Source organism: Chryseobacterium luquanense, from assembly GCF_026460945.1.
Lineage (GTDB): Bacteria > Bacteroidota > Bacteroidia > Flavobacteriales > Weeksellaceae > Chryseobacterium > Chryseobacterium luquanense.
The window spans coordinates 1-115,343 of record NZ_JAOVZV010000015.1; the positions used below are offsets into that span (position 1 = coordinate 1).

Sequence of the window (115,343 nt, forward strand, 5' to 3'; positions counted from 1 at the left end):
GCACCGAAGAATATGACGTTTACGGCGGGGGAAGATATTAATATTTCAGCAGGAAGAAACATGACAACTAGTATAGGGAAGAATAGTAATATTTATGTTGGGAATGATCATACTGAAGCTATTACAAAAATCTACACTCAAGTATCGGAAAACAAAAATGTTACTGTTAAGCAGGATCAAACCGAAAATACAGGAAATAAGTTTAAAAGTGTTTCCGGAGAAGCGGATATACAAACTTCTATGGGAGATTTAAAATTAAGAGGGTCTTCTTTGGCAGTGTTTCAAGGAGGAAAAGACGTTAAAGTCAGTAAAGGATAAAATGGAATATTATGAAAAATAATAAATTTTCATTTGTTGCCGATGAACATGATTCCGATCTCAACAAAGATTCGGACTTGACAATTATTGGAAAATCTAAAACTTCTGCCACATCCAAAAAGGGGAAAAGTAGTTCAGAACACAATGCAAAACTTAATAAAAAGAGAGAGGAAAAACAAAAAAAATCAAAAGAAGATTCTCCTCTTGAGAAAAGAGAAGTTGTTATGCATGGAGCAAAACTCAAATGTCCTTATGCACAAGCTTTAGGAGATTTAAAAGTTACGTCTAACGAAATTAATCTTCAGGATCAGTTATGGGCAACAGAGGGTGACGGAAATAATATGATTAATTTACAGTTTAAAGGAACTTGTGGGCATCCAAAATGGTCTGGACAAACTCCACCTCCATGTATGAGTGTGATAAAATTAAGCCCTTGGCAGAACTTGGGAACTTCTATTGTACAGGAACAGAAAGTTTTGATAAAAGAGTCTTTTATTACTTGTGAGCCAACACCAAATGTGGCTGTTATAAAAAAACAAGAAAGAAAAATGGAAAATACAAATGATGAAACATCTCCTAAAGATGGAATATTATACGCCTTTTTAAAAAAATAATAATATGGTTCTTTTTTTAGATTTTGAAAACGATAAAATCAATATGACTTTTCATCCAGTGCCAAAAAGTAAAGCAAAAAAATATAAAGTAAAAATCTATGCAAAAAATTTAAGTGAAAAATTAGAAAAAGTTCATGTATACACATCTAAAGATTGGGATTTAAAAAAGGATGTAGAGAATTCCCATGATTTTACAATAAATTATGTGTTTTATAACCAGGTTGCCAAAAAAATACAAAAGAAACAATATCTACCTAATAAGATTGAATTGTTTTTTAGTGTTGTAATGAATGAAAATGAACTTGTAGCTAATAATAGCTTTATAATTCATTTTGTCAGATATATACCCAAATTATTGAATATTAAAGGGTTTGTAAATGGTGAAAAATTACAAAAAACATGGTTTAAAGAAGGAAATAATTCAAATAAAAAATTTGTAGACCCAAAACTTGATGCGGTAACATGGGAATGGATAACCCAAGAGTCATCTGAAGTGAACAGTGAGTTTGGGGATTTTCATTCTGAAACGACAAGTAAATTAAGACAGCCAAATAGTGCATGGAGTAACAAAATCCAAGAATCTTTGCAAGGAGAAATTAATAAAATGATAAATGATGGTATAGTAATAAAACCAACAAAAGGAAATAAAACCACAACATTTGGCGTGACCGATACAAATATATTAGATTATAATGGTGAAAAAGTACCTAAGTATGAAAAATACTATTTTAACTCTCAACCATTTAATGGGAATTTTGATTTGGGGATTCATATTATTAAAGAAGGAATTGATGATTTTATAGCAGCAATAGCTAATTTTAATTATCATGTTTTTGCTACAGGAAAATTAGAATATATAGACCGGCTCCTAATGGATGATTACATTCGAATTAAGGTTGAAAAATTACACTACTATGTTAAAGACGGGTTTGATTTTGTAGATGATAACCCGAAAAAACCATCTCAACCCCTAGGATTCTGGAAGGTTTGTAACGATGGTAAAACGGTTGAAATACAAAGAGAAGAACCCGATTCTGATTTGAAAAAAGAATATTACGTAGTAACAAACAAGGACTATAGAAATTATAGAGATGATCATAAAAAAGGATATGATTTCTATTTATATTCTACTTTACACACTGAAAACGTTAACATTATATTTGACTTATGAAAATAATTTTTTTTTGGATTGTTGCAATATTACTTGTAGCCATTACAAGTCTGTATCTTTTCCGATCCAGATATTATGAATATGGAATATATAAAAGTCCAAATAATAAGTATATATTAAAGATTTTTGTTGAGGAAAACATGTATCACGCTTCTTTAACAAGCGAGGCTGATTACAAAAAAGCATATGCTGTTTTAGAAGATAGTAACGGTAAAGTTATAGATAGCCCTCCGTTTTATAATCGCCATACTTTTTTATTGGGCGATTTGAATATTGAATGGAACTTTACCGAAAATAAAGTGTATTATACAAAATTTGATTTTCTTTCTTTAGATTAAAATAAAACAAAATGTCAGGTAGTTTAATTTCTCATCAATATGTTGAAAATAGTCCTGGATCGCAGGAAAAAAATGGCAGTTCTTCTTCTCAAGAAAAAGATGATTATTCAGTAAACCCGAACCAAAAAGTATATGATATGCCACATCAGCTTGATCATGAAGTGAATGGGGTGAAAATCTATTTTGCAGAGCAAAAACCTAAAATGAAATGGGAAAGCAAAGAAGAATCATATAGTGTTCAAAGTGTAAATGGAGCAACGGTAAAGTCTATAAAAGATAAAAAAGAGGGTGACCTTAAAAAACTTAAAAAAGAATTTAAGAATATTCAAGTACTAGATTCTGCAGATAATACTAAAATGCTTTCAGATGGTACAAAATTAAAAAAAGGAGAATCCGTAAAGATAAAATGGGAAGAAAATATTCATCAACAAGACGAAGATGGAAAACCTGCTTATGATCCCTTACAAATAAATAAAGCATCTGTTAAGAAAAAGGTATGGGTAGTAGCTAATTGTGAAGGGACTTCCGGAAATCTTTCTATACAAATAAATGAGAATAAACTAGAAAATGGGGAACAGGTATATGAAAATCCAATTAAATTTTTAATTGGTGAAGAAGAAAAAGATAAAATAGAGTTTAAGATTGACGGAAGAATGGTCTATCAACAAGAGATTACTCTACGCCCCAAAAGTGATGATGATCTAAAGAAATTGGTTGAAAAATTTGACCAGCGAAAAGATAAAAATGCTTTTCTATATTTTAAAGCAGAAATTACTGAAACCCAAAATGAAATAACGTTTCCTGATGAAACTCATGAGTTTTTGAATAAAGATGGAGAAAGGTTAGAAATAAAGTATTGTTCTTGTTGTGACTACACTGTAGATAATGAAGGCTATGTGGTAGGAAGTAAAGTAACCAAGAATAAAATTGATAGTTGTAATAAAACCGCTATGCCAAATGATGTTGCTATTATTGTGCTCCATAGAACTGCGGGAGGAAAGGCTTCTGGAACTTTGAATCACATGAAATCAGAAGGTTATGGGGCTCATTTTGTCATTGATTATGATGGTACAATTTATCATGCCATAAGTTTGAATAATAAAGGTAGTCACATGGGAGTTGCTCAATTTCAAGCAACAAAAGATGCTGGTTGGGGAAATGGTAATAGTATAGCTATAGAAACATGTGGTTATTCATATGATAAAGATGGAAACAAAAGAATTGGAGCAGCAGGGGATAAAGTACCACATGATCATTGGGAGGAAGTAACAAATGAGCAAGCTAAATCAGTAGCTTGTTTGCTTGACTTTTTAATTACCCATTACAATCTTACAATAAATGAAGTAAAGGTACATGAAGATTTATGTAGTAAAGAACCATTAGAAGGAAAAACGGTTTATGATGCAATGTTGCCATATTTATGCTTATGAAAAAAACTATTTTATTAATTATGCTATTTGTTGCAAATATTCATTTTTATAATGCACAAAAAAAAGATATTGTCATTTCTAATATTACCAAATCTTGTGATAATTTGTTGGGCAGTAATATTTATGACTATGAATTATGTAAAAATTGGAAAACGTTAAGTAAGAAAAAAGTTAAAAAAATTATTTTGTTAAGTGATACAGTAAGCCATCATACAATTCATTATGCAGCAACTGAATTTCCTTTTTGGATAAATGCAGATATTTCAATGAATAACAAAAAATATAAAATGAAAATAAATGGGGGTTCATATTTTTATTTGTCAGAAGTAAGTACTAATAAAGTACAATTGTATGCATTCAAAGAACCTTCTTTAGATTATTTTATTTGTGGAATAGGTAGTGAAGATGATTCTTTATGTATTGAGAATAAACAGTTAGCTAAAGAAATTGTTATAAATAATAATAACAAAATTTTATCTATGTGGAAAAATGCATATAATTTAAAAGATAAAAATGACAATATGTATGAAATTTTTATTGATGAAGACAAATGCCTTGTAAGTTTAAATAAAAATCAATTGAAGTGTATTATTTTAAAAGAAGGAAATAAGGTTATTAAGATTTATAGTGGCGAGCGTGTAAAGGTAGCTGGTTATAAACAAGAACAGTTTAATGAAGGGGATTATGTAACTACATTGTACAAAATGAAAAATACCTTTAAAATTAATGATGAATAAAAAATACAATCGGTAGTATGTATAGTAAAATGTTTATGAAGAAACTACAAAATATACTAATAGTCCTTCTATTTTTTTCTACTTACTCATTTGTATATAGTCAGAAAAGGAATATTGATTATTTTATTAATGATGTAATTACATCATATTCTGAAAAGAATAGTATAAAATTCAATTCTCTTATCAATAAAGATTTAGGAATTCATTTTATTACAACTATTGGAGCGAACAATAATTGGATTAGCACAAAAGAAGTATGTTTTGCTAATAAAAATGAAAAATGTTCTATTGGTTTTCCTTATCAAGATTTTTTAGAAAAAGATACGATTATTAAGTCAGACTTAATTTATTTAGAATATACAAACAAAACATATTTTGAATGTGAAAAAATTGAGAAAAAAGGAATTTTTGTATCATCAAAGGGTAAATATCATACTTTGTCAGAATCAATATTCTTTTTTATAAAAAATTATAAGTATAGTAGGTGAAGAGATGGATATTGGATATAAAGAAGAAATGGAATATTTATATAGAAAAATAGAAAATATAGAAGATAACAGTAGACGTATCGTTGTAAATAGTGAAAATGGAACATTTATTTTTTATATCACATTGATAAAAAACAAATGATATTTGACAATAATAGATTATGCATCAACAGATTGTAGTGTATAGCAATGGAAAACAATAACAATTTCCCAATAAATATTTCTCTCCAGCTTTCTTTTGAGAGAAAGTTTTATCGTTATTCTTATAATGAATATACCATAATAAATGGAAAAACACATAGAAGTGAACTGAACAAAATATTGCATGTAACATTGCAAGCAATTGAGAATGGTAGATTCGAGTTTCATATTGAAACCTTTAACAGAGAACACAGGGATAAAGAATTATCACTTTCCGAGAAAGATTTCCTAGCATATGTTGCAAGAATAAATGATGAGATAAAAGTAGTAACAGATGAGTATGCAAAACTTAAAATATTAAAAGATTTACCAGTTTTGCAGGAGAAGTCAAAAGAAATTACTAAAAAACTTTCCGGATCTTATGTAGGAAGACATGCAGAAAACAGCTTCAAGTTCCTTAACGCATTTTATAACAACGGAAATATGGTTTGTGATGACTTATTAAAAAACAATCAATTCGGGCTAATCCTTCATAAGTTTTATGGCAAATACAACAAGGAAAATAACCAAAACCATATTGTACGTTATAGAAACTTGATGAATAATACCGTGATGGATATAGAAGAGCAAGCACAGCTACAAAGTATCGATGAAAAAGAGCAGTTAATAACTTTAAGTTATACGGGCAAATTATCTTCCGATAAAAATTGGGAACAATTTTATGAAGAAATGGAAAGGAAGCAAATTTCATATAATAAAGAAAAAGATGTTCCTACATTGAATAAATATGAAGGATTTATTTTATTTGACTCTAAAACCAAAGAAGTCTTGGAACATAACCTTACCCTAGTGTTTTCCTTGGGAGAAAATTATCAAAAGAAATTTATTTACGAATTAAAAGAAATAAGCTATGAGGAAGCATAAAAAAATATCTTGGATTACGGAGCTACAACATAAATTAGACATCAAATTTGGAAAGGGATTATATCACGCAGGATTTTTATTGGCATTATTCGGTTGTTTGAGTCTTACTTCTTGCCAACCCAATAGTAAAGATAAAATTGAAAATGTTCCCTCTGAAACAAGAACTACACCGACCACAGAAAGAGAGAGTCCTCGTACAAAGATTACGATTACAAATTCCAATCAAAAGCAAACCATGAACAACCCTCCTAATAGTGATTTTCCTGAAGGCTCTTGTGTTGTGGATGCATATTTTGCTCGTAAAAGTGAAGAAACGAAAGAATATGAAAAAATAAAATCTTCGGCATTGGGAGAAACTGTTTATGTAATGGTTGATACAATTAGTTTGGTAGGTAAAGAAATCTCACTTAATATAATGGATAAAGACAAAATAATAAGTGAGAAAGTATATGAAAAACTTTCCTTTACAGATGATAAAAATTCTGGTGACACATATAAAGAAAAAGTCGGAAACGATGGATATGCTATTTTTAAGATAACTCTCAAACCAAGTAAGGACGATAAAGAAGAAAAAAAATTGGCAGAATGGAGAAATAAAATAGCGAAAGCAAGCGATAAAAAATTAAAATTAAGTCTAAAAGTTAAAGCAGAAGGAGATAATATTACATATTGTGGAAAAAACCCCGACGGCCAAACGGATGGAAGAAAGGAAGACAATTACTGGTTAGATACAGATGCGAAAGCTTTTATTGTAAGACGGAAAAATCCGGTGATAGTGATAGATCCGGGTCATGGAGATAATAACTCGAAGAATTCAGTTTTTGATCCCGGTGCTGGTGATGAAAAAGAATATGAAAAAGATTATGCTTTAATCATTAGTAAAGCTATCAAAAGCGAGTTAGACAAAGAAAATATTAAGGTTTATATGACGAGGGAAGATGATATTAATGTAGACCCTAAAGGCCCATTAAATTGGAGATATGAATCTGCTAATGAGAAAAAAGGGGATATTTTTGTTAGTATTCATTTAAATTCTGGTACAGATAATAGTGTATTTTCAGTATATCAGCAAGGGAAGAATAATGAAATTAATAGTAAAGACATGGCGCAAGAAATAATGGAGAAGTTGAAACCACTAGTAACAGTGCCAACTAATAATATACGACAAGTAAAAGGCTATACCAGGTTCAACACATTAGCTGTATTGAATAACTTTAAGGGAGAAGCTGGGATATTAATGGAATTTGGTGGAATAGGAAGTTCAACAAACCAACAAAATATTAAGACCAATAAAGACAAAATAGGCAAAGCTGTAAAAGATGGTATTATTAGTTATGTGGAGAAAAATTTTTAATTTTTTTATTATTGCAATCGTAATTTGTTGTTTCGTTCGATGTAAAGAAACAAAAAGTGCGAGTATTGTTCAAAGTAGTCGCGTTTCTTCATACGATTCGTTGGTTCAGATATATACTAAAGAAAAAGTGTATGTTGCTACATATTTTACCAATCGATGTTTCAAAAATACTTTTGATAATTATAAAAAAAATAGTCAGTATAATTATTGTAATCTTCAACAATACCTCAATAATTATATGGATAGTAATACTCATAAGCCATGTGCAATTAATAACATTAAAGAAATTAGTCGGTGGTGTAGTATTGATGCTCAATTAAATGAGATACCAATACAAAGTGATGAAGGAGTTACATTTGAAGAAATTATTTATAATATGGATATTGGGAAAAATTTTTATTCCAAATATCTGAAAGATAAAAATCAATATTATGGTTCATTAGATTTTCAACAATCATGTGCATTATATTATGATGTTGTTAGTTATTTATATGATTTGGATTATACTAGTTATAAAAATTTTATGAAAAAATATTTAGATTATTATCAAAAACATCAAGAATTGTAATATTGAAAAAATAAAAAAATGGCAGAACAGTTATCAAAAGGATTAATAGAAAATATTGAGAAAAATTTTTAAATGAAACATATTACTTTTTTATCCATTATTTCTGCAATATCAATAATTAATGGATGTAGGAAGCAAAATAATACCATTAAAAATATACCTTCTTCTATTGTTCAGGAAAAATATGATGATAGCATTATCAGTAAAAAATACCATAAAAATGGAAAAGTTGAAAGTATTCTTTATGATAAAAATAAAAAAAAGGGTGAGCTTGTTTTTATTTCATATTCTCCTGAAGGTTATATAATTGAAAAACAACTTAGAAAAGACAGTTTGATTGTCACCAAAAAAGACACTTGTTTGTGCATTTTTTTGTCTATTAAATATTTTTCCAATGGAAAAATCAAAGAAACAGGATGCCAAGGAGAATATAATTCTATGGGAGTTCCTGTTGGAACGTGGAAAGTTTTTGATAGTTTAGGAAAAGTAGAAGAAAGTATCTATTATCACCCTGATAAATTTGGAAATGATTATAAAATAATTAAAAAATATAATCAAAAAGGGAAATTAATTTCGGAGAAAACCTATAATAATGATATTCAATATGAAAATGAATTAATTGAACTAAAAAAAATCCCATAATAAACGATTTTGTTGGATTTTTGGCTCCTTATTTAGATGGAAGAACCAAAATAGTTACTAGAAATGATGTTAAAGATGAAAATGGTAATTTGTTTAAAATAAAATTTCATTATTTTCCTGTTAGGATTATTTTGGAAGAAAGGCATGCAGAAACTGAAACTTTTATTGTTGGAAAAGAAACAAAAACGAGATGGAGAGGAATAGTTGTAAATAATCAATAATCAATAATAAATAATAAATAATGCAAAACATTATAACAATTTTAATTTTCTTAGTTTTTATCAATGTAAAGAAGTTTCAGACAGAAAAACTAATTTTTCTGTTGAACCGAGCCGAACTTCAATATCTACAAATGAAAAAAAGAAAAATGATGAATTTTCTTTAAAAATATCCTATACAAAAGACTCCTTTATTAAAGTAGCGTCTCATAGTTATGAAGATAGTCTTTCATATTTTTCAGATATTGCAATAACAGATGAGACAGGATTAATAATATATGAGCATAATAACTCCACCACTTTATCAATAGACTCTTTTAAGCATCCTTTTTATCTTTAAGGAGAATGTTGAATTATTTAGTTATAAATCTGAAGAATGGATTTTATTTCCGATTTTTAAACATAGGATAAAAAGATTAAAAAATAATAAGTATTTTGATGAAATCAGTTACATTAAAATTCCGGATATTCCTTTAAGTGAGAAAGTCAAAACAAAGAAAATGTACAATAACCTCAAGATGAACTCGCAAAACAATGCGGCAGTAAATGTCGAAAAACTTGTTAGTGATGGATTTATATGCGCTTTAAACGATCGTAATGTTATACCTATATTCAAAGATTTAAAAAATAGAATTGTTCTTGATGGCTCTTATGCTGAAATATATGGAGAACTTCTTTCTATGTTAGAAATCTATGAGAAAACATAAAAAAATATCTTGGCTTATCGAACTACAGCATAAATTAGATGTCAAATTTGGTAAGGGGTTATATAATGCAGGATTTGTATTTGTTTTATTTGCGGGTTTGTTTACAACATCTTGTAATCCAAATGAGAGTAAAGTTCCCGATTTTCCCACCCATGAAAAAAGTGGAAACACCTGAAAAACCACAACCTCCCATAAAAATTACCATTACTGATACTAAGCAAACAGTTACAAATAATGAATTAAAAGAGATATACGGAGATACACCTGTTATTAAAGACGCTTATTTTGCAAAAAAAGTAGAAGAGAAAGATAAAAAAATAACTTATGAGCAAATAAAATCGGCATCTATAAAAGATGAAGTTCATATTGTAGTAGATACGCTTAACATTCCTATTGGAACCGAAGTAAAGGTAAAAATTTTAGAGAAAGGAATAATAAATAAAGACGAATACAAAGAAGTTTCTTTTTTGCAGGATAAAAAAGATGTTCAAGGGATTTTTACAACAAAAATAGACTATTATGATACAGACGGAGATGGAGAGATGTTCGCAGTTTTCACAATCAATCTAAACAATATAGACGACAAAATTACGCAAAACTGGATCAGTAAAATAACTTCCGATAAAGACAAAAAATTAAAACTTTGTATATATGTAGAAGTTCCAAGTTTGAAAGATAAAGTAGTGTATTGTGGCGATAATATGGATCTGGGAGAAGGCATCCCAAAAGACAGAGTTTGGTTGGATCAACCTAGTAAATGGTTTGAAGTCACAAGTAAGAGAGAAATTTGCCCAATAGATCCTCTATATAGGAGTCATTTTGTAATACATTGTACAGCAGGAAATATGTCAGAAAAATCTATTAAAACTCATACGAAATTTGATTCTCCTAATAAAACAAGAAGTAAAGCACATAAATATATTATGCCTGATGGTATTGTTATAGAAATTTGGCCATTTACAGAAAAAAATGTTTGGGCAACTAAGGCAGAATCCAAACTTAATTTAAAAGGTCAGATGTTTCATATTGAAATTAATTATGGCTCACCAAGTACCCCTACTGAACAACAATATCAATCTTTGGCTAAATTATATGTGGAAGCTTCAGACACACAAGATTGTTGGCCAATTGTTGTTCCACACATAGAAGTTGATAGAGGGATTCCTGATGGACATTCGGATCCTACAGATTTTGATTACAATAAATTTTACTCAATATTAAAAAATATGGATGTCCCAATTGATGAAATTCCACACTTTGATCATGAGAGATATTGGGGAAGTCCATCATATAAAATTCCAATGGCAAACGATAAAAATTCTTGGCCTCCCATTTTGAAAGGAAATCCACATAAATCTTAATAGAATGAAAAAAAAACTAATATGCACCGTTTTATTAGCACTCACTTGTTATCTTATTTTTTCGCAAGAAATTTTCAGTAACAATAAAGCAAAATATTTATTCATAGGTAGCATAAAAAAAGATTCTATAAAAGTTCTTGCCAACGGAAAGATAGAATGGATAAAAAATGAAAATTTACATCAATTAGATAAACTTTCTACAAAAGACTTTCTAAATAAAATATTTTCACAAAAATTAAAATTTGAAATGGAAGGCTATGAGCCATTTTGGAATGCCAAAATATATAAAAATGTATTGTTTTTTACTGATCCTGTAACCGGCAATGAAAAAAAATATAATATAAACTACAACTATAATATCAATAAAGTTGATTCTGGGGTTTATTTTTCTTTTTCTGACACTTCGCATAAAATACATGGATATATAAATTACATCGGTTTGGAAAATGTAAAGAATGGTAGAATATGTGAATACAATTTATCAGAAGAAAACACTTTATATGAAACGTTCATTACTGTTGACGGAGTTATCTATAAAGGATGTTCTGTAATTATAAAATAGTTAATTAACTGTAAAAATAATGCAATCTATCGTGGGAAATATTTATCATTCATGTGGAAGCTCAAAAGAAAACCGCAAGAGAGGGTCAAACTCTACATGATGCTATAATTATGAAACAATTACTAACATTCTTATTAATGTTTATTCTATTATCCTGCTACAAAAGTGAAAATAGAATAAAAAAATCTGAAAAATTAAAAGAATAAGTTTTATACAAGAATGATAAAGTTGAAATCAAAATTGATCAAACTAATTTCCAAGAAACTATTTACCAAATTGTAAAATATTATAATGCAAAAGATTATACAAAATTAAATAAATTAATTCATCCCAATCTAGGGATTTACTTCATATATAGAATTGGAACTGTGGATTTGTGGAAGAATGATAAACAGATATGTGTAAGTTCGATCTTGTAAAAATGAAATAAGTGTTCCATATTGGTATAGAGAAGCAATTTAAAAACAAAAAACTGGACATAACTTTAAACTAGATACCGTTAAAACGGATGTTGTTATAGAATGTGACTCAATAAGTAAAAAAGGGTTATTTTTTATAAATAATAAAAAAGCAGCAGAATTATTATCAAACACAATAGAAAATTATATAATTTCCAAATCTTATGATAATACAGAAGAATCTAAAAGACATATTGCTAAATTCAAGCAAGAAATAAAACCAATTCAAAATTGGGAAAGAGATAGTAGAAGAATAGTTCTTTCATATAAGACTGAAGCTAATTATTTTGGAAATACTTTTATTTTTCACGTAACCGAAATAGAAGGGAGGTGGTATCTTTCAATAATAGATTTTGTTTCAACTGATTGTAGTGTTTAGCAATTAAGTGAATGTTTATGAAAAACATAATATTAATAATAATTACATCGATTCTATTTTTAGGATGTAATCCTGTAGAGGGACAAAATAAAGAAATAGAAGTATTTTCAAAAAAAGTAATAGAAATTTATAATAGAAAGAATTCTACAAAATTCAATCAATTAATTAATAAAAATACTGGATTGATTTTTATTACTACGAAAGGATCTAATAATAGTTGGGAGAAAGTTCAAAATGTTTGTTTAAAAAATAAATGTGAGGAAAAGGGATTTATAACAATAGGAATTCCTTATCAATCTTTTTTAGAAAACTATAGAGCAGAAAATTTAAATAAAATTGAATTTACAGAATAATCCTTTTTTGAATGTGAAAATATTGAAAAGAAAGGTATTTTTATTTCTTCAGAAAATAATTTTCATACTTTATCTGAATCAGTAGTGTTTTTTAAGAAAAATTATTATGATATTATAGGTCAAGAAATGGATTCAACAAAGAAAATTGAATTGGAAAAAGATTTGACAAAATTTAAAAAACTTGAATTGAAAAGCCGAAGAGTAATTGTAAATAGTGAGTCGGGAACATTTATTTTTTACATAACTAATATTAGCGGGAAATGGTATCTCACGATTATTGATTTTGCTACTGTAGATTGTAGTGTGTAATTTTTTAAATAATTGTACTAATAATGATAACAAACCAAGCTATGATGATGAAATGGAAGAAGAAATGTTAGAGGAATGGAGAGGAAAAATTGCAAAATTAGAAGAGGAAAAAAATGATAAATATATTTAATCAAAACTATCCAAAGTGGATAGAAGTTATTTTAGAAGACACAAGTACTTTGCTAATTGATAGGAGGACTGGAGTTTTCTTTAAAATTAGTTATGAATCTGCATCATGCACGTTTATGAATGAAAATGGGTTACAATGGATTTATAATGAAAACGGTGTTATTGTTAATGATCCAAATAAAGAATTAGAGGTACAAAAAGGACAATGGATAACGAGTGGTGGGAAGGATTTTGTAATAAGAACTTTTACCTCAGATGAAGTCTTACTTCGAGCAAGAGACTATTTTTTTCCCATTAGTTCTTAAAGGAAAAATGATAGAAACTGAAGAAATATTTCTCAATTAGTTAATGTTGTTAATGTTTCGAGTCCTGCAAGGGGTTTTAAAATAGACTAACATACTGATTTACAGCAAAAATTGGTTCTAGTTCTTGTCAATAGGGGGAGCAAAAAAGACTTACATTATTGTAGGTCTTTTTTGATTTCAATATGTTTTATTTTTAACAATATTCTCAATTATCATTTTTCTAAACCAACCGTTATCTCAGCGCAATATTCGTAGATTTATTTTCGTTACATTTGCAGTTTTGTGACCGATGGTAAAAATCTATGAAAACATTTCATATTTTGAAATAATCAGCACACTTTTTGTTTAAGCTAAATGCTCGAAGAAACGAATGATGTCAATCAACCAATTAAAATACTGTTTCCTATATATTTGTCTCCTATTATCAGGATTATCTTATGCACAAAACACAGCAAACGGTAAAATTATAGACGAAAAAACCAATAAAGAAATTTCCGGCGTTGAAGTTTTCATTAATGACAGCAATAAAGCTGCATTAACAACCACTACAGGGAATTTCAGTGTGCAATCTGATTCTATTATTTACAAGCTAAAATTTACACGAAAAAACTACGCTTTTGAAACCGTTGACATTTCAGTTGACAATGCGAATAATTTAGTTATAAAACTTTCTCAGGAAAAAGTTAGCAGCATTGAAGAAGTTGTGATTCATAACGAAAAAACCAAGTACAAAAGCAAAAAAGAAAACCCTGCTTACCGAATTATGCAGGAAGTCTGGAAACGAAAAAGAAATAACGGTTTAGAAAAATTCGATACTTATACTTTCAAAGAATACGAAAAAATTCAGTTTGATGCCAATAATCTTGACAGTGCATTTATGAATCGTAAAATATTCAATAAACTTGATTTTATCTTTGATTATGCCGATTCTACCGCAAGTGGAAAAATGGCACTCCCAATTTTTTTAAATGAATCGATTTATAAAAACTTCGGAGAAAACAAACCCAACAAAAAAAGTAAAAAACTATTAGTTGCTCAGAAAACTTCAGGTTTTCAAGATAACCAAGTCATTACGCTTACGGCAAAGAATTTATACCGAGACATAAATATTTATGACAATACGTTAAACTATTTCGATATTGGATTTCCAAGTCCAGTCGGAACTGATGGTTTTAGCACGTATGATTATAATTTAGTTGACACAATTGCTGTAAATGGAGAAAATGCCTATAAAATAAGATACCAACCACGAAGAACTGAAGTTTTAGCTTTTCAGGGCTATCTTTATATTGATACCGATTCCTACGCAGTTTTAGGCGCTACATTAAAGTCGACAAATAAGATCAACGTTAATTTCATCAATGCAATTTCTACAGAGCTTGAATATGATAATCCGGATGATGAAACTTTTCTCCCTAAAAAATTCGTCACAGAAATTGAAATGACCCCTTTTGCAAAAAAGAAAAGTGCAAAAAGTATTATCGCCAAACGATCTGTAGATTATTCGGAATATGATTTTAATAAACCTTTAGCAGACTCTATTTTCACAAGAAAAAAGGAGGAATATGACGACAGCTTTGTAGAAAAAGATGAAGCTTTTTGGGCAACAGCAAGACCAGATTCTCTTTCAAAACAAGAACAAGGAGTCTATGAAATGCTTGATAAACTTCAACAAACTCCGAAATTCAACAGAATCATAAAATTAACTGAAACACTTGCCTCAAGATATTATAACGTTACAAAAGGAATTGATCTGGGACCTATCACATCAATCTACGGAAAAAATGAAGTAGAAGGCGACAGAATCAGATTGGGAGCAAGAACCTACTTCACTCAAAACGACCCTTGGAGAGTTGAATTTTATAATGCTTATGGTTTTAAAGACCAGCAATTCAAATACGGAGTTGAAGGACGTTATATGTTTAACAGAGTGAACCGTTTTATGGTAGGAGCCGGAACGAAGAGAGACATCACACAACTTGGGGTACAATTAACAACTGAAGACGGAATTTTATCACGCTCATTCGCGTCTTCAACGGTTTTTGCGAGAGGAGAAAATGCATCTTTAAGTTCAGTTAACCAGACTAGTGTTTTTACATCAATCGAGCCTTGGAAAAACTTCCAAATCAGAGTTGATGGAACAATGCAAAGTATTAAATCTGCTAATCCGGATGGTTTTAATTTGATGTACTATCAAAATGGAAATTTGAGAAAAACCACGAATGATTCTCACGTTACATTTAGTTTAATTGCAAGACCGGGAGCAAAATTCTCTCAAACCGGAGTTGACCGATATGAGCACGGAACTTTAGCTCCAACAATTGTTTTAAAATACACGAGAGGAATTGAAGGCTTATTTAATGCTGATTTTAATTACAATAAGCTGCAGTTCATGTTCTACAAACCGATTCTTTTGGGAAGCTGGGGAAAAACTTTATTCAGTTTTGAAGCGGGGAAAAACTTTGACGCCGTTCCGTTGGCTCTACAGAACATTATTCCCGGAAACCAATCGTATGGTTTAGTTCCGAATACTTTCGCTCAATTAAATTATTATGAATTTGTAGCAGACACCTATTCAACAATGCATATTGAGCATCATTTTAACGGCAAGATCCTTTCTTTTATTCCTTTAATTAAAAAGTTAAAATTAAGAGAAGTTGCCTTTATCAGAGGAGCTTATGGTTCCTTAAGTGATAATTCTAAAAACATCAACGTTGACAATTTAAAATATTCAGCTCCAGATCAGCAAATTTATTACGAATATGGTTTTGGTATTGAAAATATCGGTTTCGGAAACATCAGAATCTTCCGTGTAGATTTCAACTGGAGAGGAAATTATCTGGATAGACAAGATGTTTCTAAGTTCGGGATTAAAGCAGGTTTCCAGTTTGGATTTTAAGATTTCTCAACAATATATTTCTTTAATGAACCAGCGGAACCTTTTATGTCGTTTACATATTATGATATTGTATTCTTTATTTTAGTCTTAGCAATCAATATTTATATATTCAGAAATAGGAAAAAAATTAAGTCAAATCGTTTTACGAAAATATCTATATTTTTAATTTTCTTTATATTAATTCCTTATACATCAAACACAATTGAAACTATCAACATTTATAAAAAATTTACAATTGTTGATAGCTTTAATCTTTGGTATCTTCTCTTTAAATATCCTGTTTGGTGGTCAATAGGAATTATAGAAATATTATTTTTATCTAACTTGCAAGAAAAAAATCTATTACAGATTCATAAGAACACAAAAAATCCTCAACAAAAATGCTGAGGATTTTATTTTTTATAGAACGCTTTTTAATTATGCGTTCGGCTCAATAGATACGTAAGATCTGTTGTTTGCTTTCTTTCTGAAAACTACTTTACCGTCAACAAGAGCGTGCAAAGTGTGATCTTTACCCATACCAACATTTTCACCTGGGTGATGTTGAGTACCTCTTTGTCTGATAATAATGTTACCAGCAATAGCGTCTTGTCCACCGAAAATCTTCACACCTAATCTTTTAGAATGAGATTCTCTACCGTTTTTGGAACTACCAACTCCTTTCTTGTGTGCCATTTTATTCTAAGGTTTTTTGGTTTAACAATTATTCTGCGCTTTCAGCAGCGTCAGCTTTTTTAGTTGTTTTTTTAGCAGGCTTCTCTGCTTTTTTACTGTCAAATCCTGTAATACCAGTGATTTTGATCTGAGTTAAAGATTGTCTGTGACCGTTTTTAACTTCATAACCTTTTCTTCTTTTCTTTTTGAAGATGATTACTTTATCAGCTTTTACGTGGTCAAGGATCTCTGCCTCTACAGTGATACCGCTTACAGCTGGGGCGCCTACAGTGATTGCTCCGTTTACAGTAAGTAAGATTTTATCGAAAGATACTTTTCCTCCTTTATCTCCTTTCAAACGGTTCACAAACAACTTCTGGTCTTGCTCAACTTTATATTGAAGCCCTGCTATTTCTACAATTGCAAACATTGTCTATAAATTTTTAGTTAATTCGAGGTGCAAATGTACTGATTATTTATTTACTAACAACATGATTTTGAGAATTTTTCTATTTTTTGTGTAAATTTAATTCAAGCTGATTATTATTCGTTTTATATTTTTTTCCCATAGACTCTTCCATATATTTAATAACCTCAGCATTGCTTGTCAATTTTGCTCCAGACTCAGTAGTTACAGTCATTGTTGTACGAAGATCTGCCAAATCAAGTTTCACATCTTTTGCAGGATCATTTTTATAAGACATATATTGCTTTTTGTACTGAGCCGGACTTACTTTCACACCTTTAAATTCATGATCCGCCTCTTTTTGTAGTCCTAAAATATAGTCCCATGAATGATCTTCAGTTTTCAATTTCTTGTTTCCTTTTAATAAAAACTGATGGGATTTTGTTTTATCTTCTAGTTTTACAATTAATCCAGGCAAACCATTAAATTTATACGGGCCATCCGGAAAAGGTAAATCTTTTGAAAACCACGCTTCCCAAATTCTTCCGCCAAAATTTGTGGTTGCTTTCTGACAATTGTAATTTTCAATTTTCTGAGTTTCAGGAAGAATATTCCACTTAAAAACCGGAGTTTCTTCAACAATCATATTGGTTTGCTCAATATTGGTAAACCATGTTGTCTTAAAACCTGGATATGATTTTTCAATCAAATAAGAGATATTCCACTCATCCGTAGTGGAAGAATAGCTTATACTGTTAGGAGTAGATTTTCTCTGCTGAATAATTGAATGGTTCATCGCAGAATCGCTTGCATATTGAGCCTGCCCATAAAAATAAGATTTGTTAGGAAAAATATCGAGATTCATAAATTCCTTTTTGAGACTGTCTGTTTTTGTAGAATCAATTCTGAATTGATATTCATAAGTAAAACGGTTTCCCTGTGCTGAAAAGTTTAAACAAATTAAAACAGTCAAAACAAGGCTAAAAATATGCTTCATAATTTTGTGATTAATTCTCCAAATATAGAAATTAAATTGCTCCTGTTTTATTTGTACTTTTGAAAAATATTTCACTTTAGATGAACAGAGATCTCTACATCGATTTTGCGAAAGGTTTAGCCACGCTTTCTATTATATTTATCCATACGGTATTTTGGTCGGGACAGTTTTATATTATTCCGGAACTCAGAGTATTTTCATTGGTTTTTGATGTTGCTCTTTTCTATGCTTTAAGCGGAATTACTTCAGGTTCAAATATCGAAAAGACATTTTACAGACTGCTAAAACTGCAAATAACGTATATGATTTTCGTTACACTGCTTTTCTTTTTAGATTATTTCTTCAAAATTTTCGGACTTACCTTTTTCTCACTCGAATGGTTACAGAAAATTTACTCTACTTTCGGTTCGAAATATGCTGCAACAAGTATTTCAACGGTTCCGCAATGGCAAAATTTAGGGAATTGGTATCTTCATGAATATTCAAATGCAGATACTTTTCCGGTTGTCATGGGAAGTTTTTGGTATTTGAAAGTCTATTTTATTTTAACGGTTTTCGGAGTTTTAATTTTAAGATTTTTCCCAAAACATGTCAATTGGTTTATCGGAATTTGCATTGCTTTAACTTTAATATTTAATATTTTCCCTGAATTATATCCGAACGGACAGGTAGGTTACGTCGCTTTTTACATGACTGTTTTTCTTGTCGCCAACAGATTGAAAGGAAAAACAATTCCGGGAAAAATTATTCCTGTACTTTACGCATTGGTTGCTGCAGCATTATTATGGATGTTTTGGTATTTTGGAAACGAAATTTTCTTTAAAATCAATAAACAAAAATTCCCACCGAAAATCCCTTATATCATTTGGACATTATTTTCGTTGACAACTTTATTTGTTCTGTACAACAGATTAAAAATCACCAAAGAAAATTTTGTTACACACATCGGAAAAAACGCCATTTTCTTTTATTTCGGACAAGGAATCAGTTCATCTCTCGTTTATTTTTTGGTCGTTCCAATGAAAGAATTAATGCCGTGGTGGATTTTGATGATTTTAATTTATGTTATTAATGTTATTTTAGCCTTTATCATTGCAACAGGTTTGAAAAAATTCGATTCATTTGGCTGGAAAATTCTTGAATTTTTAAGATTAAAAACCGCTTCGCAATAGTTTGAACCATTAAGAATTTTAAAATTTCAAGGTAGATTAAGCAAATATCTAAAGATATTATCAAAGCGTATTGCTTAATTAGATTGGACCTAAACCATAAATCAGTCTTAAACAATTAATTATCTTACTGTTTCAAATTTAATTATTTCAAATTTTCAATGAATAGCGTTTCAAATAATTTTTTCATTTTAATCCAAATTATTCTAAATTTACAGAAATTTTTAGCATATGTTTAAGTTGAAACTCCCAACCGATCCAAGGTGGGCAAATATTGCAGAGGACAACATTCAGGAAATTTTAACCGATCATGCTTGGTGTGAGCAAAAAGCAGCAACCAATGCGATTGGTCTTATCACAATGCTTCCAGAGCGTCCCGATATTGTGACAGAACTTTTGGCAATTGCTCAGGAAGAATTAGAACATTTCGGACAGGTTCTTGAAATCATCAAAAAACGTGGTTACAAATTTGGGCGCACCAGAAAAGACGATTACGTGAATGAATTGGTAAATTTCATCCAAAAAGGTGGCCACAGAGACACTTTGATTGTTGACAAAATGCTTTTTGCAGCAATGATCGAAGCGAGAAGTTGTGAACGATTTAAAGTTTTAACAGAAAACATTAAAGACGAAGAATTAAAAAAATTCTATAAAGAACTTATGATTTCTGAAGCCAATCATTACACTACTTTTATCGGATTTGCAAGAGAACTTGGTGATCCTGAACAAGTAAATAAAAGATGGGAAGAATGGCTGGAATACGAAGCAAAAATCATAAAATCTTACGGAAATAAAGAAACTATACACGGATAATTAGCGTCAATTGAAGAAACCAACATTCGAAAACATAACCAACTTCTTCTTGAAAAACTTTTTTCAGGGGTTGATTATTATTGGTCCAATTGGGCTTACAATCTATGTAATTTGGTTTGTAATCACTTCTATAGATAACATTATTCCGTCGGTTGCTAAAGAAATTCCGGGATTGGTATTTATTTCAACTCTATTTGTAACTGCTTTATTAGGGTATTTAGGAAATAAATTTGTTGTCGGAAGATTTTTTGTTGATGCAGTTGACAGACTTTTAGAAAAAACTCCGGGAATCAAGCATATTTATTCGCCTACAAAAGACGTAATGTCTTCATTTGTGGGAGATAAGAAAAAATTCAGCGATCCAGTTTGGGTAAAAACCAACGAAAATCCAGAAATCTGGAGAATAGGATTTCTTACTCAAAAAGAAATGGCAGATGTACACAAACATAATTTTGTAGCGGTTTATCTTCCGCATTCTTATGCAATTTCAGGCTGGGTGATTGTTACCGAAGAAAAAAATATAAAACCCGTTGTTGGTATGACAGCAGCTACTGCAATGAAATTTGCAGTAAGCGGTGGTGTTGCAGGTTTTCATTCGGATGATAATATATTTAAAGCTCCTGAGTAAATTTCTTTTACTCCTTTAAATACATTTGATGATTTGAAATTCATTTCAATTCAATTTTTCTTTAATACAAATTAAAAATAATATCACATGGAATTACCATATGCAGAACCGTTTCGTATCAAAATGGTCGAAGAAATCCGTCAATCAACAAGAGACGAAAGAGAACAATGGCTGAAAGATGCAAAGTTCAATTTATTTAATCTAAAATCTTCACAGGTTTATATCGATCTTTTAACAGACTCAGGAACCGGAGCAATGTCTGACAGACAATGGGGAGCTTTAATGACCGGAGACGAAAGCTATGCAGGTTCTCGTTCATTCGAGCAATTGCACAATACCGTAAAGAGCATTACAGGTTTTAAATATTTATTACCTACTCACCAAGGAAGAGCTGCTGAAAATGTTTTGTTTTCGGTTTTGGTAAAAGACGGAGACGTAATTCCCGGAAACTCTCATTTTGACACAACAAAAGGACATATAGAAATCAGAAAAGCTCACGCAATCGACTGTACGATTGATGAGGCTTTTGATATTAATGATCTTCATCCGTTTAAAGGAAATATTAATCTTGAAAAATTAGAAGAAGTTTATAAATCTCATCCAAAAGAAAAAATTCCTTTCTGTCTGATTACGATTACCTGCAATTCTTCCGGAGGACAACCTGTTTCTCTTGAAAATATGAAAGCGGTGAAAGAGCTTTCAGATCAATACGGAATTCCAGTATTTTTTGATTCAGCAAGGTTTGCCGAAAACGCTTACTTCATCAAAAAAAGAGAAGCAGGTCAGGAAAATAGAAGCATCAAAGAAATCTGTAAAGAAATATTTTCTTACGGAGAAGGTATGACGATGAGTTCTAAGAAAGACGGTTTGGTCAACATCGGAGGGTTTATTGCTTTAAATAATGAAGATGTTTTCAGAAAAGCATCAAACTTTACGATTATTTATGAAGGTTTCATCACTTACGGTGGAATGGCGGGAAGAGATATGGCCGCTTTGGCAGTTGGTCTTGATGAAGCGACTGAGTTTGCTTATTTAGAAAGCAGAATTTCACAGGTTGAGTATCTTGGAAATAAACTGATCGAATACGGAATTCCTGTACAAAAACCAATTGGCGGACATGCCGTTTTCATCGACTCATTAAATTTCTTACCGAATGTTCCTCGAGCAGAATATCCGGCGCAGACTTTAGGTCTTGAAATCTACAAAGAAGCAGGAATTAGAACCGTAGAAATCGGAACTTTATTAGCAGACAGAGATCCTGAAACCAGAGAGAACCGTTATCCAAAATTAGAGTTGGTTCGTTTGGCAATCCCGAGAAGAACATATACGAATAATCACATGGATTATATTGCTGCTGCAGTAAATAATGTGTATGAAAGAAGAGGCGAAATTTCAAAAGGTTACAATATCACTTGGGAACCTGAAATTTTAAGACACTTTACCGTGCATTTGGAGGAAGCTTAAATTCATTAAAATAACTGATAAAAGTTCGGGCGCAAAATCAAAGATTTTGTGCCCGAACTTTTTAAAGAATAGCGTATTGTTAAGATTGTATTGGGTTTATTTTTTAGAAATTTTATACAACTTTCCGCTATCTGTAATTCCATAAAGATTTCCGTCAGAACTGTTCAATACATCACGGAACCGTTCCTTTTGATCTAAAAGAAGACGTTCTTCACCAACAACTTTATTGTCTTTCATCACAATTCTGTTGATATGTTGTCCGCTCAAACAGGCAATGAATAAATTATTTTTCCATTCTTCAATATTTCCAGTATAAAATGTTACACCACTCGGAGAAACTACAGGATCCCAATAATAAACAGGTTGCTCGGTTCCAGCTTTTTGTGTTGTTCCATTATTGATTTTTTCTCCTGAATATTCAATTCCATACGTCACATCTCCCCATCCGTAATTTTTTCCGGGTTGAATAAGATTGATTTCATCTCCTCCTCTCGGTCCCATTTCAATATCCCAAAGCTGACCTTTTTCATCTAAAGCCAAACCTTGCGGACTACGAATTCCGAAAGCATAAATTTCAGGTTTATAACCGCCTTTTCCGATAAAAGGATTTCCTGCTACCGCTTTTCCGTCTCTTGTAATTTTTAAAATTTTACCTAGATAATTATCTGTTTTCTGAGCATAAACTCGGGTTTCCTTATCTGATCTTTCACCTGTGCTTACAAAAAGATTTTCGTCTTTATCAAAAACCAATCGGCTTCCGTAATGTTTATCTCCGTCATAGGTTGGCGTTGCACGGAAAATAACTTTTACCTCAGAAATACTTTTCATGTCTGCAGAAAGTTTTCCTTTTGCTACAGCAGTATGATTTCCACCTTCATAAGGTTCAGAATAGCAGAAATAGATAATATTGTTTGTTTTAAAATCCGGATCAAGCGCAACATCAAGCATTCCGCCTTGTCCTTTTGAGTCTACTTTTGGGAAACCTCCAATTTTAGAAACTTGTTTTCCGTCGGATGAAACAACGTTCATAAAACCTGATTTTTCAGTAATTAAAAACTTTCCATCAGGCAAATTGACAATTCCCCAAGGTTTGCCTAAATCTTTAGTTAAAATTTCAACCCGATAAGGTGTTTCTGTTTTTACAGCTTTAATTCTGGTTTGACCAGCAAAAGCAGGTTTGTAATCGGTATTTGCTTTTTCTTCTTTTGCAGACGGCTCACTCGGCTTTCCTTTTCCCTGACACGAAAAAATCGTCGTTGCAGAAGCTAATAAAATGGGTAAGAGTAATTTATTCATAATATATTTAAAGTTGGTTTATTTTTTTATTGGAAAAATAATGCCATAAAAAATTGTGTATTTAAATTTTTATTCTACATTTGTAGAATAAATTTAAATATTGTAGAATATGAATGAGATAAAATTAACCAATTCCGAAAAAACTTTAATGGATATTCTTTGGGCAAAAGAAAAAGCATTCATGAAAGACATTCTGGAATATTATCCTGAACCCAAACCTGCGGCAACAACAGTTGCAACTTTGTTAAAAAGAATGCAGAATAAAGATTTAGTAGGCTTTACACTATATGGAAATTCACGCGAATACTTTCCGAAAGTAGCGAAAGGTGAATACTTCAAAGAAGAAATGACTTCAATGATTGACCGTTTTTTTAACAGTTCTGTGACACAGTTTGCGTCGTTTTTTACTTCCAATTCAAAGCTTTCACAGAAACAATTGAAAGAACTTCGTGATATTATCGATAAAGAAATAGAAAAGTAATCATGGAAACCATAATTCTAAAAACAATCCTTTGTTCCGGGGTTTTGTTGGGATTGTATCATTTATTTCTGGCTAAAGAAAGAACCTTTATATTCAATCGATTTTATCTTATTTTGGCTTTAATCTTTTCATTTTCAATTCCATTTGCAACAATAGAAACAAAACAGGTTGAAAAAGAAATTCCGGAAACTGTTTTTGTAGGAGGAATTGAACAGCCTATTTTGCAAGCTCCAATTATTCAGCAGGAAAGTTTTGATTTTACAGAAATTCTTATCATCGTCTACTTTATCATTACAGGAATTCTACTTTTAAAAATCATCTATTCAATTTTAAAAATTAAGAGATTAAAAGGACAAAAAATCATTTATCAGAACAGAAAAGTATTTCTTTTACAACAAAATCTTGCACCTTTCAGCTTCTGGAACACAATTTATCTTTCTGAAAATTACTTGAAAGATTCAAAGATTGATAATGCTATTTTTCTTCACGAAGAAATTCACATAAAACAAAAACATTCTGCTGATATACTTTTTGTAGAGATTTTAAAAGCTATTTCCTGGTTTAATCCATTTATGTATTTCTATAAAAAAGCGATGATCAACAATCATGAATTTATCGCTGATGAAAGCGTAATTCTTGAAAGTAAAAATGTGAAAAAATATCAGGAGCTGATTTTACAGGAGATTTTAAAGCAACAAAATTTAGCTCTAATACACCAATTTAATTTTAATAACACTAAAAAAAGATTTATTATGATGACAAAAAAGAATTCAAAATTTGCGAAGGCTAAAAAATATTTTGCAATTCCTGCATTTGCGGTATTGACAATTGTATTTGCTGAAAAGACTTATGCGAAAGAAAGTTCAGAAATTTTAAGCATTGAAAAAGATAATGTTATTTCAAAAGTATTTTCAGGCAGTCCATACGAAGAAGTTCAAAAAATCCTCAACAAATATCAAGCTTTATTAAATGATAAAAAGTATGCAGAATTTGATAGAAAAATAACTGCAGAGGACCGACAAAGATTAATCGAGTTATACGCTCAGCTTACAGAAAATCAAAAAGACGAGCTTCCATTTATATTTCATACTTCTAAAAAATTTGAAAAGAATTCTTTAAATGAAAATGATCTTAAAGAATTCTCAAATTCAAAAAAATACGGATTGTGGATTGATGAAAAAAAAGTAGATAATACAGTTTTAAAAAACTATCAAGCTTCAGATTTTTCCCACAAATTTGTCAGCAAAAGATATAAAAATGCTATTAGCAAAAAAAATCCACAACCTTTTCAGGTGAATTTGATGACAAATGCATACTATGAAAAATACAGTAAAGAAGAACCTAGAGTTTTAATGGGTTTCAAAGCTAAAAATTTTGTAAAAGGAAAAGATACCATTCCTGTAAAAAGAAATATTGAAGCAAAAAACAATTTGTCCAGTGTTGAAGATAAGAAAACACAGGATATCGCCTATGGTCAAGCCGTAGATCTTACGCCTGCAGAATATCCCGGTGGAGCAAGTAAATTAAGAAGTCTTGTTGCTTCAAATTTTGATGGCCCGATAATGACAGGAGATGAAGGCACTTTAAAATCAGTAATATACTTTAATGTTGATGAAAATGGTAAAGTAAATAATTTTAATGCAACTGGAGAGAATGAGAAATTCAACACCGAAGCAATAAGAGTAGTAAAACTTGCAAACCAAGATGCAGTATGGAAACCAGCACAAAAAGATGGCAAAGCTGTAAAATACAGATATAAGATGCCTTTAACAATGAATTTTGAGACTTACAAAAAAACACAGTAAATATAATAATTTCACCAAGTGATATTATAACCGGCCGTAAAGTGAATGCTTTACGGTTTTTATACTTGAAAGAAGAATCTTTCTTAGTGAAATGATTAAATTTGAAAGATGTTCACAAAATCAAAACATGAAAACATTCATTTTCTTAATTAGTTTTTTCTTTCTTTTTTCCTGCAATAAAGAAATTGAAAATAAAAAAATAACTACAACTTCAGATGTTCAAGAAAAACCACCAACTAAAAAGGATATAAAAATCAGTACTTTTCAAGATTCAATCTTTTCGAATGACACTCAATATATAAACGATTCTATCTTAAAAGGGAAATTCAAATTAGACATTTCAAAATATGAGCTTTTCAATCCAAAAAATAATTGTTATCCAATTAAATTGAGCAAGAAAACTGTTCATGAATTTTATAATCAGGGATTTAATCAATTAGGAGATTTGAATGGTGACAAAAAGATAGATTCAGTGTTTGTTTTGCATGCATTAAGTTATTGCGAGAATGGAGACTCATATTATTTCACCGACAATACAATTCCAAGAATGCAAACCGAATCAAACTGTTGTCATCCGGAAAGTATTTTTAGTATTGGCGACATTGACGAAGATGGAGGAAACGAAATTGGGCAATATTATTCAAGCTGTGCAAGTGCTTTTAAAAGTATTAACATTTGGACACTTAAAAATAATAAATGGAAACAAATAGCAACGTTTACATTTTTTTTTAACAATGGAAAGTATGAAGCATTTAAAGACTTTCATAAACTTTATAAGAAAACTGCAAAAGGTAAATTTAAGTTTTTAGAAATATCAGATATGCGAGCAAATGGGGAAGCAGTGATGGAATGGAAAACTGTAATAATGAAATAATATTTATGATCTTGCTCTACTTCCTTACATTTTTTATTTGCTAAATTTGTTATATGCAATTCAAACTTCAATCAGAATATCAACCAACGGGAGATCAGCCAAAAGCAATAGAAAAATTAACCGCCGGAATAGAAATCGGCGAAAAATATCAAACTTTGCTTGGGGTAACAGGTTCAGGAAAAACTTTTACCGTTGCCAACGTTGTGAATAATGTACAAAAACCAACTTTGGTTTTGGCGCACAACAAAACTTTGGCAGCTCAGCTTTTCATGGAATTTAAAGAATTCTATCCCGAAAATGCGATTGAATATTTTGTCAGCTACTACGATTATTATCAGCCTGAAGCGTATATTGCAAGTTCAGGAACTTATATTGAGAAAGATTTAAGTATTAATGAAGAGGTTGAAAAACTACGACTTTCCGCCATTGCGAGTTTGCTTTCAGGAAGAAGAGATATTTTAATTGTGGCCTCAGTTTCATGCATTTACGGTGTCGGAAACCCTTCTGAATTTCATAAATCTTTAATTTCACTTGAAATTGGAGAAAAAACTACACGTACAGCGCTACTCCATTCTTTAGTTAACGCGTTATATTCCAGAACTTTGGGAGAGTTTCAAAGAGGCACATTTCGTGTAAAAGGAGATGTGATTGATGTTTATCCTGCTTATGCTGATAACGGAATTAGAATTCAGTTTTTTGGAGATGAAATTGAAAAAATACAAAGCTTTGATCCCGTTTCAGGAAACGTAACTTCAAACTTTGAATCGATTCAGATCTATCCTGCCAATCTTTTCGTAACGACAAAAGAAACATTGAACGGTGCAATCAGAGACATTCAGGATGATTTGGTAAAACAGGTTGACTTTTTCTCATCCATTGAAAAACCTTTAGAAGCAAAAAGACTTCAGGAAAGAACCGAGCTTGATCTTGAGATGATTAAAGAACTAGGTTACTGTTCCGGAATTGAGAATTATTCTCGTTATCTTGATGGAAGAATTCCCGGATCGCGACCTTTCTGTCTTTTAGATTATTTCCCGAAAGATTATTTAATGGTGATCGATGAAAGTCACGTTACTGTACCGCAAGTTCATGCGATGTACGGAGGCGACAGGAGCCGTAAAGAAGCTTTGGTAGAATATGGATTTCGACTTCCCGCTGCGATGGACAACAGACCGTTGAAATTTGAGGAATTTGAAGCTATTCAAAACCAGGTTATTTATGTTTCTGCAACTCCGGCAGATTATGAATTGGAAAAAACAGGCGGAGAATATATTGAACAAATCATCCGTCCAACCGGACTTTTAGATCCAATTATTGAAGTGAGACCTTCTTTAAATCAAATTGATGATCTTATTGAGGAAATCAGAAAAAGAGCTGAAATTGACGAAAGAGTTTTAGTTACAACGCTGACAAAAAAAATGGCAGAAGAACTGACCAAATATTTTACAAAATTCGGAATCAGAACCAGATATATTCATTCTGATGTTGAAACTTTAGAGCGTATTCAGATTATGCAGGATCTTCGTCTCGGACTTTTTGATGTATTAATTGGCGTAAACTTACTGAGAGAAGGTTTAGATTTACCTGAAGTTTCTTTAGTTGCGATTTTAGATGCCGATAAAGAAGGAATGTTGAGAAGCCGAAGATCGATGATTCAGACTGTTGGCCGTGCTGCGAGAAACATCAACGGAAGAGCCATTATGTACGCCGATAAAATCACAAAATCGATGCAGGCTGCATTAGATGAGACAGAATACCGTCGAGCAAAACAAATTGCTCATAATGAAGAACACGGCAAAGTTCCAACCGCTTTAAATAAGAAAATATCCGAAAACCTTGTGGGAAGGAGCAAAGATTTCCCTGATGAAAAATACACCCAAAAAGAAATCATTCAAAAGGTTGCTGAAGTAAAAGCAACTTATGCCACAGAAGATATTGAAAAATTGGTAGCGCAAAAACAAAAAGAAATGGAAGCTGCAGCAAAGAATTTAGACTTTATAAAAGCTGCAAAATTAAGAGACGAAATTGTTGCCTTGAAAGGTTGATTTTAGCGGCTCTGTAGGAACCGCATATTTTAAAACTTATAAATCTTCGTTTTAGGTTTTTCAAAACTTACTTTTCCACCACGAATCGGCGTCAATAAATCCATTAACCCGTTTAATTTTATTTCGTAAATCGTAGAAAGCTGCATCCCTAATTTTCCGGGAGGCATTCCTTGTCGGTGAAACCATTCCAAGTAACTAATTGGGAGATCCGCCAAAATGGTGTCTTTATATTTTCCGAAAGGCATTTTTACCACACATATTTCCTGCAAAATTTCAGGATTTATTCCCTGCTCCATTATTTTATACTATTAAATCAATTTTATTTTCAAGCTCTTCGCCTTTGTCTTTATCTGAAAGCTGTAACTCCGGGGTTTCATCATCAGAAAATTCATTTCTGTACACCTGGATTAAAAGTAATGTGAAAGACACCAAAATCGGCCCGAAAATCAATCCCATGAATCCAAATAAATTCATTCCCATAATAATCCCAAAAACAGTATTTAATGGGTGAATATCTTCTAATTTTTTTAGTAGGGTAAAACGAAGTACATTATCCGTTAAGCCAACAACAACTAAACAATAAATTGCAAGACCAATTCCAGGTCCGGTTTGTCCTTCCGCAATCATAAAAATACAGATAGGAACATACACAATTGCAGCTCCCACAATAGGAATCATCGAAGCAACCGCAGTTAATGCAAAAAGTAAAATCGCACTTGGAGCCCCGAAAATAAGATATCCGATTAAAGCCACAACTCCCTGTCCGATTGCGACTACAGGAAGTCCAATTGCATTTGCCAAAATCAGTTTACGCATTTTTTCTCCAATCATAGAAACGTTGGCTCTTTTCAGTGGCGCTGCAGAAGCTAAAATTCTTTCAAAAAGTCTTGGCTTTTCAAACATAAAATAAAGAATGAAATACATCGACATAACTACTGTCAACACATTAAAAGTTCCGCTCAACGCTGACGTAGAATACTTTCCTGCGAAACCTTTCAACTTGTTCATATTCTCTTTACTCAGAAGATCAATATTAGTTTTAGCATAAACAAAATCATGAATTTTATCGACAAAAATGTTGAATTTATCCATGTAAGCCTGTGCATTACCCAACTTTTCAACCAGCAAATCAATAATGAAATAAATTGGAAGAATAATGATAATTAAACTTGCCAACATCAAAACCAAAGAAGACGCCCAAGGTTTCCATTTTCGTTCTTCTTGCAAGTAAAAATTGTATTTCCTGCAAACGACGTAAATCGTAATCGCTCCTAAAACGGAAGGAATAAACATTGCAAGATTAAAGCAAACTAAAGCCGCTAAAATCAGAATAATCGCAAGTAGAAAAATCTGTTTGATGACTACGCTGCTGATTTGATTTTCTTTGTCGTGTGGTTTCATTTATTTATTTGTGATTTGTCGTGGTTTGCCTAAGTAAGCGCAGTATGCAGAATACATAGCAACTTCCATGAAGCACGCAGTAAAAACTATACCAACGCAACATAAAATAATTCCTGAAAGACTAATAAGCCCTCCCAAAATAGCAGTTCCCAAAAAAACACTGTAATTTTCTTTTACAAGATTGTATGTTTTAGTTATTGCCTCTAAAGCAGTTGCATTTTCAAACAACAAAATTGGATAACCCAGAAAGAAAAGTGGATAAACAAATATAACAGGAATAAAACACATCGCAAATGAAATCCAAAGTATAATAGTCGTAATCAAGCTATACAATAAAATATTACCCAGATTTTGACGATACCCTATAAAAAGATCAGAAAAATCTATCTGCTCTTTCGTATTAAATTTATTGGTGATATAAATCAACCCAACATACAATGGAGATAAAAGAATACTTAAAAAACTATAGCCAGAATAATAGGACGAAACTCCAGGTCGGTTCCAACTTACAAAATTTGAATAATCTCCGTCAAAATCTCTGAAATTCCTAAAACCACTCCATGAATTATACCCCGTAATACTCTGAATAACAAAATCTCCGATAAAAAACATAATCATAATAACGAGACCATAAAGAAAAACTCCTTTATACATTTCGAAAGCATGTGATATTATAGAACTGGTGTTCCTTTCGGGAACAGAACCTTGTTGATCAAATTCGTTAAATTCTGACATGGTGTTTATTTTTAATGTTTCTCAAATTTAATTTTTTTTGAGAACAAAACGTTACACAATTATCAAAATCTAACTTTCTCTGTAAAAATAGTTTTATATAATGAATAAATCATTGCATTCCAAAATGGTAAAGTGAACAATCCACCAATCAAAAATATTCCGAAGCCTACATATTTAAATAAAACGGCAACAATTGTACAAACTAAAATTTCAATAAAATACATCTTCAATGCTTTCCAGTTTAAAGCAATTCCTTCAAAAATTGTTTTGTTTTGGAAAAACATCAATGGCGCAACAAATATTGTGATCAATACCCAAAAGATTGGAAGAATTAGTGTTTGAGCAATAAAGCTGTATAAGAAATACCAAAATATAAAATAGCTTGCATATCTGAAGAAATTAAGACCATTGTATCCGGCGAATAAATCTCTCAATTCGACAGGTTCTTTCAAATCAATTTTTCTGAAAATCTGAAAAAATCCCAGATTTAATGGATAAAGGAATATCTGAGTTCCAACAATTCCAAGATAAAAATTCTGAAACCCTTTTCCTGCGATTATTGTAGAAATATCTGTTTTATACTGTTCCATTCCTGATGGACCAACTTTCATATAATTTGACATTGCGCCAAAAAACTGATCCATAATTCCGTACTGCCCCGAAAAATAAAAGAAAACCGTAAAAAACAGAGTCAAATAAATAACTGAAAACATCAGTTGATACACCAAAGTTTTATTCCAGTAAAAAAAAGCCTGCTTTAAGATAAAATCAATTCCCGGTTTTTGTGGATATTTCTCCTGCATTAAAAATATTTTGTGCAAAAGTAAACATCAATAACTACTTTTGCGGAATGTTTTCGGCAAATCATCAAAAATTTATTGAAATGGATGAACTTTCGCATCAGAAAGTTCCCTTTCTCTTTATCATAGACTTTCTCGTTGACCAAATAGAAATTTTCAAGCAAAATGAAATTGAAAAAAGTGGTTTATTAATTGATTTTCAATCATTTTCAAACACAGAAAAGCAGGAAGCATTAAATAAAAAAACAGAATGGAAATCTTTCCCGGAATCATTGGAAAGCTTTAAAAAAGGTTTTGATATAGTTCAGAATAATATTCGCTTAGGGAATTCATACCTAACGAATTACACCCGAAAAACAAAAATTGAAACCAATTTGACTTTAGAAGAAATTTTCTTTCATTCTCAGGCAAAATACAAGGTCTTATATAAAGATTTTTTCGTATTTTTTTCTCCTGAAACTTTTGTTAAAATAATCAGTGATAAAATTTTCACTTATCCGATGAAAGGTACGATTGATGCATCTTTGGAGAATGCCGCAGAAGTTTTAAAAAACGATAAAAAAGAAAAAGCCGAACATTATACTGTTGTCGATTTGCTTAGAAATGATCTCAGCATGGTCGCAGATGATGTGAAGGTAGATAAATTTCAATATATTGATTTTCTGAAAACCCATCAAAAAAATCTTTTTGCGATGAGTTCAGAAATTTCAGGAAATGTAAAAGATGAATTTAAAGGAAAAGTGGGAAGCATTATGCAGAAACTTTTGCCGGCAGGTTCGATTTTAGGCGCACCAAAACCCAAAACTTTAGAAATTATATTAGAAGCAGAAGGCTTCGACAGAGGTTTTTATACCGGTGTATGCGGTTGGTTTGACGGTGAGAATCTAGACAGTTGCGTGATGATTCGTTTTATCGAAAAAGAAGGTGACCAACTCTATTTCAAAAGCGGCGGCGGAATCACGCACATGAGCAAGTTAGAAGACGAGTACGAAGAAATGAAAAATAAAATCTATGTCCCAATTCATTGAAAGCATCAAAGTAGAAGATCAGGAATTGTTCCTGCTGGAATTTCACCAAAAACGTGTCAATGATACTTTTGCCCATTTCGGGAAAGAAGGTTCTATCGATCTGGAAAAAATCTTTAAAAATCTGAATCATGATGAAGATGGTTTATATAAATTGAGACTGACTTATGATCTCGATAAGAAATTCAGAACCATGATGATTCCTTATGCAATTCCGGAGATACAGGATTTTCAATTGGTTGAGAATAACATTTACGATTATTCCTTTAAGTTTGAAGACCGTAAGGAGTTGGAAAAAATGAAAATGAAATCTAAAGCTGAGGAAATCATCATCGTAAAAAATAATCATATTACAGACACTTCTTTTTCCAATCTTTTATTCCAAAAAGGGAAAGAATGGTTTACGCCGTCAACTTATCTTTTAAACGGAGTTCAAAGACAACATCTTTTAAAGAAAAAGAAAATCAAAGAAGCAGAAATCACTTTACAAAACATCAAGGAATTCTCACATTTTCAATTGATTAACGCACTGAATAACTTTGATGATATGTTTATCTATCCAATTTCGAAGATTACCAATCTTCCGGGGAATGATGATTATTTGGATATGTAAATTTAAAATATACTCTCCCAGATGATGCAGATTTATGAGATGAATAAATCTGCTTTTTTATATTATAAATTTTAACTAACGCAAAGTCAAACAAAGAATTTTAAATCTTTACTGTTTTTAAGTAATACAAAGGCGTAAACTTAACAAAGAAACACGAGTACTTTCAATTATAACATACTGCGTGCAATCATTTTTTATTTAAAAGTTTCGAGATTATATTAGGCTTGTTTGAAAAATCTATAGATTTTTGCTTAAACTGTCTTAACAGCTTAACATCCTTAATGGTTCAATATTTCTTAGCTTTCCTTTAAAAAATTAAAATAAGCCTTCTGTGTATCTGCATTGTTTTTACCTTGTGTATTGACTTCCATTATTTTAGGCTGCACATCAGGTTTGAAGAAATTATCAAAAACACGGTCTAACGTTCCGTCGTCATCTACTTTCACATAAGAAAAACCGAAATGCTTCGCTAGAAACTCAGCATTTTTATGATGCTTTGTCGCGATAAATTCGTCAACTGTATTGGAGTTGGCATTTCCTGGTCCTGGAATGATTTTAAAGATATTCCCTTCTCCGTTATTGAAAATAATAATTCTGGTAAATGGTGGAATATATTGATTCCAAAGGCCATTGATATCGTAGAAAAAACTTAAATCTCCGGTAATCAACAAAGTCGGATTTGCATTTTTAATGGCAAAACCCATCGCTGTAGAAGTTGAACCGTCAATTCCGCTGGTTCCTCTGTTGCAGTACATCTTTCTTTTACCAAAATCAAACAACTGTGCATAACGAATCGCCGACGAGTTGCTGAAATGGATATTGTAATTTTCAGGAATGCTTTGAGAAGCTTTATTAAAGAAATAAAAATCTGAAAACTCTGTTAGGTTTAAAAAGTCTTTATGTTTTTTATCTTTTTTATCTCGTAGAACATCCCAAAGATTGTAGTAAGGTTTTGGTTCTAAGTTGATAAAATTTAACAATTTAGAAAAGAAAACTTCAGGCTTGATTTCTAATTTTTGGGTTAAAGCAAAATAGGTATCGGGTTGCCAAACCTCATCCAAATGCCAATGCTGTTTCGGATGTGCATTTCTTAAAAACTGTTTTACTTTTTTTGAAACCACATTTTGCCCGACTGTAATCAATAAATCCGGAGCATACGTTTTAAAATCCTCTTCTGTAAAGGCAAAAATGTAACGGTCGATATGTCTGAAAAACTTTTCGTGATATAAGTTTGAATTAGCTTCACTTAAAACAACGACGGAATGATTTTTAACCAGTTGCGTTAACTGATTTTCCAGCTCAGGACTGTAATCTTTTGTCCCGACCAAAATCATGATTCTCTGTGAAGTATTCCAGTCTGCCACTAAATTTGAAGGAATTTCGTAATCTTTCTTTTTTATTGTTTTTTCCACTTGAGGAAAAGTAGGAAGTTCTGAAACCAATTCGTACAAAGGCTCTTCCAAAGGAATATTGATGTGAACCGGACCTTGTTTTTCAAAACAAAGCTCGATTGCTTTTTTTATAATATCTGAATTGATATTTTCCGCATCATCTTTGCTGTCTTCCATCAATTGAAAATCTCCGTAAGAATGCTGATGAAAGAGGTTGTTTTGCCTTATGGTTTGCCCGTCAAACAAGTCAACGTAATCCGTAGGTCGGTCTGCCGTCAAAATCAACATTGGAACGTTTGAATAAAAAGCTTCAGTTACGGCAGGATAATAATTTGCCGCTGCAGAACCGCTCGTACAGGTAATTGCAACCGGTTTTTTCTCACTCATTGCCATCCCAAGAGCTACAAAGGCTGCACTTCTTTCATCAACAATACTGAAACAATTGAAATCATCCATTTCCGAAAAATGTATTGCCAAAGGAGCATTTCTGGATCCTGGAGATATGACAACGTCTAAAATTCCGTATTGCTGAAAAAGATTGGCAAGTACCTGAATACTTCTCTTGGAGGAATATTTTTTCATTTGAAAATTTCTATTGTTTTTTTAAAGTCAAATGCAATCGCTTTAATTTTCTCGTATTTATTTACTAATTGAGCCATTGTCGATTTCATAGAGCAAATTTAGTTTATAAATAATTAATTGTAAAATCATTTAAGCCAAAAAATCTGTAAATTAGCCCCACGTAAAATTTCTATAAAATGGATAAAATACCTAGTGTAGACCTGCGTGATTTCCTTTCGGACAACCCGGAACGCAAACAGAAATTTGTAAATGAAATCGGAAAAGCTTACGAAGAAATTGGTTTTGTAGCCCTTAAGGGACATTTCCTGGATGACCAACTCGTAGATGATCTTTATGGAGAAGTAAAAAACTTCTTTGAACTCCCCACAGAAACCAAACAAAAGTACGAGATCCCCGGAATTGGTGGACAAAGAGGCTATGTAGGTTTCGGAAAAGAAACTGCAAAAGGATTTAAAAAGGGTGATTTGAAAGAGTTTTGGCATTTCGGACAATACGTTTCGGATGACTCAAAATACAAAAGCCAATATCCTGATAATGTGATCGTAGACGAACTTCCAAAATTTAATGAAGTAGGTAAGGAAACTTATCAGATGCTTGAAAAAACAGGAAAATATGTGTTGAGAGCTTTGGCTTTATATCTTGGTTTGGATGAGTTTTATTTTGATGATAAAATTGCAGAAGGTAACTCTATTTTGAGACCCATTCATTATCCGCCAATCACTCAGGAGCCCGATGATGCAGTAAGAGCTGCAGCTCACGGAGACATTAACTTAATTACTCTTCTGATGGGTTCTCAGGGAAAAGGACTCCAGGTTCAAAATCACAAAGGAGAATGGATCGATGCGATTGCAGAACCAGACGAATTGATGATTAATGTTGGAGATATGCTTTCGAGACATACCAATAATAAGTTAAAGTCTACGATTCACAGAGTGGTTAATCCGCCAAGAGAATTGTGGGGAACTTCAAGATATTCTATCCCTTTCTTTATGCATCCTGTGAGCGAAATGTCGCTGAATGCGCTTGAAAATTGTGTAGATGAAAATCACCCAAAATTGTATGAAGATACAACTGCAGGAGAATTTTTACACGAAAGATTAATTGAATTGGGATTAATTAAAAAATAATTTTAAAACCGGACTTTTGAGTTCGGTTTTTTATTTTCAACAGCATCATCTATGAAATCCACATAAAATAATTCTCCCACAGATTTCACAGATTCCCACAGATTTTTTTTGTGTATTAAAAAGAAGTAACTTTTAGGCAGACCATATCTTTAAAATCTTCTATGGAAACCCGTACGATTAGCACAACATTTTTTTATCAAAACAATCTTAACTGCTGTTCCCTCGTCCCCGTAAAACCATCCGTTGAAAGTTTTGGAAATTCTTTTCCATCGAAATATTTCTTTCTTCCGATTTTAAAAGTATTGTGAATCATTTCAGCAATATTTCCTTCACCTTTCATTCTTTCAAAAATTCTTTTGTCACCCAATTTTCCGCCGCGCATTGAGCGAATAAGGTTTAAAACTTTTTGTGCTCTGTCGGGAAAAGCATCTTCAATCCATTTTACAAAAACGGGTTCTACGGTATCATTTAATCTCACCAAAGTATAGCCAAAACTTTGTGCTCCCACATCTGAAATAGCTTTTAAAATCGCTAAAGGTTCATCACTGTTTAATCCGGGAATAATTGGTGCAACCATTACATTAACAGGAATTCCATTTTCAGACAAAATTTCGACAGCTTTCAGTTTATTTTTTGATGAACTCGTCCTAGGTTCCATTTTTCTACGCAAATCTTCGTTGATAGTCGGAATACTTAAAGAAACAGAAACCAAATTCTGTTCAGCCATCCGTTTGATAATATCCAAATCTCGCAACACCATTGCGTTTTTCGTAAGAACATTGACAGGATGTCTATAATCGAGACAGACCTGCAGCAATTGTCTTGTAATTTCAAATTGTCTTTCAGCAGGCTGATAACAGTCAGTGTTTCCTGAAAGTAAAATCGGCTCAGGTTTATAACCTCTTTTTCTGAAAAATTTTTCGAGCAGTTCGGGAGCATTTTTTTTGACCATGATTTTTCTTTCAAAATCAATTCCGGCGCTATACCCCCAATATTCATGCGTTGGTCTGGCGAAACAATAAGAACATCCGTGTTCACAACCCTGATAAGGATTCATCGAATATTCCATCGGCAAATCTTCACTTTTCACCTGATTAACAATTGTTTTCGGGAAAACTTCGGTGAAAGTGGTTTTTACAGGTTCAAAATCTTCATCTTCAGGTTCAAAAGTATATTTATCGAAACGGTTGATAACATTTCGCTGCGCTCCCTGACCTTTTATGATATTTTCGTTCTGCATTTCTGATGTAAAAGTAGAATGGAATTTCTGTAAAATAATAAGTTTTAACACTAAAGTTTTCCACAAAAAAATCCGGCATTCCAAAAAAATCGGATGCCGGATTTATAAAAAATTTATATCTGTTTACTACTTCCTATTTGAATGCGTAGAACTCAATACCATGATCGTCATCGTCACTTTTTTTATCAAAGTGTCTGTGATGATCCGAATAGTATTCGTTGTACTTTTTGTGTTTTTTACCTAAAATTTTCTTTACGCTTAAAAAACTTATTACTGCCAAAAGACCTACTCCTCCTGCCAGTAAAACTCCTACTTCTTTTTTCATGTTTTTCACGATTTTGTATTGTGTTCTATCAAATAGTGTACCTTTTTATATTTTTGATATGACAATTTTTGTTAATATTTATAGCAAATTTATTAATACTGAGTTAAAACCCGTTTTCTAATTTATGGTTTAATAATTGTACTGACAAATAAAAATATTATTATGGAAAATTCAGAAAATAATGACCAAATGTCGACCCTAAGTCAAGTCATGGAAACCTTGAGAAAAAGGGGAATACACAAAGAATTCAGAATGAATGACGAGTGCCAAATGAAGTATGATAATTCTGAAAAAAACTATCTTCCAGAGGAATTGGTCATCTTAAAAACTTACCGTTTTGAAGGCGATAGCAATCCAGATGACAATATTGCTTTGTATGTTTTGCAGGATAATGATAAGAATTTAGGAATAATTATCGATTCTTATGGTGCAGACAGCAATTATCCCGGTGAAGAATTTGATACTTTTCTGCGAGATATTCCAATTCAGGAAAGTGATGAATATTAAATCAAACTAATTTATATATAAAACTCCCAAAATTATTCAGTTTTGGGAGTTTCTTTTTTATTGAAAACCCTTTTAAACAGACCTTTCTTTTCTTTCGGTTTTTCAGATTCTTTTTTCTGAGCTGAAGCATTTGCTTTTGATGAACCCAGTTCTTTTGAAATATCTTTTTTTGCCTCCTTCACAGAATTCTTTACATCTTTCACACCACTTTTCACATCTTTTACGGTATTTACAGCTCCTTCAACGGTCTTTTTAGTTTTATCGACGTTAACTCCGATGAGTGTCTTTTTTAAACCATCTTCAATTCCTTTCCAAAACATATTAAAGAATGATTTTGTAGGATCTCTTTCTACATCTTCTACAACAACCGATTCCGGAAATTTACCTGAATCTGATTTAATGAAAATATTGGCAACTGCACTCAAAACTCCCTTTTTCTCTTTGCTGTTTTTATCTAAAATTGAAACTTTTAGATCTTTATGTTTAATATTAAAAGCTCCTCCAATTCCTTTCGGATTTCCTTTAAAATTAAAGATCATTTCCTGAATTGTTCCGGTTGCTGTAACGCTCATGTAAGGTACCACAAATGCATTCAGAGCAACTGCCGGAATATTACTAAGTTTTCCCGCAATGGTAAAATGATCGTTTTGATCCGCAGTGTTGAAGCCCCAATTGACAGAAAGTGGTGAGGTTTTCATAAACGTACAGTCAATTTTTATCTGAACATTTGTTGGTTTACCTTTCATTTTTGCAGAATTCAGATTTTTTACATTCATATTAAAATTTGTGAATGTCAATTTCCCTGGCCCGCTGCTTTTCGGTGTATCTTCTTCATACTCTAAAACCGAATTTTTCAATTGAAGTTGATTGATAAACATTGGAATTTTAATCGACCTTAGCATTTTAGAATACAAAGGCTTTATTTTAGGATCATCTGCAGGAATTTTAGATCTGAAAATATTAGCATTCGCAGAATTGATCGTAACATTTGCCGCATTAATTGATTTATTTTCTGAAAACAAATCCCAATTTCCCTGGGCAGAAATTTGATTAACTTTTATGTCATACAAATCACTTTCCACAGGAATCATTCTGATAAACTGAGCTCTGGAAACCAGAGGTACCATTGTAAACTGATTGATTTCGACTTTGTTTTTATTTAAAGCCAAACTTCCGCCGCTCATCCTATAGAATTTCGTTTTGTAATCGAAATTTTTGGTTGTTAAAACATAATCTTTTATTTTAACTGCCATTCCGTTTTTTGCACCATTTTCAACCAATTCAAGCTGATTTACGGCTACATTTAAATCATTAAAAGTTAAAGGCTGATTTTCGCTTTCGTACGTAATATTTGAATTTTTAAGCAAAATTTCCCCCACAACAATCGGAAATTGAATTCCTTTCACTGCCGTTTTTTTCTTTGGAATAGTTTTTCCTGCAGCAATTTTACCGTTGATTCCGTCAATTAAAACATCTTTTATATCGAGATTTATTTTTTTATCAACAAATTTGAATTCATTGATGTTAAACTGAATCAGATTTGTTTTAAAATCCATTGCCATTTTTGGCGAATTGGTTGGTTTTGCAACAATATTTCTTATTTGTCCACCTTTGGGATTCAAGCTAAAATTCTCAACAAAAATATCTTGAGCATCATTATAGTGAATTCCTTTTCCTGAAATTTTAAAATTTTTATACAAAACCGGAATTACTTCCTGCGAACTTTCTTTGGTAAATTCAAGTTTATTAATATTCACGCTTAAATCTTCCGCAAAAAACAAATCAGATTCGTCTGCTTTTACAATCTGAACTTTAGCATTATTTAGTTTAATAATATCCAAATTAAGCTCGAAATTCTGTTTCTTTTCAGCCTTTTTTACTGCAATAACTCCCGTTTTATAAACTTTCAAAAAAGCATTCTGGAAATCTGCATTTGATAAAGAAGTCTTGTTTTTTTTCAGAACAATATCCTTAAAACTCATTTTAGGAATACTGAACTGGAACATTTGAGTTTTTTTCGGATAATTTTTTTTAAACTGTTCAAACGAAATAATGGGCATCAGTTGGAAATTCTCCACCGACATTTGCCCATTTGTAGTAGTGATTTTTGCAATTTTTAAAGTGTAAATATCATCAGGCTGAAAGAAAAAATCTTTTCCGGTAATTTTATATTCATCAAAAACGACAGGAAGATTATTTTCTACTGATTCTTCAGTCAATTGAAGATTTTCGACATATAAATCGAGTTCATTAACGCTTGCAAATTTCTGCTTGGTGTATTTAAAAACATTAATTGTTCCTTTATTGATTCTGATATTTTCAAAATTGACAGGATTTGGTTTCTTTCCTGTTTTTACATCTTTTGGTTTTGCGAGGATAATATTCAGATTAGGTTTTGCCAACAATAAATCTGATGAACTAATTGTCTTATTAAACAACGCATCATAAATCCCGAAACGACTGATCTTTAAAGTATCAATTGTTCCTTGAAGTCCAATTACATTAATGTTTTGTGGATTTTTATTGTTGACGGTAATTCCCGTTGCGAAAATATTTCCGGTTCCCAAATCGACATCCAAAGATTTGTAAGAAACCTTGTAATCTGTATTTTTCTTGATATAATCAGGAAGCTGGGTTTTGAGCCAGATGTTGAGTCCGAAATTGGCAATCAGAACGATTCCAAATAAAATTCCAAGACCTATTAAAAGCTTTTTAACCCAAGGTTTTTTCATGATTATAAATTTAAACGCATTACAATTATTTTTAAACAGTTAGCTCAATTACATATCCTTCATGCCCTCTTACATTCATAAAATTTCCACCTTCAAAACTTAGATATTGCCCTTTAATCCCAATTAATTTTCCTGTAAATTCAGGTTTTTTATCTAAAGTAAAAGAGGTCACTTTTTCAGGTTTCGAAAACGGATAATCAAATTTCCACATATCTTCACCTTCCGAATAGAACTGCTGGAAATCTTCAGGAAAATATTCTCTTATTTTTTGCTGAAAATCTGCCAAATCAATCTCGTCTTCAAAATCATCCTGCAGCATTTTTCTCCAGTTGGTTTTATCGGGAAGATGGTCTTTCAATGCAACTTCTATCATTCCGGCTTCGTAGCGGTTTTCTGTTCTGGCAATCGGTAAAGCAAATGTTGCGCCTTGATCGATCCATCGTGTGGGAATTTGCGTATTTCTCGTCACACCCACTTTCACATCACCTGTATATGCAAGATATACGGTATGCGGTTGCAATTGGATTTGTTTTTCTATTTCTAAATCTCTTTCGCCAACTCCCAAGTGCGCAGTGGAAAGTTCAGGACGAATAATGGTATCACTTGCATAAGGACTTTCGAAGAAGCAGCTTTTACAAAATCCCATTCTGTAAATTGTTTTATCTAAACCACAATTTACACATTGAAAACCTGTATGTTTTATAGTCATTTCCTTTCCGAACAATTCGTTCATGTGAATAAGATCCCCTGAAAGGTTGAGATAATATTGGATAGGTTGAGCATCGAAACTCGTCATTTTTAAAATTTGCCCCTGAAACTGCATGTTAAATAATTTAAAAGTAAAAGTACGAAAACAAGAAATACTCAAGCCATCGTTTTTTAATTACTTTTTTAGCCGAATTTAAAAATCGCTTTATTTTTCAGCTTGATATCTCAAATATTATCAAATTATTAAAGGAAAGAAATTCTTAAATTTATACTTTTGTGCAACTAAAACACTCAGATGACATATTTCGTAACAGGAGGAAGCGGATTTATTGGTTCTCATTTGGTAGAAAAATTATTGAAAGAAGGACATTCTGTCATAAACATTGACAACTTTGATGATTTTTATGATTATAAAGTGAAAATTCAAAATACCCTGGAATCTTTAGGGAAAAATATTGAATTTGAATTCTCTAATAAAGAAAATGATATTCAGAATTTAATTTCTATTTCAAAATCTGACAATTATACTTTATATTTCCAAGACATAAGAGACAAAAGTGGTTTAGAAAAAATATTCACTAACCATAAAATCAACCAAGTCATTCATTTAGCGGCTCTTGCAGGAGTAAGACCTTCGATTGAAAGACCTTTAGAATACGAAGAGGTAAACATCCGAGGAACCATGAATCTTTGGGAACTTTGTAATCAATTTAGTATTAAAAAGTTTGTTTGCGCTTCATCATCTAGCGTTTACGGAAACAATGAGAAAACTCCTTTTTCTGAAACGGATAACGTAGACTACCCCATTTCTCCTTATGCTGCAACAAAAAAAAGTGGCGAAATTTTAGGTCATGTTTATCACAGCCTTTATAATATCGACATGATTCAGCTGAGGTTTTTCACCGTTTACGGACCGAGACAAAGACCAGATTTAGCTATTCACAAATTTACAAAACTCATTTCTGAAAACAAAGAAATACCTTTCTACGGCGATGGAAACACGGCAAGAGATTACACTTACATCGATGATATTATTGATGGAATTATAAAATCTATTAAATATTTAGAAAATAACACAAATATTTATGAGATTTTGAACCTGGGAGAAAGTGAAGTTGTTAATTTAAATAAAATGCTTTCTACGCTAGAAAACCTTTTAGGAAAATCTGCCATTAAGAAAAATCTGCCAATGCAACCGGGTGATGTGCAAAAAACCAGCGCCGATATTACAAAAGCACAAGATTTAATCGGTTATAATCCTACAACAAACTTCCAAAATGGCACAAAAATATTTGTGGAATGGTTTTTGAGAAAATGACATCAATCGGCCGCAATCATGTTCAACACAGCAATTGCCGTCAGTATAGACAAAAATTAATAAAAGAATTGAAAATCAAGTCATAAAAAAAGTTTATAATATAACCTATTTTTATACTTTTGCAAAAAAATAAAGAATTATGTACTGGACATTAGAATTAGCATCATACCTAAGCGACGCACCTTGGCCAATGACAAAAGCAGAACTTATCGATTACGCGATTAGAACTGGTGCACCAATGGAAGTAGTAGAAAACCTTCAGGCAATTGAAGACGAAGGAGAAATTTACGATGCAATCGACGAAATTTGGAGCGACTATCCAACAGATGAAGATTATCTTTGGAACGAAGACGAATATTAAGAAAAGCATTAAGCTTTAGGTAGTATACTTAAAGCTTTTTAAATATATAACATACACCAGAGCGTGTAATTTTAATATGCTTAAAGCAATTTGCTTTGAGCCTAAATCAAATTCTATGAGTTTTTTAAATAAAGTTCTTAAAGGGTTTTTGGGAGACAAAAAAGCGCAGGACCTAAAGGAAGTAAAAAAAGTTGTAACAAAAATCAAAGCTGTTGAGCCTGCAATCGGAGAATTATCTGATGATGGTTTGAGAGAGAAAACCGCTGAATTTAAATCTAAAATTAAAGAAGCGACAAGCAGTATCACAGCGCAGATAGAACAAATTAAAGAGCAGATAAAAAACTCTACCAATGTTGATGAGAAGGAAGCTTTGTTTTCTAAAATAGAAGCTTTGAAAAAAGATTCTTACGAAATCGAAGAAAAAGTTCTTTTACAGGTTCTTCCGGAAGCTTTTGCCTTGATTAAAGAAACATCTAGAAGATGGGCTCAAAACGGAGAAATTCGTGTAACAGCAACAGATTGGGACAGAGAACTTGCTGCTGCCGGAAAAGATTTCATTGAAATTCAAGGAGATCAGGCAGTTTGGAAAAACTCATGGAATGCAGCCGGAACCCCCGTACTTTGGGATATGGTGCATTACGACACGCAGTTTATTGGTGGTGTGATTCTTCACAGCGGAAAAATTGCTGAGATGGCAACCGGAGAAGGTAAAACTTTAGTGGGAACACTTCCTATTTATTTAAATTCACTTCCTGAAAGAGGAGTTCACGTTGTAACCGTGAATGATTATTTGGCAAAACGTGACTCGGCTTGGATGGGACCATTGTACCAATTCCACGGAATGTCTATCGATTGTATCGATAATCACCAACCGAATTCAGACGGAAGAAGAAAAGCATACAACTCAGATATTACGTACGGAACCAACAACGAATTTGGTTTCGATTATTTGAGAGACAATATGGTAACTTCACCTACAGAGTTGGTGCAGAGAGAACTAAACTTCGCAATTGTGGATGAGGTTGATTCTGTATTGGTAGATGATGCAAGAACACCATTGATTATTTCTGGTCCGGTTCCTCAGGGAGACAGACAGGAATTTGACATTCTTAAACCTTCAATTGACAGAATCGTTGAGGTACAGAAAAAAACTGTTTCTGCTATTTTTAATGAGGCTAAAAAATTAATAGCAGCAGGAAATACAAAAGAAGGAGGATTCAAATTACTTCAGGCTTACAGAGGTCTTCCTAAAAACAGACAATTAATTAAATTCTTATCGGAAAGCGGAAATCGTGCATTGCTTCAGAAAGTTGAGGCGCAATATATGCAGGATAACAACCGTGATATGCCGATTGTAGATAAAGACCTTTACTTTGTAATTGAAGAAAAGAACAATCAGGTTGACTTGACAGACAAAGGTGTAGAATACATGTCTCAAGGAAATTCTGATGCCAATTTCTTCGTTCTTCCAGATATCGGAACTGAAATTGCTGAGGTGGAAGCTAAAAATTTATCTAAAGAAGAAGAATTTGAAGCTAAAGAAAAACTATTCTCTGATTTTGCTGAAAAATCTGAGAGAGTTCATACAATGAGTCAATTATTAAAAGCATATACCTTATTCGAAAAAGATGATGAATATGTGGTTATTGACGGTGAGGTAAAAATTGTTGACGAACAGACCGGTCGTATTATGGAAGGTCGTCGTTATTCAGACGGTCTTCACCAAGCGATTGAAGCTAAAGAAAGTGTAAAAATCGAAGCAGCTACTCAGACTTTTGCAACGGTTACTCTTCAAAATTATTTCCGTATGTACAACAAATTGGCGGGAATGACTGGTACAGCAGAAACTGAAGCTGGTGAACTTTGGCAGATCTATAAATTAGATGTTGTGGTAATTCCAACCAACCGTCCAATTCAGAGACATGACAGACAAGATTTGGTTTTCAAAACCAACAGAGAAAAATATAATGCAGTAATTGAAGAAATTGAAAACTTAACTTCAGCAGGAAGACCTGTATTGGTGGGAACAACTTCTGTTGAGATTTCACAATTATTGTCAAAAGCACTAAGTTTAAGAAAAATTCAACACCAAGTGTTGAATGCAAAACTTCACAAAAAAGAAGCAGAAATCGTTGCAGGAGCTGGTCAACCGGGAGTTGTAACTATTGCAACCAATATGGCAGGTCGTGGTACCGATATTAAACTTTCTAAAGAAGTAAAAGAATCTGGTGGTTTAGCTATTATCGGAACAGAAAGACATGATTCAAGACGTGTTGACAGACAGTTGAGAGGTAGAGCAGGACGTCAGGGAGATCCTGGAAGTTCTCAGTTCTATGTTTCTTTGGAAGACAACTTGATGCGTTTATTCGGTTCTGAAAGAATTGCTAAAATGATGGACAGAATGGGTCATAAAGAAGGTGAAGTTATTCAGCACTCTATGATTTCTAAATCTATCGAAAGAGCTCAGAAAAAAGTGGAAGAAAACAACTTTGGAACAAGAAAGAGACTTCTTGAATATGATGACGTAATGAATAAGCAACGTGACGTAATCTACAAAAGAAGAAAGAATGCATTGTTCGGAGATCACTTGAAGTATGATATTGCGAATATGATTTTTGATGTTTCAAATTCTATTGTGGCTAAAGGCAAAGCAACCGGAAACTATAAAGATTTTGAATTTGAAATCATTAAAAACTTCACAATGGAATCTCCTATTTCTGAAAATGATTTTAAATCTAAACAGATTCCGGAACTTACCGATATGCTTTTCAAAGCTGCTCAGGCTGATTACGACATGAAACTAAATCTTCTGAAAGAAAAATCGTTCCCAATTATTGAAAATGTTTATCAGAATCAGGGTTCAATGTTCAAGATGATTCAGGTTCCTTTCACAGACGGTATTAAAACCACTACAATCGTAACTGATTTGAAAGAAGCTCATGATACAAAGTGTGACAGTTTAATCAACGATTTTGAAAAGAATATCACTTTATCAATCATCGATGAAAACTGGAAACTTCACCTTCGTGAAATGGATGATTTAAGAAAATCATCTCAAGGAGCTGTTTACGAACAAAAAGATCCTTTAGTTATTTATAAACAAGAATCTTTCCAATTGTTCAGCGAAATGGTTGACAAAATGAACAAAGAAATTATTTCATTCTTATATAGAGGAGAAATTCCCGCATAAGAGATAAATTGTAAATTTCATAAAAACCCACTTCAAATGAAGTGGGTTTTTCTTATTTAATGAATAATACTTATAAATTAAACATGATAAATATCAATTGTTTAATTTATTTAGAATAATTAAAAAGAATATATTTGCAAAAAAATAAGCTTCATGAAAAAACTATTGGTTTGCGCTTTATTGTTGGGTTCAATGATAACGTTTGCACAAGAGAAAGATTCTGTCAACTCAAAAAATATAGAAGAAGTAATCATCAATAAGATGGTGAAGAAACTCGATACCGAATCTTCCAACAAAATGCCGATAAGCTTTATCGAGAATCCACAAGTTTATTCTTCCATCGATAGAGGAATTTTGGAAAATCAGAATATTTTCACGGTGGATGATGCTTACAGAAACGTAACCGGTTTGCAAAAAATGTGGAATCCTACAGGAAGAGCCGGAGATGGCGGTTCATTTTTCGTTTTGAGAGGTTTCCCCTCTCAAGCTTCTACGAGAAATGGTGTGGTTGCTCCCGTTACTTCTACAATTGATGCAATAAATGTTGAAACGCTGGAATTCTTGAAAGGTCCTGTGGGAACACTTTACGGAAGTACAGTAGCTTCGTATGGTGGTCTTATTAATAGAGTGACTAAAAAACCTCAGCAAAATTTCTTTGGTGCAGTCTCGGGTTCTGCAGGAAGTTATAATACATATAGAGCAACTGCGGATATAAACGCTCCCATTACAAAAGACTTACTTTTCCGCGTAAATACAGCTTATACAAACGAAGGGAATTTCACTAAACCTAATGCAGGAAATCAGTACACGACATTCGCTCCAAGTTTGACCTGGAATGTTTCAGAAAAAGTTCAGCTGAATGTTGATTATGAATTGTTCCGAAATCGAGTAACAGCAAATCCTTATTTCTTCTATCTTTCTCCAAAAACTTTGAACGGAATCGATAATATGAAAGATTTAGAAAAGGTGGCAGGCTTAGATTATAAAGAATCTTACACCGGAAAAGGCTTGTACATGACTGCTAGAAATTCCAATATTTTTGGAAACGTGAAATGGAAAATCAGCGATAATATTACATCAAATACTTACATTAATAATTCCGATTCTTATTCAGACGGATACAATCCTTATTTTTCTGTAGCTTATGATGTTGCGTCATCTTCATATAATGTTGCCAGAGCAGACCAATCTACAAATGGCAGTAAAAAATCATGGTTTCAGATTCAACAAAACTTCAATTTTAATTACGACTTCTCAAATGGAATGAAAAACAGAACAGTTGTTGGTTTTGATTATATGAGAACAACAGAAAGATTGCGTTACAAATATCTTAACTCCAACTTTGATACTGTAGCAGCTTCAGGTGCAGATTATTCCGGAATGAATGCCGATGCATTATCTGCACTTTATGCAAATCCCACAAATGTTTCAACCTGGGATTATTTGAGAGATCTAAATACCTATTCAGGATATATCTCCAACTTATTCACTCCGATTGCAAACTTGCACATTATGGCTGGACTTCGTTATGAAAATAATGATTATCTGGGTGGAATGTCTGGACCAAACGCAGAGAAAGCATTCAACCAATCCGCATTTTCGCCGAAAGCTGGAATTGTTTACGAAATTGTAAAAGGAACATTCTCTGTTTTCGGAAATTATCAAAACTCTTTTAAGTCTAACGGATACTACACTTCTGATGTAATTGGAAATACAACTCTATCTGACCCTGAAAGAGGAAATCAATTTGAAGGAGGTTTCAAAGCGAGCTTATTTAAAAACAGATTCAACGCAACGGTTTCTTACTACAACATTCAAGTGAAAAATCAATTGCTGTACACGGGAGAGTTTGCTCCAAACTTTGTTTCAGTACAACAGCAGGTCGCATCTACACTAAGTAAAGGATTTGAGCTGGAAGTTAACGCATATCTTGTAAAAGGTTTCTCTTTAGTCGGAGGTTTGGCTTACAATGATACAGTAGACAAATCTACAGATTTGAGACCAACAACAGCAGGTTCTTTCTGGAATGCAAATTTCAATCTGGCTTATCAATTTGTTGATGGAAAAGTAAAAGGTCTTGGATTCGGAATTGGTGGAAATTATGCAAGTGACAATAATGTAACAGGAGATTTTATTTTACCAAAATATTTCGTTTTGAATGCCAATGCATTTTACGATGCCAAGAAATTCAGAATCGGGGTCAAAGTAGACAACTTTACTAATGAGCATTATTGGACAGGATATTCTACTGCAAATCCGCAAATCTTGGCAAATTTCTTAGGAACGATTGCTTACAAGTTTTAATAAAATTCCAAATCAATCATCTGCCAAACTGCGCACGTAGTTTGGCAGATTTATTTAAGGTAAATTTGAATTAATCTAAATAAAAATTGAAAATTATATCTTTGCACAACTTTAGAAATTCATGAAGAAAAAACATCACCACAAAAAGAAACCCAGCTTATTCAAAAAATGGACAGGCAAACTGCATCTTTGGCTTGGTCTTTCTATCGGTCTAATTATATTTATTATTTCAATTACAGGAGCCTTATATGTTTTTAAAGATGAAGTTGAAAATTTCACGAGAAAAGAGGTCATTTATCATAATGAACAAAACATTTCTCAAAAACAGGTTCTTCCGATTCGTGTTTTAGAAAAAGCGGTTGATGCTCAGGTAAAAGAGAAATATAAAATCCATTGGGTAAATATTCCTATTGACAAAAAAATGGCTTACCAGTTTTTCTGGTACGAACACAACACCGAAGCATGGAATTATTTCGATGAATTTCCTATCTATAAAGTTGCCTACGTAAATCCTTATGACGGAAAAGTTTTAAGAGTTTATGATGAAAAAAATGGCTTTTTCAACATTGTAAAAATGATTCACTGGAGTTTTTTGCTGAAGCAGGATTGGGGGAAATATGTTGTCGGAATTCCGGTTATTATTTTTGTTATCATGTTGATTTCCGGTATCATTCTTTGGTGGCCCAAAAATAAAGCAGCAAGAAAGCAAAGATTTTCATTCAAATGGAAAAACATCAAAAGCTGGAAAAGAAAAAATTATGATCTTCATAACATCTTAGGTTTTTACGCTTCAATATTTGCTTTAATATTTTCAATTACAGGATTGTTTTATGCTTTCTTAGTCGTTCAGATGATGATGTATTTTGTCTTTTCAGGAGGAAATACAGTCTACCCAGACTTTTCACACATCACAACAAAGGCTCCGATTGAAGCAAGAACTGAGAGTACTTTAGACAAAGTAATTTCAACTGTTCAGGCAAAATATCCAAATTCTTATGGTTTTTCAATTGATTTGGGACATCCGCATATGGATGATCATGAACACCCGAATTTTTCAGTTTTCGTAAAACATCTTTCTTATTCTTATCATAAAAATTCAAGCTTAATTTTTGACGAAAACTCGGGAGAACTTCTGCACACCTACAATCACGAAGATAAAAACTTCGGTGAAAAAACTATTGCAGCCAATTATGACATTCATGTAGGATCTATTTTAGGATTACCTACAAAAATTATTGCATTTATTGTCAGCTTAATTTGTGCCTCACTTCCTGTAACAGGATTTTTAGTTTGGTGGGGAAGAAGAAAAAAGACTAAAAAAGCTGCTTGATATTTTAAATAAATTAGGTTTACTCACTATTAATACAATCTTTTTTATAAATTTATTGCCTCGAAATTATACAATAAGAAAATGTCAGTAGTAGATTTGTCAAAACAGGTTGCATTAGGTATCGATATCGGTGGAACCAATACTAAATTTGGTTTAGTAAATCACAGAGGCCAAATTTTAGCCAAGGGTTCTATTCCCACCGATCAGTACAATACTCCCGAAGAATTTATTGATGCGCTATATAAAGAAATTCAGCCGCTAATCGATGAGCATGGTGTAGAAAAAATGATTGAAGGAATCGGTGTAGGAGCTCCCAACGCAAACTACTACAGAGGAACTATCGAACAGGCACCTAATCTTCCCTGGAAAGGCGTAATTCAATTTGCAGATCTGATGACAGAAAAATTCGGTCAGCCCTGCAAAATGACCAACGATGCAAATGCTGCAGCGCTTGGTGAAATGATGTACGGTGCAGCAAGAGGTATGAAAGATTTCATCATGATTACTTTGGGAACAGGTGTGGGAAGCGGAATTGTTTCTGGCGGAAATTTAATTTATGGTCACGACGGTTTTGCCGGAGAATTGGGTCACACCATCGTAAAACCTGGCGGAAGAAAACACTGGAGTACGGGTTCTGAAGGAAGCCTTGAAGCTTATGCTTCTGCCACAGGAATTGCTATTACAGCAAAAAAAATGAGAGCAGAATTTCCGGATTCTATGTTGAATCAGTTTCCTGAAGAAGCAATTAATTCTAAAACTGTTCACGAATGCGCATTAAAAGAAGATCCTGTTGCGATTGAAGTTTTTAGATATACAGGTCAGAAATTGGGTGAAGCATTGGCAAATTTCGTAATGTTCTCCTCTCCTGAAGCAATTTTGTTATTTGGTGGAGTTATTAAAGCCGGAGATTTCATTTTAAAACCTGCAAAACTTCACATGGAAAGAAATCTTCTTCCAATTTTCAGAAATAAAGTAAGATTGGTTTTCTCTGAACTTGACGAAGCTGATGCTGCTATTTTAGGAGCAAGTGCTTTGGTTTGGGAAAAATAATTTAATTTATAAATAATATTGAGCATCCTTTTGGGATGCTTTTTTCATTATTATTTAAAGCAAGCATTTATTTGAGATTATTTGTGAAATCTATCATCGTAATTTGTGTTTAAAACCTAACATAGTTCAATTTTGGCTCAATATTTTCTTACTTTTGATAAGTTTTTTTATCAATCTGAAATAGGTTTAAAGAAACTATCTAAATATAAAATTCAAGCTAAAAAATGGATAAAAATAATTTGCAGCAAATCACTTTTGGAGGTGGATGTTTTTGGTGTGTGGAAAGCTGTTTTAATATGCTGAAAGGTGTAGAATCTGCCATTTCAGGTTATTCAGGAGGACATAAAGACAATCCGACGTACGAAGAAGTTTGCACAGGAGAAACCGGTCATGCAGAAGTTGTTCAAATAACCTACGATTCTTCCCTAATTTCTTATGAGCAGTTGATGGATGTGTTTTTCTTTCTTCATGACCCGACTCAACTAAACAGACAGGGAAATGATATCGGAACTCAATACCGTTCGGTAATTTATTACAAAGATGAAGCGGAAAAAGCAAAAGCCGAAGAATCCATCAAAACTTCTCAGGAATCAAACAGATGGTCTGGAACTTATGTGACAGAAATTTCACCTTTCGAAAAATTCTGGGCAGCCGAACAATATCATCAAGGATATTATAATGAAAACCCAACTCAGCCATACTGCAGTGCAATTGTTGGTCCTAAAATCCAAAAGTTCAAAAAGCATTTCGGAGAATTGGGAATGTTAGAATTAAATTAAAAACAAAATTTAAGCGTAGATTTTTCTTCGCTTTTTTTATTCCATTTCTTCTGTCGTTCCTGCGTATTTGTCAATAATATATTCAGTAGCTTTTCTTAATTCACGCCCATTATTTGGATCAATACCATCACTCAAAAAAAACTCCACTACCCCATTACATTTTGAATACCAAACTTTTCCGTATGCGTTTTCAAACGTCAAAGTATCTTTTCTCTCAATTCTTTTAAAATAAGTCATCTTTTCATAATCAAAAGGAATCATGTGATTGTAAATCGGATTTTTATCCTGACAATCTACAGGTTTATATTCACTTTTATCCCAATACATACACTTCTGTTCCGACGGAAAAACTCCCGCAAATCCCTGAATTTGATTATTTGGTTTCTTTGAAAAGGCAATACCTCCCGTCGTAAGACATAATAAAAGTACAATTTCCATAATTCCCATTCCGTTTTTCTTCATGAATTCGGGCATTTTGAATGTCGGATTAACGGTAATATTAACTTGAGGGATTTGTTCAGAAAACGTATCACTAAAACCTAACTTAAAAGTTGTTGAACCATCTCCTCCTTCTATATTTACTTTATTACAAAAATCCTCAAAATCCTTATAACCGATATATTTACTTAAATAAAGTAGTGTGATATCATCGATATTATAGTCTTCTCCGTCTTGTACTAAGCTTTTATAATACCTCGTAAACGATCTCTCGTCTCTTGAAAAATCATATCTATCATCAAAGAGGTTACTTAAATAGTTTGAAAGGGAATTAATACTCGCTCGTGGAAGCTCCTTTTTTGCAGTTTCAAAGACCGTTTCCACTAAAAGTTTCTTCTTACTGTACATTATAATTTAGGTTATTAGTTATTGCTGTCCAAGTTAGACAAAATTTAGACAACTAGATTATGGTTTCCCATAAAAATCAAGCATTTACACTTATTCCCTTGTCTATCCTCTGTCCGTAGATTCGGATATATCTATCAGATATTTGTAAAAGAAATCAGACAGAAAAAAACTAAAAACTGATTTCTAAAATCACCTGATAAAACGGAAGAAAACTCCGGGTTGGGAAGCAGATGTTTCTCTTCCGTTTTTGAAGGTTCACTTCCCAAAAAATTTAGAAGCGCTTCAATTTTTTTAATCGTGTAACACCACTTGTGATCTGTTTCGCAAGGAAGAACACGAATGCTTTAACATTAAATTTTTTGAAAATGATACAGTTAATATTAATGCTATTAGGTTTAGCATTCGGAAATAATAATGCAAATACAACAAATTGCGATAACAACGGAGGTACAGTAACAACTCAAAGCGGAAGCGGAACGGGTATTGATCCGGGAACGGGGATAGGAGGAGACGGAGAACCAGTCGGAGGAAACTCAGGACAATTGCCTCCTCCTCCAACTCCAAGACCTTAAAATTTATAAATAGGAGGACAGATTGCATAAATCTGTCCTTTTTATTATTTTGCGGGTAAAACTAATTTTAATGAAATACTTATTCCCAATAATTTTATTATTAACTATTTCTTCTTGCAAGAATGATAAAATAACGTCAACAGATAATACTAATTATAAATATGCAAGGTTTTTTAGAGAGTCCAAAGTTTTAGATTCAGCTTTTTATTACTATAATTTAGCCAAAAATGATTATTTAAAAATCAAAGATTCTTTGGGTGCAGGGAAATCATTAGTAAATATGGCTATGATCCAAACCCAAAAAGGTGATTTTTATGGAGGAATAGAATCATCACTTGAAGCAAACAAATACCTTAAAAGAGTAAAAGATAGTACAACAAGGAGCACCTTAGCTACAAATTATAATAACATTGCATTTTCATCAAACTTTCTTAAAAATTTTGATCAATCATTGAAGTATTATTTTAAAACTTTAGAATATATTGATGAAAACAATAGCCTTAAATTTATTTGTTACAATAATATTGGTGATGTTTTAATAACACAAGGAAAATTTAGTTTAGCAGAAAAATATTTGGAAAAAGCAATTTCAGCAAAAGAACCAAGTTATTACTCGATGGCTCTTAATAATTTAGCTAAAGCAAAGTATTTAAATAATAAAAACTATAATCCTCTCCCAGAATTATATAAAGCTTTGGAAATTAGAAAAAACAATAATGATAATGAAGGTTTAAATTCAAGTTATGAAACTCTATCTGAATATTTCATACTAAAAGACAAATCATTATCATTAGATTTTGCAAAAAAAATGCTTTTATCTGCAAATAAAAATAAAAGTTCAAAAGACCAGATATTAGCATTAAAAAAAATTATAAAACTTGACCCCATAAACTATTTAGAGAGTTTTCAAAAATTAGATTCCATAAGCACAATTGTCCAGACAGAAAGGAGTAAAGCAAAAAATCAGTTTGCAGTTGTACGATATGATGTTGAACAGAAAAATGCTCAAAACCAAACTCTAAAAACACAAAGTTTTAAACAATCTGTTAGCATTGTGTCATTAGCAATCATCTTAATCACAGGCTTTTTCTGGAACGAAAAAAGAAAGAAAAATATTAGAAGAGAAAAGGAACAAGAAAAACAACTTGAAGTAAAAAATACAGAACTTAGATATTCCAAAAAAGTACACGACGTCGTTGCCAACGGAATCTACCAAGTCATGACAAAAATTGAAAATCAAGATAGTTTCAGTAAAGAAGAAGCGCTTGATGAATTGGAATTTGTCTATGAAAAATCCAGAGATATTTCTTACGAAAAACCAGATTCTCCTGGTCAGGAATTCGGACAAATAATTTCAAACCTCATCGCATCTTTTAAGAATGATAACGTCAACACTTTTACCGTTGGAAATGAAGAAAAAACATGGCACAACATTACAGAATTTACCAAAACCGAAATTTATCAAATAATCCGTGAATTGCTCGTTAACATGAAAAAACACAGCAGAGCAACCAATGTTATTTTTAAATTTGAAAAAATAGATAATCAGGTAAATATCGGATATTCCGATAACGGGATCGGCGTTTCAGATGAGTTAACTTTCAAAAACGGATTATCAAATACGGTTTCCCGTATAGAAAGCATCAACGGAAAAATTATTTTTGACACCAAAACCGAAAAAGGATTGAAAATTAATATTTCATTTCCTGTTTCTTAAAAAAATAAATAATGTTTAAAAAAATTTTAATTTCCGAAGATCACGAAAGCATCAATATTTCTGTTCAAAAAACATTAGAAGAACTCAATATCACCAATTTTGACTATGTTTATTATTGTGATGATGCATTAGCAAAAGCCGAAAAATCAATCCGTGAAAAACAACCTTATGATTTATTAATCACAGATCTTTATTACGAAGAAGATCATCTTCCTCAAAAATTAAAAGACGGTCGGGAATTGATTTCAGCCATCCGAAAAGAGCAGCCTGATTTAAAAATAATTGTTTTTTCTGCAGAGCATAAATCCGGAATCATTGATTCTTTATTTACCGATTACGGAATTAATGGCTATGTACGAAAAGCAAGACATGATTCAAAGGAATTAAAAAAAGCAATCGCATCTGTTTACAATAATGAAAATTACCTTTCGCTTGACCTTAAACAGGATATTAAAAAACTAAATAATTACGAATTTACAACGTATGACATTACTTTGGTTTCATTGCTTGCTCAAGGAGTTTTACAAAAAAACATTCCCATTTTCTTACAAAACAACAATATAAAACCCAATAGTTTAAGCAGCATTGAAAAGAAAATCAATACACTAAAAGAAGAACTCGGAGTCAGTAACAATGAGCAACTCGTCGCTTTCTGCAAAGATTTAGGAATTATATAATTTATCTCAATTAGCCTTTAAACCTTTCAATATTTTGAAAGGTTTTTTTGTTTTACGGTTTCCCGTAAGGATTGCTTTTCAAAGGGTTATACTTTTGGAATGTTAAACAATTAAAATTTTTCAAAATGAGAAAACCATTAGGAACAAAAGCAAAAACAGGTGAGAATTGTCCTGAATCAGGAGTTTGGAAAGTTGTCGGAAACCCGTCTACAACTGCCCCGATCTCAAACGGTAACAGAATGCCGCCTTATGATGGAAAAGCCGTTACTTGGGAATTAATCCAACATGCTTAAAATTTCCCCAGTGGCTATTCAAATTAGCCACTGGATTTTAAAAATTTAAAATCAGAATCAATTATGGAATATAAAGTCGTCCCATTTGTTGCAACCGCAAATCAGCAAAATATGAGCTCAAATATCATTGCTCAACAATTAGAAAATTTAATAATCGTTCATTCTGCACAAGGTTGGAAATATTTAAGATTAGAAAGTGTTTCAACATACATTCAGCCTATAGAAGGTTGTTTTGGGATAAGTCAACAAAAACCAGGATATATGACATCTTACCAAGTAGCTGTTTTTACAAAAGAAACAAATGAAATATTTTCTGCTATTAAGCATTAAAATTTATTGGCTAATAATTCCTGCTTCAAAAAGAAGAAAATGTATTTTCAGGAAGAGTTGTTCAAAACATGTTTATGAAGAAACAATTAACAATGGAATTATTTCAGGCTTAAAAGCATTTAAATACAGATTTGAAAATTGTAGAGCAGGAGCTCATTTTATTGAAAACCCAATCACAGGAAATTTTCAAATCATCTTACCAAACAATCAGATTCTTGACGAAAAAGACATTTCCGAAAGATTTATAACTAAACCTAATATAAATTAACATTAAAACCATGAAAAAACTACTATTTACAAGCCTTTTAGGATTAGGCTTATTATTACCAGCAAATTTTTTAGCAGCAGAAAATTCAGCAACAGCTAAAACAGAATTTTCAACAGCAAAACCTAAAAAGAAAAGCAAAAAAAGCAAAGCGAAAAAATCATCCACAGCCTCAAGAAGTAAAGATTGCTCTTATAACGGACACACTTTATATGTTGGTAAAAGAGGCGGATGTTATTATTACACCGGAAACAGCAAACAATATGTAGACAGATCATATTGTTCAGGGTGTAACTAATTATCTATTTCAAATAAAAACTAAAAAAACACTTTATATATAACAAAAGGCGAATCTCACATTCGTCTTTTGTGTTTAAATACAAAATCTTGTTTCCAATCTTTTTCCTATTTTTGTGAAGTTCACTGTTTTTTATGAAAAAAATTGTTCTGATTGAAGATGAAACCAGCGTTGTCTCTTTTATTAAAAAAGGACTGCAGGAAAAAGGATATGAAATTTCTGTCGCTTTCGACGGTCTTACAGGTGTAAGTTTGGTGCAGGAAAACGATTTCGATTTGGTTATCCTTGATATTATGCTGCCCGAAATGAACGGTTTGGATGTCTGCAAAGAGATCCGAAAAACCAATAAAAGTGTTCCTATTTTATTTTTAACCGCTTTAGGAACCTCAGAAAACATCGTTTTAGGTCTGGAAAACGGTGGCGATGATTATCTTGTTAAGCCTTTCAAGTTTATTGAATTAGTTGCTCGTGTAAAATCACTTTTGCGCAGAAGCAATCCGATTTCCACTCCGGAAGCTACGGAAAATGAAGAAGAAAACGAGTACGTTTTTAAGTTTTCAGATTTAATTGTGAATGATTACTCCAAAAAAGTAATTCGTGCAGGTGAAGAAGTTTCTTTAACCTCAACTGAATATAAGCTTCTGATATATTTCTTAAACAATCCTGAAAAAGTAATATCAAGAGCTGAAATTTTGGATGCAGTTTGGGGCGTAAATTACGAATTGGGAACCAATGTTGTCGATGTTTACGTTAATTATTTAAGAAAAAAAATAGACAATCATGAAGACAACAAGCTCATTCACACCGTAATAGGAATGGGATATGTTTTAAAAAAACCTTAGAAAATGTTTAATAGAGTCGTTACCAATCAAACCAAAACAATGGTACTTTTGATGGTTGTTTTTACAACCGTTATCTTGATTTTTGGTGGATCTGTGTACTTTTCTATTGTAAATTTTTCACATCAGAGATTTTATGAATTGCTTAAAATCCGTACGACGACGATTGTACAGATTGAAAAAGGTAAAGAACATCTTGATCTTCCCGAAAATTACATTCTCAACAGCAGAAATGACGAAGAGCTTCCTATGGAAAGAGATTATGTTTTTGCCGTTCCAACAGATTCAAATTTTAAAAAGATTTCGCACGAAGTTCACATTCCAGATTCTTTTTTTAAAAATATTATCAGAAGAGGTGAAGCCAATTTCAATGATTCTGAATTTTATTATATCGGACAATCTTTTAGGTATCAAAACAAAGACTATATCGCAATTGCTTCGGCAAAAAACCATTACGTCGTTCATTATCTTGGGTTTTTAAAAAGGACTTTGATTACATGTATGATTCTTTCCATCTTTTTCAGCATGATTTTCTCTTTTTATTTGTCTAAAACTTTATTTAAACCCATTCTTAAAATCACTGGAAAAGTAAAAGAAATCAGTTCTGAAAATCTACATTTAAGACTTGAACCTCAACCAGACAACAAAGAATTAAATGAATTGGTGGAAACGTTCAACACGATGTTGACAAGAATTGAAACTTCTTTTGAAACCCAAAATCATTTGATTGGAAATGTTTCACACGAACTTCGAACCCCACTCACTTCGATAATGGGAGAAGCGGACGTCGCACTCTCTATCAACAGAACAGCTGATGAATATAAAGAAACGCTTGAAATCATTCTTGATGAAGCAGAAAAGCTTGACAAAAAAATCAAAGCACTTCTTTTAATTGCACAAACTGGATTTGATGGCAGAATTCAGAAAATCGATAAAGTAAGAATCGATCAACTTTTATGGGATGTTATTGAAACTTTAAGAAAAATAGATTCCCGAAATAATATTTATCTCGACATCAGTATGCTTCCTGACAATCCGAAAAAACTGAAAGTTCAAGGAAATGAGCAGCTTCTTCATTTAGCGGTTGCCAATATTATCAATAACGGTTGTAAATATTCTAATCATCAACAGGTAAAAGTCTCGTTGGGCGCAACAGATACCGATCTTTATATCATTGTGAAAGACAACGGAATCGGTATCCCCGAGTCTGAAATGAATAAAATCTATGATCCGTTTTTCCGTGCTTCCAACACCCGAAATTATGAAGGTTACGGTATCGGACTTCCTTTAGCAAGAAACATTGTGAGAATGCATAACGGAGAATTGCTTGTGAGTTCACATGAAAATCAGGGAACAACTGTGCAAATGCGTTTTCCTACTATTTACGGTACTCAGAAGGAAGAAAATCCATCTTAGCTTCAAAATGAAGCATTTTTAAAATGAAATTCTAATCTCATTTTAATCTCTTTAATTACATTTTAATTTCGTTCCAAAGACCTTCTAATCTTACAGGTATAGTTTTGTAGTATCAAAAGATGTTACACAACTAAATCTAAAGATATGATCAAAACCATTTTAATAGCAACAGATTATTCTCTTGAGTCTTTGAATATTTTAAAAAGAGTTTTAAAAGAGAAAAACGCAGAAGAAAATGATACTCAGTACAAGATTCTACTTGTATCGGGCTATGATATGGGAGATTCTATCAGAGATCTTCTTTTCAATACAAAATCTACCGTTTTCAGCAAAATCAGATCTAAAGAATTCTGCGACGCTTACGGAATTATCGTTAATAAATACCCTCATTTAGTAGACAAAATTGTTTGCGATATTTTCTCGGGAAGTTTCCAAAGAGCTTTTAATAATTATGTGAAAGCTGAAGAAATTACAGAAGCGTATTATTCAACATCGCTGAAAAACAAAAATACCAAAGGAAAATTTGATCTTTCTCCTTACATCAAGAAATGCAAAGACCTTTCTTCTCAGGAAGTGGTATTTGGAACTCCTCAATTTATGCCGGAAAAAGGCAGATTAGCGGAAGTTTTCGTTGAAGTTTAATTAAAATTAAAGAATAAACTTTTTAAAAATTTAAAAAATGTTAAGAAATTATAGTAACAGCAGGACGTTGGGAGACAACATTAGACTGGGGACGCTGACTGCTTTTACAGCAGGAACTATAAATATTGCATCTCTATTAATATTTCTCTCTTTTACATCAAACGTAACGGGACATTACGCTGTTTTTGCAGCAGAAATCAGTAAAGGAAACTGGAATCAGGTTGCCGTAGTCGGAGCTTGGATTTTCCTTTTCTTCTTCGGAAGTTTTACCGCTAACTTTTTCGTTATTAATTTTAATAGGAAAAGTAAATATTTTGCGCATGCAATGCCGTTGGTTTTAGAAATTCTGTGTTTGTTAGCCGTTGGTTTTTACGGACATCATTATTATCAGAAAACTTTGGAAGAAGCTGAAGTTCTTGTCGGATTAATGTTATTCGCCACAGGTTTGCAGAATGGTTTAACAGCAAGTATATCTAATTTCTTGGTTAAAACCACTCACCTTACCGGTACAACAACTGATTTAGGAATCTTAGTATCAATGTTTACACATAAAAAATACAGAAAAAACCCTGAGCTTATTGCAAGAGCTAAACTATTATCAAGCGTAATGTTGGCTTATGTTGCAGGAGCGGTTTTCTCGGGATTGACTTATTATTCCCTAGAATTCAGTGTATTTTATGTAATAAGTGTTTGTTTGGTTGTCGTTATCGGTTATGATTTTTACAAAATCCACTTGAGACACTTCTATACCAATTACAGGTATTCTAAAATATACCAAAAACCTAACCTGCTGTCTATACTTTATGATAAGATTCATGGGAGCGCAGAAGTATCAGCAAAACAGGAAAAGCCTAAAAAATCTAAATTGGTTTTAGAGGAAAAAATGATGTAACGTCATTTTAATTAAAATTTGGACAGCACAAATTGTATATACTTAGTTTGGGGCTCCTGATTGTTTACAATTAGGGGCTTTTTTTAATAGAATTGTGTAAAAGTTAGGGATAACTTAATCTTAATTCATTGTTTTACTGTTTTGAATCTTATTTGCTTTGCCTATTTTTGTAAGTTCATTACTCATTTATGTCAGATATTATTCAGCTTTTACCCGATCATGTAGCCAACCAAATTGCAGCCGGTGAAGTGGTGCAGCGTCCTGCTTCAATTGTAAAGGAACTTTTGGAAAATTCCATTGATGCGGGAGCTACAAAAATAGAGCTGATTATAAGAGATGCCGGGAAAAACCTCATTCAGGTTGTAGATGACGGAAAAGGAATGTCTGAAACCGATGCAAGAATGGCATTTGAAAGACACGCCACTTCAAAAATAAGAGGAACCGAAGACATATTTAAAATTGCCACAAAAGGTTTCCGTGGCGAAGCTTTGGCATCGATTGCTGCCGTTGCTCAGGTTGAGCTTAAAACGAAATTACAAGAAACCACTTTAGGAACAAATATTTACATCGAAGGTGGAGTTTTTCAGTTTCAAGAGCCTGCTCAAACTTCAGAAGGTTCTAATTTTTTGGTGAAAAACCTTTTTTACAATGTTCCGGCAAGAAGAAAGTTTCTTAAAAATAATAATATAGAATTTCGTCATGTTATTGATGAGTTTCAGCGTGTTGCTTTAGCCCACGAAAATCTGGAATTTTCTCTTTTTCATGATGACGACCCTGTTTTTAAACTGAGAAAAGGAACTCAGATGCAGAGAATTGTCGATATTTTTGGCAGAAAACTTCATCCGCAGTTGATACCTATTAAAGAAGATATTCTTTGGTGCAAACTTCATGGCTTCGTAGCCAAACCTGAAGGTGCCAAGAAAACGCGTGGTGAACAATTTCTATTCGTAAACGGAAGATTTTTTAAAAGCCCGTATTTCAACAAAGCGGTTCAGGAAGCGTTTGAAGGATTGCTAATGCCGGGATATATTCCTACTTTTTTTCTTTTCTTAGAATTGGATCCTGAAAAAATAGATGTCAATATTCATCCGCAAAAAACAGAAGTGAAATTTGAAGATGAACATCTTATTTTTGCTTTGCTTCGTTCGACCATTAAGCGTTCTTTGGGAATTTACAATGTTGCGCCAAGTTTAGATTTTGAAAGAGATCCACAATTGGATGAAATCATGCAGAAAAGCTTTCCGAGCAAAAGCAATTCAGCAAATATTAAAATGCCTGAAATTATTGTTGACCGTGATTACAATCCGTTTTTGGAAGAAAGACAGACTTCAAAAGCAGAAATTCAGAACTTAGCGGAAATGTATCATCAGAATATTTCTGCAGAACCTTCAAAAATAAATTTGTTTGAAGATGAAGATTTTGATGAAGACTTGATGCGACTTCCCAACGGATATTGGCTTTTCAATAAAGGAGATTGTACATTGATGCTTGATTTAGGCAGAATGCACCGTCTTTTGGTTTCAGAAAATAATAAATCTGCAAAGAAAACCAACACTAACAGTCAGTCTCTATTGTTTTCTCTGGAATATCACATGAATGAGATTGAAAAGAATAAATATAAATCAATCAAAAAATATCTTCCCGAAATGGGATTTGAAATGAGTATTGCTCATGAAAATGTTTTGAGAATTGAGGCTGTTCCGGAAGGTTTGAAAGAATCTCAGGTGATGAAATTTTTAGAGAATCTTTTTGAAATTTTAGAATACAGAACTGAGGAAGAATTTTTACAGTTTTATCAAAACCAATGGAACAAAATGCAGTCGAAATCCCGTTTTGATTTTATTTATAAAGTTGATGCAGAGCAATTAATTAAAGATTTTACCGCTCTCGGTTTCCCCGAATTTTTACCCAACGGAAAAAGATGTTTCTACGAAGTTCCGTTTAATGATTTTAAAAATAAATTTTAAGTAGATGTTTAATAATATACCGCCAATTACCCGAAATTTAATAATATTAAATATTGTAGTTTATATTGCAGCACTCATAATCCCACAGCTTGATTTTTATTTGGCTGCGTATTTCCCCTTATCACCACAATTTAAATCATGGCAGATTATTACACATATGTTTATGCATGGAAGTCCAATGCATATTCTTTTCAATATGTTTACTCTGTTCAGTTTCGGTCCTATTTTAGAGCAAAGTCTGGGAGTCAAAAAATATTTAATTCTCTATTTTTTAAGTGGATTAGGAGCATTTTTCCTTTTTAACTTATGGAATTTTGTAGAATATCAAGATGCTTATTCTCAATTAAGTAATTTGGGATTTGACATTCAAGGATATATTTCTGATCCAGAAAGCTTTGCGAATGCTCAGGTTTCGTTGAAGGTTCAAGAATTGATTAGTAAAGATATAAACCCAATTATATTTGGCCGAATGGTCGGTGCTTCAGGGGCTATTTTTGGAGTAATTGCAGCTTTTGCAACTTTATATCCCGATGCTAAAATTGGAATTATGTTTATTCCGATTCCTGTGAAAGTAAAATACGTTTTGCCGATTGTTATTATTGGATCGGTCGCATTGGGAGTTACTGGAAATGCAGGAGGAATTGCCCATTTAGCTCACGTTGGAGGAGCAATCGTAGGATTTATTTTAGCTAAAGTCTGGAAGAAACATTTGTATCGATTTAATTAATTTATTGTGAAAATTTTCCGATTAATACTTCTTTTACTGCATTTGGGATTGTTATTTCTTTTAACGGGAGTTTTACTGAATGCTTACATTCCGCCGAAAATTTTTCCTTGGTTTAATTTATTGTCTTTAGGGTTTCCGATATTAGTAATAGCATATATTTTACTTACATTTTTCTGGATTTTCAGTTGGAAAAAAAGAGCATTTGTGTTTATGTTTTTAGGATTGTTTTTTTTGAATCCTGTAAAAAGATGGATTAATTATTCCTCTGAAAGTAAAGAAACTGCAAACCTCAAAGTTCTTACTTTCAACATAAAAGGAGGGAAATTAGGCAGTGAACAAATCATCGATTACATTGATAAGCAGAATGCTGACTTAATTTTCATACAGGAATATGGTGATGGTGGTGAACTGAAACTTAAAAACGGTATAGGAAAACACGATCTTTCTATTATTTCATTATATACCAATTACAAAGTTGTTTCCCGAAAAAACCTTTTTGAAAACCTTTCTGATGGAGACATTACTGCACAATGCGCACAAATAGATCTTGAAATTAAAGGAAAAATTTATCGCGTTTTCAATGTTCATTTAGAATCATTCGGATTTTTAAAAAGTATGGTAAAGCTTAATGGAAATGGTGAAGAAGATGAGCAAAAAGTAAAAGGTGTTGTCAAAAAATTGATTCCGACTTTCAAATCGCACCAAGAGCAAGTGAAAATTCTTCGCGAAGCGATTGACAATTCTCCTTATCCTGTGATTGTTGCAGGAGATTTTAATTCGGTTCCCAATTCCTATGAATATTATGAAACTTCAAAAGGTTTAAAAGACGCTTTTTACGAAGTCGGTCGAGGAAGCGGAACAAGCTTTCATGATTATAAATATCCTTTAAGAATTGATTATATTTTCACGTCAGAATCTATACAACCTGTGACTTATGAAGTTGATCATTCTGTACATCTTTCCGATCATTTTCCTGTGATTGCCACCTTTAAAATCAATTAAATCAATCACTTTAATCTAAAAATCATTAAGTGGCAAAATTTTTGTTGCCCAAAACTCATATTTGAGTTTCATGAAGCGGCTGTCTATTTTTTTACTTTTACACTTAGGTGTTTTATTTTTTTTAATCTGCACATTTGCAAACGCTTGGATCGCTCCGACTTACTTTAGCAAACTCAATATTCTCTCTTTATGTTTTCCTTATTTAATTTTAATTCATTTAATATTTACTATAATTTGGATTTTCAAAAAGAAAAAAATTGCTTATATCTTTATTTTTTCAACATTTATTTTTTATAACCCGGTAAGAAGATGGATTAATTTTTCGCCTCAGAATTCCGATATTATTAATACAAAAACAGATATAAAGGTTCTGACTTATAATGTAAAATACGGAAGTTCAGGTTGGGGAAATGTGAAAAAATATATCACAGATCAAAATGCAGACATTATTTTGGTTCAGGAAAAAGATACAAATAGGGCTGTAAGACCGGATTTGGTAAAATATCCTTCCGTTATTCTAAAAACAAGACATAAAATTTTAAGACAGGCAGATTTAATCAACGATCAATCAAAAGGAAATTCTTTTTATGCCGATGTAGAAATCAACGGTAAAATTGTGAGAATAATTAATGTTTATCTGGAACCTTTTAGATTAAATAAAAATATGCTTGGAATGGAAGATGAAAATTCAAACAAAAAGGAACAAAATAAGTTTAAAACTATTTTTTCGAGGTTGATCCCAACATTCAGAACACATGAAGAGCAAGTGAGAAAAATCAGAAGAGCAGTTGATCATTCGCCTTATCCTGTAATTCTTGCGGGAGATTTTAATTCGGTTCCCAATTCCTGGGAATATTACAATTTAGGAAAAAACTTAGACGATGCCTTTGTAAAAGCTGGAAATGGAAGCTCAACAAGTTTTCATGATTATAAGTTTCCATTGAGAATTGATTACATATTCACTTCAAAAAATATAATTCCAAAAAGTTACAAAGTAGATTATTCGGTAAAATTATCAGATCACTATCCTGTAATTGCCGAATTTCTATTAAATTAGTCGCATGAAAAATGTAATTTTTGTCGCCTTAACTTTATCTGTTTTAACTATTGCCTGTTCGAAGCGTGAACCCGTTTCTGACAATGCTCAGGAATTAAAACAAAAATATGATACGACGGCAATAGATTCTTTTTCGGCAGGAGCAACTTCCGTAGATATTGCAAGAAAAATCAGAATGTCTTCACAAAAATTTCAAGATTCTTTAAAAGAGGCCTTAAAATTGCAACAGGAAGAGAAACGAATTAAAGACGAATTAGAAAAAGAAAATAAGAAGAAAGCCGAAGATGAGAAAAAACAGAAGGCTTCCGAAACTTCAAATCAACAAAAACAAGAGTAATAAAAATATACACAATGAAAAAACACATTTTAGCAGCAGTTACAGTGTCTACACTGTTTGTTGCATGTACACAATCTTCTACAAAAACTGAAAAAGTAGAAAATGCAGACGGATCTGTAACAACAACTACGACAACAGAAACCAATTCAGGATTGGTAGATACTTCTAAAATTGAAAAGGCTAAAAACGACATTAAAAACACTGTTGATAACACAGGCAATAAAATCGACAATACCGCTCAAAAAGCAAAAGAAGACATCAATAAAGCCGGAAAAGATATTAAAGAAGGAGCTGATAAAGTAGGCAAAGACATCAAGTCTGGAGCACAGGAAGTTGGTAAAGATGTAAAAAATACTGCAGCAACAGGAGCTCAAAAGGTTGAAGATGCCGCAAAAAAACTGAAAGAAGATTTAAAGAAATAATCTAAACAAAAAACCGCAATTAATTTGCGGTTTTTTTTATGCTCTATTAAGCTCCAGTAAAGGATCTATATATTCTCTGTCATTACTTAGTCTCGGAACTTTGTTTTGTCCGCCCAATTTACCTTTAGATTCAAGCCAGCAATAGAAAAGATTGGGTTTTGCAATGTGAACCACCGGTTTTTTTAATGTAATATTGTTATATCTTTTGGCCTCGTAATCCGAGTTAATGGTTTTCAGATGACGGTCAAAAATATCGGTAAATAATTCAAGATTTTCAGGATGTTCGCTAAATTCAAAAATCCATTCATGAGCGCCACTTTCATTTTCTTTCATAAAAATCGGAGCTCCCGTAAAATCTTTTACAGAAGCATTGGTTTCCTGACAAGCTTTAGTTAAAGCCGATTCTACATTTGTAATCATTAATTCTTCACCAAAAGCATTAATATAATGTTTTGTACGACCGGTAATTTTAATTCTGAAGGGATTTATTGATGTGAAAACAACGGTATCTCCAATTAAATACCTCCAAAGTCCACCATTTGTTGTAATCACCATTGCGTAGTTTTTACCAACTTCGACCCCTTCTAAACTCACTACTTTCGGATTGGAATGATGAAACTGATCCATCGGAATAAATTCATAGAAAATTCCGTAATCGAGCATCAAAAGCATTTCATCACTATTCGATCTGTCCTGAATTCCGAAAAAGCCTTCAGAAGCATTGTAAATTTCGTAGTAATTAATATTTTTTCCGATAATCGGTTTGTATTGTTCTTTATAAGGTTTAAAACTAATTCCACCGTGGAAAAATACTTCAAGATTTGGCCAAAGCTCAGAAACACTCTTTACATCAGTTTCTTTTAAAACTCGCTGTAAAAGCACCATCATCCAACTTGGGACACCCAAAATACTTCCAACATCTTCATTCTTGACTTCTGAAACGATTGCCTGTAATTTGCTTTCCCATTCTCCCATCAAAGAAACTTTCTTGCTTGGAGTGGTGGTAATTTCAACCCAGAAAGGAAGATTGTCAATTAAAATCGCTGAAAGATCACCAAATTTGGTATTGAAATCTGCGTACAATTCTGAACTCCCGCCCAAACGCAAATTTTTATTGGTAAAAAGTTGATTTTCAGGATGATTATTGGCATAAATGGAAACCATGTCTTTCCCTGCTTTCATGTGACAATACTCCAGACTTTCTGCAGAAATAGGAATGAATTTACTTTTCGCATTGGTTGTACCAGAAGATTTTGCAAAATGCTTGATATAACCCGGCCAACTTACGTCTTTATGACCCTGTCTTGCACGCTCAACGTAAGGCTCAAATTCTTCGTAAGAAACAATCGGAACTTTATTTTTAAAATCCTGATAACTTGAAATAGAATTAAACCCATATTTCTTACCGTATTCAGTATCTTCTGCATGAAATAACTGAGAAAAAAGAATTCCTTTTTGCGTCTCAATAGGGTAATCCATAAAATTCTGAATCTGATCTATCCTTTGTTTGATAAACCAATTGACCACAGTATTGAAAAGTGCCTTCGTTGCCATTAAGACAAATATAATACTATTTGTATTTTCTGCGAATGATTTAAATAAAAAAACCATCACAAAATTTGTAATGGTTTATATATCAATTTTTAAACACTTGAATATTAGCAATATTCGTCGTATGCAGCTTGTAGGTTTGCAGCAATTGCTCCCGCAGGATTTCCTTCAATATGATGTCTTTCAAGCATGTGAACCAATTCTCCGTCTTTGAAAAGCGCCACACATGGTGAACTTGGAGGAAAAGGCGCTAAATGTTTTCTAGCTGCATCAACTGCTTCTTTATCATAACCTGCAAAAACAGTTGTTAAATGATCAGGTTTTTTATCTCCTGTCAAAGAATATACAACTCCAGGTCTTGCAGCTCCAGCCGCACAACCACATACAGAATTGATTACTAAAAGTGTAGTTCCTGATTGTTTTAAAGCATCTTCTACCTGAGCAGGAGTTGCCAAATCTGAGAAACCTTTATCTGTAAGCTCAGCCTTCATAGGCATTACTAAATCTGTTGGATACATTTCTTATTTTTTTTAAGTGTTTACAAATTTACAAATTTTCTGATGGTATAAACAATTTATAAAAACTATCAGATTGTTTGGCAAATAAAATCAATTAGAGGTAAAACATACAGATACCACAAAATATTTAGATAAAATTTGAATAATAATCACTAATATTAAATTTATTTTACTAAATTTGAAATGATTCTAAAAATGATTTCCATGAAAAAAACTTTATTAAATTAATTTTTTAGGAACATTAGAGTAAGATCTAGTGGCAATGTAATTCCCTCCCCTTTATCTTTGTTTGCTCATCAGTTTTTAGAATTAAAAAAACATTGATAAAGGATTTACAATAAATAAAGCCCGAAACTTTTTGTTCGGGCTTTATTATTTTTTAAACATAATTTTAATTGAATTCTTAGAAATTTAAATATAGCTTCAATCTTAAAAACTCTATTTATGAAGAAAATTTACACTTTTATTCTTTCGGCTTTTATAAGTGGAATTTGTTACTCACAAAATTGTACGACACCGCAGCTCACGGTTCCTCCTTCATCTACTTGCGGTCAGAATTCTGCAATACTTACTGCAAATACCACAGCAACTGAAGTAAAATGGTACAACTCTGCGACAGCAACCGTTCCTATCGGGATAGGCAATACTTATACAACACCTGCAATAACTTCCACGACATCTTATTGGGCAGAAGCTTATAATTACGAATTGGGAACGCAAGTGACGGGTGGTAAAACCACTCCATTAACGAGCTCAAGTGCTGTTGTAGCCGCTACAAGTCCATGGGGATTGGCCTTTACTGCAAACAATAATTTTTTGATTCAATCAGTAGATGTATTTGCTTCTGCAGGTGGAACTTTAGCATTAGAACTTTTAGATGCTAATTATGTAAAAATAGCCGAAAAAAGCGTAACTATTCCTGCAGGAGGAACATCAAGTACTCCATTACAATTTACGGTTCCAGTAGGATTTTCTGTGATTGGAGGAAATTCTTACAAACTCGTTGCAAGATCATCTCCATCAATGAGAAGAGATTCTGGTTCTGGAAATGCATTTCCTTATACTTTGGGAACGTTGGGAACGATCACAGGAGGTACCATAAATAGCGCTAACACCAATAGTGGTGTTTACTATTTCTTTTATAACTGGAAAGTATCACCAATTATAGGAACTTGTGCAAGCGGAAAAGTAGAAACTTTAGTCACTATAAGCGCTGCAACACCTCCTCCAACCGCTGTTGCAACACAAACTGTTTCTGCGGGATCAACTTTGGCAAATCTTACTGTGACCGGTCAGAATTTAATTTGGTATACTTCTTCCGCTATGACAACGCAGCTTCCTTCAACAACTGTTGCAACAAGTGGAACAACATATTATGTTACTCAAACAGTAAGCGGATGTCAAAGTTCAACAACAGCAATCACAGTAACAACGAATTTAAGTACATCAGATCTTACACTTGAAAAAAATATTAAAATTTATCCTAATCCTGTTTCTGATTTCGTAATCATTGAATCAAAAGAGAAAATAGATAAAATCAGTATTTTTGATATGAGCGGAAAATTAATTGAAGTAATTAATCCTGAAGAAAATCAATCTCAAAAAATCAATGTAAGTAAATACAATACAGGCAAATATATTTTAACCTTTGAAAATAAATCGGGAGCTTATAATTATCATTTTATTAAAAAATAAAACCAACATTCATATTAAAAATGAAGCCCGAAACATTATGTTTCGGGCTTCGTTAATCAAATCGATATGCAAAGGTTGAATATCCTTTTTTAATAGTTGATGGGTTTTTGTTGTTTGTTGATAGGTTTGAATCCAGCAACCAACAACTATAAACAATCAACCAAATTATGAAAGCAGCTTTTTCGCCATCTCGGAAATACTTTTTCCGTCAGATTTTCCAGCTAGATTTTTTGAGGCTACTCCCATTACTTTTCCTAAATCTTTCATCGATTCAGCACCAGTTTCAGCAATAATGTTTTTTATTTCTGCTTCTAATTCTTCAGAAGACAATTGTGCCGGTAAAAATTTCTCAATAACTTTCATTTGAGCATCTTCCACTTCTGCCAAATCGCTTCTTCCCTGAGCCGTAAATTGCTCGTAAGAATCTTTACGCTGCTTGATCATTCTCTGAAGAATGGCAATTTCCTGCTCTTCAGAAACCTCAGCTCCTAAAGCTTCAGTTTTCAACAGTAATATCTGTGATTTCACAGCGCGAAGAGAATCTAAAGCTACTCTGTCTTTAGCTCTCATTGCTGTTTTTATCGCTTCGCTTATTATTAATTCTAAACTCATTTTTTTAGCTTTAAGCTTTTAGGCAATAAGCAGTAAGCCTCAATCAACTTTCGAATAGGAAAGCCTATAGCTTACTTCTTATCACTTATAGCAATTAATCTACGTCTTTATTTAAAAATCTGTTTTCTCTGATTTGCATATTTCCATTGTTATCAGACAGATAGCTGTTGATATTTTGGTCTGATGCGTTGCTTCCATCGATAGAAATATTCTTTCTTTTGAAAGCCGGAACAGATTCAAACTCATTCGCATTATCAAAATTTTGGTAACGAGAATTGAATTCTTTTAATTTATTTCTTCTTTCTACAACTCTTTCCTGATCTGCAGGCTTATTTACGAATGTAAATTCACTTTCAGTCTGTCTCGGAGTTTCAATTTCAGTTCTGTTTTGGAAAACCGGTTTTTCTTCAACCTTAATTTCTTCTTTAGGCTGATAAAAATTCTCAATCTTTGGAGCAACCTCTTCTACCGTTTGTGTAAAAGTTTCAAACTCATTTTTTGGCTGTCCGAAATCTGATTTAGGTTCTACAATTGGCTCGTTTACCGTAAAGTTGAATTCCACAGGTTTCTCATTTGAAAAGCTGTTTGTGAAAGACTCGTTTTTTGGCTCTTCCTTTTTGTTTTCAAAATCAAAAGAGAACGACTGAATTTCTAAATCATTAGGATCATCATCGAAAGAGAAAAGACTTACGTTATCTTCTTCGCCAGATTCTTCATTTCTCCAGCTTTGAATTGGGCTTTCTAATGTATCTTGTTCTCTATCAGAGAATTTCATTTCGGTTCTAATCTCTTCATCCTCGATAATCATTTTTTTTTCAGTAGAAGACATCTTAAACTGTGGCGCATCTCTTTCTTCATCATCCAATCTGAAAAGATTTTTACCTCCAAAATCATATCCTTGTTCAGGCGTAGTTTCTCTTTCTTCTTTGGTTTTAAAAGGAGAAGACTTTGGCGTATCTAAAGCATCGTTCAAACCAATTCTGATTTTCTCAGTTGGCCCTGCAAATTTTTGATTATCATTAGAAAAACCTGTTGCAATGACCAAAACGCTTACTGCATCGCCCAACTCTTCATCTGCACCAACTCCAAAAATAATGTCTGCAGTATGACCTGCTTCTTTCTGGATATAATCCATGATGATTCCGATCTCATCCATTGTAGCTTCTTCTACACCACTTCTGATCAATAACAATACATTTCTTGCGCCTGTAATTTTGTTATCATTCAATAATGGAGAATCCAATGCTTTTCTTACTGCTTCTTCAGCCTTATTTTCGCCTGAAGCCATTCCTGTTGACATTAGTGCTGTACCGGAATTCTGAAGTACAGATTTAGCATCTCTAAAGTCAATATTTACATCAAAATAACCAGTAATAACTTCCGCCATACCTTTTGCAGCGTTTGTTAAAACTTCATCGGCTTTTGAGAATCCTTGTTTGAAACCTAAATTACCAAACTGCTGTCTCAGTTTATCGTTATTGATTACAATTAATGAATCAACATTATTTCTTAATTTTTCAAGACCTAATTCTGCCTGTTCAAGTCTTCTTTTACCTTCAAAACTGAAAGGAACAGTAACGATTCCCACCGTCAAAATTCCCATATCTTTGGCCACTTTAGCAATTACGGGAGCAGCACCGGTTCCTGTTCCACCACCCATTCCTGCGGTAATAAAAACCATTTTGGTGTTTTGTCCCATTGAAGCTTTAATGTCTTCAATACTTTCAATAGCTGCTTTTTCTCCAACTTCAGGATCTGCACCCGCTCCAAGTCCTTCTGTGATAGTAACTCCCAACTGTACTTTGTTTGAAACCGGATTATTATCCAAAGTCTGAGCATCTGTATTACAAATTACGAAATCCACACCGTGAATTCCTTTCTCGTACATGTGTTTCAGTGCGTTGTTTCCACCGCCACCAACACCGATTACTTTAATAATCGACGAATTTCCTTTTGGTAAATCAAATGAAAATCCTTGTGAACCTATATTTTCCATTACTTATATTTTTAATAATTGATAATTGATGAATGATAACCGATGAATGACTAATAATCTATAAGTGATTATCTATTATCATTAATCTTTTACCGTATATATTTTACTCTACTTCTTCAAAGAATTTTTTTACTTTTTCCATCAAAGATTGTCCGAAAGTCAATCTCACTTTTCTCTGTTGCTGTTCTGCTGGAGTTTCGTACTCTTTTACAGGTTCATGAACAGTATGAGTTTGAGTTTCAGTGCTTGCAACGATTGGCTGTTCTTTTGATTCAGCTTTAGTATCAACTTCGATTTCAATTTCGTCTTCTACAGCCGTTGTTTTTTTATCTCTGATTTTTAAACTTTCCATCAGTAAACCGATAGAAGTTGCAAATTCCGGTCCTTTAAGATACTGATTTTTGTCGTTGGCAATATATTCATTTGCGAAACCAATTCTACTATCGAATCCTGTAGTATAATTTGCCAGCTGACGAAGATGCTTCAAGTTTGAACCACCGCCTGTAAGAACAATTCCTGCAATAAGTTTTTTCTTTTGTTCAAAAGCTCCGTAAGCTTTTAATTCAGTGTTGACCATTTCCAAAATTTCCTCCACTCTCGCATTGATGATCTGCGCTAAAGTTTTCAGAGAAATTTCTTTATCGGGTCTTCCGTGAAGACCTGGAATCGTCACAAATGTGCTGTCTTTTTCCAACTCTGGAACTGCAGAACCAAACTTAACCTTTAATTGTTCAGCATGCTTTTCAATAATTGAACAACCTTCTTTGATGTCTTCCGTGATAATTCCGCCTCCGTAAGGTATGACGCAAGTATGACGAATAATATTATCTTTAAAAATAGCAATATCCGTAGTTCCACCACCGATGTCTACAATTGCTACACCTGCTTCTTTCTCTTCTTTAGTTAAAACAGCTTCTGAAGATGCTAAAGGCTCCAAAGTAAGCGCTTCCATCTCCAAACCTGCTTCTCTCACACATCTTGCAATGTTTCTGATACTTCCCATTTGTCCGACGACAACGTGGAAATTGGCTTCCAGACGTTTTCCGTGCATTCCGACAGGCTCCTGAATTTCTCCTTCAGAATCAACCTTATATTCCTGTGGAAGTACGTGAATAATTTCTTCTCCCGGAAGCATTACCAACTTCTTTACCTGATCTTTTAACGCCTCAATATCATCATCCGTGATGAATTTGTCGGGTTTCTCACGCATAATGTAATCTGAATGTTGCAATGAGCGAATGTGCTTTCCTGCAATACCGACAGTTACCTTATGAATTGGAACTCCTGCGCTTGACTGTGCTTCAGACACAGCGGCTTTGATTGAGTTGATGGTTTGTGAAATATTATTCACAATTCCCTTATGAACTCCAAGACTTTTGGCCTTACCAACACCGAGAATTTCTATTTTCCCGTGTGCATTCCTACGTCCTACAATGGCGACAATTTTGGTTGTCCCAATGTCCAGACCTACTGAATACTCTTGATTTTCCATTGTTTTATATCGATTTGATTTAATTCTTATTTAATATTGTCGGCGACTTAATTGCCATTATATATTAATAGGATTTCATCCTATTCTTTAGTAAATCGTCCTTTCAAGGATTGTTTTTCTACACTATTCTATTTTAACCTTTGCTTTTGACTTTGTAGTTGATTTCTTTTCCGTCATTTTATTTTTATCCTTGGGTTTGACGACTGTTTTAGGTTTTGTGTTTTCCTTTGGTTTTAGAGAAGTTGAACTTGCTTTTTTCACTTCCGGTTTAAGATTGACTTCTGCTTTTTTAACAGGCACTGCCGCAACCGGAGTTTTAGCCAAATCTTTATGGCTTGCTTTTAAAATACTGTCGTTTTCTTTAAAATATGGGTTAAGCGTTGTTACAATCTGATTTTGATATTTTACCGAAATCATTTTGTACTTCTGCGGATCCTGAAACACTAAGTATTTTTCAACAAACGTTTTAAAACCTTTTACTTTTAATTCAATATTATCTAAATCTCCAATTTCAACTTTGTAGTTTCCTTCACTTGTAAGGAGGTTGTAGCTGTCTTTATATTTTGAGATTCCAATGAAATATTTTTTACTGAAATCATCTTTATCAATTTTATCAACCAGTTCAGCCAGCTTTTCATATTCATCCTTTTTTACATCTCCCGTTACCAACATGCATGGATGAGAATATGTTCTGGAGATCGGAAATTCTGTGCCTTTTTCGTCTACATAAAAATCGTTTCCGTTGTAATTTAACCTGAAAACCGGAACTCTCTGTTTAATGTCCAAGTTCAGTTTTCCGTTTAAATTTAAATACACATTTGCGCTGTCTACAGCAGGAAGTGCATTGATTTTCTTTTCCAGTTCCGGAATATTCAAATCCCCCACTTTTCCTGACGGATTTTCTTTAATGACGATTTGTTTAATATCTTTTTCATCAATAAAATAAACCGGTGTTTTCTCATTCATTTTTACAGAAATTTTCTCATCCGTAATCTTCTGACCACTGAATTTCTTCAAAGAGAAACTCAGCAGGAAACCAAGAATGATCACTGTGATGGCAATTTTTAAAATTCTGTATTTGTTTTTCATACTTTTTTGTATTCATGTATCAATGTAAAAAGTATTTATGAGCACTGCTTCATTAATACGTTCCCACATTAGTACTTTTTACATTTTATTTAACCACTCACAAATCGGGTCGTACAGCGTATCAATATTTCCTGCACCCACCGTAAGCAAGATGTCAAATTCTTTCTCTTTAATTTTATCAAAAGCTTCAGACAAACCTGAAATTTCCTTTTTGTCTAAAGTCACCTTTTCCAGTAACCAATCTGAAGTGATACCCTCAAAATTTTCCTGAAGTTCTCTTGCAGGATAAATATCTAGCAAAATCAGTTCCTCGGAATTACTTAAACTTTCAGCAAATCCATCTACAAAATCTCTCGTTCTGCTGAACAAATGCGGCTGGAAAACCACTAACAATTTCTTATCAGGATAGAACGTTTTGATCGAACCCACTACAGCATTAATCTCAGTTGGATGATGCGCGTAGTCGTCAATATAAATTTTACCGCCTGGATAAATATGTTTTGTATATCTTCTTTTGATGCCTTTAAAATTGGCAATTGCTTTCTTCAACGTCTCAAAATCAACTCCCAGATTATGCAAAATCCCCAACGCAACCGTAGCATTTTCCACATTATGAATTCCTGGAACATCCCAGACAAAATCTTTTACCGTTTCCGTTGGCGTATGAAAATCAAAATAGATTTTATCATAATCCATACGGAGATTATCTGAATAATAGTCAGCTTCTTCGTTGACGGCGTAGGTTTTATGGGCTCTGCCGATTTCTATTCCTTTTCTTACAAAAAGTTGCTTATCATCAGGAACTAAAGCCGCAAACTGTCTGAAACCTTCTTCAATAGTGTTTTTGTCACCATAAATATCCAAATGATCTGCATCTGTAGAAGTAATCACCGCCCAATCCGGAGAAAGGTTGAGGAAACTTCTGTCGTATTCATCGGCTTCCACCACAGAAAATTCTGTTCCGTTAAACAGGAAATTTGATTTAAAATTCTCAGAAATTCCGCCTAAGAAACATGAGAAAGGCAAATCTGCTTCTTTACACAAATGTGATACCAAGGTCGACGTTGTTGTCTTTCCATGTGTTCCTGCAACGGCGATACAATTTGTATTTTCGGTTATTAAGCCTAAAACTTTTGCACGCTTTAAAACTTCAAAATCATTTTCATTAAAATAATCTAAGATCCCCAGTTTTTTGATTGCCGGAGTATATATTACCAATGTTTTTTCTTTCTCAAGCGTAGTTATTTTATCATCAATAATATCATCGAAAACAATATCAATACCTTCGCTCATCAGCAATTGAGTCAGTTTTGTGTTGGTTTTATCATAGCCCAAAACATTCTTGCCCGAAGCATGGAAGTAGCGCGCCAAAGCACTCATCCCGATACCTCCGATTCCGACGAAGTAAAAATTTTGATATGTTTCTAAATTGTTCATTCTTTTTGCTTGTATTATTGTATTCATGCAAAATGTATTTATGATTTCATTAGTACATTTTACATTGGTACTTTTTACATTTGATTAAAAATCTCATCCACAATCTCCTTCGCCGCATTGGGTTTGGCAAAATATTTCAGATTGTCTGACATTTCTTTTCTTACATTTTCGTTTTCGCAGATTTCTGAAAGTGTATTCCAGAATTTTTCCTGCATTTCAGCATCTTTCACCATTCTCGCGGCGTTTTTTTCAACCAGATTCATCGCATTTTTGGTCTGATGATCTTCCGCAGCTGTTGGTAAAGGAACCAAGATTACCGGTTTTTTTGCCATTGCCAATTCTGAAATAGCAATTGCTCCCGCTCTGGAAACAATCACGTCAGCCGCTGAATAAGCCGTTGCCATGTCGGAAATAAATTCTTTTAACTGAATTTGAGATTTGAGGTTTGAAATTTGAGATTCGCCACTCAATTCCCTGTAATCTAATTTTCCGGTTTGCCAAATCAATTGATAACCTTTTTCCTGTAATCTGTCCAAATTGTACTTCCAACCGTTGTTTAAAGTTCTTGAGCCTTGAGAACCACCCACTGAAAGAATTGTCAGTTTATTCTTATCCAAACCTAATTTTTCCTTTGCGCTTTCTAAGTCCGTTAAATTTGAAATCACATTGTGACGAACCGGATTTCCAAGGAAAAAAGTTTTTGTTCCATGAAAAAACTTCTCCATATTCGGATAGGCTGTAAAAATTGCTTTCGCTTTTTTACTGTTTGCCGTATTTGTTTTCCCCGGAAGAGAATTCTGTTCCTGAATGAAAGTAGGAATTCCCATTTTAGCTGCCATAAACAATGCTGGTCCGCTTGCAAAACCGCCTGTTCCAACTGCAAAGTCAGGTCTAAACTCTTTAATAATTTTTTTTGCTTTAATCAAACTTGAAATGAGTTTGAAAGGCAATCCTATATTTTTCAGCAGATTTCCTCTGTCAAAACCTGCTATGTTTAAACCTTCGATTTTGTAGCCAGCCTGCGGAACTTTTTCCATCTCCATTTTTCCGTTGGCACCAATGAACAAAAATTCTGCATCAGGAAATCTTTTTTTGATCTCATCTGCAATAGCAATTGCCGGAAAGATATGTCCTCCTGTTCCGCCGCCGCTTAATAATACTTTTAGTTTTTTGTTCATCCTATCGATTTTAAGCTGTAGGTTGATTTTCAATTAAATCAATAAATTCTACATCGACCAAAATTTCTTTTTCAGCATCAATTTCTTTCTCAGAAATAGACTTTACGGTATACATAGAATCGTTGAGCTCAATAACTTCGCCGACTTCCAATCTAAAAGTTTCAAGAAAACTGCCGATATTCTCGTTGGTATCAATAACTACAGGATTCTCTGAGTTTTTGTTATCGGTAAACGTAATTTTTCTTATTTCCATTTTAATTTTTTTTAAGCAATATCATTGATCTCGACGATGCTTTGTTTTTTGCCCATTCCTTCTTCATCATAGATTTGGATTCTTGAGCTTATATTTAAAATAATTCCAAGTTGGATGTAGGTTACTAACATGGATGTTCCTCCATAACTTATCAGCGGCAATGGCTGTCCTGTTACGGGAATTAAATTCACGGCAACGGCAATATTTACTGCTAATTGTATAAAAATCATCACTCCGAGACTGAGAACGAGTAACGAGCCGAAAAATGCGGGCATTTTACTTGCTATCATTACAATCCGGACAATCATTATCAAATACATACTGATGAGAAATCCGGCTCCTATTAATCCATATTCTTCAACAATTACTGCAAAAATAAAATCGGAAGCAGACTGCGGAAGCATTTGTTTTAATGCAGATTTCCCTGGTCCCATTCCGGTAATTCCACCGTGAACGATGGCAGCTTTGGCCTGCATTACCTGATAGTTTTTTGCTTTTACGCTTTCATCATCAACATCTGCAGATTTTGCTTTACTTGAAGTAAATGTTTCGATACGGCTCATCCATGTATGAACACGGTTTCCACCGATTAAATTTGTATTCAGAGCAATTAATAAAAACAAGGCAATGGCAACAAATGATGCAGATATAAATCCTGCAATGTACTTCCAGTGTAGCTGTCCGATAACCAAAACAATTACAGAAACCATTAAAATCATTAAAGCAGTCGATCCATTATCTTTTGCCACCAAAACGAAAACCAATAAAATCGGTCCGAAAATGTACATCACATTCTCTATTGGAAGTCTCTCTCTCGTAATCTTTTTGGTTAAATATCTACACAAATAAATAATCAACATTAAAAAAGCAAAAGACGAAGGCTGAAACGAAATCGGTGTTCCCGGAATTTTCAACCATCTTGAAGCACTCGCTCCGTCAATAGTTTGCCCGGTAAACATCGTGACAATCAACAGAATAATCATTAAACCCAACATAATACTGCTGAGTTTTCCCATATATTCATACTTCACCGTTCCGACAAGCCTCATAATTGCCAAACCTAAAACTACAAAGAACATATGTTTCATAACGTGACCTGTTGTAGTTCCGTTGTTTACAATATATTCTAAGTTTGAACTTGCAGAATATACCGGGAAAATAGAGAAAATGGAGATCACAAGAATGACCATCCAAAGTACTTTATCGCCCTTCAGAAATTCGAATCTGCTTTCTTCTATATTCTGTTCGTTCATAATGTTTGCTATTCGCTTTTGGCTAATTGCTATTGGCTTTTAAAACCTGCTCTTTAAATTGATGACCTCTGTCTTCATAACTTTTGAAAAGATCAAAGCTTGCACAACATGGTGAAAGTAAAACTGTATCTCCATTTTTAACTAAAGATTTTGACGTTTTCACTGCTTCTTCCATGCTTGAAGTACTGTAAATGAATTCCTTTTTATCTTTAAAGAAATCGACGATTTTATGATTATCAATTCCTAAGCAAACAATTGCTTTTACTTTTCTTTTAACTAATTCTTCAATTTCGGTATAATCATTTCCTTTATCTACACCTCCAACAATCCAAACCGTAGGGTTTTTCATGCTTTCTAAAGCATAATACGTTGCATTTACATTAGTCGCTTTGCTATCGTTGATGTATTTCACACCTTCGATTTCTGTAACAACTTCCAATCTGTGCTCAACTGCCTGAAAAGTCATTAATGAATTTCTGATACTTTCATTGTTGATTTCCAATATTTTACCTGCAATTGAAGCTGCCAAACTGTTGGCAACATTATGGTTTCCCAATAAAGACAATTCATCAACTTTCATTGAAAATTCATCTTTTAGTTTCACCACAATTTTATCTTCTTCAACAAAACCTCCTTCTGTCAATTTTTCGTTGGTAGAAAAAGGAATCATTTTCGCTTTAATTTCAAATTTCTCAAGAATATTTTTGCTCATTTCGTCATCTTTATTATAGATGAAAAAATTATCGTTCTCCTGATTCTCAGCAATTCTGAATTTCGCTAAAGCATATTCTTCATAGTTGTAATTGTACTGATCTAAGTGATCTTTAGACAAATTCAACAATAAAGAAATGTACGGTCTGAAATTCTGAATATCATCCAACTGGAAAGAACTTACCTCCAAAACATAATATTCATGGTTTTCATCAGCAACCTGCTTTGCAAAACTGTACCCTATATTTCCGCCTAAACCCACATTTAGTCCGTCGTTCTTCAGTATATAATAGATCAAAGACGTTGTCGTCGTTTTTCCGTTACTTCCTGTGATGGCGATGATTTTTGCATCGGTAAATTCAGAGGCAAACTCAATTTCAGAAGAAAGCCTGATTCCTTTCTCTTGAATTTTGTTGATCATATCTGCCTTTTTCGGAATTCCAGGGCTTTTTACAATCCAGTCTGCGTTGAGAATTCTTTCTTCATCATGGTTTTCTTCTTCAAAGTCAATATCATTCTCAGTCAAAAATTGTTTGTAGTGATCTTTAATGGCACCTTTGTCTGAAAGAAATACTTCCAAACCTTTCTTTTTAGCCAAATAAGCAGCACCACAACCACTTTCTCCTCCTCCTAGAACAACTATTTTCATATAATTTGCTTTATGCATTAAGCTTTAAGCTTTAGCTTATCACTTATTGCTAATTTTATCTCATTTTCAACGTGATGAGACATACAATTGCTAGCATAACCCCTATGATAATCATCCTGTTAACGATTTTACTCTCGTGAAAACCGTCTTTCTGATAATGATGATGTAAAGGTGACATTTTAAACAATCTATTATTTTGGGCGTATTCTAACCCGAATTTTCTTTTTCTATATTTAAAAACAACTACCTGAAGCATTACGGAGATATTTTCAATTAAGAAAATTCCACAAAGCACAGGAATCATCAATTCTTTTCTTAAAATCACAGCTAAAACCGCAATGACTCCGCCTAACATTAAACTTCCGGTATCACCCATAAAAACTTGCGCCGGATAGGTATTGTACCAAAAGAAACCAATCACCGCACCTACCATTGCGACGACAAAAATCGTGGTTTCACCCATGTTTGGAAGGAACATAATGTTCAGATAATCTGCGAAGATGATGTTCCCTGAAACGTAGGTGAAAAATGCAAGTGTCAGTAAAATAACCGTACTTGTTCCCGCTGCAAGACCATCAATTCCGTCGGTTATATTGGCTCCGTTTGAAACTGCCGTAACAATGAAAATAACAACAGGTATGAAAACAATCCAAGCCCATTCGTGAGCATCTTCATCACTCATCCAAAATAAAACACCACTGTAATCAAATTCATTATTTTTTGTAAATGGAACGGTAGAAACGGTGATTTTTTCTGTCGGCATAAAGTTTTGTTCAACATTATTTCTGTTGACCACTTTTGCATCGGCATATTTTCTTTTAACGGTAATATCTGGATGAAAATACATTGTAACTCCGATAATTAGACCTAAACCAACTTGCCCAACAATTTTGAATTTTCCACTTAGTCCGTCTTTATTTTTTTTAATCTTTTTTAAATAATCATCTATAAAACCAATTGCACCCATCCAAATCACCGTCACAATCAAGAGAACGATATAGACATTGGTTATTCTGGTGAACAGCAAAACAGGAATTAATGTTGCAATAATGATGATGAAACCACCCATTGTCGGCGTACCTTCCTTTTGTTTTTGTCCATCTAAACCGAGATCACGCACCAATTCGCCCATTTGTTTTCCTCTAAGATAATTGATGATGTTTTTTCCATAAACAAGAGCAATCATTAAAGACAACAAAACCGACATTCCAGCACGGAATGAAATGTACTTTAACATTCCCATTCCCGGAATGTGGATGCCTTGACTCGTTAGGTATTCGTATAGATAGTATAACATTCTTTATTTTTTTATAAATGATAAATGATTATTGATGAATGATAAAATCAATTAACATTGATCAATTATCGATTATAAATTTTATTTACTCATAAGCTTCCAAAGCTCATTGATTACTTCTTTGTCATCAAAATGATGTTTTACACCATTGATGTCCTGATAATTTTCGTGACCTTTCCCGGCAACGAGGATTATATCTTTCGGTTCGGCAAATTTTATCGCCATTTTTATCGCTTCTCTTCTGTCGGGAATTGAAGTGTATTTGCTGAAGTTCTGAGGTTCAACACCTGTTTCAATTTCTTTTATAATTGCAGTAGGATCCTCCGTTCTTGGGTTGTCAGAAGTAATGATTGCCAAAGTTGATTTCTTTGAGGCAATATTTCCCATTTCAGGTCTTTTTGCGTGATCTCTGTCTCCTCCGCAACCGAAAACGGTGATCAATCTTTCGTTTTTCGTTCTGATGTCATTGATACTATCTAAAACATTTTCTAACGCATCCGGAGTGTGTGCATAATCAACGATGAAGAAAATTCCGCCATCGGATTTGAAGGTTTCAAATCTGCCATTGACTCTTTTCAAAATACTAATTGCCTGAAGAATTTCATCTTGCTCAAAACCTAACTCAGAAGCAATTCCAAAAACTAAAAGTAAGTTGTAAACATTGAATTTACCCGTTAAAGTCGTCCAAAATTCTTTTCCGTTGAAGTTTAACAACATTCCGTTGAAATCAACTTCTAAAGTTCTTCCGTGATAATCTGCCATCGTTTTCAAAGCGTAAGATTTTTTCTTGGCTTTGGTATTTTGAAGCATCACATTTCCATTTTTGTCATCAACGTTGGTGATGGCAATGGCTCCATCATTTAATTCGTCAAAAAATCTTTTTTTCGTTTTTAAATACTCATCAAATGTTTTATGATAATCTAAATGATCGTGTGTAAGATTGGTAAATCCTGCTATTTTAAAGTTTAAACCTTCAATTCTGTTTTGAGAAATTCCGTGTGAGCTTACTTCCATAAAGGCAAATTCACACCCTTGCTCAACAGCTTTAGCCAAAATCTGATTAATCGTAATCACATCAGGAGTAGTATGTGTTGCTGGAATGATTTCATCTCCGATTCTAATTTCAACTGTAGAAAGCAAAGCCGAATTATATCCTAAATTTTTAAAAACATCAAAAAGCAATGTAGAAACAGAGGTTTTACCATTGGTTCCGGTCACTCCGATTAATTTTAATTTCTCAGAAGGATTTCCGTAAAAATTGGAAGCTAAATGTGCCAAAGTTTTTGATGAATCGTTTACTTTAATATAGGTAATATTTTCATCTAAATTCTTTGGTAAATCTTCACAAACAATTGTTTTTGCACCTTTCTCAACTGATGATGCAATAAATGAATGTCCGTCTGCAACTGTTCCCTTCAGTGCAATGTAGAGTGAATTTTCTGAAACTTTTCTACTGTCGAAAACCAATGCAGAAACTTCACGATCATTATCACCGTGAATTTCTAATACTGGAATTCTGTTTAATAATTCAACTAATTGCATTGTTAATGCTTTTATTTTATCTTAATAATTTATCCTTTCAGGACTCTTTTTTAATTCTGCAGAGACAAATAAATCCTCTGATTTTTACTGATCGTTGTACCTTGTAAAGGGAATTGTTCTTTAATTCTTCCAACGCCTTTAAAGTCTACACGATATCCTAAATTTTCCAATTGCGGAATTACGTTTTTACCGATTAATCCAACCACACTCGGCATTTGCTTATTGTTTACTGCTACCTTTACATTTGGCTCAACCATTTTATTCAGATTGACCTTTCTATCGACAAGCATTTCTTTTTCAACATTTTGAGGTGTTTTAAGAAAAGTTTTACCCGCAATTTCTTTAAAAACAGGCGCGGAAACCGTACCTCCGTAAAATCCTTTTGCCGTATTTGGCTCGCTGATCATCACATAACACGTATATTTCGGATTATCTGCCGGATAAAAACCTGCAAATGACGCTCTGTATTTCATCGGACCTGGAAGCCAGTATTCGAATCTTGCAGTTCCTGTTTTTCCTGCCATTTTTAAATTTGGCGTGAAAATACTTCTTCCAGTTCCTTTTTCAACAGCTTTGGTTAAAGCATCGGTCATCATTTTTACAGCTTTTTCTGAAGCCATCTTCTTCACCATTACCTGAGTCTGAGCCTCAAAAGTAACTTTCCCATTCTGCATAATTTTGTCGATGAAAAGCGGTTTTACCATTTTACCTTTATTGGCAATTCCATTATAAAAAGTAGCAAGCTGCAAAACATTAATATTGGTTCCATAACCAAATCCTATGGAAGCCAACGCTCCCGCATTCCATCTTTTGCTTTGTGGCGTAAGATTGTTTGGCTTCGTGATTCCCGGAAGTTCAATATCCATTTTATCGAATAATTTCCATCTTCTTAAATGATCCAAGAAAATCTCCGGCTTCTCAGCATAGTATTTTGTGATCAATTTTGCTGTTCCAACATTACTTGATTTAGCCAAAACATCAGAAATATCATAAGTTCCGCCACCATGCCCGTCTGTAATCCTCTGTTTTGCATACACCCAGATTCCGTTTCCTACATTTACCGTAGTATTTTCATCAATAAAACCGTCATCCATCGCAGCTAAAAGCGAAACTACTTTAAAAGTCGATCCTGGTTCGATATTATCTTTTATGGCGTAGTTGTAGGCATCAACATAGTTTCCTTCCTCATCTTTTCGAAGGTTTACCATAGCGCGAACTTTTCCGGTTTCCACTTCCATTACAATTACAGTTCCGTGCTTCGCTTCGAAATTCACGAGTTGTTTCTGCAGTGCTGAATGCGCAATATCCTGAATTCTAAGATCTAAAGTTGTATAAACATCTTGTCCATCTGTTGGTTCGCTAACTTTCCAGTAATCAATTGGTTTCCATTGAGAAGAATTAACTCTTTGCTCCAATCTGCTTCCGTCAATTCCTGTAAGATATTTTGAAAAAGCCCCTTCAAGTCCCGCTTTTGCGACACCATTGTCGATTCCTATTGTTCCGGAACCAATTTCAGAAGTGGCCAATTCACGTTTGTAATTTCTGTCAACGATAAATCCGCCTTTATTTTTACCTCTTTTAAAAATCGGAAATTTTCTGATTCTGTCATACTGATCAAAATCTAACCCTTTTACTAAAGAATAATACTGGTTTTTATGTTTCTTCTGCTCATCAAATCTTTTTCTGAAATCAGCTCTCGGTTTACCAAACATTTTGCTTAAAGAATCTGTAAGCGCACCAATATTATTGCTGTAAACAGTATCTTTTATGGTTTTAAAATCAAGAAAAATATCGTAGCGCATCACCGTTGTTGCCAAAATCGATCCATCTGATGCAAAAAGGTTTCCACGAGCCGCTTTTAAAGTTGCAGTACGGTAATTGCTGTTGATGTAATCGTCTTTAATTTCCTGTACATTGGTATTCTGAAGAACAACAATTCTTGCTAAAAACATTACGAATATGCATAAAGCAACAGTTGCGAACAGGTAACCCCATCGCAATGTTTTCTTTCTTTTGTTATCGTAATCATTTTGTTTTTGCATCGGTACTATCCAATTTTATTAACAATTTATGTGGGTGACTTTCTAAAGTCATCAATGAATCTACGGCGACTTCCTTACCCAATTCAGACTCCATTTTCACTTTGATCAGCTTGCTTTGTGCGTAAGCATTTCTCGATTTATACTCTTCTGTTTCTTCTTTTAAAGCGTTGACAATTTTTATTTTTTTGTTGACTAAATGATTGCTGTAAATCATTGCCATCATCAAAACAAACAACAACAGGAAAAATTTGTAATGAACTTTTATTTCATCACGGTTCAGGAAATTTCCTTTTATAATGTCTATAAAAGTTAATCTTTTCTGAGGGCGATTTGTTGTTCTTTTTGCCAAAGACTTTGTCTTTTTATTTAAATTATGATCAATTTGCTTTGCCGTGAATTCACTTCGTTTGTCAATTGTGAATTTTTCAACATTTTAAAATTGACTTTTCACCATTCACTTATTCACCTTTACAATTTAATTCCAGTTCTCATTTTAGCACTTCTGGCTCTTGAGTTTTCTTCAATTTCCTTATCATCAGGAATTATTGCTTTGCTCTTTACCAATTCGAATGCTTTTTCATAATTTCCGTAGATATCCCGTTGCGGCTCACCTTCAAACATTCCGTTTTTCAGAAATCTTTTTACCAAGCGGTCTTCCAGAGAGTGATAAGAAATTACCACTAATCTTCCTCCCGGTTTTAACATTTTATAAGACTGAACCAACATTTCTTTTAAAACATCAAGCTCCTGATTTACTTCAATTCTTATTGCCTGAAACAGCTGTGCATAAAATTTATTCACTTTATGAGGCGGAAGATAACTGAATAGCTTTTTCAGATCATCTGTTGTTTCTATTGTTTTGTTTTTTCTGTGGTGAACAATGTCACGAGCCAATTTTCTCGCTTCCCTCAGCTCACCATAATAATAAAAAATATCTGCTAAAGATTCTTCATCATAATCATTGATCACTTTTTTAGCATCAAGACTTTGCATGACATTCATTCTCATATCAAGCGGTGCATTGCTTCTCGTAGAAAAACCTCTTACTGCCTCATCAAATTGATGTGAAGAAACACCTAAATCAGCCAAAATTCCGTCAACCTGAGAAACTCCGTACATCAGCAAAGAGTTTTCAAGAAATCTGAAATTCTGATTTATCAGTGTAAATTTTGGGTCATCTAACTTATTTTCAAGAGCATCAAGATCCTGATCAAATGCGTATAACTTTCCTTTTTCGGAGAGTCTGTCTATAATTTCGCGTGAATGCCCACCGCCACCAAATGTGCAGTCCACATATATTCCGTCTGGATTCGTCACCAAATCATCCACACTTTGCTTCAATAAAACGGGGTTGTGATACATGCTATATTTGTGCTTATTTAATTATTCTTCATCAAAAGTTCCCATTACATCTTCTGCAAGACTTGCAAAATCATCTTCATTGGTTGCAATTACTTTTTCGTATGCTTCTTTATCCCAAATCTCAAAAAGTTCTCCCGCACTTGTTACCACGATATCTTTCGTTAAATTTGCAAAATGCGTAAGATCTTTAGAAATTTGCAATCTTCCAGCGCTATCAAGCTCTACAGTTTTCACTCCGGCTGTAAACATCCTGATAAAATCTGCATTTTTTTTGATGAATCTGTTTAATTTATTAATCTTTTCCATCAGTTTATCCCATGCCTTCATAGGGTAAACTTCGAGACACGGTTGAAACACAGAACGCTTTACCACAAAGGTTTTATCCTCAAAATCCTCCATCTGCTTAGTAAGCGATGAAGGTACTTTAAGGCGACCCTTGTCGTCTATTTTGCACTCATATGTTCCAATGAAATTTTTCATTTGGGACAAAATTAGAAATATTTTTCCAATATCTCCCACTTTCTCCCACTTTTTGACTTAATGTTAATAAGTTTTGATAACAACTGATAATCAAATAGATAAATATTTAATTTAAAACAAATCGCAAAGCCTTTTATTCATCGCATAATAAAAAGAATTTCAAAATATAGCTACACTATTGCTTTATTATATTATTTTTAGTTTAAATTAGATATATCAAAATGTTTTTGGTGTTTAATTTGTATTTTTGCAAGGCTTACACAGGCAACTTATGAGATTTAGTACAAAAAAAGAAAAGAAATACAACTTTATAGAAGCTGGAGAAGGCCACCCGCTTGTGCTTTTGCACGGGTTAATGGGTGGATTGAGTAATTTTGATAAAATGGTGAATTTTTTTTCAGAAAAAGGTTTTAAGGTTTATGTGCCTCAATTACCGATTTACGATTTGCCGGTACTCAATACCAATCTCACAACGATTGCAAAGTATGTTATAAAATTTATCGAAACCAATATTGGAAAACCCGTTACCATTGTAGGTAACTCTATGGGCGGTCATGTAGGTTTAATATTAACATTAGCCAGACCTGATTTGGTACAAAATCTTGTATTAACTGGCAGTTCGGGTTTATACGAAAGAGCTTTTGGCGACAGTTTTCCAAGAAAAAACGACCGTTCATATATAAGAAAGAAAGCAGAAGAGGTTTTTTATGATCCCGCAGTAGCAACTGAAGATTTGGTAGACGAAGTTTTCAGTGTGGTGAACGACAGAATGAAAGGCATCAAAACCGTTATGTTGGCAAGAAGCGCCATCAAACACAATATGCTGAATGATCTTCCTAAAATATCAAGACCAACGTGTCTAATTTGGGGGAAACAGGACAATGTAACACCTCCTGAAGTTGCTATTGACATGAATAAGTTTATTCCTAATTCAGAGTTGTTCTGGATTGATAAATGTGGTCACGCTGCAATGATGGAAAAACCAGATGAATTTAACGAAATTCTCTATAACTGGGTAAAAGACAAAATATAAAATGATAAACCATTAAGACCTTCTTAATGGTTTATTTTTCTAAATAAAATTCAAGAAAATGGTTATAAAAACAGCAGAGTTTGTGAAAAGCAGTGGAAAATGGCAGGAATGCCCTGAAGGAACAATTCCGGAATATGCTTTTATCGGACGCTCAAACGTAGGAAAATCTTCATTGATCAACGGAATGCTGAACAGGAAAGATTTGGCAAAAACTTCAGGAACTCCGGGAAAAACTCAGTTGATCAATCATTTCATCATTAATGAAAACTGGTACCTTACCGATTTACCAGGATACGGATATGCCAAAGTCTCAAAAGTGATGAGAAGGGATTTTGAAAAATTGATTAATAATTATATTTTAAACAGAAATAACCTCGTTAATCTATTTGTTTTGGTCGATTCTCGTCACAGTCCGCAAAGCATTGATTTGGAATTCATTCAATGGTGTGGAGAAAGTGGCGTTCCTTTTTCGATTGTTTTCACGAAAGCCGACAAACTTAAGCCAAACGTTTTGATAAAAAATGTAGAAGATTACAAAGCCGAACTTCACAAAACATGGGAAGATTTACCGGAAATTTACGTCACTTCTGGCGAAAAGAAAACAGGTACAGAAGAAATATTAAGTTTTATTCAAAAAACCAACGAGTTTTTGAATAATAACAGTGTGACATTTAATGAGTAATATTATTTGGAAAATAAAAAGTTTTGAAGAAATCACCACTTCCGAACTTTATGAAATAATCAGAGCGAGAGTTGATGTTTTTGTGGTTGAGCAAAACTGCCCTTATCCTGATTTGGACGGATATGATCAAAAAGCAATTCACCTTTGGGCAGAGCAAGACAATAGTGTTTTAGCATACTGCAGAATTTTCGATAAAGGAATAAAATATCCCGAAACTTCTATCGGAAGAGTTTTAACTACAGAAGAAGCCCGAGGAAAAAGTTTAGGCAAGCAATTGATACAATATGCCGTTGAAACGATAGAAAATAGATTTAAAACTTCAGAAATACGAATTTCTGCGCAGGATTATCTGTTGAAATTTTATTCAGATTTTGGTTTTCAAGATACCGGAAAAAAATATTTAGAAGACAATATTCCGCATACGGAAATGTTTAGAAAATAATTAAAAAGAGTTTCAATTTTATTTTGAAACTCTTTTTTGTTGAAATCAGTTTAGCACAAATTGTGTTTTAAGGCAAAAAGAACAAGACCAACTCTGTTTTTTATTTCCAGTTTTGTAAAAACAGAATCTCTGTAACCATCCACTGTTTTCGGGCTTACAAACATTTTGTCGGCAATTTCCTTATAAGTAAGTTCGCTACATGCCCATTTAATGAATTCCATTTCCCTGCCTTTTAATTCTGAAAGTAAAGAAGCTGTTTTAATATCTTCAGTTTTTACTTTTAATAGTTTTTGAGCAACAAAATCGGTGTAAAAACTTCCTTTTTCAAAAACAGTATCAATTGCCTGAAAAAGCATTGAAGGCTGCATATCTTTTAATAAATATCCTTTGGCTCCTGCCTTAAGCATTTTGATGAGAATTTTTTCGTCATCTTCCATCGTCAATGCAATCACTTTGATTTCGGGATGATGTTCTGAAAGCCATTCTGTGGTTTCTATACCATTTTTAAAGGGCATATTGATATCCATTAAAACTACAGCAGGTAATTCTTTGGTTTTTTCTAAAGCTTCAATAAAATCTTCGCCATTCGGCTGATTCATGATCACTCGATATTGAGGATTTTCCATAATCATATTTTCCAATGCTTTAGACATTAAAGTATGATCATCAACGACAGCTATCGGAATTGTTTTCATTGTACGTTTTTGTAATAGGTTATTGAAGTTTGAGTTCCTTTTTCGGGTTCAGATTGAATGAAAAATTCTGCATGAATAATTTTTGCTCTCAGCTCCATATTTTTTAATCCAGAACCATCTTTTTGAACGTTTGTATTAAAGCCTTTTCCGTTATCGGAAATAAGAATATTCAATTTTTCGTGGTTATCTTCAATTTTTATTAAAACATTTTTCGCTCTGGAATGTTTCAGAATATTATTAATGCTTTCCTGAATTATTCTAAAAAGAATCAAACCATGTTTCGGAGCAATATCGATATCATGTTTTTTAGTAATTAATTCTACTGTAAGCAGTCTCAGTTTCCTGATTTTACTGATTTCTCTTTCCAAAGACTCTATCAAACCAAAATGAATTACCTGCTCTGTAATCAATGTTTTAGACAAATCTCGAATATCCTGAATACATTCACCCAATAACTCGTTTAATTCCATCAATTCTTCCTTTTCGGAATCTTTCATTCTAGCAATCAATTGATTTTGCCTTAATCTGACAACAGATAGTTTTTGCCCTAAATCATCATGCAGTTCCTGACCGATATAATTCAAAGTTTGCTCTTTCATTTCGATTTGAGAAGTCGCCAATTCTTTTTCAAACCTCATATCTTTTTCTTTCTGCTCAATCAATAAAGTTGTTTTTTTCTGAATGAAGATCACGTAAACGAAAATCATCGTTAAAACAATAATAAGTAGAGTAACCGTAAAAAGAATTACCAATTTGTTCTCTTCCATGCTTTACACTCAGTTTTATTTAAATTTATCGGGCTTGTTACAAAGCAATCCAAAGACAAGAACCGCATTATTAATAAAGTTTAAAAGAAATAATATAAAAAAATAAAGATCTGGCGAAACTTTAGTTCTAAAATAAAAGATAGGAATAATTCCGATATAATAAATAAGTGAACTCACTGAAATCCAAAACGGAAGATAGTTTTTAATCTCAAATATTTTATCTGAATTAAACGTTTGATACAAAAACAAAATAATAGAAAATGTAAGCAAAATTATATTGATATACAGCATGTTGAAAGAAAATTTTCCTAAGAAATTTTCTTCAAAATAAAGCATACAAAAAACATTTACTAAAAAAATGATCAGTATAAAAGATTGAATCTTTTTAAGCAATCGAGATTCGAATAATTGGTAATAAAATAATAAATACAGAGAAAATACGACTGAAATTCCAACAACGAAAAAAGTATCGGTGGGTAATTTTGTCAATTTAAAATAGAAATAGCAGAAAAAATCTAATAATGAAAATAATATAAAGCCTGCAAAGAACAATAAATTTACCTTCTCAATTTTTCTGTAATTAATAAAAATTAAAATCAGCACTCCCATTAAAATTATCATGGTAGCCAGTTTACCAATTTCTACATCCCAAGTCATTTTGTAATTATTTAGTTCATTTCTTCAACAAAAGCTTTTGGTGGTGGCGCAAGATTCGTCATATTCATTGGCTGAATTTCTTTCACATCTTCGTTTTCGTCCGTAATTACACCTCTTCTTTTCTTCATACTGTTTGCAGAATCCTGAGATTTCTTTGCAGTTGGCATTAAGAAAACCGTTTGATAGCCTGCATATTCAGGTTTTGCCATTTTATTTGCAGGATGATTTGTCGGATATTTTCCCATGTAAATTCTAATTCCTACATCTTTTAAGTTTTTTTCCTGAGCATTTTCTTTCACATATTTGATGTAGCCTTCCATTTCTTCAATAGAAAACCAATACCAACGGGAATCAGGATTTCCGTTCCGGGATTCCATAAGAACTTTATTGTTGGTAGCAGAATATTCATCAAAAAGAACTTTGGCTTCTTCATGAGTAATCAGCTTCTTTTTATAACTGTCATCAACAGGAGGTTCTGGAGGAGGCGGAGAACAACGAATAGCAGTCATTAAAAAAACACCTGAAAAAAGTACGCTCAAAAACGAACTTAAATTCTTAAACAAAATTGGAGTTTTCATCTTTTATAATTTATAAGGTTATGTAACAAAAGTAGTTATAAGACAAAGTATAAAAAAGAGGAAAAACACTATTTTTTTATCTTGAAGTAAATTTTGAATGACAGATAATATCGAATTAGTTGGAAACCTCTTTAAAGAAGCGGTAAATTCACAAAATTGATTAATCAAATTTTTAGAATTAATTTGAATTTAATAAAAAAGATGTTTTATTAATGAAAGTTATAAAAACAAAAAAGACTGCTAATCTATGATTAACAGTCTTTTTGTGTACCCCAGACGGGACTTGAACCCGTACATCCGAAGATACAGGATTTTAAGTCCTGCGTGTCTACCAATTCCACCACCAGGGCGTGATGAGAGCGAAAAACGGGACTCGAACCCGCGACCCCAACCTTGGCAAGGTTGTGCTCTACCAGCTGAGCTATTTTCGCAATTTGTAGTGCGGATGAAGGGACTCGAACCCCCACGCCTCACGGCACCAGATCCTAAGTCTGGCGTGGCTACCAATTACACCACATCCGCATTAATATTGAGTTATTTTAAAGAACTTGTTTCGTTTTTGTGAGTGCAAATATAGGGCAATTTTCTTTACTTCCAAACCTTTTCTGAAAAAAAATTAAATTTTGGTAAAATTTATTTCCGTGTTGCTTTATTACATTTCAATTTACTACTTTTACAAAGTTAATATTTACGATATGGAATTACAAGGAACAGTAAAGAAAATCACTGATGTTCAAACATTTGCGAGTGGTTTCCAAAAAAGAGAAATGGTTATTCTTACACAAGAGCAATATCCACAGCCAATCAACATTGAGTTTTTACAGGATAAAATAAATTTGCTGGATCCTTTAAAAGAAGGTGAAAATGTAAAAGTAGGAATCAACATCAGAGGTAGAGAGTGGGTTTCGCCACAAGGAGAAACTAAATATTTCAACTCTATTACAGGATGGAGAGTAGAAAAAGTGATGGATAATGGTTCTGAACCTACACAAGCCTCTCCTTCTCAATCTGCAGCTCCGGTTTCAAATGAAAACCCTTTTGCTGGAGATGACGATGATGATTTACCTTTTTAATTAAAAATAAAATCAAATAATAATCCTGCTTTTTTAGAAAAGTGGGATTTTTTTTCCCATAATGATACGATTAGACGAAAACGAAATATCATTTCCCGATCCTGCTCAATACGACGGTCATGAAGGCATTATTGCTTTTGGTGGAGATTTGTCGTTGGAAAGAGTCTGGTTTGCTTATCAGAACGGAATTTTCCCTTGGTTTGATCCGGGTGATGAAATTCTTTGGTGGTGTCCCGATCCGAGGTTTGTGATTTTTCCCGATGAATTGAAAGTTTCTAAATCAATGAGAAAAATTTTAGATAAAAAAGTTTTTACCATTACTGAAAATCAAAATTTCGCAGAAGTCATCAGAAACTGCCGTGAAATTAACCGTCGTGGACAAGAAGGAACCTGGCTTTCTGATGAACTTATAGAAACTTTTACCACACTTCATCATTATGGCTTTGCAAGAAGTATAGAAGTTTGGCAAAATGACGAATTGGTTGGCGGACTTTACGGCTTGCAAATCGGAAAAGTCTTCTGTGGCGAAAGTATGTTTTCAAAAGTGAGCAATGCTTCTAAAGCAGGATTTATCCATTTTGTTGAAACTCATAAGAATGATCTGAAGCTGATTGATTGCCAATCTCACACTGACCATTTGGAAAGTCTGGGAGCGAGAATGATTCCTAAAAGAGATTTTTTGAAAATTTTACACGAAAACAATGAACGCAGATAAAGAAAAATGGATACTTCTGATTGTACTCAGCATAATTTGGGGTTCTTCATTTATTTTGATTAAAAAATCTTTAGAACATTTCAGTCCTTATCAGGTTGGGGCTTTAAGAGTTTTGATTGCCGGAATTATCTTAATGCCGATTGCAGTTTCAAAATACAGGCTATTCCCTAAAAAACATTTGAAGTGGCTTATTTTAGCTGCTTTTACAGGAAATTTCATCCCAATGTTTCTATTTCCTATTGCCGAAACGGAAATCAGCAGCAGTATCGCAGGAATTATCAATTCTATGATGCCGATTTTTGTGATTATTGTTGGTGCTTTAGTCTGGAAATTTGAAACTACAAAAAGACAGATGACGGGAGTTTTCATAAGCTTTACAGGAGTTTGTCTGCTTGCATTTGGCGGTGATGAAGGCGGACAATTTAAATTACTCCCGATTCTATTGCTTCTTTTGGCAACTTTGTGTTACGCAGTAAGTACAACAACTGTAAAATCTAAACTGATGGATGTTTCATCAACTGTTTTATCGGCATTTGTATTTTCATATGTTTTGTTTTTGCCTTCTCTTATTTCGTTGGTTTTAACGGGTTTTGTTTCTGAATTTAGTTTTACTAAAGAAAATATGATAGGATTAGGCTTTGTAAGTCTACTTTCAATTTTTGGGACTGGTTTAGCAATGATGATGAATTATCGTTTATTGAAAGTTTCAACTCCGCTTTTTGCATCGACCGTTACTTTGCTGATGCCGATTGTTGCAATTATTTGGGGCGTTTTGGATGGTGAAAAACTGACTACTTTACAATTTGCAGGAACAAGTATCATTATTGCAGGTTTAATCTTTTTAAGAGCCAAAGCAGGAATTAAAAAATAAACAATGTAATTTTCCTGTTACTCATTTAATCCCATAAAATTAATTAAACGCAAAGTCTGCAAAGTTTTTTCTTATTATTGAAAATATTTTTTCGTTCGCAAAGGCGTTTGACTTCGTCGAATCTTCGATTTCACTTAGTCAAGAAATACAAAAAATCCTGCATTAATGCAGGATGTTCTTATTTTAATTAAATGTTACTGTGAATTTTAGATTTAAAGATCAAGCTTTCAACTTACAAGTTTTTCTTTTTTACCTTAGCTTTTGCTTTTTTCACCTCATCTTTAATGTAAGGATATTTTTTTTGCATATCAGTAATTAAAGATGGATCTAATTCTAACGCTTTTTCTAAAGAATCGCTGCCTTTTTCCTGATTTTTAAGAATAAAATAGCAGTTGCTCAACTGATAAAACAATTCGGCTCTGTAATGATGTTTTAAAGCTGAATCTAAAACAGTTACAGCTTCTTCATATTCTCCAACCAACATCAAAACTTCAGAGTAAGCATACCAATTGTAAAATCTTGAAGGTTCGGCATCCACCAATTTTTTCAGACAAGAAAGACTTTCCTCAAACTTACCAGAATCGATAAATAAAAATGCCAATCTTTTCTGATAATCAAGATTACTGTCATTTAGCAAAGTGGCTTCTCTTGCGAAATGTAAAGCTTCAGTCATTCCGCCCATTTCTTCGTAAAGATAAGACTGCTCCATCATCGCAAGATAAAACTGAGGATCTTCTCTCAACGATTTTTGGAAAGAATTTAAAGCAATAATAGGTTGTTTTAAAGCTTTATGACACAAACCGATTTTATAAAACGTAAATGCTTTGGTATATTCCAACTCCAACATTTCTTCGTAAACTTCAATCGCTTTCTGATATTGATTTAATGCTTCATAACAAGCTGCCTTGCTTGCATAAACTCCAACTGCGCTGGAATTTATCGCCAACATATAATCGAAACCTTTGATGGCTTCTTCGTAATTTTTTCTATTGAAATAATATTGTCCATACTCGCTCCATGCAATTTCTGAATACGGAAAATCATCAAGATAATCGTTCAGAAAAGCAATCGCTTCTTCACCTCTATTCAAATCATTAAAGCAAATCATTGCGTTTTCCAAAGAATATTCATCCATAGGATCTTCTTTGAGTGCTTGTTGATAATGTTTAAGGGCGTTAAAAGGATCTCCAAGATTTACATATTCGTCTGCAATAAAATTATTGAGGAAATTCTCTTCTTCCTTCAATTCCAGGGCTTTTTTGCAGATTTCTATGGATCTTTTAGGATTTCCCAAATTCGAATAATACTTAGCGTAGCAAACCAAAAAGTCTGTATTCTCCATAGAAGAACCTTTTAACTCATTGATTAATTCTTTCGCCGCATTATAATCTTCCCATTCTAAAAGAACTTCCAGTTTTTTAATCTTTATTTCTAAAGAATTGGGATGAAGCTTCAGACCAAAATTCACAGCCATATCTGCATAATTAAAATCTCCAAGCTCCAGATAATAGACAATAATGTCTTCTAACTCTTCTGTATCAAAGTAGAATTCATCATTGTTTTCCATCATTTCTTCGAACTTTGTTACAAGTTCATTTCCAAAATATTCTTCCAATATAAAACGAGTTTTAAGATTTAAGACCAGAGAGATGAGATGTACAAATACTCGCTTCTGATAATCTTATTACTATAAAGTTAATAAATAATTTTTTTAGAATGATGAATTTAGTTTAAATATTAAATCAAACTTCTGATCTTTGCGATCATATCATCACCCAGTTTATCGGCTTCTTCCTGAGATTTAGCTTCTGTATAAATTCTGATAATCGGTTCTGTATTCGATTTTCTCAAATGAACCCAATTATTTTCAAAGTCTATTTTTACGCCGTCTACCGTAGAAACCTCTTCATTTTGATACTCTTTTTCCATTTTAGTTAAAAGAGAGTCTACATCAATTTCCGGAGTAAGCTCAATCTTCTTTTTACCCATAAAATAGCTTGGATAACCAGCTCTTAATTCAGAAACAGATTTGTTTTCTTTAGCCAAATGCGTTAAAAACAAAGCAACCCCCACCAAAGAATCTCTTCCGTAATGTAGTTCAGGGTAGATAATTCCGCCATTTCCTTCACCACCGATTACTGCATTTTTTTCTTTCATTAAATTCACCACATTCACTTCTCCTACAGCACTTGCAAAGTATTCTGAATTGTGAGTCTGCGCAACATCTCTCAAAGCACGGCTTGAAGAAAGGTTTGAAATTGCTACACCATTTTTGTTTTTCAACAGATAATCAGCAACAGCAACTAAAGTGTATTCTTCACCGAACATTTCTCCTTTTTCATCAATCAGCGCTAATCTGTCAACATCGGGATCTACTACAATGCCAAAATCTGCATTTTCTTTTATGACCAACTCGCAAATATCTCCTAAATGCTCTTTCAAGGGTTCAGGATTGTGTGGGAATTGCCCATTTGGTTCACAGTATAATTTTACCGTTTCACAACCTAATCGATCTAAAAGCATCGGAATTGCAATTCCGCCTGTAGAATTTACCGCATCTAAAACAATTTTATATTTTTTAGCTTTAATCGCTTCTACATCAACCATCGGCAAATCAAGAATCTGCTGAATATGAATATCAAAAGCATCATCTCTTGTTTCGTAGTTTCCTAAATCATCAACTTCAGCATAATTGAAATCTTCGCTTTCAGCTAAAGCTAAAACTTCAGCACCGTTTTCTCCACTGATGAATTCTCCTTTTTCATTTAGTAATTTTAAAGCATTCCATTGTTTGGGATTGTGAGAAGCGGTTAAGATAATTCCACCATCTGCGTTTAATTCAGGAACCATTACCTCAACAGTTGGTGTGGTAGAAAGTCCTAAATCAATTACATTAATTCCTAACCCTTGTAACGTTGCGGTAGCCAGAGAATTAACCATACAACCGGAAATTCTTGCATCACGACCGATAATTAAGGTTAAATCTTTTTTATTTTTATTATTCTGAAGCCAGGTTCCGAAAGCGGAAACAAATTTTACAACATCAAGTGGCGTTAAATTATCACCTACTTTTCCGCCAATTGTTCCACGAATTCCTGAAATACTTTTTATTAATGACATTTTATGTTGAGTTTTTTTCTGATTGTTAATTTGAATGCAAAGTGCATTTTTATTTTAAATTCCTTTAAAATATTAGATTATCTTTATTTTAATTTTTCCGTTTGCAAAGATACTCAAAAGACAGCTAACTTATAAGATAGGAATCTTTTTCTGAATTTTATCGTAATTCCTTTTTACAACCTTTGGAGGCGGAAAACGGTAGCCTATATACAAAAGCCCATAAACATTGTTATTTTCAACAGTCGCATTTTCTTTTTCATCATAAGCTATAGCCGTAAAATTGAGTTTTCCACCAAAAAGAAAGCGATCAGAGTTATATCCTATATGCAAACCTCCTGATCCTTTTACGGTTACATATTGTTCATTTTGTTTTGGTCCTTTTGATCCGTTTTCTAAGGTATCTTTGAAACTCGAAAATTTTCCGCCAATCCCTAAAGTTAAGAAAGGTGAAATATTCACTTTTTCGGCAATAACCCAATTATAAAAGTACCCTATATTTGCTCCGAAATTGTATTGATATTCTTTACTTTTCAGTCCGTCAATCATATTGCTGAAAATTGTAAAATCATAATCCAAAAACGGAACCCAGCTTCCTTTACTGTTTTTCTGCCATTCACCTTGCGTGTAAAGGCTTTTTAATGAAAAATCTTTATTTACTATATACGAAGTGGAGCCACCAAAAGTTTGAATCCTCAAATTCGGAAATTTAATGTAAGGATCTCTGTCTTTTTGCCAACCAGGAAGAAGATCCTGCATATTTTCCACATAAAAGCCTTTTACATTTTTATAGTAAACCGTCTGTATAAATCTTTTAGGGAAAAACCTGAATCTCAAATCAGTGTAAGAGCTGTTTCCTTTCCTTTCATTATCATTATTTCCCGGAAAGAAACGTGGCGTAAAAGATAATGTAGCACTTATGATTTTGTAATCGATAGATAATGAAGTCTTTGTTTTGTTATTGATGGAAAGTATGGTTTGATTTAAATTTTCTTCACCACCCTCAGAAAAAGTATAATTTTCTATATTCGTATCAAGATTTACACGAATCATTACTTGATCTGCGTAAGACTTTATTTTTGTGCTGTCTGTTTGTGCTTTTGAATAAAAACCAGACAGACAAAGAAAAAAAACAGAGACTGCTTTTGAATTCAAATTGAGATTTAGTTTTAAGAAATGAAATTACTACAAATAATTTATATTTTCTAAGAACATCCACAATCTTTATCACATCCAGATCTTTTAGAACTGAATTTTTTAGGCGAAAAATTTTTTCTGATAAATCTGAACAATGAATAACATGCAAATGCAACTACAAGTGCAATAATTATGTACTGAAAAATTAATGAAAAATCCATTTACTTTAAGATTTGATAAGCTATTAACGACACAAAATATGCCAAACCGGTCATCATTGCCACCTGAAAGCCAGTCCATTTCCAGCTTTTGGTTTCTCTGTAGACCACTGCAAGTGTAGAAACACACTGCATTGCAAATGCGTAAAACAACAATACCGAAACTCCTGTTGCAAAGTTGAAGACTTTCTCTCCATTCGGTTTTACATCGTGTCTCATTTTATCGATTACTTTTCCTTCCGGAGCGTCATCATCCAAACTATATAAAGTAGACATTGTTCCCACAAAAACTTCTCTGGCTACGAAACTCGTCAGAATTCCCACTCCCATTTTCCAATCATAACCAAGCGGCGCAATTGCCGGTTCGATAAATTTCCCCATTCTTGCTAAATAAGAATGATCTAATTCAACATCGGTTGCAACAACTTCATCCGGATTTTGTTTTGGTCCGAAATAGCTCAACACCCAAATAATAATACTTACGATAAAAATAATCTTTCCGGCTCCCGTAATGAAATCCCAGACTTTTCCTAGAACCAGTTTAAAATCGTATCCGAAAAGCGGTTTTTTATACGTTGGTAAATCCATTACAAGATACGTTTTGCCGTCTTCCTTAATGAAATTTTTAAGAATTGCTGCCGATAATAAAGCTACGAAAAATCCTAAAAGATACATTCCTAAAAGCACCAAAGCTTTGTATTGAATTCCGAAAATCGTTTTATCCGAGATAATTAAACCAATAATAATGCTGTAAACGGGAAGTCTTGCAGAACAGGTCATAAACGGTGTTACCAAAATCGTGAGTAATCTTTCCTTTAAATTTTCAATATTTCTTGTTGAAATAACAGCAGGAATCGCACAAGCTGTTCCTGAAACTAGCGGAACAATACTTTTTCCATTTAAACCAAAAGGTCTTAAAAGCCTGTCCATCAAAAAAACAACTCTTGCCATATATCCCGAATCTTCCAGTAAATAAAGGAAATATAGAAGAATTCCGATTTGGGGTGCGAAAATGATGATTCCGCCTAAACCGGGAACAATTCCTTTTGAAATCAATGAATTTATGGGTCCTTCTGGAAGATGTGTTCCTGTAAATTCCGATAGCCAGGCGAAAGATTCATCAATCCAGTTCATCGGATATTCCGCTAAGAAATAAACACACTGAAAAATAATTAAAAGAATAAATAAGAAAACTACATATCCCCAGAATTTATTAACCAAAACTTTATCTAATTTCTCAGTCAGAAGTTCTTTAAATTGAGCTTTTTTAGTAATAACATCTGCCAAAATTTTATCAATATTTTGGTAACGTCTTACCGTTTCCTGAACCTGGAGTCTTTTCGGAACTATATTTTTTGATGCTGTATCTGATTTTTTCCCAAGTGTAAGATTAATCCAGGTTTGATAATTATTTTCTGAATTGTTCTCTAAAATATTTTTATGTTCGGCAGGAATTTCAAAACTGGATTTTTCAGAAGTAACAAAATCATTGGTAAAAACAGCTTCCTGAATCACTTCTATTCCTATCTGTTCTTTTGCATTCGTCTGAATGACTTTGATGTTTAATGCTTTTGAAAGTTTTTCAACATCAATATGAACACCTCTTCTTTCGGCCTGATCGATTTGATTTAAAACCAAAATCATCGGAATTCCTAAGTCCTGAATCTGCTGAAATAACAAAAGACCTCTTTTAATGCTTAAAGCTTCCAGAATGTATACCACTCCGGCGTATTTTTTTTGCCCATCAATCAAAAATTGAGAGAAAATTGCTTCATCTTCAGAACTTGGATAAATACTGTAAGAACCTGGAAGATCTACAATTTCTACCTCTTCGTTTTTATAAGAATAATTTCCTGAATGACTTGATACAGTAACTCCGGCATAATTTCCCGTTTTCTGCTTTTTATTGGATAGTGCATTAAAAACGGTTGATTTTCCTACATTCGGATTTCCGACTAAAAGTATCTGTTTTTTGTTATTTTCCTGCATTAATCAAATCTTCTACAATGATAAAATCTCCTTCTTCCTTACGAAGTGCAATACGGCTTTTTTCTTCGCCGAATTCTACATAAAGCGGTCCGTTGAAAGGTGCCTGATAAAGAATTTTAAAAAGAGTTTCGGGAAGAAGCCCCATTTCTATAATTTTGGTCGGCATTTTCAGGTTATCATTATCATAACCCACTATTTTTCCGGTTTTGTTCCTCGGAAATTTGCTTAATGTATGTAATTGAATATCCTTCAAAGCCATTATTTTTGTGTCTGCAAAGATAGGTTATTTAAATTTAATCTAAATAACTGTAGTATTCATATTTAAAGGCAGTTAAATTATAAAATCTTCTATTACAGCAATAAATAAACCCAAACACATTACTGCATTTGGGTTTATTTAAATATAGTTTAGTTAATATGAATGTTATTTTTTCTTCTTTGTTTTCTCTGCAACATTATCTATTTCAATAGAATTACTGTTTTCTCTAAGATGTTTTTTCAGCCTTTCTTCAGTATCTCTCATCATTTGTGATATAGATGTTCCATCTGGCATTTTTGCATCTGCAGGAATTTGTGACAACTGTGATCTTACACTTCCAAACGGATCTTTTTTATACGCAGCATACATTTGTTCAAACTTATCTCTGCTCACCTCAATGCTATTTTTTCCCTGACCGAATTGTTTCATCAATTTCTCAGAATAACTTTCAGTATTATAATCTGCAATTTTTTTGTTACCTTTTAACTCCCAAGAATAATTTTTAGAATCATCTTCTACTTTTACAATTAAACCAGGCAAACCTTTAAATTTATATGGCCCATCCTGAAATGGGACATCTGTCGTAAACCAAGCAGTCCAATTTCTTCCCCCAAACGAAGTTGTTGCTTTTTGAGCATTATATTCTCCAATTTTAGCTTTATCACCTAAAATTTTCCAATCAAATGCGGTGTTATCTTTGTAGTTTACTTTATCCTGAAGAATGTAATCAGCATAAGAAACATCCATTGTAGGATACGTTTTAGTTATTATATGCGAAAATTTAGGTTGTTTAACAGACTTTGAAAGATCTTTAAAAGTTCCCGCCTTCTGCATCGCCTCAACTTCAACTTTTAAAATTGAATCCTGAGATACTGCAAGATAATCTCTATAAATTGATTTATCTTTTGTAATATCCAAAATTGTCATCTCCTTATTCTTTTTTTCTAAAGAATCTTTATTTGGAGCATACGTTAATTCGTAAAAAAATCTGTTTGCGGTTTCCTGTGCATTTGCAATTGCAAAAACTGCGATAAATAATATTGAAAATATATTTTTCATTTTATAAAAGGTTTACTCAATTAGTTTACATTACTGGTTTTTTGTTACATAATTTTCTAATATTTATTAAACTTTTTTTGTTTCCTTAAAAGTTTTTAAATTTAAACTATCCCAAAACAAATATTTATGGACACTTTAAAACAATTAAGAGACGAGCTTGAAACCGAATATCAGACAACAAAAAGGTTTTTAGAAATCTATCCCGATGATAAAAATGATTACAGACCTCATCCGAAAAGTATGAAAATGATGCATCTTGCCACCCATATTACGGAAGTTTTTGGTTGGGCAGGATTTATGCTGAATTCTTCTGAACTCGATTTTGCAAAAGGAGGAATGGAGCCAAAAGTTTTATTAACAAAAGAAGATTTGCTTCAGGTTTTGGATAAAAATTATAAAGCAAGTGAAGAAGCATTAAAAAAGGCAAATGAACAAGACTTAGAACCGACTTGGGCATTAAAAAATGACGGTCATGAATTGGCTTCTTGGACGAAATACGCAGCAATTCGTCACAGTTTAAATCAAATTACCCATCACAGAGCACAATTGGGAGTTTATTATCGATTAAATGATATTGATCTTCCGGGAAGTTACGGTCCGACTGCAGATAATCCGAATTTTTAAAACTAAATAAGACTTTTGAAGTATTTTAAAACAAAAACCAATCTCGGTGAGATTGGTTTTTATATTTTTATTTGAAGTTGAATTTTACTGTAAACATTACTTGACTTGGTCGAAGTTGAATTCTTGTATATCTCACTGCATTTTGCGATGCTAAAATATCATATGTTTCGAATACTCTTCTGTTAGCAATATTCATCCATTTTAGCTCAAAGTCAATTTTCTTTGCAGACCATGCAAACTGGTAAGAAAGATCAAAAAATGCATTATCAAACTTTCTTGTTCCATCACTTGAGTTTACCTGATCCCAATTGAAACCTAAACTATGATTCTCTAAAGGATAAATAAAGGCTGCAAGATTATGATTGAATCCTTTATTCGGTGCAAGCTTCCCTCCTTGAGGAAGACCTCTGTTTTCTTGTGTACTTCTTGAAATACTCACGTTATAGTCAACACTCATCCAACTAAAGTAAGTATTGTTAAATTTAAGACCATAAGACTGAGTATTGTTTAAGCTTTCATACTGAGTATTATTAAAAAAAGCATCAGAAACAGTGTCGGAATTTCTATAGTTTAATGATATATTAGATTTAAATTTAGGGAAATATTTTCCAATCTCTCCACTGAAACTATTGCTCGTTGAGCTATTGTCTTGATTTCTATACTGTATCAAAGTAAATCCTGTGCTTGGATCTAAAATTGGTGAAGAAAGTAAGTTTCGCTTTGTATCAGTAATTCTATAATTTACATTAAAAAACAAATTGTTTAACGGATTTCTATATTCTAATCTTGACCCTGCAGATTTTGTATCAATTTCCGGTATAGGATTATTTGGATCCATCACATTAAAACCAGAAGGGCTTAATAACATATATCCTGCATAAGCAGTTTGGATATCTCCGAAATTATTGCTGATATTTCCATTTAAGCTTGCTTTAAAGAATGAAGCAAATGAATATTGTATAAATGCATTAGGCGTAAAAGTAGTTTTGTTTAATGATTTTGAAACTCTTCTTAAATCATCTTTAGCATTAATATTGTTTAAATTAACAGGAACATTTGCAAATATACTCCATGCATCTGATTTATAATTAATTCCGACAGACGCAGAAGGAACTGTTTCTGTGAAAGTTAAATTATTTTCATAAATTGAACTTGAAAAGTCAGGTTGAATATTCCCAGGACTTGTAGGTATAGTCACCCCATCAAAGTTTGTATTTAGTTTGTCTGTTGAAAAATCGATCCCGATTTGTGGTGTAAAAGTCCATCCTTTTGTTGTAAAACTTATATTCGCAGAATGTGAAGTATCTAAAGTTTTGAGTCTAAAATTCTGAATAGCATTTGTTCCTGGCGCAAAATTTATAATTCCATATACATCCGGATCCGTTGGATTTGCTTTTGGTTGCAAATATGGGAACTGCATATAACTTGCAGGAGAAACTTCTAATGTTTGTCTGTCATCTTGATAATTGATATAAGATTTCAGGTTTACCATCTTTTCTTTCCAAGGAATTATTGTACTTAATGAATTTTGAAATGAAGATGTTGGAGATTCTGTCGACTGATTTCCTACCCCGTTGTTTCTATACGCCAATGCTCTGTCGGCATTCCAAAATTGAGAGAATGTTGTTGTATTTTTAAAAAAACCTTTCTTGGCATTTTTAGTAAAAATCAATTCACCTTTTAACTTATCTGTATAAAAATTATTTTTGGTAGAAGTTGTAACTGTATTTAGACCGTTTGAATAAATAGTTTCTACATTATCTTCTCTTTCGACAGAATTGTTGGTGTAGTTTGCATTTGCTTTTAGTTCCCATTCTTTTTTACTGTCGATATTAGTTAAATAATTAGCAGAAAGATAATGTACATTATTAAATAAATATCTCTTTACAGGAAGATTAGGCGTGTTTGCATTTTCTACACCAAGCCATGTATTTTGTGAAGCATTTCCTCTTCTTCCTTCCCAAGAACTTCCGAAACCTAGAATATTTCCTTCGTTTTCAACCTGCTCTCCCATATTGTTGGTCTTATAATTAAGAACCCATTGTTGTTTTTTGCTGAAAAACATTGGTGTTAATTTTAAATTCCAAAGCCACGGTTCGCCGAAACCTGAACCCACTTCTCCTCTACCCGTCATTGTAACAGCTTTTTTTAATTTAATATTAATTGCTGCTGCATCAGAAGGAATCTTCCCTTGTAACATTTTTACAGGTTGGTGATTTTCTAAAACCTCAAGTTTTTGTATAGCATCTTTCGGTAACGAATTGGTGATTGTTCCGTAACCTCCTTCCATTAAATCTTTGCCTTCTACATAAAATTTATTGATTGCATTACCTTGATAAAGAATTGTACCATCGGTTTTTACTTCAATACCGGGAATTTTCTTCATCACATCTGCCAAAGTACGGTCGCTTTTACTGTCAAACGCCTTCAAATCATAAGCAATGGTATCACCTCTTGAAGTAATCATTTTGGTTTTCAGCTGTACTTCTTTAATTTCAGTGGCTTCAGACTGCATTTTGAATGTCAGTGACTGATCGCTGTTGCTTATTTGCTTTGTAAGAGGTTTTTGGTTGAATGCTTTTACTTTAAGATCTACATTTGATTCTGATGTTGTAAAAGTAACTTTGTATTCACCTTTAGAATTGGTAATTCCGTAAGCAAGAATGGCATCTTTTCCTGGCTCTTCAATGGTTACACTCGCACTTGGTATTGCCACACCATCCTCATCGGTAATTTTTCCGGAGATTGTTTTCTGAGCGAACGTTGTCACAGAGAAAAAAACCAAAAGGAAGAGGTAAACTTTTCTTTTCATATGTATTAATTTATTTTTTAGAGGCTCATATGGAATCGCAAGATTTAGATTCATGATGGCATTTTACCAATCACGGCGATTTCATAATTTATTATTTGAGTAATTAGTTATTGTTTAATGTTTTTTGTTACACATTATAGAGATATAAATTTTCCCTAATAGTTAAATTGCTAATTTATAACTACAAACATAGTTATAATTTTAAATATTATTTACCTCTGCAAAAAATTTAATTATAATTTATTAAACTTTAACTTTATTAATCCATTGCAGGAAACAAAAAGCATCTTTAAAATGCACTTCAAGATGACTGACACCAAAATATTTAAAACACAAAAATTTAGATTTAAAAGCAAAATCAATTCTTATTTCGACTAAATAGAAATGTGATTAAGGTCATAGATTAAAAATATCTTAAATCATTTTCTGTAAGTAAATATTTAATAATTTTGTAACATAAAATTTATAAGAATGGGGGTTATTCTAAAACCTATAGATATTGTTGATGATATCACTCAGGAAGAGTTTCGTGAGAAATATCTGATTCCAAGAAAGCCGGTTGTGATTAAAAACATGGCAAAAAAGTGGCCCGCCTATCAAAAATGGACGATGGATTATGTGAAAGAAGTGGTAGGAGACATTACAGTTCCTCTTTACGACAGCGCTAAAGCAGATCCTTCCGCTCCCATCAATACGCCGACTACCGAAATGAAATTTGCAGATTACATAGATCTCATTCAAAGAGAACCTACCGATCTACGGATTTTCTTTTTTGATCCTATAAAACATGCTTCAAAATTGCTTGACGAATATATTCCGCCGAAAGAATTGATGGGTGGATTTCTCGACAAATATCCGGGAATGTTTTTTGGTGGTAAAGGTTCGGTAACATTTTTACATTTCGATATCGATTTAGCGCATATTTTCCATACCCATTTCAACGGAAGAAAACACGTTCTTCTTTTTGAATACAAATGGAAGGACAGATTGTATAAGTTACCTTATGCAACGTATGCACTGGAAGATTATGATATTGCCAATCCTGATTTTGAAAAATTCCCGGCTTTAGATGGTGTTGAAGGAATTGAATGTTTCCTTGAGCATGGTGACACCTTGTTTATGCCTACAGGATGGTGGCACTGGATGAAATATTTGGATGGCAGTTTCTCTATTTCCCTTCGAGCTTGGGATAAATCTTGGGCTGTAAAAGCAAATTCTCTTTGGAATCTTACCGTACAGAGAAATTTTGACAACTTCATGAAAGGTCGTTACAAAAAACGCTACATGGACTGGAAAGAGAAAAAAGCAGTCGAAAGAGCCAATTATGCTTTGAAAAAAGGTTTACCTAAAAGATAAAAAAATACGCTTCAAATAATTTGGAGCGTATTTTTTTAAATAGAGCTTTATAATCATTGAAATTCATCTTCTAAACTATTTTTTCATTTTAAATCTGATAAATTTTAAGATTGAATGTTCAAAAGTACTTTTCAAAATGTTAGAGGAGAATCGTTAGTGATTTTTTGCTCTTATATTATAATTATTTCTTCCTTTTTCACCAGAGTATAAACTCGGAAGTGGATCGCTTTGCCAGAATTGTTTCGTATCAACATCCATGATCGTTAATGAACCCGTGAAAGCCGCTCCGGTATCAAGATTCCAGATATTGGCTTTGTTGATGGGGTCTTTGATTCCTAAATGTAAAGTCGGCGTGTGACCGATGAAAATCTCATTGTATAAAAGAAATCTTTTCGGATATAATTCTGAATTTTTTGCTAATTTTCTATCCATTGCAACAGCGGTTTCCCAAAGTGTTCTGTCCCAACGGTAATTGCTGGAGTACACTTCTTTTTCAGGACCGTGCATTGAAGAATAACCTGCATGAATAAACAAGCGGTTATCTTCATCGATATAATAATTTTTCATTTTTTCAAAAAACTCCAAATGTATTTCCAATTCTTCGAGAGAATATTCAGAATAACTATCAACAGTACTTTGTCCGCCATTGTGAAGCCAGACATCAGGAGCATTTCCGAAAGAAAGCCAATCTTCCGTCCAAGCATCGTGATTTCCTTTGATGAAAATACATTCCTGTTTTTCGGAAAGCTCTATTAAAAACTGAATAATTTGAGAAGATTCGCTCCAGCCGTCCACATAATCTCCGAGGAAAATTAATATATCATTTTCGGTAACTTGGGCTCTTTCAAAAACTTGTTTTAAAGCTTTGAATCCTCCGTGAATATCTCCTATTGCTAATGTTCTTTTCATTTTTTTTCTTTTGATTTGCCATATCTTTTTATATAATTCGGACAACCATTAAAAATCTTTTCAACATCTGATAACCTGCAATTTTTCTGCTCAATAACAAAATGTGCAACATAAGCTGCAGGAAAACCATCTCCAAATAATTCATTAACTTTATCTTCCAAATTTTCTTTTTCCAAAGAAAAATCTTTTACTTTTTCTTCAAACTCCTTTAATGTCATCTTGAAATATATTTTGCTTCCACAAAATCTGTCAGCCAGACTTCATTTTCCGAAAGATAAAATTCTATTCCGTCCTCAAACATTTTTCCCGTGCTTATAGTTAGAATTACCGGCTTTCCGTGGCGCATTCCAACATTGGTTGCGGTTTCTTTATCGATGCTTAAATGAACGTGTTGTCGGCTTCTTTTTTCAATCCCTTTTTCTAAAATAGATTCGACATTGTTTTGAGCTGTTCCGTGATACAAAAATTCGGGAGGCTGTTGTGGAATTAAATCCAAATTAATATCAATAGAATGTCCCTGACTGGCTCTGATTCTTGTTTTATCTTCATTAAAAGCAAATCGTTTTTTAGCATTGGTCTGCACAATTTCATCCAGCTCTTCAAAGGTAAAACCTTGAGAATCGTTGGTAGAATTTGTGATCAGTTCGTTAACATCTGCCCATCCGTTTTCGTCCAAATTCAGATTAATGAGTTCGGGATGATGCCTGAGAACGTAGCTCAGGAATTTGCTTATTTTTTTCTTTTGTTGTTCGTTCATGGTTTGTGTTTTATTTTTTTAATTTATTTTCTAATTTAATACATAAGTTTTCGATATCATCTTTTCTCACCAGCTCCGTAATCCATTCTTCAGGAATACTTTCAAAACCATAATAAATTCCGGAAATTCCACCTGTGATTGCTCCTGTTGTATCGGTATCTTCTCCTAAATTGACGGCTTTCAATACTGCTTCAGAATAGCTTTCTGAGTTTAGAAAACACCATAATGAGGCTTCTAAACTGTGGAGAACGTAACCCGAAGAACTTATTTCTTCTTCCTCTAAAGTATGTAATGGAGCCAAATCATATTCGCCAACTTTTAATTCTAAAATTCGGTGAAATTTATCCATTTCATCTTGAGAACAAATCGGATTATGATCCAAAAAGTTCCGAACTGTTTCCTGCATTGTTTTGTACGCTTCCCATTTATCTTTTTCTTTCAGAATTTCCAAAGCGAGTTCCAAATAAATAAAGCAAGCCAAAGTAGAACGAATGTGTCCATGAGTAATGGAAGAAACCTCTTTTATTCTATCAAAACGTTGTTCAATCGGAAAATCTTTGATATAAAATAATAATGGCAAAATTCTCATTAAAGAACCATTACCGTTATCAAACTCACTTGTTCCACCACATAAAGTAGGGGAAGTTCCTTTGCTAATTCTATGGATGGCTTGTGAAGTTGCTATCCCAATATCGAAAACTCTTCCGTGTGGTGTCCAAATTTCCGCATTGTACCACTGTAAAAACTTCAAAGCCATGTCTTCCAAATTATATCCATTACAAAGGCTGTCTGCAAGACATAATGTTAAAGAACCATCATCACTCCACGTTCCCGCAGGTTGATGATGTGTTCCTAGAGCTCTCATTTTTGTAACTGGCGAACGTTTTAATTGTTCCCTGCTTCTGAATTCCACAGGAACGCCCAAAGCATCGCCAATGCAAACTCCGAAAATTCCTGCTTTTACTGCATTTTCCATTAGGCTAAATTTACCAATTTATCAAATAATAACTGCATCCCTTTTGTTGCGGTTTCTTTCATTACGACAGCTCTTTGTCCGTATCCGAAGCCTGTTTCGTTGGGATTGATCACAATTAAAAGACAATCATCTTTAATATCATGAAGCAATCCTGCCGCCGGATAAACCTGTAGAGACGTTCCGATAACCAGGAAAATATCTGCTTCTTTTGTTCTTTTTGTCGCTTCTTTCATCAAAGGAACATCTTCTCCGAACCATACAATGAAAGGTCTTAACTGAGCTCCATCTTCGGCTTTGTCACCGATATTGATGTCTTCTTTTTGATCGTAAACAAGATTTTTATTGTTGCACGAACAAGATTTCAACAATTCTCCGTGAATATGAAGAATGTTTGTAGACCCTGCTCTTTCATGCAGATCGTCTATATTTTGCGTGATGATTTGAACGTCAAAATATTTTTCTAATTCTGCAATTAATCTGTGTGCATCATTGGGTTCAACTTCATGAAGCTGGCGACGTCTTTGGTTATAAAATTCGAGAACCAATTCTCTATCTTTTCTCCACCCTTCCGGACTTGCTACATCTGTTATACTATGATTTTCCCAAAGACCGTCTCCGTCTCTGAATGTTTTTATTCCGCTTTCGGCGCTGATTCCTGCACCGCTTAATATGGTTAATTTTTTCATTTGTTTTTTAGCTTGAATATTAATTTCCTCAAATGTCCACTTTTAATAATAATGCCTTTTTTTAAACGCAAAGTCCACAAAGATTTTGCAAGTAATGCTGTTGATTTTAAAGTTCACAAAGGCGTTCCACTCAGCAAAGAACACAAAGTCTTTTCAACTCTGATGGATTATGGACAATCAGATTAATTTTTGAACATCATCTGTCTTTTCAAAATTAAATTTTTGATGTTTTCAACCGCCATTTTTTCCCTGTCATCCCAACTTCCGGAAATTTCCAGAAAATCTATTTTGTCTTCTTTTAAAATGTTTCGATGGCTTTCGTCTAATTTATTTCTGTCATCAATTTCAAGCCTTGTCCCGTCCTGAATGTATTCTGCATCTTTTGTTGAATAAAGATAGAGATCGGCTTTATTTTTCTCTATAATTTCTTCCGGAACCGTTAGTTTTTTACCAAAAATAAATTCAGAATAAGATTTTGTAATGTGAATATCTGTATCAATTAACGTTAAAAAACTTTCTTGATAATTCACATTTTCAATTCGATTGGCGTGTTCTGTGTATACTTTTTCCAGATAATTAAAATCAAATCCTTTTGAATCTGAAATGAGATCCCGTCCTGCTTCTGAAACTTTATTGGATTTAAAATATTCAGATAAATTATTTGTCATCACTGTTTTTCCGGTGGATTCCGTTCCGAGAAAAACAACTTTTAAGGCAAAATATTTCTGAACAGATAACGGAAGGTAATTCCAGTTTTCAAATAAATTTTCGCGGATTTCTGAAGCTGAAATCTGAATACTTTCCCTGTTTTCATCAAACATAAAATGGTCGATATCCATAATCATAGAAAGCATTTCTCCGTATTCTTCAGAAGTCACGAGAAACTCCTCTTCTTTAAAATATTCTTTAAAAACTTCACTCCAGATTTTAGAAACTTCCCAGTCTGAAACAGACGTATTCGGGAAATTACTTTCATCGTATTTAAAAACTTTTACCTTCAGATTTTTATTGTTTTTAAAAGTTTCCTTAATCCATTCTTTTCTGATATTTCCGTCTATTTTTTCCTTTTCTTCTGCGCATACCAAAACCGTTACACTCCCTTTTTCAAGGGCAAATTCGATCATCTTCTGATGACCGATATGAAACGGATAAAATTTTCCAAATACAAAACCCTTCATTTTAAAAAACTTTAAATTTTAAAGAAGCCATAAAATTCCTCGGTATCTGAATAAAATATTTTCCTGTGCCATCTGCTTCTGTGTAACCGTAATTATAATATCGTCTGTTCGTTATATTATTCACCAAAAATCCGATTTGCCATTGATTCCAATCATATAAAACTCCGGAATTGAAAATTACGTAAGACGGAAGTATTACTGTGTTTGAAAAATCCATGTACGAACTGTCCTGAAATCTAGAAGTTACATTAATTGTAAGATTCTTCAATATATAGCTTACTTCCTGATTTACAATAAATTTTGGCGTCAATACCGGACTAAACGAAATATTTTCTTCTTTAATTCTTGAATACACAAAAGACGAGTTATTTTTCAAATTCCAGTGTTCATTAATCTGATAATTGAATGAAACTTCTGTTCCCAATCTATAACTTTTATCCACTTTATTGGTCAACGCCAATCCGTTGGGTCCGAAGTTTCCGTTTAATACAATTTCATCCTTAAAATCCATGTAAAAGACATTAAATTCCAGTTTTATTTTTCCTTTATTAAAACGGTAACCTAGCTCATAATCAGTTACATATTCGGGCGTAACGGTTCCAAGAGCCAATTGATTATTTTCATCCAGCATCAAGTTATCATTTCCCATAAAAATATCATTTCTGGTTGGTTCTCTTCCTACTCTTCCCAAACTGAAATATACGTTTGACTCATTGTTAATCAGATAATTAATCCCAATTTTTGGATTGAAGAAATTCCATTCCAAATTATTTATCGAAAGATCTCCTTTATACCTGAAATCTGTAAATCTATACTGAACATCTCCGGAGAAAATCCACTTTCCAGCCTTAAATTCTCCCTGAGCAAAAGCACTTACATCATTTTTATAGCCTGTATTTCTGTACAATTCTCCCAAAGTAAGCTCGCTTCCTGTGTGATTTCTACTGTATACATTTCCATTAAATCCCGCGACAATTTTCCCGTTTTTAAATTTATTCTGAAAATTGGTATAAAATCCCAAGAAATTTGAATTAAAAGCATAATTGTAAATTTCTCCGTTTTCCGGTAATCCGATGAAATTGTTTAAATTAAAATCATAATTTCCATTCAAATGTGTAAAATGAATACTGCTTTGAAGAGAAGAAGATTCGCTCAATTTTGTCTGATTAAAAACCTGCAGAAAAGTCTGAAAAAACCGATCTTTTTCATCTCTGTTTCCATTCGTTCGCGGATCTTTATCAATCTGCTCCTGCGTGACACCCAACCAAGCCAGTTGATTTCTCTGATTCCCCATCAAAGCATTGAATTTCAAGACACTTTTATCGCTAAAAATTCCACCGCTGATCAACGCAGACTGTCCATGATTAGAGGAATTATACTTGTAACCATCAGAATAAATTTCGGATAATCTCACATGAATTCCCATATTATTTTTAATTCCTGAAGTGTATTTTCCGTACAACCTCAATGAATTATACGAACCGTAATTTGCTCCAAATTCAAGATTTTTTTCTTTTAAATCAGGAGAAAATAACTGAATGCTTCCGCCATAACTTGCCGTTCCGTTCTTCGATAAACCTACTCCTTTCTGGATCTGAATTTTATCAAAAGAATTAAAAATATCCGGATAATTCGAAAAATAAGAACCCTGATCTTCCGGTTCATTCATCGGTGCTCCATCCATCGAAACATTGATTCTCGTCTGATCAATCCCACGAATTCTGTAGTAAGAATAGCCATTATTTCCACCCGTATCCGAATACGCCGTGACCGACGGAACAGATTCTGACAATAAAAACGAAGGTTCTTTTCCTACATTCTGAATACTTTTAGCAGGATTAATGTTGTGAAAATTGACCGCCTGTAATCTTCCCGCCTCACTTTGTATCACCACATCCTGGATATCCCTGATCGAATCTTTTTCCTGTGAAAAAGCGTTGGAAAATGGGATAAATATTGCTAAAAGTATTATTTTTTTCATGGTTTTTAAAGATTTAAAAGTCGTTTATAAATCATTTCATTTTCATCATCAAAGCAAACAAAAACAACTTTTTCAATGATTTCAGATTGGAAATTCTCGACTTCACGAACAGCAATTTCTCCAGCCAGTTCTTTTGGAAATCTGTAAACTCCTGTACTGATATTTGGAAAAGCAATCGTTTTAACATTAAGGCTTTCCGCCAATTTCAAAGAATTTTTATAGCAATTTGCCAATAATTCGGAGCTTTTTTCCTCATTATTATTCCAAACCGTACCAACCGTATGAATGACATAATTTGCAGGAAGATTTCCGGCTGTTGTCACGACAGCTTCACCGGTTTTACATTTCCCTTGTCTATTTCTAATTTCCATGCATTCATCTAAAATTTGCTTTCCTCCTGCACGATGAATTGCTCCATCAACCCCGCCACCTCCCAATAAAGATGAATTGGCAGCATTGACGATTGCGTCTGCTTTTATTTTGGTGATGTCGCCTTTTATTAATTCAATTTTCATAAAATTTACTTCGTTTCCAATTTTCCACATTTTTCGTCCATTGAGGAATTGTATTTTCATCACAACATAAAGCGCTTACTCCTCCTGCCATTGCGCAAGTCGTATCTCCCCAATGCTGAAACGGTATTCCAAAGACATTCTTCAAAATTATTTCGATATCTTGACAGCTTCCAGATAACGATAGGAACAGTATCCTGAGCGGTCATTTTCGTTCCGTTTCCTAAGGTTTTCACCAATAATTCAATG

General features: G+C 32.9%; 111 protein-coding genes, 3 tRNA genes and 2 pseudogenes (1 of these 116 running past the window's edge). 63 read left to right on the plus strand and 53 right to left on the minus strand.

All coding sequences use genetic code 11. From position 1 onward, the window contains the following. From OEA66_RS12545 to OEA66_RS12630, 18 genes and pseudogenes are all read left to right on the plus strand, one after another. Positions 1 to 318 (plus strand): annotated as a pseudogene (locus OEA66_RS12545) (hypothetical protein); the annotation flags it as partial. An 11-nt stretch (positions 319 to 329) separates the two neighbouring features. Continuing rightward, a complete protein-coding gene (locus OEA66_RS12550) occupies positions 330 to 932 on the plus strand; it encodes a PAAR-like protein (RefSeq protein ID WP_267281701.1) in 603 nt (200 codons plus the stop codon). 4 nt (positions 933 to 936) lie between these two features. After that, on the plus strand, positions 937 to 2,103 hold the full coding sequence (locus OEA66_RS12555) for a DUF6402 family protein (RefSeq protein WP_267281702.1): 1,167 nt from the start codon (positions 937 to 939) through the stop codon (positions 2,101 to 2,103). Further along, positions 2,100 to 2,441, plus strand: coding sequence for a hypothetical protein (locus tag OEA66_RS12560; RefSeq protein WP_267281703.1), 342 nt, complete (start codon positions 2,100 to 2,102; stop codon positions 2,439 to 2,441). Before OEA66_RS12555 ends, OEA66_RS12560 begins: the two co-directional genes overlap by 4 nt. A gap of 11 nt (positions 2,442 to 2,452) precedes the next feature. Further along, positions 2,453 to 3,871 (plus strand): peptidoglycan recognition protein family protein, encoded by a 1,419-nt coding sequence (locus OEA66_RS12565; protein WP_267281704.1) that lies wholly within the window; start codon positions 2,453 to 2,455, stop codon positions 3,869 to 3,871. Continuing rightward, on the plus strand, positions 3,868 to 4,608 hold the full coding sequence (locus OEA66_RS12570; protein WP_267281705.1) for a hypothetical protein: 741 nt from the start codon (positions 3,868 to 3,870) through the stop codon (positions 4,606 to 4,608). Before OEA66_RS12565 ends, OEA66_RS12570 begins: the two co-directional genes overlap by 4 nt. Positions 4,609 to 4,643: 35 nt before the next feature. After that, positions 4,644 to 5,096 (plus strand): hypothetical protein, encoded by a 453-nt coding sequence (locus OEA66_RS12575; protein WP_267281706.1) that lies wholly within the window; start codon positions 4,644 to 4,646, stop codon positions 5,094 to 5,096. Between the two features lie 189 nt (positions 5,097 to 5,285). Further along, complete coding sequence (locus OEA66_RS12580; RefSeq protein ID WP_267281707.1) at positions 5,286 to 6,161, plus strand: hypothetical protein; 876 nt, start codon at positions 5,286 to 5,288, stop codon at positions 6,159 to 6,161. Then, the gene (locus OEA66_RS12585) at positions 6,148 to 7,515 is read left to right on the plus strand and encodes an N-acetylmuramoyl-L-alanine amidase (RefSeq protein ID WP_267281708.1); all 1,368 of its coding nucleotides are present in this window, start codon (positions 6,148 to 6,150) and stop codon (positions 7,513 to 7,515) included. The genes OEA66_RS12580 and OEA66_RS12585 overlap by 14 nt, the downstream gene beginning before the upstream one ends. 238 nt (positions 7,516 to 7,753) lie before the next feature. Next, complete coding sequence (locus OEA66_RS12590; protein ID WP_267281709.1) at positions 7,754 to 8,083, plus strand: hypothetical protein; 330 nt, start codon at positions 7,754 to 7,756, stop codon at positions 8,081 to 8,083. 72 nt (positions 8,084 to 8,155) lie between these two features. Continuing rightward, a complete protein-coding gene (locus tag OEA66_RS12595; RefSeq protein WP_267281710.1) occupies positions 8,156 to 8,725 on the plus strand; it encodes a hypothetical protein in 570 nt (189 codons plus the stop codon). Positions 8,726 to 8,745: 20 nt separating this feature from the next. Further along, positions 8,746 to 8,946, plus strand: coding sequence for a hypothetical protein (locus tag OEA66_RS12600; RefSeq protein ID WP_267281711.1), 201 nt, complete (start codon positions 8,746 to 8,748; stop codon positions 8,944 to 8,946). 515 nt (positions 8,947 to 9,461) lie between these two features. Then, on the plus strand, positions 9,462 to 9,650 hold the full coding sequence (locus tag OEA66_RS12605) for a hypothetical protein (protein WP_267281712.1): 189 nt from the start codon (positions 9,462 to 9,464) through the stop codon (positions 9,648 to 9,650). 152 nt (positions 9,651 to 9,802) lie between these two features. Next, positions 9,803 to 11,011, plus strand: a complete 1,209-nt coding sequence (locus tag OEA66_RS12610) for a peptidoglycan recognition protein family protein (RefSeq protein WP_267281713.1) — start codon at positions 9,803 to 9,805, stop codon at positions 11,009 to 11,011. Positions 11,012 to 11,015: 4 nt separating this feature from the next. Continuing rightward, entirely contained in the window at positions 11,016 to 11,573 is a 558-nt protein-coding gene (locus OEA66_RS12615; protein WP_267281714.1) for a hypothetical protein, read from the plus strand. Positions 11,574 to 12,427: 854 nt separating this feature from the next. Further along, positions 12,428 to 12,763, plus strand: a complete 336-nt coding sequence (locus OEA66_RS12620) for a hypothetical protein (RefSeq protein WP_267281715.1) — start codon at positions 12,428 to 12,430, stop codon at positions 12,761 to 12,763. A 422-nt stretch (positions 12,764 to 13,185) separates the two neighbouring features. Further along, complete coding sequence (locus OEA66_RS12625; protein WP_267281716.1) at positions 13,186 to 13,506, plus strand: hypothetical protein; 321 nt, start codon at positions 13,186 to 13,188, stop codon at positions 13,504 to 13,506. A gap of 370 nt (positions 13,507 to 13,876) precedes the next feature. After that, the gene (locus tag OEA66_RS12630; protein ID WP_267281717.1) at positions 13,877 to 16,405 is read left to right on the plus strand and encodes a DUF5686 family protein; all 2,529 of its coding nucleotides are present in this window, start codon (positions 13,877 to 13,879) and stop codon (positions 16,403 to 16,405) included. A gap of 417 nt (positions 16,406 to 16,822) precedes the next feature. Here the strand turns inward: OEA66_RS12630 and rpmA are convergent, their stop codons facing one another. The 3 genes and pseudogenes from rpmA to OEA66_RS12645 form a co-directional block, all read right to left on the minus strand. Next, on the minus strand, positions 16,823 to 17,080 hold the full coding sequence (gene rpmA, locus OEA66_RS12635) for a 50S ribosomal protein L27 (protein WP_034677604.1): 258 nt from the start codon (positions 17,078 to 17,080) through the stop codon (positions 16,823 to 16,825). Between the two features lie 31 nt (positions 17,081 to 17,111). Then, a pseudogene (gene rplU, locus OEA66_RS12640) lies at positions 17,112 to 17,489 on the minus strand (50S ribosomal protein L21); the annotation flags it as partial. Between the two features lie 79 nt (positions 17,490 to 17,568). Next, the gene (locus tag OEA66_RS12645) at positions 17,569 to 18,462 is read right to left on the minus strand and encodes a GLPGLI family protein (RefSeq protein WP_267281719.1); all 894 of its coding nucleotides are present in this window, start codon (positions 18,460 to 18,462) and stop codon (positions 17,569 to 17,571) included. An 80-nt stretch (positions 18,463 to 18,542) separates the two neighbouring features. On the opposite strand from OEA66_RS12645, the gene OEA66_RS12650 reads away from it, so the two are divergent. From OEA66_RS12650 to tnaA, 4 genes are all read left to right on the plus strand, one after another. Beyond that, complete coding sequence (locus tag OEA66_RS12650) at positions 18,543 to 19,634, plus strand: acyltransferase family protein (RefSeq protein WP_267281720.1); 1,092 nt, start codon at positions 18,543 to 18,545, stop codon at positions 19,632 to 19,634. Between the two features lie 228 nt (positions 19,635 to 19,862). After that, positions 19,863 to 20,444 (plus strand): MiaE family protein, encoded by a 582-nt coding sequence (locus OEA66_RS12655; protein ID WP_267281721.1) that lies wholly within the window; start codon positions 19,863 to 19,865, stop codon positions 20,442 to 20,444. A gap of 10 nt (positions 20,445 to 20,454) precedes the next feature. Then, entirely contained in the window at positions 20,455 to 21,072 is a 618-nt protein-coding gene (locus tag OEA66_RS12660; protein ID WP_267281722.1) for a DUF502 domain-containing protein, read from the plus strand. Positions 21,073 to 21,159: 87 nt separating this feature from the next. Further along, complete coding sequence (gene tnaA / locus OEA66_RS12665; RefSeq protein ID WP_267281723.1) at positions 21,160 to 22,536, plus strand: tryptophanase TnaA; 1,377 nt, start codon at positions 21,160 to 21,162, stop codon at positions 22,534 to 22,536. A 96-nt stretch (positions 22,537 to 22,632) separates the two neighbouring features. Here tnaA and OEA66_RS12670 read toward each other — a convergent pair whose 3' ends face one another. Then, positions 22,633 to 23,832: a PQQ-dependent sugar dehydrogenase gene (locus tag OEA66_RS12670; RefSeq protein ID WP_267281724.1), complete on the minus strand. Its 1,200-nt coding sequence runs from the start codon at positions 23,830 to 23,832 to the stop codon at positions 22,633 to 22,635. Between the two features lie 109 nt (positions 23,833 to 23,941). On the opposite strand from OEA66_RS12670, the gene OEA66_RS12675 reads away from it, so the two are divergent. The 4 genes from OEA66_RS12675 to uvrB all read left to right on the plus strand — a co-directional run bounded on the left by OEA66_RS12675 (position 23,942) and on the right by uvrB (position 29,037). After that, the gene (locus OEA66_RS12675) at positions 23,942 to 24,313 is read left to right on the plus strand and encodes a BlaI/MecI/CopY family transcriptional regulator (protein ID WP_267281725.1); all 372 of its coding nucleotides are present in this window, start codon (positions 23,942 to 23,944) and stop codon (positions 24,311 to 24,313) included. A 2-nt stretch (positions 24,314 to 24,315) separates the two neighbouring features. Beyond that, positions 24,316 to 26,118: a M56 family metallopeptidase gene (locus OEA66_RS12680; protein ID WP_267281726.1), complete on the plus strand. Its 1,803-nt coding sequence runs from the start codon at positions 24,316 to 24,318 to the stop codon at positions 26,116 to 26,118. 127 nt (positions 26,119 to 26,245) lie between these two features. Then, positions 26,246 to 26,992, plus strand: coding sequence for a hypothetical protein (locus OEA66_RS12685; RefSeq protein ID WP_267281727.1), 747 nt, complete (start codon positions 26,246 to 26,248; stop codon positions 26,990 to 26,992). A 53-nt stretch (positions 26,993 to 27,045) separates the two neighbouring features. Beyond that, a complete protein-coding gene (gene uvrB / locus OEA66_RS12690) occupies positions 27,046 to 29,037 on the plus strand; it encodes an excinuclease ABC subunit UvrB (RefSeq protein WP_267281728.1) in 1,992 nt (663 codons plus the stop codon). A 29-nt stretch (positions 29,038 to 29,066) separates the two neighbouring features. Here the strand turns inward: uvrB and OEA66_RS12695 are convergent, their stop codons facing one another. From OEA66_RS12695 to OEA66_RS12710, 4 genes are all read right to left on the minus strand, one after another. Continuing rightward, entirely contained in the window at positions 29,067 to 29,321 is a 255-nt protein-coding gene (locus OEA66_RS12695) for a DUF3820 family protein (RefSeq protein ID WP_267282005.1), read from the minus strand. Between the two features lie 16 nt (positions 29,322 to 29,337). Next, a complete protein-coding gene (locus OEA66_RS12700; protein ID WP_267281729.1) occupies positions 29,338 to 30,438 on the minus strand; it encodes an AI-2E family transporter in 1,101 nt (366 codons plus the stop codon). Then, positions 30,439 to 31,173 (minus strand): beta-carotene 15,15'-monooxygenase, encoded by a 735-nt coding sequence (locus OEA66_RS12705; protein WP_267281730.1) that lies wholly within the window; start codon positions 31,171 to 31,173, stop codon positions 30,439 to 30,441. 62 nt (positions 31,174 to 31,235) lie between these two features. Continuing rightward, a complete protein-coding gene (locus OEA66_RS12710) occupies positions 31,236 to 31,976 on the minus strand; it encodes a hypothetical protein (protein WP_267281731.1) in 741 nt (246 codons plus the stop codon). A gap of 47 nt (positions 31,977 to 32,023) precedes the next feature. Here OEA66_RS12710 and OEA66_RS12715 point away from each other — a divergent pair, with 47 nt between their 5' ends. Then, a complete protein-coding gene (locus OEA66_RS12715) occupies positions 32,024 to 33,001 on the plus strand; it encodes an aminodeoxychorismate synthase component I (protein ID WP_267282006.1) in 978 nt (325 codons plus the stop codon). Beyond that, a complete protein-coding gene (locus tag OEA66_RS12720) occupies positions 32,985 to 33,611 on the plus strand; it encodes an aminotransferase class IV (RefSeq protein ID WP_267281732.1) in 627 nt (208 codons plus the stop codon). The genes OEA66_RS12715 and OEA66_RS12720 overlap by 17 nt, the downstream gene beginning before the upstream one ends. A gap of 296 nt (positions 33,612 to 33,907) precedes the next feature. Here OEA66_RS12720 and menD read toward each other — a convergent pair whose 3' ends face one another. After that, entirely contained in the window at positions 33,908 to 35,584 is a 1,677-nt protein-coding gene (menD, locus tag OEA66_RS12725; protein ID WP_267281733.1) for a 2-succinyl-5-enolpyruvyl-6-hydroxy-3-cyclohexene-1-carboxylic-acid synthase, read from the minus strand. A 176-nt stretch (positions 35,585 to 35,760) separates the two neighbouring features. Here menD and OEA66_RS12730 point away from each other — a divergent pair, with 176 nt between their 5' ends. Next, the gene (locus OEA66_RS12730) at positions 35,761 to 36,711 is read left to right on the plus strand and encodes an isopenicillin N synthase family dioxygenase (protein WP_129535624.1); all 951 of its coding nucleotides are present in this window, start codon (positions 35,761 to 35,763) and stop codon (positions 36,709 to 36,711) included. A 196-nt stretch (positions 36,712 to 36,907) separates the two neighbouring features. Here the strand turns inward: OEA66_RS12730 and OEA66_RS12735 are convergent, their stop codons facing one another. Beyond that, positions 36,908 to 37,951, minus strand: a complete 1,044-nt coding sequence (locus OEA66_RS12735; protein ID WP_267282007.1) for a PA0069 family radical SAM protein — start codon at positions 37,949 to 37,951, stop codon at positions 36,908 to 36,910. Positions 37,952 to 38,084: 133 nt separating this feature from the next. Next, positions 38,085 to 38,276: a hypothetical protein gene (locus tag OEA66_RS12740; RefSeq protein ID WP_267264069.1), complete on the minus strand. Its 192-nt coding sequence runs from the start codon at positions 38,274 to 38,276 to the stop codon at positions 38,085 to 38,087. 162 nt (positions 38,277 to 38,438) lie between these two features. Between OEA66_RS12740 and OEA66_RS12745 the strand changes: the two genes are divergently transcribed. Then, the gene (locus OEA66_RS12745) at positions 38,439 to 38,783 is read left to right on the plus strand and encodes a hypothetical protein (RefSeq protein ID WP_267281734.1); all 345 of its coding nucleotides are present in this window, start codon (positions 38,439 to 38,441) and stop codon (positions 38,781 to 38,783) included. 32 nt (positions 38,784 to 38,815) lie between these two features. Here the strand turns inward: OEA66_RS12745 and OEA66_RS12750 are convergent, their stop codons facing one another. Then, positions 38,816 to 41,515: an AsmA family protein gene (locus OEA66_RS12750; protein WP_267281735.1), complete on the minus strand. Its 2,700-nt coding sequence runs from the start codon at positions 41,513 to 41,515 to the stop codon at positions 38,816 to 38,818. 31 nt (positions 41,516 to 41,546) lie between these two features. Continuing rightward, a complete protein-coding gene (locus OEA66_RS12755) occupies positions 41,547 to 42,338 on the minus strand; it encodes a DUF2797 domain-containing protein (protein WP_267281736.1) in 792 nt (263 codons plus the stop codon). Positions 42,339 to 42,518: 180 nt separating this feature from the next. Between OEA66_RS12755 and OEA66_RS12760 the strand changes: the two genes are divergently transcribed. From OEA66_RS12760 to msrA, 7 genes are all read left to right on the plus strand, one after another. Continuing rightward, positions 42,519 to 43,541 (plus strand): GDP-mannose 4,6-dehydratase, encoded by a 1,023-nt coding sequence (locus OEA66_RS12760; RefSeq protein ID WP_267281737.1) that lies wholly within the window; start codon positions 42,519 to 42,521, stop codon positions 43,539 to 43,541. 139 nt (positions 43,542 to 43,680) lie between these two features. After that, a complete protein-coding gene (locus tag OEA66_RS12765; RefSeq protein WP_027382805.1) occupies positions 43,681 to 43,902 on the plus strand; it encodes a DUF2795 domain-containing protein in 222 nt (73 codons plus the stop codon). Between the two features lie 115 nt (positions 43,903 to 44,017). Then, positions 44,018 to 47,092 carry a preprotein translocase subunit SecA gene (gene secA, locus OEA66_RS12770; protein WP_267281738.1) on the plus strand — a complete coding sequence of 1,025 codons (3,075 nt, stop codon included), beginning with the start codon at positions 44,018 to 44,020 and terminating at the stop codon, positions 47,090 to 47,092. Positions 47,093 to 47,245: 153 nt separating this feature from the next. Further along, on the plus strand, positions 47,246 to 49,396 hold the full coding sequence (locus tag OEA66_RS12775) for a TonB-dependent siderophore receptor (protein ID WP_267281739.1): 2,151 nt from the start codon (positions 47,246 to 47,248) through the stop codon (positions 49,394 to 49,396). 121 nt (positions 49,397 to 49,517) lie between these two features. Next, complete coding sequence (locus OEA66_RS12780; protein WP_267281740.1) at positions 49,518 to 50,726, plus strand: PepSY-associated TM helix domain-containing protein; 1,209 nt, start codon at positions 49,518 to 49,520, stop codon at positions 50,724 to 50,726. Between the two features lie 81 nt (positions 50,727 to 50,807). Further along, positions 50,808 to 51,776 carry an ROK family protein gene (locus OEA66_RS12785; protein ID WP_267281741.1) on the plus strand — a complete coding sequence of 323 codons (969 nt, stop codon included), beginning with the start codon at positions 50,808 to 50,810 and terminating at the stop codon, positions 51,774 to 51,776. Positions 51,777 to 52,000: 224 nt separating this feature from the next. Beyond that, on the plus strand, positions 52,001 to 52,555 hold the full coding sequence (gene msrA / locus OEA66_RS12790) for a peptide-methionine (S)-S-oxide reductase MsrA (protein ID WP_267281742.1): 555 nt from the start codon (positions 52,001 to 52,003) through the stop codon (positions 52,553 to 52,555). Between the two features lie 36 nt (positions 52,556 to 52,591). On the opposite strand, the gene OEA66_RS12795 is transcribed toward msrA, so the two are convergent. Beyond that, positions 52,592 to 53,401, minus strand: coding sequence for a hypothetical protein (locus OEA66_RS12795; RefSeq protein WP_267281743.1), 810 nt, complete (start codon positions 53,399 to 53,401; stop codon positions 52,592 to 52,594). Positions 53,402 to 53,766: 365 nt separating this feature from the next. Here OEA66_RS12795 and OEA66_RS12800 point away from each other — a divergent pair, with 365 nt between their 5' ends. From OEA66_RS12800 to OEA66_RS12880, 17 genes are all read left to right on the plus strand, one after another. After that, positions 53,767 to 53,973: a hypothetical protein gene (locus OEA66_RS12800; protein ID WP_267281744.1), complete on the plus strand. Its 207-nt coding sequence runs from the start codon at positions 53,767 to 53,769 to the stop codon at positions 53,971 to 53,973. Between the two features lie 70 nt (positions 53,974 to 54,043). Further along, complete coding sequence (locus OEA66_RS12805; RefSeq protein WP_267281745.1) at positions 54,044 to 55,690, plus strand: tetratricopeptide repeat-containing sensor histidine kinase; 1,647 nt, start codon at positions 54,044 to 54,046, stop codon at positions 55,688 to 55,690. A gap of 11 nt (positions 55,691 to 55,701) precedes the next feature. After that, positions 55,702 to 56,367, plus strand: a complete 666-nt coding sequence (locus OEA66_RS12810) for a response regulator (protein ID WP_267281746.1) — start codon at positions 55,702 to 55,704, stop codon at positions 56,365 to 56,367. A 125-nt stretch (positions 56,368 to 56,492) separates the two neighbouring features. Continuing rightward, a complete protein-coding gene (locus tag OEA66_RS12815; protein ID WP_267281747.1) occupies positions 56,493 to 56,660 on the plus strand; it encodes a hypothetical protein in 168 nt (55 codons plus the stop codon). Between the two features lie 63 nt (positions 56,661 to 56,723). Beyond that, the gene (locus OEA66_RS12820; RefSeq protein ID WP_267281748.1) at positions 56,724 to 56,990 is read left to right on the plus strand and encodes a hypothetical protein; all 267 of its coding nucleotides are present in this window, start codon (positions 56,724 to 56,726) and stop codon (positions 56,988 to 56,990) included. After that, positions 56,962 to 57,258, plus strand: coding sequence for a membrane protein insertion efficiency factor YidD (gene yidD, locus OEA66_RS12825; RefSeq protein ID WP_267281749.1), 297 nt, complete (start codon positions 56,962 to 56,964; stop codon positions 57,256 to 57,258). The genes OEA66_RS12820 and yidD overlap by 29 nt, the downstream gene beginning before the upstream one ends. A 10-nt stretch (positions 57,259 to 57,268) precedes the next feature. Beyond that, on the plus strand, positions 57,269 to 57,553 hold the full coding sequence (locus OEA66_RS12830; protein ID WP_267281750.1) for a hypothetical protein: 285 nt from the start codon (positions 57,269 to 57,271) through the stop codon (positions 57,551 to 57,553). Between the two features lie 134 nt (positions 57,554 to 57,687). Then, positions 57,688 to 58,395: a response regulator transcription factor gene (locus tag OEA66_RS12835; protein ID WP_267281751.1), complete on the plus strand. Its 708-nt coding sequence runs from the start codon at positions 57,688 to 57,690 to the stop codon at positions 58,393 to 58,395. A 3-nt stretch (positions 58,396 to 58,398) separates the two neighbouring features. Next, the gene (locus tag OEA66_RS12840; RefSeq protein ID WP_267264050.1) at positions 58,399 to 59,808 is read left to right on the plus strand and encodes a sensor histidine kinase; all 1,410 of its coding nucleotides are present in this window, start codon (positions 58,399 to 58,401) and stop codon (positions 59,806 to 59,808) included. Positions 59,809 to 59,952: 144 nt separating this feature from the next. After that, positions 59,953 to 60,450, plus strand: coding sequence for a hypothetical protein (locus OEA66_RS12845; RefSeq protein WP_267281752.1), 498 nt, complete (start codon positions 59,953 to 59,955; stop codon positions 60,448 to 60,450). 37 nt (positions 60,451 to 60,487) lie between these two features. Beyond that, entirely contained in the window at positions 60,488 to 61,342 is an 855-nt protein-coding gene (locus OEA66_RS12850; RefSeq protein ID WP_267264048.1) for a YoaK family protein, read from the plus strand. Positions 61,343 to 61,530: 188 nt separating this feature from the next. Continuing rightward, positions 61,531 to 63,309, plus strand: a complete 1,779-nt coding sequence (gene mutL / locus OEA66_RS12855) for a DNA mismatch repair endonuclease MutL (RefSeq protein ID WP_267281753.1) — start codon at positions 61,531 to 61,533, stop codon at positions 63,307 to 63,309. Between the two features lie 4 nt (positions 63,310 to 63,313). Beyond that, the gene (locus OEA66_RS12860) at positions 63,314 to 64,036 is read left to right on the plus strand and encodes a rhomboid family intramembrane serine protease (protein WP_267281754.1); all 723 of its coding nucleotides are present in this window, start codon (positions 63,314 to 63,316) and stop codon (positions 64,034 to 64,036) included. A 6-nt stretch (positions 64,037 to 64,042) separates the two neighbouring features. Continuing rightward, positions 64,043 to 65,038, plus strand: a complete 996-nt coding sequence (locus tag OEA66_RS12865; RefSeq protein ID WP_267281755.1) for an endonuclease/exonuclease/phosphatase family protein — start codon at positions 64,043 to 64,045, stop codon at positions 65,036 to 65,038. A gap of 70 nt (positions 65,039 to 65,108) precedes the next feature. Then, the gene (locus OEA66_RS12870; protein WP_267281756.1) at positions 65,109 to 66,095 is read left to right on the plus strand and encodes an endonuclease/exonuclease/phosphatase family protein; all 987 of its coding nucleotides are present in this window, start codon (positions 65,109 to 65,111) and stop codon (positions 66,093 to 66,095) included. A gap of 4 nt (positions 66,096 to 66,099) precedes the next feature. Further along, positions 66,100 to 66,432 (plus strand): hypothetical protein, encoded by a 333-nt coding sequence (locus tag OEA66_RS12875; RefSeq protein WP_267281757.1) that lies wholly within the window; start codon positions 66,100 to 66,102, stop codon positions 66,430 to 66,432. A 14-nt stretch (positions 66,433 to 66,446) separates the two neighbouring features. Then, positions 66,447 to 66,854: a hypothetical protein gene (locus tag OEA66_RS12880; protein ID WP_267281758.1), complete on the plus strand. Its 408-nt coding sequence runs from the start codon at positions 66,447 to 66,449 to the stop codon at positions 66,852 to 66,854. Positions 66,855 to 66,890: 36 nt separating this feature from the next. Here the strand turns inward: OEA66_RS12880 and OEA66_RS12885 are convergent, their stop codons facing one another. Continuing rightward, positions 66,891 to 68,408, minus strand: a complete 1,518-nt coding sequence (locus OEA66_RS12885) for a GH3 auxin-responsive promoter family protein (RefSeq protein WP_267281759.1) — start codon at positions 68,406 to 68,408, stop codon at positions 66,891 to 66,893. Positions 68,409 to 68,512: 104 nt separating this feature from the next. Further along, entirely contained in the window at positions 68,513 to 68,923 is a 411-nt protein-coding gene (locus tag OEA66_RS12890) for a BrxA/BrxB family bacilliredoxin (protein ID WP_267281760.1), read from the minus strand. Between the two features lie 444 nt (positions 68,924 to 69,367). On the opposite strand from OEA66_RS12890, the gene OEA66_RS12895 reads away from it, so the two are divergent. Then, positions 69,368 to 70,618, plus strand: a complete 1,251-nt coding sequence (locus OEA66_RS12895) for a T9SS type A sorting domain-containing protein (protein ID WP_267281761.1) — start codon at positions 69,368 to 69,370, stop codon at positions 70,616 to 70,618. 165 nt (positions 70,619 to 70,783) lie between these two features. Here the strand turns inward: OEA66_RS12895 and OEA66_RS12900 are convergent, their stop codons facing one another. The 15 genes from OEA66_RS12900 to mraZ form a co-directional block, all read right to left on the minus strand. Beyond that, on the minus strand, positions 70,784 to 71,230 hold the full coding sequence (locus OEA66_RS12900) for a GatB/YqeY domain-containing protein (protein ID WP_267281762.1): 447 nt from the start codon (positions 71,228 to 71,230) through the stop codon (positions 70,784 to 70,786). A 94-nt stretch (positions 71,231 to 71,324) separates the two neighbouring features. Further along, positions 71,325 to 73,226, minus strand: coding sequence for a cell division protein FtsZ (ftsZ, locus tag OEA66_RS12905; protein ID WP_267281763.1), 1,902 nt, complete (start codon positions 73,224 to 73,226; stop codon positions 71,325 to 71,327). Positions 73,227 to 73,329: 103 nt separating this feature from the next. Next, complete coding sequence (ftsA, locus tag OEA66_RS12910; protein ID WP_267281764.1) at positions 73,330 to 74,718, minus strand: cell division protein FtsA; 1,389 nt, start codon at positions 74,716 to 74,718, stop codon at positions 73,330 to 73,332. Between the two features lie 123 nt (positions 74,719 to 74,841). Further along, positions 74,842 to 75,807: a cell division protein FtsQ/DivIB gene (locus OEA66_RS12915; RefSeq protein ID WP_267281765.1), complete on the minus strand. Its 966-nt coding sequence runs from the start codon at positions 75,805 to 75,807 to the stop codon at positions 74,842 to 74,844. Positions 75,808 to 75,885: 78 nt separating this feature from the next. After that, positions 75,886 to 77,244, minus strand: coding sequence for a UDP-N-acetylmuramate--L-alanine ligase (gene murC / locus OEA66_RS12920; protein WP_267282008.1), 1,359 nt, complete (start codon positions 77,242 to 77,244; stop codon positions 75,886 to 75,888). 74 nt (positions 77,245 to 77,318) lie between these two features. Further along, the gene (gene murG, locus OEA66_RS12925; RefSeq protein WP_267281766.1) at positions 77,319 to 78,422 is read right to left on the minus strand and encodes an undecaprenyldiphospho-muramoylpentapeptide beta-N-acetylglucosaminyltransferase; all 1,104 of its coding nucleotides are present in this window, start codon (positions 78,420 to 78,422) and stop codon (positions 77,319 to 77,321) included. 10 nt (positions 78,423 to 78,432) lie between these two features. Further along, on the minus strand, positions 78,433 to 78,675 hold the full coding sequence (locus OEA66_RS12930) for a hypothetical protein (RefSeq protein WP_267281767.1): 243 nt from the start codon (positions 78,673 to 78,675) through the stop codon (positions 78,433 to 78,435). Positions 78,676 to 78,686: 11 nt separating this feature from the next. After that, entirely contained in the window at positions 78,687 to 79,928 is a 1,242-nt protein-coding gene (locus tag OEA66_RS12935; RefSeq protein ID WP_267281768.1) for an FtsW/RodA/SpoVE family cell cycle protein, read from the minus strand. Positions 79,929 to 79,950: 22 nt separating this feature from the next. Further along, entirely contained in the window at positions 79,951 to 81,288 is a 1,338-nt protein-coding gene (gene murD, locus OEA66_RS12940) for a UDP-N-acetylmuramoyl-L-alanine--D-glutamate ligase (RefSeq protein WP_267281769.1), read from the minus strand. Positions 81,289 to 81,343: 55 nt separating this feature from the next. After that, positions 81,344 to 82,585 carry a phospho-N-acetylmuramoyl-pentapeptide-transferase gene (mraY, locus tag OEA66_RS12945; protein WP_267281770.1) on the minus strand — a complete coding sequence of 414 codons (1,242 nt, stop codon included), beginning with the start codon at positions 82,583 to 82,585 and terminating at the stop codon, positions 81,344 to 81,346. An 81-nt stretch (positions 82,586 to 82,666) separates the two neighbouring features. After that, positions 82,667 to 84,127, minus strand: a complete 1,461-nt coding sequence (locus OEA66_RS12950; RefSeq protein ID WP_267281771.1) for a UDP-N-acetylmuramoyl-L-alanyl-D-glutamate--2,6-diaminopimelate ligase — start codon at positions 84,125 to 84,127, stop codon at positions 82,667 to 82,669. A 50-nt stretch (positions 84,128 to 84,177) separates the two neighbouring features. After that, complete coding sequence (locus OEA66_RS12955) at positions 84,178 to 86,169, minus strand: penicillin-binding transpeptidase domain-containing protein (protein ID WP_267281772.1); 1,992 nt, start codon at positions 86,167 to 86,169, stop codon at positions 84,178 to 84,180. Then, positions 86,153 to 86,518: an FtsL-like putative cell division protein gene (locus OEA66_RS12960; RefSeq protein WP_267281773.1), complete on the minus strand. Its 366-nt coding sequence runs from the start codon at positions 86,516 to 86,518 to the stop codon at positions 86,153 to 86,155. The genes OEA66_RS12955 and OEA66_RS12960 overlap by 17 nt, the downstream gene beginning before the upstream one ends. A gap of 119 nt (positions 86,519 to 86,637) precedes the next feature. Then, positions 86,638 to 87,531 (minus strand): 16S rRNA (cytosine(1402)-N(4))-methyltransferase RsmH, encoded by an 894-nt coding sequence (gene rsmH / locus OEA66_RS12965; RefSeq protein WP_267281774.1) that lies wholly within the window; start codon positions 87,529 to 87,531, stop codon positions 86,638 to 86,640. 21 nt (positions 87,532 to 87,552) lie between these two features. Then, positions 87,553 to 88,011, minus strand: a complete 459-nt coding sequence (gene mraZ / locus OEA66_RS12970) for a division/cell wall cluster transcriptional repressor MraZ (RefSeq protein WP_267281775.1) — start codon at positions 88,009 to 88,011, stop codon at positions 87,553 to 87,555. A 271-nt stretch (positions 88,012 to 88,282) separates the two neighbouring features. On the opposite strand from mraZ, the gene OEA66_RS12975 reads away from it, so the two are divergent. The 3 genes from OEA66_RS12975 to OEA66_RS12985 are packed head-to-tail and all read left to right on the plus strand — an operon-like array spanning position 88,283 to position 90,168. Further along, on the plus strand, positions 88,283 to 89,044 hold the full coding sequence (locus OEA66_RS12975; protein ID WP_267264023.1) for an alpha/beta fold hydrolase: 762 nt from the start codon (positions 88,283 to 88,285) through the stop codon (positions 89,042 to 89,044). A gap of 58 nt (positions 89,045 to 89,102) precedes the next feature. Next, positions 89,103 to 89,726, plus strand: coding sequence for a ribosome biogenesis GTP-binding protein YihA/YsxC (yihA, locus tag OEA66_RS12980; RefSeq protein ID WP_267281776.1), 624 nt, complete (start codon positions 89,103 to 89,105; stop codon positions 89,724 to 89,726). Then, on the plus strand, positions 89,719 to 90,168 hold the full coding sequence (locus OEA66_RS12985) for a GNAT family N-acetyltransferase (protein ID WP_267281777.1): 450 nt from the start codon (positions 89,719 to 89,721) through the stop codon (positions 90,166 to 90,168). Before yihA ends, OEA66_RS12985 begins: the two co-directional genes overlap by 8 nt. 50 nt (positions 90,169 to 90,218) lie before the next feature. Here the strand turns inward: OEA66_RS12985 and OEA66_RS12990 are convergent, their stop codons facing one another. The 6 genes from OEA66_RS12990 to OEA66_RS13015 all read right to left on the minus strand — a co-directional run bounded on the left by OEA66_RS12990 (position 90,219) and on the right by OEA66_RS13015 (position 93,387). Further along, positions 90,219 to 90,863 carry a response regulator transcription factor gene (locus OEA66_RS12990; RefSeq protein WP_267281778.1) on the minus strand — a complete coding sequence of 215 codons (645 nt, stop codon included), beginning with the start codon at positions 90,861 to 90,863 and terminating at the stop codon, positions 90,219 to 90,221. After that, positions 90,860 to 91,630, minus strand: coding sequence for a sensor histidine kinase (locus OEA66_RS12995; protein ID WP_267281779.1), 771 nt, complete (start codon positions 91,628 to 91,630; stop codon positions 90,860 to 90,862). Before OEA66_RS12995 ends, OEA66_RS12990 begins: the two co-directional genes overlap by 4 nt. 668 nt (positions 91,631 to 92,298) lie before the next feature. Then, the gene (locus OEA66_RS13000; RefSeq protein ID WP_267281780.1) at positions 92,299 to 92,865 is read right to left on the minus strand and encodes a hypothetical protein; all 567 of its coding nucleotides are present in this window, start codon (positions 92,863 to 92,865) and stop codon (positions 92,299 to 92,301) included. Positions 92,866 to 93,133: 268 nt separating this feature from the next. Next, positions 93,134 to 93,215, minus strand: a tRNA-Leu gene (locus OEA66_RS13005). A gap of 8 nt (positions 93,216 to 93,223) precedes the next feature. After that, a tRNA-Gly gene (locus tag OEA66_RS13010) sits at positions 93,224 to 93,296 on the minus strand. Between the two features lie 9 nt (positions 93,297 to 93,305). After that, a tRNA-Leu gene (locus OEA66_RS13015) sits at positions 93,306 to 93,387 on the minus strand. Between the two features lie 173 nt (positions 93,388 to 93,560). On the opposite strand from OEA66_RS13015, the gene OEA66_RS13020 reads away from it, so the two are divergent. From OEA66_RS13020 to OEA66_RS13030, 3 genes are all read left to right on the plus strand, one after another. Then, entirely contained in the window at positions 93,561 to 93,938 is a 378-nt protein-coding gene (locus OEA66_RS13020; protein WP_267264015.1) for a DUF3127 domain-containing protein, read from the plus strand. Positions 93,939 to 93,999: 61 nt separating this feature from the next. Further along, positions 94,000 to 94,653, plus strand: a complete 654-nt coding sequence (gene aat / locus OEA66_RS13025; protein WP_267281781.1) for a leucyl/phenylalanyl-tRNA--protein transferase — start codon at positions 94,000 to 94,002, stop codon at positions 94,651 to 94,653. Further along, the gene (locus tag OEA66_RS13030) at positions 94,640 to 95,524 is read left to right on the plus strand and encodes a DMT family transporter (protein WP_267281782.1); all 885 of its coding nucleotides are present in this window, start codon (positions 94,640 to 94,642) and stop codon (positions 95,522 to 95,524) included. The genes aat and OEA66_RS13030 overlap by 14 nt, the downstream gene beginning before the upstream one ends. Positions 95,525 to 95,756: 232 nt before the next feature. On the opposite strand, the gene OEA66_RS13035 is transcribed toward OEA66_RS13030, so the two are convergent. The 6 genes from OEA66_RS13035 to OEA66_RS13060 form a co-directional block, all read right to left on the minus strand. Further along, the gene (locus OEA66_RS13035; protein WP_267281783.1) at positions 95,757 to 97,139 is read right to left on the minus strand and encodes a tetratricopeptide repeat protein; all 1,383 of its coding nucleotides are present in this window, start codon (positions 97,137 to 97,139) and stop codon (positions 95,757 to 95,759) included. Positions 97,140 to 97,261: 122 nt separating this feature from the next. Next, positions 97,262 to 98,644, minus strand: a complete 1,383-nt coding sequence (glmM, locus tag OEA66_RS13040) for a phosphoglucosamine mutase (RefSeq protein WP_267281784.1) — start codon at positions 98,642 to 98,644, stop codon at positions 97,262 to 97,264. Between the two features lie 129 nt (positions 98,645 to 98,773). Next, positions 98,774 to 99,796 (minus strand): DUF4421 family protein, encoded by a 1,023-nt coding sequence (locus OEA66_RS13045; protein WP_267281785.1) that lies wholly within the window; start codon positions 99,794 to 99,796, stop codon positions 98,774 to 98,776. Between the two features lie 203 nt (positions 99,797 to 99,999). Next, on the minus strand, positions 100,000 to 101,985 hold the full coding sequence (gene feoB / locus OEA66_RS13050) for a ferrous iron transport protein B (RefSeq protein WP_267281786.1): 1,986 nt from the start codon (positions 101,983 to 101,985) through the stop codon (positions 100,000 to 100,002). Continuing rightward, positions 101,972 to 102,238, minus strand: a complete 267-nt coding sequence (locus OEA66_RS13055; protein WP_267281787.1) for a FeoA family protein — start codon at positions 102,236 to 102,238, stop codon at positions 101,972 to 101,974. The genes feoB and OEA66_RS13055 overlap by 14 nt, the downstream gene beginning before the upstream one ends. A gap of 171 nt (positions 102,239 to 102,409) precedes the next feature. Next, on the minus strand, positions 102,410 to 103,303 hold the full coding sequence (locus OEA66_RS13060; RefSeq protein ID WP_267281788.1) for a GLPGLI family protein: 894 nt from the start codon (positions 103,301 to 103,303) through the stop codon (positions 102,410 to 102,412). Positions 103,304 to 103,429: 126 nt separating this feature from the next. Between OEA66_RS13060 and OEA66_RS13065 the strand changes: the two genes are divergently transcribed. Further along, complete coding sequence (locus tag OEA66_RS13065) at positions 103,430 to 103,927, plus strand: DinB family protein (protein WP_267281789.1); 498 nt, start codon at positions 103,430 to 103,432, stop codon at positions 103,925 to 103,927. A 67-nt stretch (positions 103,928 to 103,994) separates the two neighbouring features. Here OEA66_RS13065 and OEA66_RS13070 read toward each other — a convergent pair whose 3' ends face one another. Then, positions 103,995 to 106,739 (minus strand): TonB-dependent receptor, encoded by a 2,745-nt coding sequence (locus tag OEA66_RS13070; RefSeq protein WP_267281790.1) that lies wholly within the window; start codon positions 106,737 to 106,739, stop codon positions 103,995 to 103,997. Positions 106,740 to 107,210: 471 nt separating this feature from the next. On the opposite strand from OEA66_RS13070, the gene OEA66_RS13075 reads away from it, so the two are divergent. Next, the gene (locus tag OEA66_RS13075; protein WP_267281791.1) at positions 107,211 to 108,095 is read left to right on the plus strand and encodes a cupin-like domain-containing protein; all 885 of its coding nucleotides are present in this window, start codon (positions 107,211 to 107,213) and stop codon (positions 108,093 to 108,095) included. Positions 108,096 to 108,248: 153 nt separating this feature from the next. Here OEA66_RS13075 and OEA66_RS13080 read toward each other — a convergent pair whose 3' ends face one another. The 9 genes from OEA66_RS13080 to OEA66_RS13120 all read right to left on the minus strand — a co-directional run. Continuing rightward, positions 108,249 to 109,004 carry a metallophosphoesterase family protein gene (locus OEA66_RS13080; RefSeq protein ID WP_267281792.1) on the minus strand — a complete coding sequence of 252 codons (756 nt, stop codon included), beginning with the start codon at positions 109,002 to 109,004 and terminating at the stop codon, positions 108,249 to 108,251. Further along, a complete protein-coding gene (locus tag OEA66_RS13085) occupies positions 109,001 to 109,222 on the minus strand; it encodes a hypothetical protein (RefSeq protein ID WP_267281793.1) in 222 nt (73 codons plus the stop codon). The genes OEA66_RS13080 and OEA66_RS13085 overlap by 4 nt, the downstream gene beginning before the upstream one ends. Next, positions 109,219 to 109,761, minus strand: a complete 543-nt coding sequence (locus OEA66_RS13090) for an RNA 2'-phosphotransferase (protein WP_267281794.1) — start codon at positions 109,759 to 109,761, stop codon at positions 109,219 to 109,221. Before OEA66_RS13090 ends, OEA66_RS13085 begins: the two co-directional genes overlap by 4 nt. A 10-nt stretch (positions 109,762 to 109,771) precedes the next feature. Further along, positions 109,772 to 110,737, minus strand: coding sequence for an ADP-ribosylglycohydrolase family protein (locus OEA66_RS13095; protein ID WP_267281795.1), 966 nt, complete (start codon positions 110,735 to 110,737; stop codon positions 109,772 to 109,774). Continuing rightward, the gene (locus OEA66_RS13100; protein ID WP_267281796.1) at positions 110,737 to 111,423 is read right to left on the minus strand and encodes an SIR2 family NAD-dependent protein deacylase; all 687 of its coding nucleotides are present in this window, start codon (positions 111,421 to 111,423) and stop codon (positions 110,737 to 110,739) included. Before OEA66_RS13100 ends, OEA66_RS13095 begins: the two co-directional genes overlap by 1 nt. A gap of 182 nt (positions 111,424 to 111,605) precedes the next feature. Continuing rightward, positions 111,606 to 112,601, minus strand: coding sequence for an AAA family ATPase (locus tag OEA66_RS13105; RefSeq protein WP_267281797.1), 996 nt, complete (start codon positions 112,599 to 112,601; stop codon positions 111,606 to 111,608). A 1-nt stretch (position 112,602) separates the two neighbouring features. After that, positions 112,603 to 114,582: a TonB-dependent receptor gene (locus tag OEA66_RS13110; RefSeq protein ID WP_267281798.1), complete on the minus strand. Its 1,980-nt coding sequence runs from the start codon at positions 114,580 to 114,582 to the stop codon at positions 112,603 to 112,605. A gap of 5 nt (positions 114,583 to 114,587) precedes the next feature. Next, positions 114,588 to 115,097 (minus strand): O-acetyl-ADP-ribose deacetylase, encoded by a 510-nt coding sequence (locus OEA66_RS13115; protein WP_267281799.1) that lies wholly within the window; start codon positions 115,095 to 115,097, stop codon positions 114,588 to 114,590. 59 nt (positions 115,098 to 115,156) lie between these two features. Further along, a protein-coding gene (locus OEA66_RS13120; protein ID WP_267281800.1) for an ADP-ribosylglycohydrolase family protein crosses the window boundary here: on the minus strand, positions 115,157 to 115,343 show its 3' end. Its footprint extends 554 nt past the window's final position; the window shows 187 of its 741 coding nt (coding positions 555-741); its start codon lies off the right edge, out of view — the gene reads right to left on this strand; its stop codon occupies positions 115,157 to 115,159.

Bases quoted from the DNA above. Each gene is read 5' to 3' on its own strand.
- OEA66_RS12550 (WP_267281701.1), top strand. From the start codon at position 330: ATGAAAAATAATAAATTTTCATTTGTTGCCGATGAACATGATTCCGAT.
- OEA66_RS12555 (WP_267281702.1), top strand. From the start codon at position 937: ATGGTTCTTTTTTTAGATTTTGAAAACGATAAAATCAATATGACTTTT.
- OEA66_RS12560 (WP_267281703.1), top strand. From the start codon at position 2,100: ATGAAAATAATTTTTTTTTGGATTGTTGCAATATTACTTGTAGCCATT.
- OEA66_RS12565 (WP_267281704.1), top strand. From the start codon at position 2,453: ATGTCAGGTAGTTTAATTTCTCATCAATATGTTGAAAATAGTCCTGGA.
- OEA66_RS12570 (WP_267281705.1), top strand. From the start codon at position 3,868: ATGAAAAAAACTATTTTATTAATTATGCTATTTGTTGCAAATATTCAT.
- OEA66_RS12575 (WP_267281706.1), top strand. From the start codon at position 4,644: ATGAAGAAACTACAAAATATACTAATAGTCCTTCTATTTTTTTCTACT.
- OEA66_RS12580 (WP_267281707.1), top strand. From the start codon at position 5,286: ATGGAAAACAATAACAATTTCCCAATAAATATTTCTCTCCAGCTTTCT.
- OEA66_RS12585 (WP_267281708.1), top strand. From the start codon at position 6,148: ATGAGGAAGCATAAAAAAATATCTTGGATTACGGAGCTACAACATAAA.
- OEA66_RS12590 (WP_267281709.1), top strand. From the start codon at position 7,754: ATGGATAGTAATACTCATAAGCCATGTGCAATTAATAACATTAAAGAA.
- OEA66_RS12595 (WP_267281710.1), top strand. From the start codon at position 8,156: ATGAAACATATTACTTTTTTATCCATTATTTCTGCAATATCAATAATT.
- OEA66_RS12605 (WP_267281712.1), top strand. From the start codon at position 9,462: ATGAACTCGCAAAACAATGCGGCAGTAAATGTCGAAAAACTTGTTAGT.
- OEA66_RS12610 (WP_267281713.1), top strand. From the start codon at position 9,803: ATGAAAAAAGTGGAAACACCTGAAAAACCACAACCTCCCATAAAAATT.
- OEA66_RS12615 (WP_267281714.1), top strand. From the start codon at position 11,016: ATGAAAAAAAAACTAATATGCACCGTTTTATTAGCACTCACTTGTTAT.
- OEA66_RS12620 (WP_267281715.1), top strand. From the start codon at position 12,428: ATGAAAAACATAATATTAATAATAATTACATCGATTCTATTTTTAGGA.
- OEA66_RS12625 (WP_267281716.1), top strand. From the start codon at position 13,186: ATGATAAATATATTTAATCAAAACTATCCAAAGTGGATAGAAGTTATT.
- OEA66_RS12630 (WP_267281717.1), top strand. From the start codon at position 13,877: ATGATGTCAATCAACCAATTAAAATACTGTTTCCTATATATTTGTCTC.
- rpmA (WP_034677604.1), bottom strand. From the start codon at position 17,080: ATGGCACACAAGAAAGGAGTTGGTAGTTCCAAAAACGGTAGAGAATCT.
- OEA66_RS12645 (WP_267281719.1), bottom strand. From the start codon at position 18,462: ATGAAGCATATTTTTAGCCTTGTTTTGACTGTTTTAATTTGTTTAAAC.
- OEA66_RS12650 (WP_267281720.1), top strand. From the start codon at position 18,543: ATGAACAGAGATCTCTACATCGATTTTGCGAAAGGTTTAGCCACGCTT.
- OEA66_RS12655 (WP_267281721.1), top strand. From the start codon at position 19,863: ATGTTTAAGTTGAAACTCCCAACCGATCCAAGGTGGGCAAATATTGCA.
- tnaA (WP_267281723.1), top strand. From the start codon at position 21,160: ATGGAATTACCATATGCAGAACCGTTTCGTATCAAAATGGTCGAAGAA.
- OEA66_RS12670 (WP_267281724.1), bottom strand. From the start codon at position 23,832: ATGAATAAATTACTCTTACCCATTTTATTAGCTTCTGCAACGACGATT.
- OEA66_RS12675 (WP_267281725.1), top strand. From the start codon at position 23,942: ATGAATGAGATAAAATTAACCAATTCCGAAAAAACTTTAATGGATATT.
- OEA66_RS12680 (WP_267281726.1), top strand. From the start codon at position 24,316: ATGGAAACCATAATTCTAAAAACAATCCTTTGTTCCGGGGTTTTGTTG.
- OEA66_RS12685 (WP_267281727.1), top strand. From the start codon at position 26,246: ATGAAAACATTCATTTTCTTAATTAGTTTTTTCTTTCTTTTTTCCTGC.
- uvrB (WP_267281728.1), top strand. From the start codon at position 27,046: ATGCAATTCAAACTTCAATCAGAATATCAACCAACGGGAGATCAGCCA.
- OEA66_RS12700 (WP_267281729.1), bottom strand. From the start codon at position 30,438: ATGAAACCACACGACAAAGAAAATCAAATCAGCAGCGTAGTCATCAAA.
- OEA66_RS12705 (WP_267281730.1), bottom strand. From the start codon at position 31,173: ATGTCAGAATTTAACGAATTTGATCAACAAGGTTCTGTTCCCGAAAGG.
- OEA66_RS12710 (WP_267281731.1), bottom strand. From the start codon at position 31,976: ATGCAGGAGAAATATCCACAAAAACCGGGAATTGATTTTATCTTAAAG.
- OEA66_RS12715 (WP_267282006.1), top strand. From the start codon at position 32,024: ATGTTTTCGGCAAATCATCAAAAATTTATTGAAATGGATGAACTTTCG.
- OEA66_RS12720 (WP_267281732.1), top strand. From the start codon at position 32,985: ATGTCCCAATTCATTGAAAGCATCAAAGTAGAAGATCAGGAATTGTTC.
- menD (WP_267281733.1), bottom strand. From the start codon at position 35,584: ATGAAAAAATATTCCTCCAAGAGAAGTATTCAGGTACTTGCCAATCTT.
- OEA66_RS12730 (WP_129535624.1), top strand. From the start codon at position 35,761: ATGGATAAAATACCTAGTGTAGACCTGCGTGATTTCCTTTCGGACAAC.
- OEA66_RS12735 (WP_267282007.1), bottom strand. From the start codon at position 37,951: ATGCAGAACGAAAATATCATAAAAGGTCAGGGAGCGCAGCGAAATGTT.
- OEA66_RS12740 (WP_267264069.1), bottom strand. From the start codon at position 38,276: ATGAAAAAAGAAGTAGGAGTTTTACTGGCAGGAGGAGTAGGTCTTTTG.
- OEA66_RS12745 (WP_267281734.1), top strand. From the start codon at position 38,439: ATGGAAAATTCAGAAAATAATGACCAAATGTCGACCCTAAGTCAAGTC.
- OEA66_RS12750 (WP_267281735.1), bottom strand. From the start codon at position 41,515: ATGAAAAAACCTTGGGTTAAAAAGCTTTTAATAGGTCTTGGAATTTTA.
- OEA66_RS12755 (WP_267281736.1), bottom strand. From the start codon at position 42,338: ATGCAGTTTCAGGGGCAAATTTTAAAAATGACGAGTTTCGATGCTCAA.
- OEA66_RS12760 (WP_267281737.1), top strand. From the start codon at position 42,519: ATGACATATTTCGTAACAGGAGGAAGCGGATTTATTGGTTCTCATTTG.
- OEA66_RS12765 (WP_027382805.1), top strand. From the start codon at position 43,681: ATGTACTGGACATTAGAATTAGCATCATACCTAAGCGACGCACCTTGG.
- secA (WP_267281738.1), top strand. From the start codon at position 44,018: ATGAGTTTTTTAAATAAAGTTCTTAAAGGGTTTTTGGGAGACAAAAAA.
- OEA66_RS12775 (WP_267281739.1), top strand. From the start codon at position 47,246: ATGAAAAAACTATTGGTTTGCGCTTTATTGTTGGGTTCAATGATAACG.
- OEA66_RS12780 (WP_267281740.1), top strand. From the start codon at position 49,518: ATGAAGAAAAAACATCACCACAAAAAGAAACCCAGCTTATTCAAAAAA.
- OEA66_RS12785 (WP_267281741.1), top strand. From the start codon at position 50,808: ATGTCAGTAGTAGATTTGTCAAAACAGGTTGCATTAGGTATCGATATC.
- msrA (WP_267281742.1), top strand. From the start codon at position 52,001: ATGGATAAAAATAATTTGCAGCAAATCACTTTTGGAGGTGGATGTTTT.
- OEA66_RS12795 (WP_267281743.1), bottom strand. From the start codon at position 53,401: ATGTACAGTAAGAAGAAACTTTTAGTGGAAACGGTCTTTGAAACTGCA.
- OEA66_RS12800 (WP_267281744.1), top strand. From the start codon at position 53,767: ATGATACAGTTAATATTAATGCTATTAGGTTTAGCATTCGGAAATAAT.
- OEA66_RS12805 (WP_267281745.1), top strand. From the start codon at position 54,044: ATGAAATACTTATTCCCAATAATTTTATTATTAACTATTTCTTCTTGC.
- OEA66_RS12810 (WP_267281746.1), top strand. From the start codon at position 55,702: ATGTTTAAAAAAATTTTAATTTCCGAAGATCACGAAAGCATCAATATT.
- OEA66_RS12815 (WP_267281747.1), top strand. From the start codon at position 56,493: ATGAGAAAACCATTAGGAACAAAAGCAAAAACAGGTGAGAATTGTCCT.
- OEA66_RS12820 (WP_267281748.1), top strand. From the start codon at position 56,724: ATGGAATATAAAGTCGTCCCATTTGTTGCAACCGCAAATCAGCAAAAT.
- yidD (WP_267281749.1), top strand. From the start codon at position 56,962: ATGAAATATTTTCTGCTATTAAGCATTAAAATTTATTGGCTAATAATT.
- OEA66_RS12830 (WP_267281750.1), top strand. From the start codon at position 57,269: ATGAAAAAACTACTATTTACAAGCCTTTTAGGATTAGGCTTATTATTA.
- OEA66_RS12835 (WP_267281751.1), top strand. From the start codon at position 57,688: ATGAAAAAAATTGTTCTGATTGAAGATGAAACCAGCGTTGTCTCTTTT.
- OEA66_RS12840 (WP_267264050.1), top strand. From the start codon at position 58,399: ATGTTTAATAGAGTCGTTACCAATCAAACCAAAACAATGGTACTTTTG.
- OEA66_RS12845 (WP_267281752.1), top strand. From the start codon at position 59,953: ATGATCAAAACCATTTTAATAGCAACAGATTATTCTCTTGAGTCTTTG.
- OEA66_RS12850 (WP_267264048.1), top strand. From the start codon at position 60,488: ATGTTAAGAAATTATAGTAACAGCAGGACGTTGGGAGACAACATTAGA.
- mutL (WP_267281753.1), top strand. From the start codon at position 61,531: ATGTCAGATATTATTCAGCTTTTACCCGATCATGTAGCCAACCAAATT.
- OEA66_RS12860 (WP_267281754.1), top strand. From the start codon at position 63,314: ATGTTTAATAATATACCGCCAATTACCCGAAATTTAATAATATTAAAT.
- OEA66_RS12870 (WP_267281756.1), top strand. From the start codon at position 65,109: ATGAAGCGGCTGTCTATTTTTTTACTTTTACACTTAGGTGTTTTATTT.
- OEA66_RS12875 (WP_267281757.1), top strand. From the start codon at position 66,100: ATGAAAAATGTAATTTTTGTCGCCTTAACTTTATCTGTTTTAACTATT.
- OEA66_RS12880 (WP_267281758.1), top strand. From the start codon at position 66,447: ATGAAAAAACACATTTTAGCAGCAGTTACAGTGTCTACACTGTTTGTT.
- OEA66_RS12885 (WP_267281759.1), bottom strand. From the start codon at position 68,408: ATGGCAACGAAGGCACTTTTCAATACTGTGGTCAATTGGTTTATCAAA.
- OEA66_RS12890 (WP_267281760.1), bottom strand. From the start codon at position 68,923: ATGTATCCAACAGATTTAGTAATGCCTATGAAGGCTGAGCTTACAGAT.
- OEA66_RS12895 (WP_267281761.1), top strand. From the start codon at position 69,368: ATGAAGAAAATTTACACTTTTATTCTTTCGGCTTTTATAAGTGGAATT.
- OEA66_RS12900 (WP_267281762.1), bottom strand. From the start codon at position 71,230: ATGAGTTTAGAATTAATAATAAGCGAAGCGATAAAAACAGCAATGAGA.
- ftsZ (WP_267281763.1), bottom strand. From the start codon at position 73,226: ATGGAAAATATAGGTTCACAAGGATTTTCATTTGATTTACCAAAAGGA.
- ftsA (WP_267281764.1), bottom strand. From the start codon at position 74,718: ATGGAAAATCAAGAGTATTCAGTAGGTCTGGACATTGGGACAACCAAA.
- OEA66_RS12915 (WP_267281765.1), bottom strand. From the start codon at position 75,807: ATGAAAAACAAATACAGAATTTTAAAAATTGCCATCACAGTGATCATT.
- murC (WP_267282008.1), bottom strand. From the start codon at position 77,244: ATGAACAATTTAGAAACATATCAAAATTTTTACTTCGTCGGAATCGGA.
- murG (WP_267281766.1), bottom strand. From the start codon at position 78,422: ATGAACAAAAAACTAAAAGTATTATTAAGCGGCGGCGGAACAGGAGGA.
- OEA66_RS12930 (WP_267281767.1), bottom strand. From the start codon at position 78,675: ATGGAAATAAGAAAAATTACGTTTACCGATAACAAAAACTCAGAGAAT.
- OEA66_RS12935 (WP_267281768.1), bottom strand. From the start codon at position 79,928: ATGAACGAACAGAATATAGAAGAAAGCAGATTCGAATTTCTGAAGGGC.
- murD (WP_267281769.1), bottom strand. From the start codon at position 81,288: ATGAAAATAGTTGTTCTAGGAGGAGGAGAAAGTGGTTGTGGTGCTGCT.
- mraY (WP_267281770.1), bottom strand. From the start codon at position 82,585: ATGTTATACTATCTATACGAATACCTAACGAGTCAAGGCATCCACATT.
- OEA66_RS12950 (WP_267281771.1), bottom strand. From the start codon at position 84,127: ATGCAATTAGTTGAATTATTAAACAGAATTCCAGTATTAGAAATTCAC.
- OEA66_RS12955 (WP_267281772.1), bottom strand. From the start codon at position 86,169: ATGCAAAAACAAAATGATTACGATAACAAAAGAAAGAAAACATTGCGA.
- rsmH (WP_267281774.1), bottom strand. From the start codon at position 87,531: ATGTATCACAACCCCGTTTTATTGAAGCAAAGTGTGGATGATTTGGTG.
- mraZ (WP_267281775.1), bottom strand. From the start codon at position 88,011: ATGAAAAATTTCATTGGAACATATGAGTGCAAAATAGACGACAAGGGT.
- OEA66_RS12975 (WP_267264023.1), top strand. From the start codon at position 88,283: ATGAGATTTAGTACAAAAAAAGAAAAGAAATACAACTTTATAGAAGCT.
- yihA (WP_267281776.1), top strand. From the start codon at position 89,103: ATGGTTATAAAAACAGCAGAGTTTGTGAAAAGCAGTGGAAAATGGCAG.
- OEA66_RS12985 (WP_267281777.1), top strand. From the start codon at position 89,719: ATGAGTAATATTATTTGGAAAATAAAAAGTTTTGAAGAAATCACCACT.
- OEA66_RS12990 (WP_267281778.1), bottom strand. From the start codon at position 90,863: ATGAAAACAATTCCGATAGCTGTCGTTGATGATCATACTTTAATGTCT.
- OEA66_RS12995 (WP_267281779.1), bottom strand. From the start codon at position 91,630: ATGGAAGAGAACAAATTGGTAATTCTTTTTACGGTTACTCTACTTATT.
- OEA66_RS13000 (WP_267281780.1), bottom strand. From the start codon at position 92,865: ATGAAAACTCCAATTTTGTTTAAGAATTTAAGTTCGTTTTTGAGCGTA.
- OEA66_RS13020 (WP_267264015.1), top strand. From the start codon at position 93,561: ATGGAATTACAAGGAACAGTAAAGAAAATCACTGATGTTCAAACATTT.
- aat (WP_267281781.1), top strand. From the start codon at position 94,000: ATGATACGATTAGACGAAAACGAAATATCATTTCCCGATCCTGCTCAA.
- OEA66_RS13030 (WP_267281782.1), top strand. From the start codon at position 94,640: ATGAACGCAGATAAAGAAAAATGGATACTTCTGATTGTACTCAGCATA.
- glmM (WP_267281784.1), bottom strand. From the start codon at position 98,644: ATGTCATTAATAAAAAGTATTTCAGGAATTCGTGGAACAATTGGCGGA.
- feoB (WP_267281786.1), bottom strand. From the start codon at position 101,985: ATGCAGGAAAATAACAAAAAACAGATACTTTTAGTCGGAAATCCGAAT.
- OEA66_RS13060 (WP_267281788.1), bottom strand. From the start codon at position 103,303: ATGAAAAATATATTTTCAATATTATTTATCGCAGTTTTTGCAATTGCA.
- OEA66_RS13065 (WP_267281789.1), top strand. From the start codon at position 103,430: ATGGACACTTTAAAACAATTAAGAGACGAGCTTGAAACCGAATATCAG.
- OEA66_RS13070 (WP_267281790.1), bottom strand. From the start codon at position 106,739: ATGAAAAGAAAAGTTTACCTCTTCCTTTTGGTTTTTTTCTCTGTGACA.
- OEA66_RS13075 (WP_267281791.1), top strand. From the start codon at position 107,211: ATGGGGGTTATTCTAAAACCTATAGATATTGTTGATGATATCACTCAG.
- OEA66_RS13080 (WP_267281792.1), bottom strand. From the start codon at position 109,004: ATGAAAAGAACATTAGCAATAGGAGATATTCACGGAGGATTCAAAGCT.
- OEA66_RS13085 (WP_267281793.1), bottom strand. From the start codon at position 109,222: ATGACATTAAAGGAGTTTGAAGAAAAAGTAAAAGATTTTTCTTTGGAA.
- OEA66_RS13090 (WP_267281794.1), bottom strand. From the start codon at position 109,761: ATGAACGAACAACAAAAGAAAAAAATAAGCAAATTCCTGAGCTACGTT.
- OEA66_RS13095 (WP_267281795.1), bottom strand. From the start codon at position 110,737: ATGGAAAATGCAGTAAAAGCAGGAATTTTCGGAGTTTGCATTGGCGAT.
- OEA66_RS13100 (WP_267281796.1), bottom strand. From the start codon at position 111,423: ATGAAAAAATTAACCATATTAAGCGGTGCAGGAATCAGCGCCGAAAGC.
- OEA66_RS13105 (WP_267281797.1), bottom strand. From the start codon at position 112,601: ATGAAGGGTTTTGTATTTGGAAAATTTTATCCGTTTCATATCGGTCAT.
- OEA66_RS13110 (WP_267281798.1), bottom strand. From the start codon at position 114,582: ATGAAAAAAATAATACTTTTAGCAATATTTATCCCATTTTCCAACGCT.
- OEA66_RS13115 (WP_267281799.1), bottom strand. From the start codon at position 115,097: ATGAAAATTGAATTAATAAAAGGCGACATCACCAAAATAAAAGCAGAC.